Genomic DNA, 115,343 nt, shown 5'->3' with positions numbered 1-115,343 from the left:
GTGTGAGATAGTCAAACCTCACTGAGTGGAGCCTATGGCAACAAGAAATCCATCACACGTGGCGCATTGCCAATGTGGCGCGGTCGAGATCAGCGCCTGGGGTCAGCCCATTATGGTCAATGCGTGCTACTGCGACGACTGCCAGACGGCAGCCCAACGTCTCGCCGCATCCGCCAATTCAGGGCGAGCGTCCAGCGTCGACGGCGGCACGGAGTTCATGGTGTTCCGCCGCGATCGCATTGCCTGCACGCGGGGCGCAGACCGACTCCAGGCGATGAGGCTGACCGCCCCCTCGAAGACCAGACGGATGATCGCGAGTTGCTGCGCGACACCGATGTACATGGCCTTTGACGACAAGCGGCCCTGGGTGTCAGCGTTCCGCACCCCTTTCGGAGCGGATGCGCCGCCGGTGGAAATGCGGATCTGCACCCGATTCAAACGCTCGGAAGTGGAGGCCGAAGACGGCTTGCCCAGCCATCCCGGATACCCTCCCGCAATGATGGTCCGGATCCTGGCCGTCTGGCCGTTCATGCTGTTCAGCAGGCCGGTCGGCGCTTTGCCGTAGCGCGATTGTTCGATGCCATTGGACTCATTCCCCCGGCACCCTCACCCACCCCTCCATCAACACCCGTGCACTCCGGCTCATGATTGCTTTGGTGACCGTCCACTCCCCGCCTTCCTCCCGAGCCTCGGCCCCTACTCGCAGCGTTCCCGACGGATGCCCAAACCGCACCGCATCCCGCGCGCCGCCGCCGGCAGCAAGATTCACCAGCGTCCCTGAAATCGCCGCTGCCGTACCAATCGCAACCGCTGCAGTCCCCATCATCGCGTGATGCAGTTTGCCCATCGACATCGCCCGCACCAGCAGATCGACGTCACTCGCGGCAACGCGCTTGCCGCTAGAAGCCACGTAGTCGGCAGGCTTGGCGACAAACGCAACCTTCGGCGTATGCTGCCGCGTCGCGATCTCATCGATGTTCTTGATCAGGCCCATACGCACCGCACCATGCGCGCGAATGGTCTCGAACATCGCAAGCGCCTTCTCGTCGCTATTGATAGCGTCCTGTAGTTCGGTGCCCTTATAACCGATCGCTTCCGCATCCACGAATATGGTCGGGATACCGGCATTGATCATCGTCGCCTTCAGCGTGCCGACACCCGGCACCTCGAGGTCATCGACCAGATTCCCCGTCGGGAACATCGCGCCGCCCGCGCCCTCCTCTTCGGCAGCCGGGTCCATGAACTCAAGCTGAACTTCAGCCGCCGGAAACGTCACGCCATCGAGTTCAAAGTCGCCGGTTTCCTGCACAGCGCCATCGGTAATAGGCACATGCCCGATGATCGTCTTGCCGATATTCGCCTGCCAGATGCGCACAACAGCCACACCGTTCTGCGGAATCCGGCTCGCATCGACGAGACCCGCGCTAATCGCAAACGGCCCCACCGCAGCAGAAAGATTGCCGCAATTGCCGCTCCAATCGACAAACGCCTTATCGATGGAAACCTGCCCGAACAGATAGTCCACGTCATGATCCGGCTTGCTGCTCTTCGCGATGATGACCGTCTTGCTCGTGCTGGAAGTCGCGCCGCCCATACCGTCGATCTGCTTGCCATACGGGTCCGGGCTGCCGATCACACGCATCAGCAGCGCATCGCGCGCGGCGCCTGGCACCTGGGCGGCCTCCGGCAAATCCTGCAGCCGAAAGAACGCGCCTTTGCTGGTGCCGCCGCGCATGTACGTCGCCGGAATCTTGATCTGAGGTTTGTGAGCCATGAAAGTAGTGTCCTGATGAGAGAAGCTCAAAAGCCTTAAGCCGCTGCCTTCGTCGATTCGAGAAAGTCCTGAGCGAAGCGTTGCAACACGCCGCCGGCTTCGTAGATCGACACCTCTTCCGCCGTGTCCAGGCGGCACGTCACCGGCACCTCCACGCGCTCACCGTTCTTGCGATGAATCACGAGCGTGAGGTCGGCGCGCGGTTTGCGTTCGCCGATCACGTCGAAGGTTTCGGTGCCGTCGATTGCGAGCGTAAGACGATTCACGCCAGGCTTGAATTCCAGCGGCAACACGCCCATGCCCACCAGATTCGTGCGGTGAATCCGCTCGAACCCTTCCGCAACAATCGCTTCCGCGCCAGCAAGACGCACACCCTTCGCTGCCCAGTCGCGCGACGAACCCTGGCCGTAGTCAGCACCGGCAATCACGATCAGCGGCTGCTTGCGCTCCATGTAGGTTTCGATTGCTTCCCACATGCGCGTCACCTTGCCCTCAGGCTCGATGCGCGCCAACGAACCCGCCTTCACCTTGCCGTCTTCCAGCACCATCTCGTTCTTCAGCGTCGGATTCGCGAAGGTGGCGCGCTGCGCGGTCAGGTGATCGCCACGGTGCGTTGCGTACGAATTGAAGTCCTCTTCCGGCAAGCCCATCTTGGCGAGGTACTCGCCGGACGCACTGTCCGCCAGAATCGCATTCGACGGCGACAGGTGGTCGGTCGTGATGTTGTCGCCCAGCACGGCAAGCGGACGCATACCGGTAAGCGTGCGCTCACCGGCAAGCGCGCCTTCCCAATACGGCGGACGGCGAATGTACGTGCTCATCGGACGCCAGTCGTACAGCGGATCAGCCTTCTCACCCGTATCGACGGAGACCGCGAACATCGGCTCATACACTTTGCGGAACTGCTCCGGCTTCACGCTCGAAGCGACGATCGCGTCGATCTCTTCATCCGACGGCCAGATGTCCTTCAGCTTGATCTCGTTGCCGTCAGCGTCGACGCCAAGCACATCCTTCTCGATGTCGAAGCGGATCGTCCCGGCAATCGCGTAAGCCACCACCAGAGGCGGCGAAGCGAGGAAGGCCTGCTTCGCGTACGGATGAATACGGCCGTCGAAGTTCCGGTTGCCGGACAGCACGGCCGTCGCATACAGATCGCGATCGACGATTTCCTTCTGGATCACCGGATCCAACGCACCCGACATGCCGTTGCACGACGTGCACGCATACGCGACCACGCCGAAGCCCAGTTGCTCCAGTTCCGGCAACAGGCCCGCCTCTTCCAGATACAGCGTGACCGCCTTCGATCCCGGCGCAAGCGACGTCTTCGCCCACGGCTTGCGAGTCAATCCGCGTTGATTGGCGTTACGCGCCAGCAAACCGGCGGCGATCATGTTGCGCGGATTGTTGGTGTTCGTGCAACTCGTGATCGCAGCGATGATCACCGCACCGTCCGGCATGAGGCCCGGCTCGTTCTCTACCTTGCCGCTGATCCCACGCGCGGCCAGTTCGGAAACCGGCAAACGACGATGCGGGTTCGACGGCCCCGCCAGCGTGCGCACCACGGTAGACAGATCGAACGTCAGCACGCGCTCATACTCGGCGTGCTTCAGCGTATCGCCCCACAGGCCGGTTTCCTTCGCGTAGGTCTCGACCAGCTTGACGAGTTCGTCGTCGCGGCCGGTGAGCTTGAGGTACTTGATGGTCTGCTCGTCGATGTAGAACATCGCCGCCGTCGCGCCGAATTCGGGCGCCATGTTGGCGATGGTCGCGCGATCGCCGAGCGTCAGGTTGGCCGTGCCTGCTCCGTAGAACTCGAGGTACGCGCCGACCACTTTTTCCTTACGCAGGAATTCGGTGAGCGAGAGCACGACGTCGGTCGCGGTAATGCCCTCAGCCGGCTTGCCCGTGAGTTCCACACCGACGATATCCGGCAGCCGCATATAAGACGCGCGGCCCAGCATCACGCTTTCCGCTTCAAGACCGCCCACGCCGATTGCGATCACACCGAGCGCATCCACCATCGGCGTATGCGAGTCGGTGCCGACCAGCGTATCGGGGAAGGCCACGCCGTCTTTCACCTGCACAACCGGGCTCATGCGCTCGAGGTTGATCTGATGCAGGATGCCGTTACCCGGCGGAATCACGTCGACGTTCTTGAACGCGCGCTTGGTCCAGTTGATGAAGTCGAAGCGGTCTTCATTGCGGCGATCTTCAATGGCGCGGTTCTTCGCGAACGCATCCGGATCGAAACCGCCGCACTCGACGGCCAGCGAGTGATCCACTACGAGCTGCGTCGGCACGACCGGGTTGACCATCGCGGGATCGCCGCCTTGTAATGCAATCGCATCGCGCAGACCAGCGAGGTCGACCAGAGCGGTCTGGCCGAGAATGTCATGACACACCACGCGCGCCGGGAACCACGGAAAATCCAGCTCGCGCTTGCGTTCGATAATCTGCTTGAGCGAAGCCGTCAGCGTCACCGGATCGCAGCGGCGCACGAGGTTTTCGGCCAGCACGCGCGAGGTGTACGGCAGCTTGTCATAGGCGCCGGGCTGGATTGCATCGACGGCGGCACGCGTGTCGAAGAAATCCAGTTGGGTGCCGGGAAGGCGTTTGCGGTTGGCAGTATTCATGGCGTAGGGGACAAAACAATAATGATCCGGGGACGATGGCGGCAGCCGTGCTTCACAATCCGCTGCCCCTCTTTCAGACGGCGCAACGCTCGCGTATCAATCGGACAGTCTGTGTAGTTTAGCTCGCGGTGGCGCGCCGGCTTGCTGCGTGTTTCGTTGATGCGCCGCACAACGTACCGCACGCCGCCCCGCAAAAAAACAGCCTTGGCTCGGGGGTTCCAGCGAGCCAAGGCCAAACTTCATTACGCCGCTCTCACGAGACGCAATGGAGGAGAAACGCTTGCGGCTTTGCGCTTACAGGCTTAGACGCGTTTGGCCAGCGGCACGAAGGGCAGATCGTCGGGACCGGTGTAATTTGCGCTTGGACGAATGATCTTGTTATCGATCCGCTGCTCGATGATGTGCGCGCTCCAGCCTGCCGTGCGGGCGATCACGAACAGCGGCGTGAACATCGCCGTGGGCACGCCCATCATGTGATACGAGACCGCGCTGAACCAGTCGAGATTCGGGAACATCTTCTTCACATCTGCCATCACTGTTTCAAGTCGCTCGGCGATATTGAACAGCTTCAGGTTGCCCGCTTCCTTCGACAGCTTCTTCGCGACTTCCTTGATGACCTTGTTGCGGGGGTCGGAAATCGTGTACACCGGGTGACCGAAGCCGATCACCACTTCCTTGTTTTCGACACGACGGCGGATATCGGCTTCGGCCTCATCAGGCGTCTGATAGCGCGACTGGATCTCGAACGCGGCTTCGTTCGCGCCGCCGTGTTTCGGGCCGCGCAGCGCACCGATTGCACCGGTAATCGCCGAGTAGATGTCCGAACCCGTACCGGCGATCACACGGCCGGTGAACGTCGACGCGTTGAATTCATGCTCGGCGTACAGGTTCAGCGACACATGCATCGCATCGACCCATGCCTTCGACGGTTCCACACCGTGCAGCAGGTGCAGGAAGTGACCGCCGATCGAATCGTCATCGGTTTCGACTTCGATGCGCTTGCCGTTGCGCGAGTAGTGGTACCAGTACAGCAGCATCGAACCGAGCGAAGCCATCAGCTTGTCGGCGATGTCGCGTGCGCCCGACAGGTTGTGGTCGTCCTTCTCGGGCAGCACCGTGCCGAGCACCGACACGCCGGTGCGCATCACATCCATCGGGTGAGCAGCGGCCGGAATCCATTCCAGCGCGGCTTTGACGTTCGCGGGTAAACCGCGCAGCGCCTTGAGCTTGGTCTTGTACGCGGTCAGTTCAGCCTGCGTCGGCAGCTTTTCGTGGACCAGCAGATACGCGATTTCTTCGAATTCGCATGCACCGGCGATGTCGAGAATGTCGTAGCCGCGGTAGTGCAGATCGTTGCCGGTCTTGCCGACCGTGCAAAGGGCAGTGTTGCCAGCCGTCACGCCAGACAGGGCGACGGATTTCTTCGGTTTGAAGGCGCCTGCGTTCGGCGTGCTGTTATCGGCTTCACTCATCATTTCGTCTCCAATTGCGGGGTTGCGTTCGTGCGGCAATCAGCGCGCCGAGCTTGTCTTTCAGGGTTTCGATGCGGTAACCGGTGAAAACGGAGGCTATAACGCAAAGAATGGGCCATGCGGAACGCACGCCGCTAAGTGCCTGATTTAACAAAAAATCATGTCCTGGCCACCTCGCCGCCTGATTTCATAAGTGAAATCGAAGATTTCAAATTCGAAAACGACAGGTGCATAATAGGCGAACCTCTCGTCCTTCCCGCCTCTCTCTCCAGACAACGAGCCCCCGCCGTGAGCACGCCCCCCTTCGACCCCGCGCAACGCCCCCGCATCTGGGCCGTCAGCATCAGCCGCCTGCGCGATCTGTTCTTCGACATTGCCGGCGAGTACGTCGAACGCGCCGATCTGCGCATCGTCTCGCATGGCTTCGAAGACGCCGTGCATGAGATCGACGCGGTCGGTGCCGGGCGTCCGGATGTCGTGATTGCCGGCGGCTCCAACGGCGCGTATCTGAAAACGCGTGTCAGCGTACCGGTCGTGCTGATCGGCCCAACCGGCTTCGACGTGATGCACGCGCTTGCGCGAGCGCGGCGCGACGGCGCCAGGGTCGCACTCGTCACGCACGGCGACACGCCAGACGAAGTGCGGCGCTTCATCGCCGCGTACGGCATCGATGTGACATTCGCGTCGTATCAGTCGGCGCAGGATGCGGAGAGCGTCGTTCTCGATCTGCGCGATCGCGGCATCCAGGCCGTGGTCGGCCCGGGGCTCATCGCCGATCTTGCGGCGAACGCCGGCATGGGCGCGGTGTTTCTGTACTCACGCGCCTCGGTACGCGCCGCGTTCGATACCGCACTCGAAGTCGCACAGGCCACTCGCCGCGAAACAGTTCGGCGTCAACGGCTCGACAATCTGCTGCAGCATCTGCGCGACGGCGTCGTCGCGCTCGATGCGCAAGGGCGCGTCGAAGCGATGAACCAGCGCCTTGCCAGCGTGCTCGGCATCGATGCGGCACAGGCAGTGGGCCGGGCGCTGCTCGAGCTCGCGCCGGATCTCGCCGGCAGCTTGCCGGACTCGGACGGCGACACGTTCTGCACGGTACGTGGCGCGAGCTACGTCGTACATCGCGGGCCGCTCGCGAGCAGCAGCTCGGCGGCAGGCACCGTGCTGACGTTTCAGGAATCGCGCGCGGTCGAACGGCTCGACCGCACGTTGCGCTCGCGCCAGCGCGTGCAGCAGTTCAGCGCGCGTTATCAGCTTGGCGATATCGTCGGCGTATCCGATTCGATCGAACGGGTCCGCACGCTCGTGCAGCGCTACGCGAAATCGGACGCCACCGTGCTGATTCTCGGCGAAAGCGGCACCGGCAAGGAGATGGTCGCGCAGAGCATGCATCAGTTGAGCGCGCGGCGCGACTTCGCCTTCGTCGCCATCAATTGCGGCGCGTTTCCTGAGGCGTTGCTCGAGAGCGAGTTGTTCGGTTATGAGGAAGGCGCGTTCACCGGTGCACGCAAAGGCGGCAAGGCGGGGCTGATCGAGGTGGCGCACCGCGGGACGCTGTTTCTCGATGAAATCGCCGAGATGCCGCTGTCGTTGCAGAGTCGGTTATTGCGTGTGCTGCAGGAACGTGAAGTCGTGCGGCTCGGTTCGACTGAGCCGACGCGAGTGGACATCCGGGTCGTCGCGGCGACGCATCGTGCGTTGACTGAAGGGATCGAGGCGGGCAGTTTTCGCGCGGACCTTTACTACCGGCTCAACATTCTGAGCATCGCGCTGCCGCCGCTGCGCGAGCGGCCAACCGATCTGCTGCCGCTCGCGGTCGAATTGTTGCTGCAGGCGGCGTCGCGTGAGCCGAGACTGGCGGCTCGTCTGCCCGATGCGGATGCGGCGAGGCGCGTCCTCGCTAGTCTCAGCGAGCCGTTAAAGCGTTACACGTGGCCGGGCAACGTGCGTGAACTACAGAACGTGATTGAACGGATTGCGGTTGAACTGGCAGATGCAGACGTGGACACGGATTCAAACGACGCAGCAGAAACCCTCTTTACACGTGAGGTACTGCGCACCGTCGCGCCTGAAATCTTCGAGCAACCTCAAGCGCGCACGAAGAAAGCAGCGCTAACGTTACGCGAACGCAGCCGTCACGTGGAAGCAGACGAAATCCGCGCCGCGCTCGCCGCCTGCGACGGCGATCGCGATGCGGTTTGCCAGGCGCTCGGCATCAGCAAGACGACGTTATGGCGGAAGCTGAACGCGGCGCAGTAGCTTGAACCACGCCACCGTGTTTTGCCGCATTCGCGCCGGCGCGCGCGATGAACATGCTGGGCGTCATCCCGCAGCATCGTTTGAAATGCCGGCCAAAGTGGCTTTGATCGAAGAATCCCACCTCGGTGGCAACGACCGATCCCGGCACACCTTCGAGCAACAGAGTCTGCGCCCGCTGAATCCGCAGCCCGCAGAGATAGCGATAAGGCGACGAACCATACTGCTGACGAAACACCGTCGCAAAGCGCGACACGCTGAGCGCGGACAGCGCGGCGAGTTGCGCGAGCGTCACCGGTTCGTCGAAATGGGCTTCGATAAACGCCCGGGCGGCATTGAGGCTGATGGACTGTTTCATGACGTCGCGATAGTCGAGCGGGGCGCGGCTTGCTTCGCGAACCGGGTGACGGAAAACACGCCGAGGGGAATGTCCGTACTACCTGTATCGACGAGCTCGGCCAGCGTCTCGCCAACACCAGGACCGATCTGGAAACCGGACCCGCAAAAACCGAATGCGTAGTAAAGACCATCGACCTTGCTGCTCGGGCCGATCACCGGTTCGCCGTCGGGCAGATAACTTTCCACGCCGCTCCACACGCGAATCACATGCAGCGGCGCCATCGCGGGCACGAGCCGCCGCAACTGTGCGACTTGCCGAACGGTGTTGCGCGGCAGGACCGATGCGCGGCACGTCACAGCATCCGCCGGCCCAGCGGGACCGCCGCCGAGAATGATGTTGCCGCGCGGAATCTGGCGGAAATAGATGCTCTCTTCCTTGATCGATGTGAACACACCCATCGACGACTTGAACACATACGGCACCGGCTCGGTCACGGCCATCTGCGGTCCACTGGCGACGAGCGGAACGGGTTCGCCGAACTGTTCGGTGAGACGGCTCGCCCAGGCGCCCGCGCAAATCACGAGTTGCCCGGCCCAATACACGTCGCCGCCTGCGCTCTCCACGCGAAACCGCTCACCGTCTTTTTCGACGCGCACGATCTCGGTGTTCTCGATCACCTGGGCACCGAGCCGCGCGGCCGCACGACCAAACGCAGGTGCAGCGAGACGCGGATTGGCGTGGCCATCGAGTGGCGAAATCGATGCCGCCAGCACCTCGCGTCCGAGAAACGGAAAGCGTTGGAACATGACGTCGCCGTGCAGCACGTTGAGGTCGAGACCATAAGCGCGGGCGTCGATCGCATATTGATCGAAATTCTCCACGTCTTTCTGGTGGTAGCACACGCGTGTGTGGCACGACGCCAGAAACTCGATGTCCTCGCCGAGCAGTTCCGTGGAGCGTTGCCATGTGCGCAGCGCGCGATTCGCCATTGCCAGTTGCGGCAGCGCGCGACCCTGCCGGCGGATGCCGCCGAAGTTCACGCCGCTCGCCTGCTGCCCCGTAAGTCCACGTTCGAGCAGGATCACCGAACGCTTGCGCTGACGCAGGAAGAAGGCGGTCGTCGTCCCCATGATGCCGCCGCCGATCACGATGACATCGGCTTCGTTGCGGGTCGTCGCGCTCATTCGTCCACCTCTTCGGTAAGCGCCACAGGTAGCGGTTTGACCGGCGCCTGACCGCGCAGCCGTCCGACTGAGGACAACGGCACACAAGCCGCTGCAGCAATGATCTCAGCGCCTGCGTGGCCGCAATAGCGCCCCTGGCAGCGGCCCATGCCGACGCGCGAAAACGCCTTCGCGCGATTGGCTTCCTGCGCGCCGGTCGCGTGCACCACACGGCGCAGCTCGCCGGCTGTAATCGCTTCACAGCGGCAGACGATCGTTTCATCCGGCAAGGACGCAGCGAATTTCGCTGGCCACGGAAAGGCTTCCCGCAGGCCCGCGGCGAAACGCGTGAAACGCGCGAGTTCGGCGCGCAACTGCTCGACGCCTCCGACCTGCATGCCGCGATCGCGCAACGCCGCCAAAGCCGCGAGGCGCCCCGAACGTTCGGCTGCATCCGCACCGCGCACTCTTGCGCCATCGCCCGCCAGGTAGACGCCCTTGACGCTGCTACGGCCGTCGTCGTCGATTTGCGGAAGCCACTGCTGCGTGTTGTCGTCGAACAGGAAGCGACACCCCGCGAGGTCCGCAAGCTGAGTCTCCGGACGCAGGTGATAACCGAGCGCGACGGCATCGCATGCCAGCTCTAAAAGCTCGCCGTCGGCCAAAGCAACCAGGACGCCGCTTACGCCGTCCAGCGGCGAGCCTTTGATCTCCAAAGGTTGCACGCCGCGATGAACCGGCACGCGAGCCTTTGCCAACACACGCGTCAACGCAATCCCCTTTTTGAGCGCGGCGGGAATCGCCAGCAAACGCGGCAGCGCAGCCACACGCTGCATGAACGTCGACGTATCGAGCACTGCGGCCACTTGTGCACCCGCCTTCACGTATTGCGCGGTCACGAGATACAGCAGCGGCCCGCTGCCCATCATCACGATGCGCGAGCCGATCGCGCAGCCCTGCGATTTCAGCGCAACCTGCGCGCCGCCGAGGCTATACGTGCCGGCCTGGTGCCAGCCCTTGACCGGCATCAGCCGGTCCGTCGCGCCGCTGCAAACAATCAGGGAATCGAACGTTAGCGTCTGGTAATGCGTGCCGCTTGCCAGATGCACGGTGTTCGGCGAGATATTCCAGACCAGTGTCTCCGGCAGATAATCGATCTTGCCCTTCAGCGCATCGAAGCTTTGATGCAACGAAGCAGCGCGCTCAGCCTCGGTGCCGTACAACGTCTCGTAGCTGCGCGAAAACCCTTCCGGTTGCCGCCGATAGATCTGGCCACCGTCGCGCCGCCCTTCATCGATGACTGTCGGCCGCAGCCCCGCTTCGACCAGCGCCTGTGCAGCACGCACGCCCGCCGGCCCGGTGCCGATGATCACTACACGCGGGGCCATACACCCTCCGCAGCTTCGGCCAGCTTGGTCACGATCGACATACCCGGCGCCGCAGGCGTACTGCACGCCCGCATGCGTTCGCCTTGCGCGGTCCAGACCCAGCAATCCTGGCACGCGCCCATCAAACAGAAACCGGCCCGGCGGCCATCGCCGAATTCGGAATCGCGCAACGTGCTCACGCCGGTCAGCAAGGCAACCATCAACGTGTCGCCCTCGGCGGCCTCGCGCTCGACGCCGTCTACGGTAATCGAAAACGTCTTGCGGCCCGTCTCCGCGAGCCGCACAAATCGTCCGTTCATACCGGGGCCACCTCTTCGGTCTGCAAGCGATTCAACTCGGCGGCCGGATGATGGCAAAGAATCTCCGCGCCCGAAGGTAGTTTCTTCAAGGACGGCGGCGTCATATTGCACATACCGTCGATACGCACCGGGCAGCGCGCGCGGAACGCGCACAACTCGGGAATATCCGCGCTCTCACCCATCGCCGGCAACGTGGCACAACCGATCTCGCGACGCGCATCGAGCCAGCCCGGTTTCAAAGCAGGCACCGAATCCACCAGCAATTCCGTGTACGGGTGATACGGCGGCGCTGCAAGCACATCGCGTTGCCCGGCTTCCACGCGATGCCCCGCGTACAGCACGATCACTTCGTCGCAGATGGCGCGCACGGTCGAGATGTCGTGGCTGATGAACATGTAAGACACGCCGAGTTCACGGCGCAATTCGGCCAGCAGGTCGAGGATCGCCGCACCGACCACCGTATCGAGCGCGGAGGTCACTTCGTCGCAGAGGATCAACGCGGGATCTGCCGCAAGCGCGCGCGCCAGATTCACACGCTGCTTCTGGCCGCCGGACAGTCCGGCAGGCGTGCGCGTGGCAATCGAAGCCGGCAGCTTCACCAGATCGAGCAGTTCCAGCATGCGTTTCTTCGCAGCCGAGCCACTCAGATGGTGATAGAACGCGAGCGGACGGCCCAGGATATCGGCGATGGAATGACTCGGGTTCAGCGCCGTATCGGCGTTCTGAAACACGATCTGGATCTGGCGATACTGCTCCGGCGTGCGGCGCGAGAGTTGTGCGGGCAACGGCTTGCCGTCGAACAACACTTCGCCGCCCGCGCGGTCGACAAGACCGGCCACCACGCGCGCGAGCGTCGTCTTGCCGGAGCCGGATTCGCCGATCACGCCGAGCGTGCTGCCGCGCGGAATCGACAAACTGACGTCGTCGAGCACGCGCACGGCGGGATTGCCGAAGCGATCGATACGTCCGTAACCCGCCGAGAGTCCGCGAATTTCGAGCAGCGGCGGGATGTGCTTGCCGAGATTCTTCGGAGTCTCCAGCTCCGCTTCCGGACGGCGCGTAGCGGCGAGCAGTTGACGCGTATAAGCATCCACCGGCGCATCGAGCACTTGCGCGACCACGCCGTTCTCCTTCACCGCGCCGCCATTCAGCACGACGATGCGGTCCGCCATCTGCGCGACCACAGCCAGATCATGCGACACGTACACGGCGGTCGTGCCGAGTTCGCGGATCACTTTCTTGAACGCCGCGAGTACTTCGATCTGCGTGGTGACATCGAGCGCGGTGGTCGGCTCGTCGAACACCACCACCGCCGGATCCGTGATCAACGCCATTGCAGCCATCAAGCGCTGCAACTGGCCGCCGGACACCTGGTGCGGATAACGCTCACCGATCGTTTCCGGCGCGGGCAGCGCCAACGCGCGGAACAGGTCGATCGCTTTCGCACGCGCCGCGTCTTTCGTCATCAAGTGATGCAGCAATGCCGGCTCGGTCACCTGATCCATGATCGTGCGCGCCGGGTTGAACCCTGCCGACGCACTCTGCGCGACATACGCCACAGTCCGTGCCCGCAGTGCGCGACGGCCCTTGGCATCGAGCGACAGCACATCCACCTCGCCGACGCGCACCGAGCCACTGCTGATCGAACATCCTGCCCGCGCATAACCGAGCAACGACAACGCGATGGTCGTCTTACCCGAGCCCGACTCGCCGATCAGCGCCAGCACCTCGCCCTTCTTCACCGAAAAATCGACGCCCTTGACGATCTCCGTCACCGGCCCCGGCGCCGCACCGGCGACGACCCGCAGCCCCTTCACTTCAATCATGTCCCGATCAGCCATCATGCACCTCCATGGCTACGGCCACGGCGCCGCAAGTTGTCGATCAGCAGATTCATGCCGATGGTCAGCGTCGCAATCGCAACGGCCGGCATCAGAACGGCAGGCGCGCCCTCGGACAAACCGCCGATGTTCTCGCGCACGAGCGACCCCCAATCAGCATTCGGCGGCTGCACGCCAAGGCCGAGGAAACTCAGCCCGCTCAGCAGCAGCACGATGAACACGAAGCGCAAACCAAAATCGGCGAGCATCGGATGAATCATGTTCGGCAGCACTTCGACGCGTGCGATATAGAAGATGCCCTCGCCGCGCGCTCTCGCCACCTGCACGTACTCCAGACCCATCAGGTTCACCGCAAGCGAGCGCGAAATACGGAATGCGCCGGGGATATAGGCCAAAGCAGCAACCGTCGTCAACATCGGGATCGACGAACCGAACGCGGCGATCACCACGAGCGCGAGCACCTTGCTCGGAATCGAAATCAGCGCGTCGAACAGACGGCTCAGGATTTCATCGACCCAGCGTCCGGACACCGCGGCAAGCAAACCGAAGAAAGTGCCGATCAAGCTGGCGAGCACGGCAGCGGCCAGCGCGAGGCCCATCGTATAGCGCGCGCCGTAGAGAATCCGGCTCAACATATCGCGGCCAAGATAGTCGGTGCCGAGCGGATACGCCGCGCTATAGCGGCCGAAAATCTCCGTCGACGTCAGCGTTCCGCCTTTATACGGTGCAACCAGCGGCCCGATGAACGCGACGATCAGCCAGAAAGTCACCAGCACGAGGCCGATCAGGCCGAGCACGGAGAAACGGTGCACCAGCCGTTTCAACAGGCCCTGCTTCAGCGTTGCCGTCTCGACGACCAGCGGCTCGACGGTGGGTTCATCGAGGCCCAGGTCGTACAGCTCGGTGCTGGCATGGGGAACATGAGGAACGTGGGGATTGGTAGGTTGGCTCATCATCGACGCAGCCTCGGATTGGATACGATTTGACACAGGTCGGCGATCAACACCAACGCGAGATACGCCGCGCAGAACACCATCACGCAGCCTTGCACGAGCGGCATGTCACGGTTGGTGACGGCATCCACCATCAGGCTCGCGAGGCCAGGATAGTTGAAGATCGATTCCACGATCACCACGCCGCCGAACAGATACGACAGGCTCAACGCCACCGCATTGGCAATCGGGCCGATGGTGTTGGGCAACACATGCCGCAGCACCACGCGCGCAGGCGACGCGCCCTTCAACACCGCCATTTCCACATACGACGAATTGAGCTGATCGAGCACCGCGGCTCGCGTCATGCGCGCCATCTGCGCGACGATCACGCAGCACAGCGTCATGACCGGCATCGCGTAGATGCGCAGCAACGCGCCGAACGAATGGACCTCCGAGAGATACGACAGCGCCGGCAGCCAGCGCAGCTTGACGGCGAAGATCAGCACCGCGATGGTGGCGATCAGAAACTCCGGCACAGCCACCGTCGACAGCGTAAGCACGTTGAGCGTGCGATCGAGCAGCGAACCACGGAACATCGCCGACGAAATACCGATCAGCAAGGCCACGGGCACCGAGACCAGCGCCGTCAGCCCGGCCAGCACCAGCGAATTCGGCAGGCGCGTGGCGATCAACTCGCTCACGGGCAGATTGTTTGACAGCGAGGTGCCGAAGTTGCCGCTGACAATATGAATGAGCCACTCGAAGTAGCGTTGCAGCGCTGGCTGGTCGAGCCCGAACTGATGCCGCAATGCCGCGACGGCTTCCGGGGTTGCCGCCTGGCCGAGCGCCTGTTGAGCGGCATCGCCGGGAAGCAGCCCGGTGATGGCGAACACGACCGCGGAGACCAGCAGTAGCGTAAGCAGCGCGAGGCCAAGGCGCGCGGCGATGAGTCGTTGCGCATGTGCTTTCATCGAAAGTCGGCTCCAAGGGTGAAGCCGCACGCCGCGAACAAGCGGCGTGCGTATTGCCGGGTTCGACTTCCCAGTTCGTCAGACTGGAAACCCTTTGTTACTGTCCGTCAGGCACGGCCGGCTCAAGCATCCAGCCAGACGTTTTCCGCGAACATGAAGCCCATCAGGCCGGCCAGCGGAATCGAGCCAAGGCCCTTGAGTTTCGTCGTGTATGCATCGAGCGAACTCTGGAACAGCGGAATGCCGACGCCGCCGTTTTCATGCACCAGCACCTGCATGTCGCCGTAAATCTTCTTGCGCTTCGCATCGTCCGGTTCGCCGCGTGCCGCAAGCAGCATCTGGTCGAACTTCGGGCTCTTCCAGTTCGCTTCGTTCCACGGTGCGTCCGACTTGAAGAACTGGGTAAAGATCACGTCGGCGCTCGGGCGCGCGTTGACGTTGCCGAAACCCAGCGGATGCTTCATCCAGTGGTTCGACCAGTAGCCGTCGGACGGCACGCGCGACACCTGCAGGTTCAGACCGGCTTGCGGCGCGACCTGCTGCAGGAACATCGCCATTTCAACCGACCCTTCCGCTGCCGGCGACGCGAAAATCTGGATCGGCGCGCTGCCGACCTTCGCCTTCTGGAAATAGAACTTCGCCTTGTCCGGATCGAAGGTACGTTGCGGCAAACCGGCCAGGTAGTACTTGTTGGTCGGATCGATAGGCTGGTCGTTGCCGATCGCGCCGTAACCCTGGAAGATCGCGCGGCGCATCTGCTCGCGGTCCTGCAGGTACATCATGCCTCGCCGAAAATCGTCGTTGCCGGTAATGCCGCCTTCGTCGCGAACAACCAGGTCGGTGTACAGACCCGTCTTCGTCTCCAGCACGGAGAAACCGCCGGCGCCCTTGATCTGCGTGGTCGAACGCGGGCTCACCGCGTTGATCAGTTGCACGTCGCCCGAGAGCAGCGCGTTCACGCGCGCGGATTCGTCGCCGATACCGATCAGTTCGACTTCGTCGAGGTGCGGCAGGCCCGGCTTCCAGTACTTCTCGTTCTTCACGCCAACCGTACGCACGCCCGGCGAGAATTCCTTGACCTTGAACGGGCCGGTGCCGACCGCCGTTTTGAAATCCTTGGTGCCGTCCTTGATGATCTGGAAATGCGAGGTGGCGAGAATCACCGGCAGATCGGCGTTCGGACCTTCGAGCGTGATCGTCACTTCGTTCGGACCCGTCGCCTTCACTTCCTTGATCTGATCGGCGAGCGTCTTCGCTTTCGACGCCGTCGCCGGGTCCTTATGGCGCATGATCGAGTACACGACGTCTGCCGGCGCGAGCGACTTGCCGTCGTGGAACTGCACACCGGGGCGCAGCTTGACGACCCACACCGTCGCATCCGTCGTCTCCAGCGAGGTGGCGAGCGCCATCTTCGCGCCGAGATGCGAATCGAGTTCGGTCAGGCAGTTGTAGAACATGAAGCCGCGGACATAGTCCGTGCCGAGCGCCCCCTTTGCGGGATCAAGCGTGTCGGCGGCCGATGCGGACTGCGTTGCCACCCGGATCTTGCCGCCCTGCTTCGGCTTCGCTTGCGCAAATGCCTCGCCGCTCGCGGTCAACAGGCCGGCGCCCGTTACCGACATCATCCCGGCCGCGGCCATCGCGCGCAGCACGCCGCGCCGCGACGTGCCTTTTGACGTCAATCGCTCCAACTCGGTGCCGAGTTGAAGAGCGCCATGTTGTGAGGTTTCCTTATTCATCGAACTTCTCCGCGAGGGTGACAGGGATAGCAGCGTGGTTTCTAGTGGCAAATACAACAGTGAAGAATCAATAGAAAATGTCTTTGATGCGGTAGTACGTCCCCACCAGCGGCAGGAACCAGGGTTTGCCGGTGTGGCCTGGAATCGCGGGCCACTCGGACTCACGCCACGGATTGCGCTCTTCGTGGCCATCCATCACGTCGGCCATCACCTGGCCCATGTGCGTCGACATCTGCGTGCCGTGGCCGCTGTAACCCAGCGAAAAATAGATGCCGTCGTGCTGCCCGGCATGCGGCAGGCGGTCCGCGGTCATGTCCACGAGGCCGCCCCAGCAATAGTCGATGCGCGCATTAGCCAGCATCGGGAACATTGCGGCGAGCCCCTGTTGCAGAATCCTGCCGCTCTTCGCGTCCGAAGGCCGCTCGGACGCCGTAAAGCGTGCACGGCCACCGAACAGCAGACGCGAATCCGGCGTCACGCGGAAGTAGTTATGCATCAGCCGCGTGGTGGTATACGCGCGCCGGTTCGGAAACACCTGTGCCAACAGTTCCGGCGACAGCGGTTCCGTCACGACGATGAACGAACCGACCGGCGCAAGCCGCCGCCGGTACCAGCCAAACGGACCATGCCGTGAGGGACCGGTGGCGATCAGCACCTGCTTCGCGCGCACTTCACCGCGTGCGGTGGTGACTTTGAAGCCGGCGCCGTCCTTCGCGATCGCGGTGACCGCCGCGTTTTCATACAGCTTCGCACCGCGACGGACTGCGGCATCGGCGAGTCCGACAGTGAACTTGCCCATATGCATCTGGCCGCCGTGCCGTTGCAGCAACCCGCCGTAAAAACTGTCCGACTGGATTTCGCTGCGAATCCGCTCACGTCCGATTAATTCGATATCCGTATCGACTTCGCGCCGGATCAACTCCGCCGTCTTCTCCAGATGCGCGAGGTGATGCGGTTTCGAGGCCAGCTTCAGCTTGCCGGTCGCGCTGTAATTGCAATCGATGTCTTCCTCGCGAATCAGACGCTCGACCGTATCGACCGCATCCGAAAACGCGCGGTAGCAGGCACTCGCCCGCTCCACACCGAGTTGCGCGACCAGCGCGACGAAGTCCTGTGCGACGCCGGTATTGACCTGCCCGCCGTTGCGCCCGGACGCGCCGCCGCCGATTCGCCCCGCGTCGAGCACCGTCACCGAAGCGCCGCGCTTGCCCAAGGCCTGCGCCGCCGACAGCCCGGTGAAGCCGCCACCGATCACGACGACATCGGCCTGGCCCTCGACCGGACCTTCACACGCCGAAACGAGCGGCGGTGCGGTGTCGAGCCAATAGGAATCGAGCTTCATCCGGTCTGTCCTTGAGATGGGCAATGAGCGAGGCGGTAAATGTGCAAACGTCGCTTACAGGCCGAGTTCCGCGGCCAGATGCGGAATGTCGTTGACTTCGTAGTACTGGTAGTACGGCGTCGACGGTTCGTGGCCGCGCTTGACGAAGGCCTTGTGTTTGACTCCCATGTCATGCACTGTCATCAGGTCGTAGCGCAGGCTCGACGACACGTGCAGCACGTCTTCCGGATTGCAGTTCAACTGGTCGAACATGTATTCGAAGCCTTGCATGCGCGGCTTGTACGACTGCGCCTGCTCGGCGGTGAAGACTGCGTGGAACGGCGCGCCGAGCTTGTCAACGTTGCTCTGGATCTGGTTGTTCGATGCGTTCGACAGAATCACCAGCTTGTACTTCTTCGCCAGACGCGAAAGGCCTTCCGGTACGTCCGGATGCGGACCCCAGGTCGGCACCGCCGTGTAGATCTTCTCGGCTTCGACTTCATTGAACTCGACATTCATGCGCTTGCAGGCGCGGCGCAACGCATTGACGACCACGTCGCGATACGGCTTCCATGCACCGAGCACTTCGTCACGACGATAGCCGGAGTAAAACGTAACGAGCTTCTCCAGGTCGTCGCCTTGCAGCACGTGGCCGAACATTTCGCGGGTCATGTCCGCCATGCGAAATTTGGTCAGCGTGCCGTAGCAGTCGAAGGTGATGTACTTCGGTTCGAATTCGATCATGGTGCAGTCCTATCGTGGTGGTGAACCCACATTGAGTTCAGTGACGAAAACAGTTGATGCTCATTCCTGTTAAAGATTTAATCAGCGCAAAAACATAGATGTTCCTGATTAGGGCGCTGCTGATGACACAAACCATGCGTTTTGAGGCCGTTGCGCAGCACAGTCTGCGGTGGACGGGCTGAAAGCCCCGTCCGTATTGGCGTTGCGGGATTCGATGCTGATCGACTCGTTGTACCGGCCGGTGAAAGCCGAACCCGTGGAACCGCGTACGGGTTTCCGCTTACGAGTCATTGCTGACATCAAGCACGCAAGTCGATCAACACGCTCTTGAAGCGCAGGTTAGCCTCGTAAGCCTGACGACCGAGGTCCTTGCCGATGCCTGAACGCTTGTAGCCGCCGGTGGGGATCATGAAGTCGGAGGTGCGGCCGTAGCGGTTGACCCAGACCGTCCCCGCTTCGAGGCCGCGTACGAAGCGCAGCGCCCGGCCGAGGTCGGCGGTGTGGACGCCGGCAGCGAGGCCGTACTCGGGATGCTGGGCGAGCGAGAGTGCTTCTTCTTCGGTGTCGAAGGTTTGCAGCGTCAGCACAGGACCGAACACTTCTTCGCGCACGGCTTCGGAGTGAGCGGTGACGTTCGTGAGCAAGGTAGGTGTATAGAACGCGCCATTCGCCCCACCCGCCGCCCCGCCGTCGGCACGCACGCCGCCAAAGCGCAGCGTCGCCCCCGCCTCCAGCGTGCGTCCGACGATCCCTTCGATGCGCGCCGCCTGTGGCGCGGAGATGATCGGCGACAACGTAGTGCCTGCGGCCCATGTCGCGCCAGGTTTCAACTCGGCGAAGACCTTGCCGATACGCTCGGCGAGCGGCTCCGCCAGGCTTCGCTCGACCAGCAGACGCGAACCCGCGACACACACCTGGCCGGCGTTGCCAGTAATAGCGCCGGCGATCCGGCGCGCCACGTCGTCGAGACGCGAGGCGTCGGCGAACACGATTTGCGGACTCTTGCCGCCCAGTTCGAGCGTGACCGGCTTCGTGCCGCTGTTGGCGCAGGCCGCCATGATCGCGGCGCCGGTACGCGTGGAACCGGTGAAGGTAACCTTGCTGATCTTCGGATGGCGTACCAGTTCGTCTCCGGTTACGCGACCGTCACCCTGGATCACATTGAAGATGCCCGCCGGCACGCCTGCCTGCACAGCCAGTTCGGCGAGCCGCAACACGGAGAACGGCGTCATCTCCGAAGGCTTCAACACGACGGCGTTGCCCGCCGCCAGTGCGGGCGCGATCTTCCACGACGCCATCACCAGCGGGAAATTCCATGGCGCGATCGCCCCGATCACGCCGTACGGTTCCGCGATCGTCATGCCGAGGTGGTCATGATCGGTAGCGGCCACGTCGCCGCCCACCTTGTCGGCGAACTCGGCGTAGAAGCGGATGCCCTCGGCAGTGAACGGCACGTCCCAGCCAACTGCCTGAGCAATCGGACGCGTCGAACCGAGCGCCTCCAGACGGCCCAGGAACGGCGCATCGGCTTCGACCAGCTCGGCGAAACGGCGCAGGATCTTCGCGCGCTCACGCGGCGCCATGCGCGCCCAGCCGCTCGTTCTGAAAGCCTGCCACGCGTTCTCCACCGCGCGGTCTACCACCCCGGCGCCGGCGAGCGGCACTGATGCATAGATCACCGCGTCCGAGGGGCGCGCCACCTCGATGCGGCGCTCACCGCCGCGCTCGTTCTCGTCGACATACTCACCGCCGATGAAATGCCCGCTGCGAATCGCGACGTCGTCCGGATTGAAGCTGTCCATGAGAAAGATTTCCTGTGTGACTGCTGTGGGTCCCGGGCGGTGCGTCTCGACCGCGCCGCCGCCATGGCAAAATCGTAGAGCCAGAGGCGCGGCATATATCGCCGACAAAAATCCCCACGCAGCAGAACACGCTTGTAATGCGCGATGAAACGTGGTGTTTTGCATCGATTTACGATGCGGCCATGTCGGGCGGCCCGGATAAAAAGATCGTCCTAGTCACACCGCGCACCGAATGACAAAGTGACGGCGTAAGCCTTCAGCCATCCAGGGAGTACGGCGTGTCCGATTCGATTACCTACAGACGCTTTACCCACGAGGACATCGCCGCCGCGCATGCGCTGACGGTCGAGCTCAAATGGCCGCATCGCCCGGACGACTGGAGATTCGTGGCGCAACTCGGCGTGGGTTTTGTCGCGGAAGATGCGAGCGGCGTGATCGGCACGGCGTTGTGCTGGAAATACGGCGCCGACCGGGCCTCACTCGGGATGGTGATCGTCTCCCCCGAGCAGCAAGGGCGCGGCATCGGCAGGAAGCTGATGGATCTGGTGCTGGAAGAACTCGGCGGCCGGGTCACGTTGCTGCACGCCACCACGGCGGGGCAGCCTTTGTATGAAAAGCTCGGCTTTCGCGCGATCGGCACGCTCGACCAGCATCAGGGCGCCGCATTTCAGCCGCCCCTCGTTTCATTGCCGCCCGGGGAACGTCTGCGCCCGCTCGGTTCAAGCGATACGGCACGACTGGTCGAACTGGCCTCGCAGGCAAGCGGTCTGGATCGCGGAGAAGTCTTGCCCGCACTGTTGAGCGCCGCCGACGGCATCGCCCTCGATCGCGACGGCGAACTGGTCGGCTTCGCCCTGTTTCGCCGCTTCGGACGGGGCTTTGCGATCGGACCGGTGGTCGCACCCGAGTCGGAAGATTCGAGCCGCGCCAAAGCGTTAATCAGCCACTGGCTCGCGCTTAACGAAGGCGTGTTCGTGCGCATCGATACGCCGGGCGAGAGCGGGCTAACCGAATGGCTGGAACAGTTGGGGCTGCCGCGAGTGGATACGGTCGTCAAAATGGTTCGGCACGCCACGCCGGCTGATCTTGCGAGCGCTAGCAACACCAGCACCAGCGCCGGCAAGGACGCGCCCTATCTGCAATACGGCATCATCAACCAGGCAATCTGCTGACCCACCATGGCCTTCCTTTATAAAGCCGACCCGGCACGTGGCGCGCAATGGGCCAAACTCTTCGCACAGAAAGCACCGAACCTGCCATTCCACGTCTGGCCCGATCTCGGCGACCCGGCCGCGATCCGCTACCTCGCCGCCTGGCAACCGCCGGAAGATCCCACTCGCACCTTCCCCAACCTCGAAATCGTGTTCTCGGTCGGCGCGGGCATCGACCAGTTCGACCTGTCGGGCGTGCCGGCGCATATACCGGTGGTGCGGATGATCGAGCCGGGCATTATTGAAGGGATGGTCGAGTACGTCACGCAAGCCGTGCTGACGATACACCGCGATCTGTTCGACTATGGCCATCAGCAACAACAGCAGGTCTGGCGTGAACTGCCCGCCCAGCCGGCCAGCGCTCGTCGCATTGGCGTGCTTGGGCTCGGCGTGCTCGGCACGGCGGTGCTGGAAAAGCTGCGGCTATTCGGCTTCGCCTGCGCGGGTTGGAGCCGTTCGCCACGCGAGATCAAAGGTGTCGATTGCTATGCAGGCGAAGGCGCGCTAGATGAGTTTCTCGCCCGCACCGACATTCTGATCTGCCTGTTGCCGCTCACGCCAGCCACACGCGGCCTGCTCAATGCGGAACTGTTCGCGAAGCTGCCGCGCGGCGCGTCGCTGATCCAAACTGGGCGCGGTCCGCATCTGAACCAGCCGGATCTGCTGACAGCGCTGGACAGCGGCCAGTTGCACAACGCCATTCTCGACGTCACCGATCCCGAGCCCCTACCCGCCGGTCATCCGTTGTGGACGCATCCACGTGTGCGCATCACGCCCCATATCGCCAGCTCGACGCGCCCCGAGACCGCCGTCGACGTGGTGCTCGAGAACCTGCGCCGCCATCGCGAAGGCCTGCCGATGCTCGGTCAGATTGACCGGACCCAGGGATATTGACTCTGGGACACTGAGCGCAGCGCTGAATGGAACCCCCACCCGTCGCGGCTTTTCAGCGTCCGCAGCAGAAAATGCTGAGGCCGCACATCAAAACGCGTCGGATGCGCTTTTCAGACAATTGTTTAGGTGAGCGGGCGATCGTCGTGGGTCAGTAGTATGGAACGGTCAACAGCCCTTCCCCGCGACGAGAAACCATCATGCCGATTCATTCGCTCATTGAAGCCGACCGCAAGCATCTGATTCACCCGGTCATCAACTACCGCGCGCACGAAGCCCGCGGCGTCACCGTCCTCGAATCGGCCAGCGGCGCGTTCCTGCGCGACGCGGCCGGCAACGAACTACTCGACGCCTTCTCCGGCCTGTGGTGCGTCAACGTCGGCTATGGCCAGCAAAGCATTGTCGACGTCGCCACCGAGCAGATGAAGAAACTGCCCTACGCGACCAGCTATTTCCATTTCGGCTCGGCCCCGGCGATCGAACTGGCGCAAAAGCTGGTGGAGGTGTCGCCCGCTTCGCTGCAACACGTGTACTTCACGCTCGGCGGTTCCGATGCAGTGGATTCGGCGATCCGTTTCATCACGCACTATTTCAACGCAACCGGACGGCCGTCGAAGAAACACATCATCGCGCTGCAACGCGGCTACCACGGCTCGTCGACGATGGGCGCGGGGCTGACCGCCTTGCCTGCGTTCCATCGCAATTTCGATCTGCCGCTGCCGAACCAGCATCATCTGCCGTCGCCGTACGCGTACCGCAACGATTTCGCCGACGACGCCGCGTTGATCGCCGCCTCGGTGGCCGCGCTCGAAGCCAAGGTAGCCGAACTCGGCGCGGACAACGTCGCAGCCTTCTTCTGCGAACCGATCCAGGGCTCGGGCGGCGTAATCGTGCCGCCGGTCGGCTGGTTGAAAGCGATGCGCGAAAGCTGCCGTAAGCTCGGCATTCTGTTCGTCGCCGATGAAGTCATCACCGGTTTCGGCCGTACAGGTCCGCTATTCGCATGCCAGGGCGAAAACGTCGAACCGGACCTGATGACGGTGGCAAAGGGTTTGACCTCAGGCTATGCGCCAATGGGCGCCGTGCTGATGTCTGACGAAATCTATCAAGGTATCGCCGATGGCGACGCCGAAGCGATCGTCGGCCACGGCCATACGTATTCGGCGCATCCGGTCAGCGCGGCGATTGGTCTCGAAGTGCTGCGCCTCTATCACGAAGGCGGCCTGCTTGCGAACGGCGTGGCACGTGGCCCGCGTTTCGCCCGCGGCCTCGACGCGCTGCTCGCGCATCCGCTGGTGGGCGACTCGCGCCATCGTGGCCTGCTCGGCGCACTCGAACTGGTATCGGACAAGGACAGCAAGGCAGGTTTCGATCCTGCGCTGAAACTGTCCGAACGGATCGCCGCGGCGGCGTATGAAAACCGCCTGATTTTCCGCGCGTTCGGCGACAATATTCTCGGCTTCGCGCCGGCGCTGTCGTACACCGAGGCCGAGTTCGATCTGATGTTCGAGCGCCTTGAAAAAACCCTCGATGACGTTCTCGGAGAAGCCGATGTCCGGGCCGCGCTGAAGGTCAAAATTCATGCCACTGCGTGCTAGAGTAGAGGGCCCTTCGAGACCCTTTCACCCATCGCCGGAGCGATAACGTTACGATGAGCAGCGACAGCAAGCTGGACCGGATTGACCTGCGCATACTTTCCCAGTTGCAGAAGAAAGGCCGCATAACCAACGTCGAGCTTGCCGACGCGGTCGGCCTTTCGCCCAGTCCTTGCCTGATCCGCGTCAAGCGTCTGGAGAAGGCCGGCTACATCATCGGGTACGGCGCGCAGATCCAGCTCGAAAAGCTCGGCGACGTGCAGATCGTGTTTACCGAAGTCACGCTCGCCGATCATCGGCGGGAAGACTTCATCAAGTTCGTGAATGCGATCAAAGACGTCGACGAAATCGTGGAGTGCCATCTGGCGAGCGGCGGCTACGATTACCTGCTGAAGTTCGTCACCCGCAGCGTGAGCCATTATCAGAGCATCGTCGAGGGTCTGCTGGAACGTGATATCGGCATCGAGAAGTACTTCAGCTACGTGATCATCAAGTCGCCGTTCGTGAAGAGTCACTATCCGCTCGAAACGCTGTTCTCGCAGAATCACAACTAGTCCAGCAGCCCGTTACGGATAATCGCTGAAGCGGGATGTCGGTTCGGTTTCCGTTGTCGCCGGTGTATAGCCCGGCACATTCGCGCGAAACTGATTGAGCAGACCGTTATCGACCTGCGAAAAGCCTTTGAGCTGAAGTTGCATCAACACGCGCGTGCCGGTGCTCGGCGACGTGGTCGAGCTGGTGGCGTTGGTGTATTTCTCGAACGCCACGCCGAGCGACCAGCAATCCGCGTCGTATTGAAGTCCCAGCAAGCCCGCGATCAGCCGATGGGTGCTCATGTCGTAATTGACACGCGCCACGCTCACAACGTTGTGCAATAAGGGCCATTGCTCGGACACGATGAACTGATTGACCGGTTGAAAATCGAGCGTGCTGTTGGCACGCGTATAGCGATACGCGACATTCAACACTTGCCGTGAAGCCGGCGACCAGCCAAAGCCGGCTTCCGCATTCGTCAGGTAGTGGTTGGCCTGACTGTACTCCACCGCCTGTTCCGCTGAAAAACCCGCCCCCAGCTTGTACGACGCGCCGCCAATCACACTCGTGCGCGCAACGGTGCCAATTGCATCGTCTGTGTTGAGCGTCACGCGTGGCGTGCGAAAGTCGTATTGCTCTGCAAGGACGAAACGGGATCGTTCGTCACCGCTCGAAGCATCGATGAAACGCGTCGTCAGCGCCGCCGTGAGGCGGTTAGCATCGGACACCCGGTCATTGCCGACGAAGCTGTTGGGCATGAACAGTTCCGCCAGCCCGAAATCGGCCGTCGCCGTATCGAACAGCGGCGCGAATGCCTGGTTGCGGTAAGGCGTGTACACATAGAACAGCCGCGGTTCGAGCGTCTGGATGTACGACTGCCCGAAGAGCCGCACGCTTCGCTCGAAGCGCATGCCCGAATCGAGGGTGAAGGTCGGCACGTTGACGTCGAACGTCTTGGGCTGCCCGGCAGGCGCATCCGATCCGATCGTCGTCAGGTCGTAGGCGGCGAAATGCCATGCGAGCTTCGGCGTGATGAACCAGCCAGGACGCTCGATCGGATAGCTGACGTACGGGTTGAAAACGAAGCGGCTGCCTTGCGTCGCATCGGCCGACGAAATCGTGAAGCGCGTTGCATCCGCTTCGGCGCCGAAGTCGAAGCCCCCCACGTTATAGCGTGCGTAGTGAACGTTGACCTGCGGTTCGCGGTTATAGGTCGAGTCGCTTGTAAAAGCCTGCCAACGTTGCTCGCGAGCCAGCACACTCCACGGCCCGTTTGAGTAAGTCAGACCCGCTTCCTGCTGATACAGCGTGGTGGAACCCGTCGGAAACGCGACACCCGACGCAAGATCGGTCACCACCGTCGAGTCCGACACCCGGCTGTAGTTGACGTAGGCGCCAAAGCCCGAGCCGAGGTTCCAGTTCTGATTCAGCGCGATCGAGTAACGATCGGTGTTGGTGATCGCGTCGTGTGGCAGCCACGCGACCGAGATCGTCCCCGAATCGTTCGGCTGCAGATAGCGGTAGTCCGCCGTCAACATCTCGCCTCGCTTCGACATGATGCGAGGCGTCAGCGTTAAATCGTAGTTCGGTGCGAGGTTGAAGTAATAGGGCAACGCGACGTCGACGCCGTTGGTCGAACTGATCGAGAACGTCGGCGGCAGGAAGCCGCTGCGCCGTGCGCCGGACAACGGAAACGATAGCCATGGGCTCGTCAGCAGCGGCACGCCCTGAAAAAACAGCACACCGTTGTGCGCGATCCCCTCGTCGTTGCCGCTGTCGATGTCGAATTCGGAGGCCTTCAGATACCACGCGGGGTCCGACTCGCATTGGCAGGTGCTGTACGTACCGTGATGAACGACCGTGCGCTCGTTATCGACCAGATCCACGCGTTGAGCGCTACCCCAGCCACCTGTCAGATGAAACCGGTATTTCGGCACGCTGATGTAGCCTTCATTCGCTTCGACGTAGAGATGCGCGTCCGGGCCATCGAACACATTGCCGTTGTCGACCAGTCGCACCTGTCCATAAGCGTCGGCCTTGTCGGTATCGACGTCGTAGTGCAGTGCATCGCCTTTAACGATCGACGCGTAACGCCGCAGTTGCGCGTGACCCTTCAGCGAAACGTCCGTGGCGGTGGTGGCGGTTACCGAATCGGCGATGGCCGAAGTAACGGACTTGTCGCCCGGCCGCAGGGGTTGCTCGGTCAGTTGCGGATCCAGCCGCAGACCCCAGACACCGTCGAGCGGCTCCGGAATCGCAGATCCGCCGACTAATTGCGCATATCCGGCAAGGGGCACGCATCCAGCCGTACCCAGTATGAAAGAAACGAGAGGCCTTAAGCGTAGGCGTCGAAATACACCGCGTAGTATCAAAACAGATAAGGATCGGAAAGGATGACAGACGCATCAAGGCGAACGGAAGCCCTGACTTGCGTCAGGATGAACAGCGGCGAATGCACACGGTGCTATTGGAGTGTGACGTCGTTAGAGCGGGGGTCCGCTGCTGCGCCTGGCGCGCTCGCAGCGCCGCCCAGCGCCTGAAGCAGATACGGAATCTGCTCCGCAGGCAACGAAAACGACAGCCCCGCGCTGCCGGATAGACGGAACCGGATCACGACCATTTCCATGCCGTTCAGTCGGCCGACTTCCCAACCCTGGCAGTGCAGCGCGAAGCCCATCTCCTGATTGTTATGAATCACGCGGTCGGCGTGCTCTATTGCGTTAGGCAGCGCCACCAGCAGATCGTTGAGCACCGAACGGTGCAGCGCCGCCGTGGGTTGATTGCCGTGAATCAGCAGATATTGACCGTCCGCCGTCAACTGCATATCGGTGATCGAATTCAGCATGAACGTCGACGGATCAGACATGACGTGTGCCCTCCTGCACAAGCTCGGAGCGCCCTGCCGCACCGCTCACCGAGTTGCCGGGCGCAGCGCGAAGCGTGCGCATCGACGCCATTGCCAGACGGACTGAAAAGATCGGCGAGGAACTGACGCGCAAGACAGCCGCAAGAACCGCCGGTGAAAGAAATTCAATCATGACCACTTCTCCAGATCGCGTTACGCAGGTAGCGGAATCGACAATTTGACGATAGCAGTGCAAAGTCGCCGCCAGGTTACGCGCGGACTACGCTTCTTTTGAGTCTGTAACGCATTATTTCGACACTCGCGCTCCAATCGGCGTCCGCCTGCGCGGGCGCTCGATGCGCACCTTGGCGGCCTGAATGGTTGGAAAGTTTTCAGTAACGATCGGCAGAAAACGCGTCCCTATACTTCGCGCTTTCCAGAGTCATGGAACGTCGTTTCGAATGCGTCGCTTGCTTTCGAGCGCTCCCGTCTGCGCTCCGCGCGCTGCATCAGGACTGAAAACCCAAGATGAAACTTCAAGTTTTAACGAACCGTATAGCCGGTGCACTCTCGCTCGTCGGCGTCGCGCTGACAAGCGGGTCTGCCCACGCAGCGCAGCCGTTCGTAGTACAGGACATCCGGATCGAGGGACTGAAGCGCGTCGAACCCGGTACCGTGTTTGCTTACCTGCCCATCAAGCAGGGCGCCACGTTTAACGACGATAAGGCTTCGGAATCGATTCGCGCGCTGTACGCCACGGGCTTCTTCAACGACGTCAATATCTCGACGGAAGGCAATGTCGTCATCGTTCACGTTCAGGAGCGTCCGGCGGTCGGCACGATCGACTTCGCCGGCATTCACGAGTTCGACAAGGAAAACCTGACCAAGGCACTCAATGCGGTTGGGCTTTCGCACGGCCGCTACTACGACAAGGCGCTAGTCGACAAAGCCGAGCAGGAGTTGAAACGCCAGTACCTGACGCGTGGCTACTATGCCGCCGAAGTCACCACCACGATCACGCCGATCGACCGCAACCGGGTCGCGATACTGTTCTCTGTCGCAGAAGGCCCGAGCGCGAAGATCCGCCAGATCAACTTCATCGGCAACAACGTTTTCAGCACGGACACGTTACGCGACGAAATGCAGATGTCCACGCCGAACTGGTTCTCGTGGTACACGAAGAACGACCTGTACGCGAAAGACAAGCTGACCGGGGACCTGGAGCGCATCCGCTCGTACTACCTGAACCGCGGCTATCTGGAGTTCAGCTTCGAGTCGACCCAGGTATCGCTTACGCCAGACAAGAAGGAGATGTACCTCACGGTCACGCTGCATGAAGGCGAGCCGTACACGATTTCGTCGATCAAGCTCGCGGGCAATCTGCTCGATCGCGAGCCCGAGCTGGCCAAGCTGATCAATATCAAACCTGGCGAGCGTTTCAACGCTGAAAAATTGCAGGCAACCACCAAGGCGATCGTCGACAAACTCGGTGAATACGGCTACGCGTTTGCCACCGTCAACGCGCAGCCGCAGATCGATCAGGAACACCACAAGGTCGACCTGACGCTGCAAGTGGACCCGAGCCGCCGTGTGTACGTGCGTCACATCAACGTAGTCGGCAACTCACGCACGCGTGATGAGGTGGTGCGCCGTGAAATGCGCCAGCTTGAAAGCTCGTGGTTCGATTCGAACCGCCTCGCGCTGTCGAAAGACCGGGTCAACCGTCTCGGCTATTTCACCGATGTCGACGTGACCACAGTGCCGGTGGAAGGCTCGCCGGACCAGGTCGATGTGGACGTCAAGGTGAGCGAAAAGCCGACCGGCGCGATTACCTTGGGCGCGGGCTACTCGTCCACGGACAAGGTGGTGTTGTCGGCCGGGATTTCGCAGGACAACGTGTTCGGTTCCGGCACCAGCCTCGCCCTCAACGTGAACACCGCGAAGACCTACCGCACCCTGACCCTGACGCAAACCGATCCGTACTTCACGGTGGACGGCATCAAGCGGATCACCGACGTCTACTACCGAACCTCCTATCCCCTTTACAACTATACCGACACGAGTTTCCGGATCATCACCGTGGGCGCGGACCTGAAATTCGGCATTCCGTTCTCCGAAGCCGACACCGTTTACTTCGGCGCCGGTCTCGAACAGAACCGGCTGTCCATTGATTCGTCGACACCTCAGAGCTACAAGGACTACGTAGCCGAATTCGGCAGCGTGGTGAACAACGTGCCGCTCACGGTGGGTTGGGCCCGGGACAATCGCGACAGCGCACTGGTGCCTAGCCGGGGCTATTTCTTTCAAGCCAATGGCGAAGTGGGCACCCCACTTGGCAACACCGAGTACTACAAGGCGGACGTTCAGGCGCAGTATTACTATTCGTTCGCACGCGGTTTCATTCTCGGCTTGAATCTTCAAGGCGGCTACGGCAACGGCTTTGCCGGAAAAGCCTATCCGATCTTCAAGAATTACTACGCGGGTGGTATCGGCTCGGTACGCGGCTACGACGCGGGCTCACTCGGTCCGACCGACAAGACGACCGGCGACCCGATCGGCGGCTCGCGCATGGTCGTGGCCAACGTCGAGATGACCTTCCCGCTGCCGGGCACCGGCTGGGACCGCACGCTGCGCGTCTTCACCTTCATGGATGCGGGCAACGTCTGGGGCGACGAAGGCAACAGCACCGGCGCCAACGGCTTGCGGTACAGCTACGGCGCGGGTCTTGAGTGGATTTCACCGATCGGCCCACTCAAGCTGTCAGTTGGCTTCCCCCTGATCAAACACTCCACCGACAAGTACCAGGTATTCCAGTTTCAGATCGGCACATCGTTCTGATCACGTCGTTCTGCTTTTCGACGCCCGCGGTCATGGTATGAGGACCGCGAGCGTCACCTGCATCATTCCCTCACGCTTTCAGCCGCGCCCGGGCGCCCAACCGGTATGAATCGGTTCGGGGCCCGTTCAAAGCACATCATCTGCGTCCTCCTGCTCCAATTTCACAAAGTCTCCTCAATTTCACCATTGTTGCTGCGACATTGATATCTATCATTTGCTCATCATCAGAGCGACTCTGTCCGGTCCGCTTTCTGAGTTCGATAGGTCGCTCCAAAGCAGCGGATGGTTGAATTGGCTGAACGTGAATATCGCACGGGCTGCAACCGTCGATTCCGGTTGGGAGGTAACGCAGATTTATGACGATCAGCCTTCTTGTAGTCGAACCCGATCAATCCGTCCGGGATCAGTTGCGCTTTCACCTTCACAAGAACCAGATCGCACTCTCCGTGCTGTACAGCGCGGCTCAGCTTGTCAGCCGGGTGGAACTGGAGTGTCCGTCAGCGATTCTGTTGCGCGCCGAGTCACCGATGAGCGAGGCGCGAGAGGCGCTCCGGCAACTGCGGCTAGCCGGCTACGACATGCCCATCTTCGTACAAAGCACCTCTGATGAGATCGTCGACAAAATTGTCGCCTTCGAATTGGGTGCGGACGACTATATCGTCGACCCAATCGATCCATACGAATTGACCGCCAGAATCAAGCGCGCCGTGCAACGCTGCAACCGGTCGCTTTGCGACGCGCCGGAAATTCGTGAGAAGGTGTTGTTCGGCAGCTACCAGATAGACTTCGCTACGCGGCGTCTGCTCAAGGACGGCTGCGAAATCTCGCTGCGCTCCGGCCAGTTTGCGTTGCTCAAGCTGTTCGCAAGCAATCCGATGCGAATCTTGACGCGTTCGATGGTCAACAGCCAGCTAGGAAGAGCGGAGAGCCAGAAGGCCAGTCTGGATGTTGCAGTCTGCCGCTTGCGCGGCGTGATAGAGGCAGATCCGGCCAATCCCAGGTTCATTCAAACCTTGCGCGGACGAGGCTATATGTTCGTACCGTCGCTCGAATAGCTCGAATAACAACCCTTGCTTGAGGCGGGCAAAAGCGAACGGCATCGCACGACACGTTGCGTGCTTGCCGCCATACCGCGTTACTTTTGACCTTCTTCTAACGCTAGCTGCATGATGGGCAACGTCATCGCGGCGTCGATCACGTCAATGATGTCGATATAGCCGACATAGTCGGAATACAGGTCGCTGGTCGCCGCCAGCAGGCCACCGAATCCGTAATTGAAATCCGCCGAAACGATTGGCCTGAATCCCGAGGCATAGTGTGCCCGTGGCGCGCAGCTATTCAGATCATCGACAACGCCGGCAGAAACGCTGTGATTCCCAAGTGAGAAAGCATTGACGCTCTCCCGGCGCAAACCATGGCGGATCGGAGGGCAGCAGATCGATGCCACGACCAGAACGACGATGAGGATGCGCATAAGGGAAGTGTTCGAAGTTGATCTTGAAAGTCAGACAGCCATAGGATAACGAAGTTTTTTTGGCTCAATTACAATCCCTTTCCGCTGGCCCGACCTACATGCAGCAACCAGGTTCAGCAGCGCTCAACCGCGCCGCAGACGCCCGCGGCCCGCAGGCGTAGCGGGGTCGTCTTCCAGAGTGTGGCGCTGACCGTTGCGATGCATCCGCACGCGCTCCCGAATCTCGGCCGCGGTCGCGGCGCCTGGCACGGCAACGCAAGAGTACTCACCGTTGCGGTTGATCCATTCGACGATCCGGCAGCACTCGCCCCACGGCTGCATGAGCGGTGCGGACACGCGGCAGCCGCGTATCTTCACGACGTCGGTGGCGAGGGGTGCGCTAACGCCGTTTTCAGCCGCGCCGCGGGTTGCGGCAGCGGCGGCTGTCTTTCGGCCGGGCCGGAAACCGCGCGACTCGGCGCGATTCACAGGTGAGGAGACTTGCATGAGATTGCTCCACTGACGGATCTGATCACCGGACATGGCCTCTTTGTCAGGCCATCGTAAAAGTGCCATACCATCATATCCAGACAACACGCAGACACAACGAAGAAAGGATGGAGAAGTTGTGGAGATTCGTCGGTAAGTGTGGATTGACGTAGCATTCATCTAGAATTCAGACATGCAAAGTGAAACTATCCGAATTCGTCCAAGCCGCCCTTTAGGGACCTTTCTCTCGCGCGCGCGGCAGCAGCGAACGAAGATGCGCTTTGGCATTACCTGGAAAATGTTCCTCGCCGTTTTAATCGCTTGCCTGGCGATTTCCCTGACGATGGGCTACGCCTTGCGCGTGAGCTTCGAAAACGGCTTCCTGCACTACGTTCGGGAACGCAACGCCGGGCGCATCAAAGCCGTCATGGCGAAGGTGACGAGCGAATACGCCGCTCACGGCAACTGGAATTTCCTGCGCGAGCATCCCGAAGCATGGCTCACGCTGCTGGACGGCGCCGCGCACGACGCCCTGCGCGAAGAACTCGCCACGGCGCAGATGGGCAAGTTGCCAGGCTGGAGAACCTTTCCCGGGAGTGGCAGCGTGCAGCAACTGCTTGGGCCGCTTTCCGGCCCGTCTGAGGGACCGCACTGGGGCATGCGCCTGCCACCGGCGCCACCCTCCGGTCCAGACATCGCAATGGAACGTGACCGTGTATCGGCAAGCGGTGTCGTGAGCGGCGACAGTCGCTATGACCGGCCGCCTCCTTCAGCGCCATTGGCGTCGTCTCCCGTCTCGCCCCCGTCGCATGACAGCATGACCCGTGACACGCCGCCCGAGGGGCCGCCCGTCACACTCTACGACGCCCGCCATGAACTCGTGGCGAGCACCGGCCAGCCACCCCCACCCGGCAGCACGATGAGACCGGTTGTCTACGTCGGCAAGGTCGTAGGCTGGCTTGCCGTGAACGGGCCCGACACCCTGTCGGACGCCGCCGACATCGCATTCCAGGCACAGCAGAAACGCGCGACCTGGGAGATCGCGGGCGTGGCTATCGTGCTCGCGGCGCTAGTCGCGCTGGTCCTTGCGCGCATCGTGCTCGCACCAGTCAAGCGCTTGATGAATGCGACCCACCGCCTGGCCGGCGGGGACTACACGGCCCGGGTGCCGGCCGGCAGACGCGACGAGCTCGGCCGGCTTGCGGGCGACTTCAACGTATTGGCCGACTCGCTGCAAAAAACCGAGCGCTCCCGGCGCGATTTCATTGCGGATATTTCACACGAGCTGCGCACGCCGCTCGCCGTGCTCCGCGGCGAACTGGAAGCCATCGAAGACGGCGTGCATGTGTTCAACCGCGATTCGCTCACTTCGCTGCAAACCGAAGTGAACATGCTCAACAAGCTCATCGAAGATCTGTACGAGCTTTCGCTGAGCGATGTCGGCGCACTCAGCTATCGCAAAACGCCGACCCATGTCGGGCAACTGGCGCGGGCCTCGATCGAGGCCATGCGGGAGTCGTTCAAGGCGAAACGGATCGAGCTCGACCTGACCTGCATGCCGGACATTGCGGACACGACCTTCGCGGTCGATCCCGCGCGCTTCGTACAGCTGTTGAAAAACCTGTTGCAGAATTCGTTGCGTTATACCGATCCGGACGGCCACGTGCGTGTGTCGCTTTCGCAGAGCGCCAGCGGTTGGCAACTCGACGTGCAGGACTCCCTGCCCGGCGTGCCCGATGCCGCGCTCGCGCACCTGTTCGACCGTTTCTATCGCGTGGACGAATCGCGCAGCCGTCAGAACGGCGGTGCGGGCCTCGGCCTCTCGCTGTGCCACGCTATTGTGACGGCGCATGGCGGCACGATCGGCGCCAAGGCCTCGCCTCTGGGCGGCGTCTGGATCACTGCCCGCTTTCCATCGGAAGGAGACGTGACAACATGACCGAAGGGCGCCCTTCGCACATCCTGATCGTCGAGGATGAACCCAAGCTCGCCGCCGTGCTCGAAGCGTATTTGCAGCTCGAGGGCTTTGTCACCACGATCCTCGACGATGGTCATCAAGTGATGCCCTTCATTCGTTCAACGCCGCCGGCGCTGATGCTGCTCGACCTCATGCTGCCCGGGCGCAGCGGCATGGACATCTGCCGCGAGCTACGGCAATTTTCGGCGTTGCCCGTCATTATCCTGACCGCGCGCATCGACGAAATCGACCGTCTGCTGGGTCTCGAGATCGGTGCCGACGACTACGTCTGCAAACCGTTCAGTCCGCGCGAAGTGGTGGCGCGCGTCAAGGCAATCTTGCGCCGTGCAACGCCTGCCGCGGCGGCTGCAGACGGACTGCCACAGGGGCAACCGGGTTCACAGGGTCTCCAGGTCGACGAGCAGTTTCATCACGCCTTACTCGACGGTAAGGAACTCAAGCTCACGCCGCTTGAATTGCGGCTCCTCGCGCTGCTGATGAAATCGCCGGGACGCATTTTTTCCCGCGACTACCTGCTGAGTCATCTCTACGACGATCACCGCGTTGTCACCGACCGCACCATCGACAGCCATATCAAGAATCTGCGCCGCAAGCTGCAGGGCGCACGGCCGGAGAGCGAGCCTATCGCGTCCGTGTACGGCGTGGGTTACCGGCTGGAAATTTGATCGATAGGATCGGATGCCGCCATGCCGTCTTCATCTGACGCTGGCCGTTTTCGAATTCAGCCCGCCTTTTCCGCCGCCGTTGTATCGGGCGGCGGACTCCATTGCGCGAACTCCTCGCTCAGAAAGTCGACACATACCCGCACTTTCGCCGACTGAGCGAGCCGCGCCGGATACACCGCCCACAGGTTCGCGGGTTGCGTGACATCCGGCAACACCTGCCGCAACTGGCCGCTGTCGAGCAACGGCCGCACGTCCCACATCGAGCGCAACACGATTCCGCGTCCGGCCAACGCCCATTGCACGGCCACCTCACCGTGATTGGTCGACAGCGGTCCCGTGACTTTGATCGATGCCGCTTCACCGCGCGCCGTCAAACGCCAGAGACCGAATGGATGGTCGCGCTCCTTGATCGCGAGACACGCGTGCGACGACAGGTCCGCGAGTTGCCGCGGCGCACCGTGCCGCGCGAGGTATTCCGGCGACGCGCACAGTACCCGGTGATTCGACGCGAGCCGTTTGGCGATCAGATGCGGCGCGATTTCGTCGCCGATACGGACATCGAGGTCGAAGCCTTCGCCGCCCACGTCGACGAGCCGGTCGAACAGATCGAGCCGCACACTCAATTGCGGATACCGGTCGGAGAACCGGGCCAGCGCGGGCGCGACGAAACGGCGGCCAAAGCCGAAGCTGCTGGAGATGCGCAATTTGCCGCCAGGGATGCGGCGCGTAGTGGAAACGTCTTCCACCAGCTGGTCGACGTCGTCGAGAATCTTTTCGGCCCAGGTGTAGACCCGTTCACCAGCCTCCGTAATCGCGACGCGCCGCGTGGAACGGTGCAATAACCGCGTACCGAGCGTAGTCTCGAGCACATTGATGCGTTTGCTGACGTACGCCGCGGACACCGACAGCGCCTCCGCCGCCGCGCTGAAACTCGATTTGCGCGCCACTTCGCAAAACACGCGCAAATCGCCTAGATCGGGTGATGGGACGGCGTTCATAGGTCGCTCGGTCGCAGAAGGGTTTGTACACGATTCGTGCACAGTGGCTTAACTAAAGTGACTATTTTAAGCTCAAACAGCAGGAATAAAATAAGCGCTATCGAACCATCGAAATTCCCAACGGAGGAGCAGGAACATGTCGAAGACCTATCGGATTGCGGTCATACCGGGCGACGGCATCGGCGTCGAAGTGATGCCGGAAGCCATTCGCGTGCTGGAGACGGTGAAAAAGCGCTTCGGCATCGAACTGGAGTATCAGCACATCGAATGGGCGAGCTGCGATTACTATGCCAAGCACGGCAAGATGATGCCGGACGACTGGAAAGCCCAACTGCAATCCGCCGACGCGATTCTGTTCGGCGCGGTCGGCTGGCCCGACACGGTGCCTGACCATATCTCGCTGTGGGGGTCGCTCCTGAAGTTCCGGCGCGAATTCGACCAGTACATCAACCTGCGCCCTGCCCGGCTCTTCGCCGGTGTGCCTTCGCCGCTCGCGGGCCGCAAGGCGGGTGACATCGATTTCTGGATCGTGCGTGAGAACACCGAGGGCGAATATTCGTCGGTGGGCGGCGTGATGTTCGAAGGCACCGAGCGTGAGTTCGTGCTGCAGGAATCCGTGTTCACGCGGCACGGCAGCGAACGCGTGCTGAAGTTCGCTTTCGATCTCGCGCAACGGCGCGAACGCAAGAAGATCACCGTGGCGACGAAGAGCAACGGTATCGCGATCAGCATGCCGTGGTGGGACAAATGCGCGGCCGGCGTCGCGGCGCAATACCCGGATGTCACGTGGGACAAGCAGCACATCGACATTCTCTGCGCGCGCTTCGTGCTCAACCCGGATCGCTTCGACGTCGTGGTTGCGACCAATCTGTTCGGCGACATCCTCTCCGATCTCGGTCCGGCCTGCACGGGCACGATCGGCCTCGCGCCGTCGGGCAATCTGAACCCGGACCACAAGTTTCCGTCGCTGTTCGAACCGGTGCACGGTTCGGCGCCTGACATCGCCGGCAAGAACATCGCCAATCCGATTGCGATGATCTGGTCCGCCGCGATGATGCTCGACTTCCTCGGCAATCACGAAGGCAAGGAACGCGAGGCGCATGACGCGATTCTCGCGGCGATCGAAGCAACGCTGATCGAAGGCCCGCATACTGGCGACCTCGGCGGCAAGGCGAACACCACCGAAGTCGGTCAGGCAATCGCGGCTAAACTCGCCTGAGCCTAACGATCTGTCGCGATCTGTCGATCCTAACCCTCTGCGAGGACACGTTCGAATGAGCATGGAAGCCTATCCCATCGAAGTCGAATTCCCCGATATTTCGGTTCACGAGCAATCGTCGTCCGGCATTGCCTACGTTCATACGTTCGACTCCGGCGTGCCGGGACCGCATGTGATGATCAACGCGCTCACGCACGGCAATGAAGTGTGCGGGGCGATCGTCGTCGACGAACTGCTGCGGCGCGCGTTGAGGCCGCGTCGTGGACGCCTTACGCTTGCCTTTGCGAACGTCGCTGCGTATCGGCGCTTCGACCCGGCAAAGCCCGACGCCGCCCGCTTCGTCGATCAGGACTTCAACCGCGTGTGGACCGCCGCGGTGCTCGACGATACGTCGCGCACGTCGAGCGAATTGACCCGCGCACGCGAGATGCGCCCGGTGATCGACACAGTCGATGCGCTCCTCGATCTGCATTCGATGCATGAGAAATGCAAGCCGCTGATCGTGGCGGGACCGCTGCAGAAAGGCATCGACCTTGCGGTGCGTCTCGGCACACCCGCTACGGTGATCTGCGACGAGGGCCATCCCGAAGGCCGTCGCATGCGCGATTACGAAGGCTTCGGCACCGCGGATAGCGCGAAACACGCCTTGCTGATCGAATGCGGACAACACTGGGAACGAAGCGCAGTCGCCGTGGCTCGCGATACGACCGCACGCTTTCTGCTGCTGGCAGGCGTGATCGATGAAGCCGATCTGCCGGACGGCTGGCTGGCGCCGCTGCCGCCCACCCAGCACATCGTCCGCGTCACACAGCCGGTGGTCGCGACCAGTATGGATTTTCGTTTCGCGGCGCCCTACACCGGACTGGAGATCTTTCCGGAGGCCGGCACGGTCATCGGCTGGTCGAATGGCGAAGCGGTGGTCACGCCTTACGACAACTGCATGCTCGTGATGCCGTCGCTGCGGCAATTGCGTCCCGGTGTCACCGTCGTGCGGCTGGGCAAGATCGAACAAACCGTGACGAACACGAGCGGCCGATGAATCGGCTCATGCACATTCAAAAGGTAAGGTGAAAATGAAGGTTCAAAGCATCAAGCAAAGCGTGAGTCTGCAGAATCTGGAGGACTGGGGCACGGCGGGGCTCCCGGGCACGACGCCGATTCAGGTGTCCGGCGTGCAGCGCGTGATCAAGGGCAGCGAAGCCATCGACACCGGTATTTTCGAATGCACGGCGGGCACGTACCGCCGCTCGGTCAAGCAGGCCGAGGTGATGCACTTCCTCGCGGGACGCGGCCGCTTCACGCCCGATAACGAAGAGACCGTTCACTTCGAAAGCGGCGACACGCTCTTTTTCGAAGCCAATACCGAAGGTCTTTGGGAAGTCGAGGAAACCATGCGAAAGGTCTATGTGATCTTTTGAGCACGGCCCCGAGCGCCGTCCTCGGCGCTCGCCCCACACCTGCACGTTCCGTTCCCGGCGCACCCTGCGCCGCGGCATCCACAGCCATTCCCACTGTTCTGTCGCTCTGCCTCATTGGATGGGGCCTCAGTGCCATGGTCGGGTAATCCCGCGTTGCCCCTCGTTGTCAAACTACTTACAGTTCGGCGTGTTCTTATAGAGAATCGGTGTTCTTTATACGAACAAAACAGGCAAAGTTATCGGCGCCTGGATCACCTGCATCTTCTCGCAGGTCGAGGCAGGTCAACCTGCCCGAGTACTATGCATTGTCGAAGCGCATCGATCTGTATGCGCTACAGGCGTTCCAGCGCACCAACGGCAACACGCTCGGCACGGCAGGTTCGGGCCTCATCGTCACGGCCAGCGCAACCATCGGCGATGGCTTCCACAGCGCGCCGTCGCCGGCATAGGCATCGTGCACCGCTTCCAACCGGCGTACGATCGTAATAGAAAGGAAGGCTCGTTACGGCGAGCCTTTACGTATTCTGCAGTCAGGAGACCACCATGAGCCGCAGCAACGCTGTGAACGTTCAAACGTTTATCAACGACCACCCCTTCTCGCCGTTCCAGTGGCTCATCTTTTTCATGTGTTTCATCATCGTCCTGCTGGACGGTTTTGACACGGCCGCGATCGGCTTCATTGCACCGTCGCTGATCTCCGAATGGGGCATCACCCGGCCGGCGCTCGCGCCAGTGTTGAGCGCGGCGCTGTTCGGCCTCGCGTGCGGCGCGCTCGTCTCAGGGCCGCTGTCCGACCGGCTCGGGCGGCGCTCGATGCTGCTCGGCTCGGTGCTGCTGTTCGGCGTGACCTGCTTCGCTTCGGCGTTCTCGAACAACATCGAACACCTGACGATCTTGCGCTTCGTCACCGGCGTCGGCCTCGGCGCGGCCATGCCGAACGCCGTGACGATGATGGGCGAGTACTGTCCGGATCGCCGCCGCGCGACCGTGATCAATCTGATGTTCTGCGGCTTTCCGCTGGGCGCGGCCTTCGGCGGCTTTCTCGCTGCGTGGATGATTCCGCACTTCGGCTGGCGCAGCGTGCTGGTGCTTGGCGGTATCACGCCGCTCTTGCTGCTGATCGTGCTGGTGCTGAAGATGCCGGAATCGGTCCGCTACATGGTGGCGAACAGTAAGCCGGTCGAACGGATCCGCGCAGCGCTGGCACGCATTTCGAGCGACGCCGCGCAGGCCGACAGCTTCGTCATGACCGAAACCGCGCCGCAAACCGGCGGCAAGGGCATGGGCGTGGTGCTGTCGCGTTCGTACATCGTCGGCTCGGTGATGCTGTGGATCGCCTACTTCATGGGCCTCGTGATCTTCTACGCGTCGATCAACTGGATGCCGATTCTGTTGAAGGACGCCGGACTCACGCCGCAACGCGCGACGCTGATTTCCGCACTGTTCCCGCTCGGTGGCGTGGGCGCCGTGCTGTGCGGCGTGCTGATGGACCGCTTCAACGCGAACCGCATCATTGCGGCCTGCTATGCGCTGACCGCGGTGAGCGTGTATTTCATTGGCCAGGCAGTTGGCAATGTGGGCGCGCTGGTGTTTATCGTGTTCGTCGCCGGCGTGCTGATGAATACCGCGCAATCGTCGATGCCGGCGCTTGCCGCCGCGTTTTATCCGACTCAAGGTCGCGGCACGGGCGTGGCGTGGATGTTGGGGATCGGCCGCTTCGGCGGGATCGCGGGTTCGTTCCTCGTGGCCGAACTGACTCGCCGCCACTTCACCTTTGGCGGCATCTTCGCGATGGTTGCGGTGGCAGGTCTGATTTCGTGCGTGGCGTTGCTGATCAAGCAGGCGGCACGGCCGCATGTGGCGGCAGAAACCGGCGCGAAAGCGGAGTCGTTTGGGCACTAAGAAGTTGAAAGAGGCGCCGGTGAAAAGCACCGCGCCCCACTTCCCGATAAACTACGCCGTTATTGATTCGGGCGGGCACGGCAATGATCAATGCCATTGCCTTTGCACCGTCGCCCATCTAACGACAGGATTCAGTCAATGAAACGCGTAGTTGTATCGGCCGTGCTCGCACTGTGCCTCGCACAGCCGGCCGTTGAAGCCGTTGCACAAACAGTCAGCGATCAATGTTTTGCGATCGGCGATATTGCCGGCCAGGTGGCTTCGTGGCGTGCGCACAAGAAGACGAAAGCGCAGGCGCTTGCCCAAGCGGCCAAGTACTACAAAGGTGAATCCGACCGGCAAGCAGTCTCCGCCATCGTCGAAAAGATCTACAGCCCGAACGCCCCCCACATGACGCCCGATCAGGCCAGCATGGCGTTCACCTCGGACTGTGTAAACCAGCAGAAATCGCAGGCACCCGCGCAGTAGTGCCTGCTATCTGCACGGCTATTTCGCCGCACTAGCGGCTAGCGCCAGGACTAGCGCTTGCGGAACGCATCCAGCGACGTCAACGCGTTGCCGTGAAAATCGAACAACGTGTTGTTGTCCCACTGATCGCCCGCGCCGACTTTCCATCCGACATTCGGCGTCGGAATCCATTCCGGCTCCCACCAGAACACGCCCTTGCCGTGGCCACCGGGTATCGCCTTCACGATATCCGTCACCGCACCGATAAATTGCGCCTGGCCGGCCGGTGTCTGCGGGAAGGTCGTGGAGCCGGTATTGGTCATCGCGTTGGGTTCCGAATCGCCGTCGCTGGTGGTCCACGGATACGCGGTCTCGACGACCATCACGTCCTTTCCGTAGCGCGTCGCCATATCGTTCGCATTGTTCTGCAAATCGCTTAGCGCGCCTTGCCACTGCGGGTAGTAGGACAAGCCGATCACATCAAACGTGACGTCGCGTTGTACCGCGCTGTCGAACCACCAACGGCTCGTTGCATTGTTGCCGCCGCTGTCGAGGTGCAGCATGACCTTGATCCGTTCATCGACGGATTTCACCGCGTCGTGCCCGGCCTTCAACAGTTGCGCGAGGTTGTCCCACTGATCGTATTTGCCGAGCGGCCACAGCATGCCGCCCGTGATTTCGTTGCCGACCTGAACCCACTCCGGATGCACGCCATCGCGCTTGAGCATCGTGAGGACCTTCGACGTGTACTCGGATAGCAGCGCACAGGTTTGCTCGATATCCTTGCCAGCCCAGTCGTGAGGCGGATACTGCTTGCCCGGATCGGCCCACCAGTCGCTGTAGTGGAAATCGATCAGTATGCGCATGCCGAGCGCAGCGGCGCGGCGAGCCAGAACGCGTACATGTTCGGCATTGTTGTAACCGGTGGCGGGACTTTGGTCGGCCGGAAAAAAGTTCGGATTGCCAGGATCGTTCCACACCTTGATGCGGATCGAGTCGACACCGTGACTCTTCAGAATGAAGAGACAGTCGAGCGGTACACCGTGCTCGTAAAACTTCGCGCCATTGGCCTCGAGTTCCAGCAGCGTCGACACGTCCGCACCCTTTGCAAACCCGCGGCCATGACCGAACAAGCCAAGTTCACCTGCAACGGCGGGCACGCCGACCGTTGCGCCAACACCAGCGGCGGCCCCAGCAGATGCGAGCCATCCGAGCATTTCTCTTCTGTTCATCTGTCATCCTCCATCGATTGAATGGCGGTTCTTTTAGAGGCCGCCTGTTCCGGGTTGAAGCGCTTAAATTTCTGGCGCCATTTCTACCTCCGATAACGCGCTCATCTCACTTCTCGCTTCTCACTTGCTCAAGCCCGTTGACGTGCTGGGCTACGCGTTCCTCCACGCACAGACGTCACCGGTTTTCAACTGTGAATGTCCCAGCACAAACGTCGCATTGGCCGGCGCGGGCGCCTGCGCCTGCTCCGGACCGAAGTTGAACGCGAAGGTCAAATTGCCGCGTCGGCGAATGCGCAAGCCCTCAGCCAGGCGGTGTGTCTCGATGCCGGCATCCTTCGCGGCCTGCTGCAAAACCTCGCGATGCAACGCGTGCGACAACCAACCCGCCACATAACGAACCTTTCCGTGGGTGAGGATCGCGGGCCACGTGTCGTCGAATTGCGCTTCGACGGTCGTCTCGCCATTGGCGCGAACGTGCTCACGCCAATGCAGCGCAACGCCCTGCGTGTCTCCGATCGAAAGCGCTGGCGTAAGCGTCGGGCGCAGCGTTTCGACTTCGAGCACCTGCATCGGCAGAACGCGTTGCAACGCACCGGGTGGCAAGCTCGAAGGAATGGCGAAGGTCGTGGTCTTCGAACCGCTCCTCGGGCCGAATACCCATTGCGCCGAACTCCGCTCGATCTGATCGACGAGCGTGTCGTCGATCACGGCAATGCTCGGCACCACCACTAACCGGTACGGCGAAAGATCGGCCTTGCTCGACACGATATCGACGTCGAGGCCGAGTTCACGCAGCGCCTCGTAGTAGTCGAACGCCAGCGTCTGATAGTCGAAGGTTTTGCCATGACGCTGAATCTCGAACATCCACTGCGTCTCGTAGTCGAACACGATCGCGGTGGCCGCGCGCGCTGGCGCACCGAGGCCGGACAGCGCTGCGGACGAGGCAATTTCCCGCGCTGCCTGCTGCACTTCGAGGCCGCCAGGCGACAGTTCGTTGTTCGGCAAGTTGAGACCCGAATGCATCTGTTCCTGCGCATACGGACACTGACGCCAGCGAAAATACGACACCAGTTCCGCGCCATGTGCGAACGCTTCATAAGCCCACAGCCTGACCATGCCCTTCGCGGGCACCGGATTCCACGGCGCCCAGTTCACCGGCCCTGCCTGTTGCTCCATCACCCAGAAACGGCCAGCGCCGATCGCGCGGTAGCGGTCGTGATCGAACGCCGAGACGTCCGGATGCGCGGTACGTGCGTAACGCGCCTTCTGCTCTTCAGGCAGTGCGATCGATTCCGTGCGCGCGATCGGATAGCTGTCCCACGCTGCCACGTCGAGCGCGTTGTCTTCGGTGAAACGGTAATGATCGAAGGTCGTAAAGAAGCCCATGAAGTTGTGCAGCAGATCCGCCTCGGGTGCATGCTCACGCAGCACGTCGATCTGCTCGCGATGGAAGCTCGCCACCTCATCCGACATGAAACGACGGAAATCGAGCAGATGGATCGGATTGGCGTCGGTGGGCGTGAGGTTCGGCAGGCCGATCGTCTCGAACGACGGATACTCCATGCTCCAGAACACATTGCCCCATGCATCGTTCAACGTCTCGACGCGCTCGTAGCGATGCTGCAACCACATCTGAAAGCGCGCCAGTGCCGCGTTCGAATAGCTCGGCACGGTCTCGTGGCAGCCGAGTTCGTTATCGGTCTGCCACGCAACGATCGACGGATGCCGTCCATAGCGCTCCACCATCGCCGTGACAATGCGTACGCACTCACGCCGATAGGTTTCGCTGGAAATATCGTAGTGGCGACGCGAGCCGAAATTCCAGCGCACGCCGTCCGCACGCACCGGCAACACATCCGGGTGTGCGTCGATCAGCCACTTCGGCGGCGACGCGGTCGGCGTGCCCAGCACGAGTTTCAGCCCCGCGGCTGCCAACGTCTCGACGGCTTCATCGAGCCAGCCCCAGGCGAATTCGCCGGCGCGCGGCTCCATCCGGCTCCATGCGAATTCGGCGATCCGCACATGCGTGATGCCGAGTTCGATCATACGTTTCGCATCGTCGGCCCACATCGAACGCGGCCATTGTTCGGGGTAGTAGCAAACACCAAGTTGCATGAGAAAGTCTCTTTGTTAAATGACGGCGAACGGGCGATCAGCCCTTGCTTGCGCCGAAAGTCAGGCCGGCGACGAAATGCTTCTGCATCAGGAAGAACATCAACACGGAGGGCAAAGCGGCGAGTACCGAGCCGGCGGCAACCAGATTCCATGCCGTGGTCCATTGGCCTTTCAGCGCGGCGACGCCCACGGTGATCGGCGCGGCCTCATCGCCTTGCGTAAGGCACAGCGCCCAGAAGTAGTCGTTCCAGACAAACGTGAATACGAGGATGCCCAGCGCGGCGAGCGCGGGGCGAATCAGCGGCAGCACGATGCGCCAGTAGATCGTCCATTCGCTCGCCCCTTCCACGCGCGCCGCCTCGATCATCTCGAACGGCAACTGCTTGATGAAGTTGCGCAGAAACAGCGTGCAAAAACCGGTCTGAAACGACACATGAAAAATGACCAACGCCCACACGCTGTTGAATAGGCCCACTTTCAGCGCCATGTCGCGCACCGGGATCATCAGAATCTGGATCGGTACGAAATTGCCGGCTACAAAGGCGAACAGCACAGCGGTATTGCCCGGGAACCGGTAGGTCGCCAAAGCAAAACCCGCCATCGAAGCGAGCACGATCGCGCCGATCACCGAGGGCACCGTGATCAACACGCTATTGGCGAAGTAATGAAGCATCGGCGTTTGCGTGAGCGCCGTGCCGTAGTTTTCGATTAACGCAAAATGCTTGGGCCAGCCCCAGTAATCGCCTTGCGACAACTCGTCCGACGAACGGATCGACGTGACGAGGACGGCCAGCATCGGCAGCAGCCATATCAGCAGCGCGAGCGGCAACGACGCTTTGTACAACGTGCGGTTGAGCGGTTTCCAGCGTTCGACGGGAAGCGGATACATGACACGTGACTCCTGGAAATCAGTGTTCTTCGCGCAGCATGCGGCGCAGATGGAACACGATGTAGACGAGCATGATGGCGAACAGCACGACGGCAATCGCCGCGGAATAGCCTTCGCGGTAGTACTTGATCGCCTGGTCGTACATGTAATAGGCGAGCACGGTCGAGCTATCGAAGGGACCGCCGCCGCTCATCACCGCAATCAGGTCGAAACTGCGCAGCGCGCCGATCACGGTCAGCACGACTGCCATGAATGTGGCGGGCCGCAGTTGCGGAAGAATCACGTGCCATAGCAGACGCACGCCTTTTGCGCCCTCCATGCGTGCCGCCTCGACCACTTCGGGATTGATGCCTGTCAGCCCGGTGAGGTACAGCACCATGCAAAACGGCGTTTGCGGCCACAGCGCGGCGAAGATGATGCCGAAGGTGACGGTGTGCGGATCGCCGAGCACAGGAATGCCGTGACCGACGATCAGCCTCAGCAAGCCAAAGCCGGGATCGTAGAACCAGCTGAACACCAGCCCGACCACCACGCCCGATAGCACGAACGGCGCGAAAAACAGCGACTTCACAACCCTCATGCCACGGATATGCTGGTTCAGATACAACGCGAAGAGCAGCCCGAGCGGCGGCGCCAACAGGAATAGCGCGAGCCAGATCAGGTTGTTCTTGAGCGCCGTATAAAACGTGTCCGCATGAAACAGCTCGATGTAGTTATCGAAGCCCGCGAACGTCTTCGGCGTCATGCCGTCCCAGTTGTAAAAGCTGAGCGAAATACTGTTGATGATCGGGTAGACCACGCACAGGCAAAACAACACACAGCCCGGCAGCAGGAAGAAAAGCGCCGCCCGGTGCTGATGACGGCGCGTCGTGGAGACGTGCCGGTGCCGCGCCGCGGGTAGGCGGCGCGCTGCGGAATGAGACATGATCGGGCCTCGTCGGAGATCGAAGGCGAGCGCCAGCGCTTGCTGCCGTGCTGGCGCTCCGGGGCTTACTTCTTGTAGATGCGCTTGCGGGTCGCTTCGAGGCGGACCAGCATGGCGTCGAGTTGCGACGGATCGCTGTAGAACTGCTGCATCGCCTTCATGCCTTCGTCGGCCATTTCCTTCTGCATGTCGCGATCGTAGAACTGCGCGATGCCGCCCTTCGTGTTCGCGAGGGTCTGGAAACCGACCTTCGAAATCTCGTCTTCAGGTTCCGCCGACTGGCTGTTCGACGGCAACGTCCCCCAACCTTTCGCGAGATCGGCGTTGATCTGCGGCTGTTCCATGAAGGCAAGCAGTCTGCGGGCATCGGCCTTGTTCTTTGCTTTGGCCGGAACCAGCAGCACATTGACCGGACCGTCTTCGGCCATCGGTACATTCGCGTCGATCACCGGGAAGCGGAAGAAACCGGTCTGCGGCCGGAGGGACGCCGGAATGCTCGCTGAGAAGAACGTGCCCATCAGCATCATCGAGGCCTTGCCATTCACGAGAAACGGCGCAATCGAATCGAGGTCGTAGGAGAGCGCGTTGTCGATGAAGTAGTGATCGTCGATCAGCGTTTTCCACGCGGTGTAGACCTTTTTAACGCGTGCATCGGTGTACGGAATTTCGCCGGCCATCAACTGCTGGTGGAATGCGTTGCCGTTGATGCGCAGGTCGAGATAGTCGAACCACGCGGCAAGCGTCCAGCTATCGCGCGCCGCAACGGCGATCGGCGCAACGCCGCTGGATTTCAGCTTCTTGCAGGCGTCGAGAAATTCATCCCACGTTTTCGGTTCGCCTTTGATGCCGGCCTTCTCGAACAGATCCTTGCGATAGAAGAAGCCGTAGGCGTCGTAACCGAGCGGCGCGGCGTACTGCTTGCCCTTATACGTCGAGGCGTCCTTCACCGACGCATACTGCTGCGACCAGCCGTTCTTGCTCCAGTCCGAGGACAGATCTTCGAGCAAACCGCGTTGCGCGTAATACGCCATCCGCTCGCCGTCGTGCCACGACACGACATCAGGCGGATCGGTGGCGAGCCACCCGCCCATCTGCACCTTGTACGCTTCCTCGCTGATGTAGGTCACCTTGAGGTCGACGTCGGGATTGGCTTTCTTGAACTTGTCGAACGCGTCCTGCCACGTCGAGCGCTGATTACCGCGCGCCGAGACGTTGACGGTCAACGTGGCCGCGTCGGCCGCGGTGGCGCAGAGCGCGCCTGCAACCAGTGCGACCCCAATCGACGCGTATGCCAGACGGCGAAGGCGAAGAGAAATCATCTTATGTCTCCTTGACTACCTTGTTGGCTGACAGCGGCTCGCTGCCAGACGATGTACCCGCTCTTTGGCGGAATAGGGTTTTGTGAACTCGGTGGTGCCCTGGATGCCCGAGATGCGCGAGGCGCCTCAAGCGGCGACCCGCTCGGGCTCGAACATGCTGCGCCGCAGTGCAACGCCATCCGCATCGAACAGATGACATGCGGCAGGCGGAACGTGAATGCAGATGCGCTCGCCCGATCCGATCGGCGTATCGCCCGCGGCCTTGGCGATGAGCGTGCCGCCCGCGTGATCCGCGTGAATATAGCTGTGCTCGCCCAGCCGTTCCGATAGCACCGTGACGCACTGGATGAACTGCTCGTCGCCAGATAGACGCAGATGTTCCGGGCGCACGCCGAGCGTGACGGGCTGGCCGCGCTGAAGACGTTGACCGTCCACGTGAGCGACCAGCCGCTCGCCGCTTTCCGTCAGCGTGATGGCCACCTTGCCCGCTTCGATCGAATCGACCACGGCATCGATGAAATTCATTCGCGGCGAACCGATGAAGCCCGCCACAAAGCGCGACTTCGGATGGTGATACAACTCGAGCGGCGCGCCGCTCTGCGCGATGCTGCCGAAGCGCTCGGCGTCCGCTCCTGCGTGCAGCAACACGATCCTGTCGGCAAGCGTCATCGCCTCGACCTGATCGTGGGTCACATAGACCACGCTCGCGTTCGCGAAGCGCTGGTGCAGGCGGGCGATTTCGACACGCGTCTGGCCGCGCAATGCGGCATCGAGATTCGACAGCGGTTCGTCGAACAGGAACACGCCGGGTTCGCGCACGATCGCCCGGCCGATCGCAACACGCTGCCGCTGCCCGCCCGAAAGCGCTTTCGGATACCGGTCAAGGAAGGCGTCCAGTTGCAGAATGCGCGCGGCTTCGTGCACCTTCCGGTCGATCACGTCCTTGGGTTGCTTCGCGAGTTTCAGGCCGAACGCCATGTTGTCAAACACGGTCATGTGCGGAAACAGCGCGTAGCTCTGGAACACCATCGCCACGCCGCGTCCGGCGGCGGGCACATCGTTCATGAGGCGGCCGCCGATGTGCAGTTCGCCTTCGCTCAGGTCTTCGAGACCGGCGATCATTCTCAGCAGGGTCGACTTGCCGCAACCCGAGGGCCCGAGAAACACGCAGAACTCGTGCTGCGCGATCTCGAGATTCACGCGCCGGATCACCGGCGGATGGTCACCGTACGACTTCTGCACGTTCGTAAGACGAATCGTTGCCATGCTGCTGCCTCCTTGATTTAACCGCTTAAATTTCTGTTAAAAATAAACGGTCAGTTCTTGTGCAGCAGGCATTTAATCGCTTAAATTCGAGTTCGAAGGGAAAAGTCATGGTGGGTGTCTCCTGTCGACCAGAGTTGGCGCTTTAGCGCCTTACTCTGGTCCCATGCAAGGCGCTGTGTTTTCCAGCAAGTTATCAATGTCGCCGGTTGCTTGCAACATTTGAATCGCGCTCCCTGAATATGGGATAAACAGAACATGGTCACCCTTTCCGAAGTCGCAAAGCGCGCACACGTTACTGCCGCCACCGTTTCCAACGTCCTGCGCAACCGCGAGAAGGTCCGCCCGGAGACTGCCGAACGCGTGCTCAAGGCGATCGCCGATCTCGGCTACCGGCCCAATCTGAACGCCCGCGCGCTGGCCGAGGGTCACTCGTCGACCTTGGCCTTGATGTTGTCGAACATCTCGAACCCGTTCTACCCCGAGTTCGTGTTGGCCGCCGAGCGAGCGGCACGCAAAGCCGGATACTTCCTGATGGTTTGCAATACCGACGACGATGCGGAGGTCGGCCGTGCGTATCTGAACCAGATCGCCGGCACACTCGCGGACGGTGTCCTCGTGATGAACACGGACATCAAGTTCAACGATTTGTGCGCGTCGGCCACGCACGGCGCGCCGATCTTGCTGGCGATGTGGGAACACCCGGAGGCGCCGCCCGCCCTGCCCTGCATCGCCGTGGATTTTGCTCATGCGGGTGCGCTTGCCGCGAGGCATCTGCTTGAATTGGGTCACCGCGAGATCGGTCTTCTGATCGGCGACGGGTGCGGCGGCTTGCAGGATGCGCGCTCCAACGGATTTCGCGCGGTGGTGCACGAGGCCGGTATCGAAACAGACGCGGCCGCAGTGCTGCAGATCCGCGACTCGATCGACGCTGGCTACGCCGCCTGCATGCAGTTGATGGCGAACCGCCCTCACCTCACCGCGATTTTCGCGACCAACGATCTGCTGGCGATCGGCGCGGCACAGGCGTTGATCACGCTGGGTCGCGCCGTGCCGAACGATGTGTCGGTCATCGGCATTACGGACATTCAACTGGCGCACCAGGTGCATCCTGCGTTGACGACGGTCGCGATCCAGACGGCGGCCGTTGCGGAGTTGTCGATCGAGAGCCTGATCCGGCTGATCCAGACGCCTGAACAGCAACCGTCGATGGTGCTCGCGCCGCCGCCGCAACTCATTGTGCGGGCGTCGACGGGACCGCGGCGCATGAGTTGAGGCGCGAGCCTGTGCGTACAGCAGGCCGCGCAACAGGGCCGTCGCCAGCCGCCACCCATCCCGGCACGGTGCCTTCACCGCAGATTCAGCAGAAAATGCTGTGGCGGCCCGAAAAAAACGCTCCGTGCGCCGTCCAGACCTCGATTGGCGATTTCATCGACTGTCGCGCACGGGTAGCATCGAAGTATCAATCTGAAGGAGCAACCCCGATGTCTCTCGCATTGACCCGCAAAGAACTGATTCGCCCGCAGAACCTGATCGACGGCAAGTGGATCGACGCCGCCGACGCCGCGCGCTTTCCCGTCACCAACCCGGCCACCGGCGAATTGATCGTCGAAGTCGCGAACAGCGGCGCAGCGGACGCCCGCGCCGCCACCGACGCCGCGGCCCGCGCGTTCCCCGCATGGCGCGACAAGCTGCCGCGCGAGCGCGCGGAGATTCTGCGCCGCTGGCACGCGCTGATCGTCACCAATACCGAAGACCTCGCCAAGCTGATGTCGACGGAACAAGGCAAGCCGCTTGCGGAAAGCCGCGGCGAAGTCGCCTACGGCGCCTCGTACGTCGCGTGGTTCGCCGACGAGGCGACACGCATCTACGGCGATCTGATCCCGCAGCAACAACGCGGCAAACGCATGAGCGCGGTGAAGGAACCGGTCGGCGTGGTTGCGGCGATCACGCCGTGGAATTTCCCGCTGGCGATGATCGCGCGCAAGATCGCGCCCGCGCTCGCAGCCGGATGCACGGTCGTGGCCAAGCCCGCCGAAGACACGCCGCTCACGGCACTCGCGTTGGCCGCGCTCGCCCAGGAAGCGGGCTTGCCGGACGGCGTGCTGAACATGCTGTCGGCTTCGCGTGAACAGGGCATTGCGGCGGTCGCTGACTGGCTCGCCGACTCACGCGTGCGCAAGATCACGTTCACGGGCTCGACGCCGGTCGGCAAACATCTCGCCCGTGAATCGGCTGGCACGCTGAAGAAGCTGTCACTGGAATTGGGCGGCAATGCCCCTTTCATCGTATTCGACGACGCCGATCTCGACGCGGCGGTCACCGGTCTGATGGCATCCAAGTTCCGCAACGGCGGTCAGACTTGCGTGTGCCCGAACCGGGTTTATGTGCAATCGGGTGTCTACGCGCGTTTCGCCGATCTGCTCGCGAAACGCGTCGCCGCGCTGAAGGTTGCGCCCGCAACCGATCCGGACGCGCAGATCGGCCCGATGATCAACGAACGCGCAATCGACAAGATTGCCCGGCACGTAGAAGATGCCGTCAAACACGGTGCAAAAGTGCTGACTGGCGGAAAGCGCCTGACCGAACTCGGCCCGAACTACTATGCGCCGACCGTGCTGACCGATGCACGGGACGACATGATCGTCTGTTGCGAAGAAACCTTTGGGCCGGTGGCGCCGCTGTTCCGTTTCGATAACGAAGCTGAAGCGATCCGCCTTTCCAATGACACGCCTTTCGGCCTCGCCGCCTACTTCTACACGCAGGACGTGCGACGCATCAATCGCGTCGCAGCCCAGCTCGAAGCGGGTGTGATCGGTATCAACGAAGGCGCCGTGTCGAGCGAAGCGGCGCCGTTTGGTGGGGTGAAAGAATCGGGGTACGGCCGCGAAGGTTCGAAGTACGGGCTCGACGATTACATGTCGATCAAGTACCTGTGCCAGGGCGGACTGGATTAAGGAGCCGCCGCGCGTTCCATGATCTGGCGCCCCAACGCGGCCTCTTCAAGGAGCCGCTGCGGCGCCAGAACTTCCCCCCGGGCACACCGGCATTGCACCGTCCACCGCATAACCCGTTATCCTCTTCCTACTGAAGATCAGGAAAACGGATATGAATCTTAGGGCGTTGCAGTGCTTCGTGATTCTGGCGGAGGAGCTCAATTTCAGCCGCGCCGCCGAGCGCTTGCATATCGCGCAGCCCGCGCTGAGCCAGCAAATTCGATCACTTGAAGAGCGGCTCGGCACACAGCTGGTCGATCGGGCAAGACGCCCGCTGAGTCTGACCGAAGCCGGCCACTACCTCTGCACGGAGGCGCGCCAGATACTGGGTTCGCTGGAACAGGTATCCCTTACTGCGCAGGAAATCGGTGTCGGCCGGCGCGGCTGGCTCAGCATCGGCTTTACGCGCTCGGCGATGTACAGCATCCTGCCGCCCGCGCTCAAGGCGTTTCACAACGCGTTCCCGCAGGTCGAACTCAAGCTCTTCGAGTTGCTCACCGAGGAGCAAACCGATGCGTTGCGCGACATGCGCATTCACATCGGCATCGGGCGGCAGCCGCTCGCGATTGAAGGCTGTACATCCTATCCGCTGCTGCGTGAGCGTGTGATGGTCGCGCTCGAACCGGGTCATCCGCTCGCTGCGCACAAAACCGTGCGAATTGCCGAGCTCGCCGATACGCCCTTGATTCTGTATCCGAAGCACCAGAACGCGCAGTTCAAACGCTCGGTGCAAACGCTCTATCGCGATGCGGGCGTGACTCCGGTCGTCGCTCACCAGGCCTATGAAATTCAGACCGCGATCGCACTCGTGGCGGCGGGTCTGGGCGTGACGTTCATCGGCGAATCGGTTGCACGGCATGGACGCACGGACGTCGTGTTCCGCCACCTTTCCGGTCCCGGCTCGTCATACCGATCGACGCTCGCGGCCACCTTTCGCACCGACGATGCCTCACCGCATCTGCGCGCCTTCCTCGCCTGTCTCCCCGCGCCGCTTGCTGACGCCACACTATAAGTAAAAACCTATACAAGCATAAGCAAGCGGTCTTGGACTCTCCGTCCGGGCGTTCTTATCATGGGCCTCATGCTTCAGCCGCTGTCCGTTCATGAGCGCATCAGCATCAGCGCCTGCAGGCACGAACGGCAGCCCCTGAAGCCCGGCCGTCAAACGTGCGGCCAACGGGACACTGCCGGCGTTCGATCCGGCAGGCCAACCATAAGAACGCCGCCACGGCTGATGAAGCCGTCGCAGCAAGGTAGGAGACAGCATGACCTCATTCGACGAAGCCGCCACCATGCGCAAAGTGTACGGGCGATTAATGCCCCTGCTCTTTGCGATGATGTTTTTCAACTATCTGGACCGGATCAATATCGGATTCGCCGCGCTGGACATGAACAAGCAGTTGGGCTTCAGTCCAGCCGTGTTCGGTTTCGCGGGCAGCATCTTCTTCGTCGGCTATATGTTGCTGGAAGTGCCGAGCAATCTGTTGCTGCATCGGGTCGGCGCGCGCCGCTGGATCGCGCGCATTCTGCTGACGTGGGGTGCGGTCGCGGCAGCCACCGCCTTCGTCTTCAACGATTCGAGCTTCTATGTGTTGCGCTTTCTGCTGGGCGTGATGGAAGCGGGCTTTTTGCCGGGCGTGGCGGTCTATCTGACGAAATGGTTTCCGGTGCGCTACCGGGCGCGCGCGGTGGGCGGCTACATCATCGCGGGTTCGTTTTCGGCAGTACTGGGCGGTCCGATCTCGACAACGTTGATGACCTACGCGAACGGCATTCTCGGTTTGCAGGGATGGCAATGGATGTTCATCCTCGAAGGCCTCCCGGCGATGGCGCTCGGTCTGCTGACGCTGCGCATCATGACCGAACGTCCGGCCGACGCCAAATGGCTCTCCGATGACGAAAAGCGTTGGCTCGAATCGACGCTCGCAGCCGAACGCGAAGCTGTGGGCGGTAGCACCCATTTTCCGCTGCTGCGCGTGGCGAGCGACATCCGCGTGTGGAGCCTCGCGTGTCTGTTCGGCTGCGCGCTGGTCGGCATTTATGGCTTGTTCCTGTGGTTGCCGCAGATCGTCAAGAGTCTCGGCCATCTGAGCAATATCGAGGTCGGCTTTCTGTCCGCCGCGCCGCCGCTCCTCGGCGTGTTGGGCACGTTCCTGATCAGCCGCAGTTCCGACCGTACGGGCGACCGCAAGAAGCACCTCGCCTTCGTGTACGGCATGAGCGCATTGGCGATTGCCGGCAGTGCGTATGCGCCGAATCCTGTGATCGCCTACGCGCTGCTCTGCCTGACCGGTTTGTTCATCTATGCGGGCAACCCGCTGTTCTGGAGCCTCGCGTCGTCGTTCAGAACGGGCGCCGCGGGTGCCGCTACGATTGCGCTGATCAACACCATCGCGCAGTTCGGCGGTCTGGTCGGTCCCTGGAGCATCGGGCTGGTGCGCAACGCCACCGGCAACTTCAAGCTGGCCTTGCTGACAATCGCAGCGTTTCTGGTGGTCGCGACGATCATCGCACTCGTGATGCGTGTCACTCCGGCTGAAGATGAAGCCGCCTCGCTCGCGACCGGTGACCCTGCCCCGCGCATCTGAGCGCCGTGACCGACGAAACAGCGAAGGTAGCGAACGCATAGCACGGACAAATATGGACGCGCGAGCACAGATAAGCATTCACAAGGACACCAACGGGTTTTTCACACCATGATCATCGATTGCCACGGTCACTACACCACTTCGCCGCCGCAGCACGAAGCCTGGCGCGCGCAGCAGATCGCCGCGCTGAAAAACGGCGGCTCGCCGCCGCCACGCCCCCTCATTACCGACGACGAAATTCGCGAGAGCATCGAAACCGGCCAGATTCGCATCCAGCGCGAACGCGGCACCGACCTCACGATCTTTTCGCCGCGCGCCGCCGGCATGGGGCACCACCTCGCCACGGCCGAAGCCAATGCAGTCTGGTCAAGCGAATCCAACGATCTAATCCATCGCGTGGTTTCGCTGTTTCCGCGCAACTTCGTCGGCGTGTGTCAACTGCCGCAGGCGCCGGGCGTGGCGCCGGCCAATTGCATCGCCGAATTGCGGCGTTGCGTGGAAGAGCTGGGGTTTATCGGCTGCAATCTGAATCCGGACCCGTCCGGCGGACATTGGTCGGGGCTGCCGATTACGGACCGCTCGTGGTATCCGCTCTATGAAGCGATGGTGGACCTCGACGTGCCGGCAATGATTCACGTGTCCTCGTCGTGCAATCCGAATTTTCATGCGACGGGCGCGCACTACATCAACGGCGACACCTCGGCATTCATGCAGTTGCTGCAGGGCGATCTGTTCGCCGACTTCCCGACGTTGCGCTTCATCATTCCGCACGGCGGCGGCGCGGTGCCCTATCACTGGGGCCGCTATCGCGGGCTCGCGCAGGACATGAAGCGGCCGCTGCTCAGCGAGTACCTGATGAAGAACGTGTTCTTCGATACCTGCGTGTACCACCAGCCCGGCGCTGAACTGCTCGCCAAAGTCATTCCGGTCGAGAACATTCTGTTCGCGTCGGAAACCATCGGTGCCGTTCAGGGTATCGATCCGGAAACCGGCCACTACTACGACGACACGCGGCGCTACATCGACGCCATCGAATGGCTCAGCGCCGCGGACCGTCAGCGTATCTACGAAGACAACGCCCGCGCGGTGTACCCGCGGCTGTCCCATCAACTCGAGCAGCAATTCGCCACGCAAGGGGCAACGGTATGACTGTCACCACGAATCCCATCGGCTGGCGCGAACACGAGTCCGCGCCTCAGGCCAACCCGGCAACGCTCGACGCATTGCGTGAACTGGCGGTTTCGCTGCTCAGCGACAACATGGCGCGCGCGAGCGGCATGGTCGGCTTGCGGCCGTATCATCAGCCCAAGCCGATGGCCGGCACCGCGGTCACGGTCCACACCCGCCCCGGCGACAACCTCGCGATCCATCGCGCGTTCGACTTTTGTCGGCCGGGCGACGTGCTCGTGATCGACGGCGCCGGCGAACTGACGCAGGCGCTGATGGGCGAGATCATGGCCAGCTTCGCGGAGAGCCTGGGCGTGCAGGGCCTCGTGATCGACGGTGCGATCCGCGATGTCGGTGCGCTACGTCAGCGCGATTTCCCGGTGTACGCGCGCGGCGTGACGCACCGTGGACCGTACAAGAACGGCCCTGGCGAGATCAACGTGCCGGTCACGGTCGGCGGGATGGTGGTTCATCCTGGGGATATCATCGTCGGCGATGAGGACGGTTTGCTCGCGATCTCGCCCGCCGACGTGGAAGCGGTGATCGAAGGCGCACGGCGGCAGCATGCGAAAGAAACGGCGGCGTTGAAGTCGATCGCCAATGGATGTTTCGACCGTTCGTGGGTCGTACCGCATCGTGATCGGATGATGAATAACTGACTTCACGCGTGGCGCAGCAACGGGCATGATGTTGCCGTGCGCCACGTACCATGAGTCGCGGATGCATCATCCTCCCAACCCCGCAGGAATCGTGTGCCTCATGGCGGAATATCTGAACGCTGCAATGCTCCTTGAACTCGCGCAACGTGCGGAGCAGCGCACTGCCGCGCCCTGCATGTGTACAAAAACGCCGCTGGACGGCTGGCACTCGCAGCCGCTTTCTCTCGACGAAACGCGGTTCAAGGAAATCGGCACGCTCGCACCAGAGGACGATCCGGAACCCACCTTCAGCGAATACCTGCCGGGCAAAACGACCTACTGGTCGGCGGACGCACCCATCGCGCCGCGTTACTTCCCATACAACCGCTGTGCCGTCTGGCAGTGCGCGTTGTGCGACCGTCTTTATCTGCGCTACACGGAAGGGGGTGGCTACTTCGTCGATCGCAGGATTCGCACTATACAGTCGGCGCTGATCGAGGACGTTCCGCTTCCCGAGTAACGTTAGAGGCGTAGCGCGCGGACTTAATGCCCAGGCTTCAGCGCCGCATACGTCCCCGGCGTGATCCCATAGGCCCGTTTGAAGAGCCGGTTGAGATGGCTTTGATCGTAAAAGCCGACGGCCGCGGCAGCGGTCGCCGCGCTATGCCCCGCCGCGAGCATGCGTTTGGCCGCGAGTAGCCGCACCTGCGTTGCATAGGCGTGCGGCGGCAGTCCAAACTCTTTGCAGAAAGCACGCGTGAGGTAATAGCGGCTCAACCCCACCAGTTCCGCCAGCTCATCGACCGGAATATCGCGCGCATAGTTGGCGGCGACGTACTCGCGCACCTGCGCCATCTTGTGGGCTTCGCGCCGTGCTTCGCCGAGCTCGTGCCGCGATTGCCCATACCGCCCGACCAGCATCCCCATCGCCGCCCACCAATTCGCCTGCCGCTCCATCAGCGAGACCGAGCCGTGTTGGTCGAGACTCGCATGCGCCTTGACCAGCAGGCCGGCCAGATGCGCATCCTGATAGAGCCCCGGCGGGATCAGAAGCGGTTTGTCCGGACGCGAGTCGGGCGAAAACACAGCACCCAGCGCGCCCAGGCCTTCCATGTCGAGATAGATGGCGCGGTAATTCCATTCGCGGCCTTCCCACACCTCGCCACTGTGATACTCGCCGGGTCCGAACACGAGCACGCTGCCGGGGCCGGCGACGTCGCTGCCGGTGCGCGTGTGACACTGCCCCGCACCGGATTGCGTCATGACAATGACGAGTTCGTCGTGCAGATGTCGGTCGAATTTGTGCTCGCCGTAGCGTGCGCTGGCGAGACAGGCGCCGTCGAGCGCGCCGTCTCGCCAGCACACCACTTCCGGTTCGCTTCTATCCGATGTGTCCATGGCTCGCTCTCCCGGGATGCCCTTCAAACCAGCTCGATTCTGACCCGGCGATTGCGGCGTCCCTTGTTTTCTATCTTCACGATGCGGATCGGTTTCGATTGCGCCGTGTTGGTCAGATGCGTGCCGCCGCAAGCCTGCCGGTCCAGATCGCCGATTTCGACGATCCGCACCGTGCCGTCGGAGGTCGGCGGCGGCGCCACCGAAAGGCTGCGAATCAGGCCCTGCGTCGATTTTGCCTCGGTTGCGCTGACGTAGTAGGTCCGCACGTCCATGGCGCTGCGGATCACCTCGTTGGCAGGCTCCTCGAGCAGGCGCAATGCGTCGTTGTCCGCCTCGGGCAGATCGAAATCCATGCGGGCGGTACCGTCGGCATTGATCTGCGCGCCGGTCACGAGTGCGCCGGCGAAGCGTTGATACACGAGGGCATTGAGAATATGCGTGGCCGTATGAAGCTGTGCGACGGTGGCGCGCCGGGCCGCGTCGACGGCCACGTGAACGTCGCCGTTCAGTTCAAGCGGCTCGTCGAGCAGATGCCAGAGCATGCCGCCTTCCGGCGCGACGCCGGTAATACGGACGGCGCCATGCGCGTGCGTCAGCGTTGCCGCATCCGACACCTGGCCGCCACCGCCCGGGTGCAAGGCCGTGCGGCCCAGCACGACGGCGCCGGGCCGCGAGGCGATCACGCTCGTTTCAAACTCGAGTAAGTCCGGCTGCTCATGGCAAAGATAGTGCGCCACCTTGAATTCCCCGCATGAAATGAAATGACTGATTACGCCTAGGATACTCAGTCTCATGGGAGGTCGTCTTGGTCAAAAATGCCCTGTGCGGTTGGGGCCGGACCATCAGTTTCACGGCGTCCGGAAACAAACCCCCGGTTGATATAATTTTCCAGTCGCCTATGACCGGGCACGCTCACCAGAAGCAAATATTTCGCCCGTCATACGTCAAGCTGACTGGAAGATTCGATGTCCCAACAAATTGCCAACACGAGTCGACCACCTACCCTCACCGGGCTTTTCCTGATTTTCAGCCGTATTGGACTCACCAGCTTCGGTGGTGGCCTGAGCGGTTGGCTCCTGCGCGAATTCGTCCAGGATCGCGACTGGATCAGTGAAGAAGACTTTTTGAATGGCCTGGCCATTTCGCAGGCGCTGCCGGGCATCAACGTCAAAAACATGGCGATATGGATCGGCCACCGTCTGCTCGGCTGGCGCGGCGCGTTGCTGGCGGTTGCCCGCATCATCATCCCACCCGCCATCTTCATCATTATTCTCGGCACGGTTCTCGGTCATCTGCTGCAGTTCCCGCTCGCTCACATCCTGCTTGCGGGCGCGGCAGCAGCAGCCACCGGCCTGTCGTTGTCAATGGGCGTGACGACCGCGCGCCGGGTGCCACGCAGAGCCCTCCCACTGTTGTTCCTGGCGGGCACCTTCGTCGCGGTCGGCATATTGCGTCTGCCGCTGGTGTGGGTCGTGATCGGCGCGGGAGGCCTGAGCGTACTGTTCGAATACATCAAACTGCGCAAAGCCTGACCATGTCGAATCGCGTTTTTCTACAGCTTGCGGCCGTTTTCGCGCCCCTGTCACTGGTGACGATAGGCGGTGGCCAGGCCATCATCGCCGACATCCAACGGCAGGTTGTCGACGTGCATGGATGGCTGACACATGCCCAGTTCGGTGTCGACTTCGCCATCTCGCGCATGGCGCCCGGCCCCGGGTCGCTGCTAGCCACCTTGATCGGTTGGCAGATTGCCGGGTTCTGGGGCGCTGTAGTGGCCACGCTGGCATTGCTCGCCCCGACCGGCATTCTGATCTATGGCGTGACCCATATCTGGACGCGCTATAAAGGCGCGGCGTGGCAACTGGCGCTCGAGCGTGGGCTGCGCCCCGTCGCCTCCGGCATGCTTCTCGCTGCGGGATGGGTTCTGTTGAAATCGCTCGACGGTGGACTTCCGGCCCAAGCGATTGCCCTCATGTCAGTAGGGACGCTGCTTGGCACGCGGATCAATCCGCTGCTTCTGTTGCTTTGCGGTGCGTTGATGCTGCTCGGTATGTACGAGCTTGGCGCCAGCCTTCCGTCCATCCTTCAAGTTCACATGGCGAGCTAGTGCAATTCCGTCACGGCGTCTGCAGCGTGCCGTCCTTCAAGCGGGTTTGCGTCCACGTCGTCACGGTGTTTTCGCAAGGATATTTCGCGGCCTCGGTTTCGTCGATGTCCACGCCCAAGCCCGGTTTGTCATTGGCATAAACGTGTCCGTTCCTGAATTCCGGCAGACCCGGGAAGACATCCAGCAAGGCCTCTCTCGGCCCCTTAAGGTCCTGGATCACGAAGTTCGGCGGCTCGGTTCCCGACCATTCCTGCACGCCGAAATTGCGCGCGGCGAGATCGATATGGATATTCGCTGCATGCGCCAGCGGCGACATATCGCCCGGACCGTGCCATGCGGTCCGTACCCCGAACTGCTCGGCGAATATCTGCAGCTTACGGCCTGCGGTGATGCCGCCGATCTGGCTGAGATGCACACGAATAAAGTCGATCAGGCGCTCGGTGATCAGAAACCGCCATTCATACGGGTTGTTGAACAGCTCGCCCTGGGCCAACGGCGTAGTCGTTTTGGCGCGTAGCTGACGCATCCATTCGCCTTCCTCGAGCGCAATCGCGTCTTCGAGAAAGAACAGCTCGTACTGTTCCAGCTCGCACGCGAAGCGGATCGCTTCAACCGGCTTCAGGCGTTCATGCACGTCATGGCACAACTCGACGTCGAAACCAATCTTGCTGCGAATGCCGTCGAACAGCTTGAGCGTCTCCCGCATGTACTTTCTGCTGTCGAGATACACGCCATCCGCGGCGCCTTCAGGCGCGCTCGCTGGCGCCTTGCCGAAGCTACCCCCGCCATAGCCGCCGCTCTGGCAACGAATATGCGTGATGCCCTGCTCGCGATACTTCCGGATGTTCTCGCACAACTCGTTCAGATCGCGACCGTCCGCATGGCGATAAATCGGCACGCCTTCGCGGCACTTGCCGCCGAACAACTGATAGAGCGGCATGTTCGCCATCTTGCCCTTGATGTCCCACAGCGCCATATCCACACCGGAGATCGCGTTGTTCTCGATCGCACCGTTGCGCCAGTACGCGTTCTGATGCATCAGTTGCCACAGTTCCTCAATCGCCTCGGCGTCACGACCGATCAGCAACGGCCGCAGGTATTCCGCGATGAGGCACGTCACCGCCACGTGCCGGTAGGCGAATGTCGCGCATCCGAGACCGACCAGACCGGGCTGGTTAGTCTCGATCTTCACGACGATCAGGTTGATGCCTTCCGGCGCGGTCAGGATGACCTTTACATCGGTAATCAGGGTTGCCATGTTCTGTCTGCCAAAATCGAATCAATCAAACGAAGTCGAATTGCGCTCTTCTTCGCCAAAACGTGACGTCCGAGGTGTCGGGAAAGACGGACCTGCGCGAGAGATTTCCCGGGCGTTACGTGCGATGCAAAGACAGCGAAGCATCACGCTTGGCGTGCTCGTCGGCATTCGCGGGCACGGTCATCATCAGGATCACCGAGAGCAGCAGGCCGGTCGCCATGAAAATATACGAAGCCGCCGGGCTGCCGGTCGCGCCGTTCAGATAGCCCACCACCCACGAACCGAGAAACGCCCCCAACGCACCGCATGCGTTGATGAGGCCGATCGCGCCGCCCAGCACGTTGCTCGGAATCAGTTCCGGCACGAGTGCGAAGAACGGGCCATACGGCGCGTACATCGTTGCACCTGCAACGACCAGCAGCGCGAACGAGATCCAGAAGTGCGAGCCGCCGAGCAGATAGGAAGCGACGAACGCAATAGTCCCGACGAGCAGCAGCGGCCACACGAACAACTTGCGGTTGCGCGTCCTGTCCGAGAGCCACGACGCGAGCAGCATCAGGATGATTGCGGCGAGATAAGGCACAGCGGCGAGCCAGCCCACCGACACGATGTCGATCGTCGAGGCGGCTTTGAGGATCGACGGCAGCCACATGATGAAGCCGTACACGCCGATGCTCCACAGCGCATGAATCGCGCAAAACTTGATCACGATCGACGAACGGAACGCCGCCTTGTAATTGCGCACCGGCGCGATATGGGCCTGCTCGGCCTTCAGGCGCGCGTCGAGTTCAGTCTTTTCGGCGTCGCTCATCCAGGGGGCGTCGGCCGGACGGTCTTTCACCGTGAACCACCAGACCACGGCCCATGCGATGGCAGGCATGCCCTCAAGGATGAACATCTCGCGCCAGCCGAAACTGCGAACCAGATAGCCCGACACCACCGACATCCACAGCACCGTCACCGGATTGCCGAGAATCAGGAACGTGTTGGCGCGCGAGCGCTCGCTGCGTGTGAACCAGCGGCTGATGTACATCAGCATCGACGGCATCACGGCCGCCTCCACGACGCCGAGCGTGAAGCGCAGCACCATTAGCATCGGAATATTGCTGACCATGCCGGTCGCCGCCGCGCACAATCCCCACAGAATCAGACTGAAGAAGATCAGCTTCTTCACGCTATTGCGCTGTGCGTAAATCGCACCGGGCACCTGAAACAGGCAGTAGCCGAGAAAGAACAGCGAGCCAATCAGCGACGAAGTGCCATGGGTGATGCCGAGATCCTTGTCGATCCCGGCCGCGGCGGCGAAGCCGTAATTCGCGCGGTCGAGATAGGCGAGGCTATACGTGATGAAGATGATGGGCATCAGATACCACCATCTTTGAGTTGCTACGGGTTTGACGCTTTCCATGATGTCTCCGGATCAGTGCGGCGCACGAACTATCTGATGCGAGTGGCTGTTTGTTTTGCTCTACTCGCGTGGACCTGCTTTTAAAGAACGGCTAGCCAGCCACCATCGACGTAGATGATCTGGCCGTTCACATAGCTCGACGCCGGTGAAGCCAGATACACCGCCGTGCCGACGAGTTCTTCCGGCTTGCCCCAGCGTTGCGAGGGATTACTGCTCTTGACCCATGCGTCGAAAGCGGCGTTCTCGATCAGCGGCTTGTTCATGTCGGTCAGGATGTACCCCGGGCCGATCGCGTTCGCCTGAATGTCCGAGGCCGCCCACTCGGCGCTCATGGCGCGGGTCAGCATCTTGATGCCGCCCTTCGCCGCCGTATAGGCGCCGACTGTCGCGCGCCCGGCTTCGCTCGTGAGCGAGCCGATGTTGATGATCTTGCCGCCCGTGCCGCGCGCGATCATGCGGCGTGCGGCCTGCTTCGCCACGATGAAGGCGCTCGTCAGGTTGGTGTCGATCACGCGCTGCCAGTCGCTCAATTCGAGTTCGACGAGCGGCTTGCGAAACTGGATGCCGGCGTTGTTGACCACGATGTCGACTTGCACGCCGTCCTTGTCCCACTGCGTGAATGCGTCGGCAACGGCGCTTTCGTCGGTCACATCGAAGGCGCGGCCTTGCGCATTGAAACCCCTGTCGCTCAGACGGGCGACCGCTTCGGCCACCGTGTCGGCGCGCGTGCCGTTCAGGATGACGTTCGCACCGGCGGCCGCCAGTCCCTCGGCAAGCGCGAATCCGATGCCGCGCGCCGAGCCGGTAACGAGTGCCGTGCGGCCGCTCAGATCGAATAGCTGTGTCATGCGTGTGTCCTCTCGATGTTCAGAAACGAGGCGCGAGTGCGCCCCTCGCGATCCTGACGAGGGTCGCGATGAAATGGGTTACGGCGATTGCTACGTGGGTTGATCGTTGGCGGTTCGGTCCAGCGCGGCGCGGTCCTCGAAGTCCTGCTCGGCGCGCCTGATGAGCGTGAGTACGGCCTCTTCCGCCGCGACGGGATCCCCCTTCTCGATCGCGACGCACAGTGCCTCGTGCATCGGCAGCGAACGGGCCGGACCGCCGGCGATTTCGGAGCTGAGTTCGAAACTGGTGCGCAGGATCGCCGACAGCGCGTTCTGCATCTGCTGGACGAACTGGTTGTGGCAGGCGGTAAGGATGGCGCCGTGAAATGCGAGGTCGGCGGGAACGTACTCGCCGTGGCCGGCAACCGCGCGTTCCATTGCCTTGAAAGCCCGCCGGACCGCGATGCGGTCTTCGTCAGTTGCGCGTTTCGCGGCGAGCCTGGCCGCGTTCGGCTCGATGATCAGGCGCAGTTCCATCAGGTCTTCGATGAGGCCGGGCTCGACGGCGCTTGCACGCGCGCGCCACATGATCACGTCCGGGTCGAACAACTGCCATTGCGCACGCGGCAGCACGACCGTGCCGTAGCGGCGGCGCACCTGCAGCATGCCCTTGGCGGAGAGCGACTTCATCGTCTCGCGGATGGTGATGCGGCTCACCTGCATCTGCTCGGCAAGCACCGGCTCGGCGGGAAGAATGTCGCCGGGCATGAATTTGCCTGAACAAATCTGCTCGCCCATCTGATTCAGGACCTGCCTGTGCAAAGTTGCCACGATTTGCTCTCTATGTCATACGTATGATGTAGAAAGATAGGCGCGACGAGGCCGCATGGCAATTCGGGTTCACCCGGAGTGCGGGTGGGAAGGGGTAGCCGGTATGGAGGGCGTTGCTGCGATGGAAGGGATTGCCGGAGCGCACGGCGCCGGGCAAACGCGCTGCGGCTCCGCTGGGCACGGAGCAACGCGCCGCAAGGCGCACTACCGGTTGCGTCAGACCTTCGCGATATGCGTCTCGGCGATCGCGCGGACGTCGATACGGCGCGGCAGGATAGCGTCGCGATCCGCGCTATCGGCGACTTTCTGGAGCGCGGCGATATCCGCCTCGGTCACGAAGTGCTGTTTCAATGCCGCGCGCCGCGTGATCTGCTTCGCGGCGTCGAGTGGCGAGCGCGTCAAGGTCGAGTAGATCTGCGCGTAGGCATCGGGATTCGCAAGCGCCCAATCACCCGCGCGTTGCAGCCGAAGCAGAACGTCTGCGATAGCCGTGCGTTTGCGCGTATCCGCAAGTGCGGCGCCCGATGCAGTGATAAAACCGAGACCGCTATTGATGCCGGACCCGTCGCGCAAAATACGCGCGCCACGTTGCACAGCGATGCCGTAGTAGGGATCGAATGTCGCCCACACGTCGATCGAACCGGACGCGAACGCGGCAAACGCATCGACCGGCAGGATGAAACGGACCTTGACGTCGTCCTTCGAGAGTCCGGCTTCGGCGAGCGCACCATACAACTGGAATTGCGAAATGCTGCCGCGCGCCGACGACACGAACACGGTGCGCCCCTTCAGATCCGCCACCGAGCGAATCGGTGAATTGGGCGCAACCAGAATGCCGAGTTGCGCGCCCGAACCCACACGCGTCGCGACGATTTTCAAGGTCGGATCGCCGACTGCCGCTGCAAGCACAGGCAAGTCACCCGCCGGGGCAAGATCGACGGCGCCCGCGCGTTGCGCCTCGAAGAGTGGCGCGGCACCCTGGAAGTTAGCCCAGCGAAATGCGTACGGCGTGCCGTCGAGAACCTTTGCCGCTTCGGCAAGCGCCCGTGTGCCGCCGGCCTGGTCGCCGAGCACGATCGTGGTCGATGCCAGATCGGCGGCCTGCACGTTGAGTGAATGAAATGCGCCGGTTACGGCAAGCGCCGGAACTGCGCTGAGCAGCTTCAGCGTGCGCCGCCGCGTGGAAAAAGACGTGGAAACAGAAGCGGCCATATGCCCTCGCTTGCAATAGTTCTGCAAGCGTAGCGATCAGGACGCTTCGTGAGAATGATTCAATTCCGATATCGTTATCTCGATCGGGCAGCTATCTTTTGCACCCCAGCGCGAGCCCGTCACTTACGACTTCTCGAATATGCCGCGATACGCGCCGTACATCGACAGAACGATCAGCGCGCTGACCGGCGGCGAGGACCGGCCGTCCGATCATTCGCCGCACTAATACAAAGGATTAGAAATCAGACTTTTACTTATTGTTTTTGGCTTCCGATAAAGGCACCAGGCCATGCGCGCAATGGCTGCGTTCATCCACGAAACCGCCATGCCTCAAGGAGAAACCCATGACGTCCTATCGCCCCGCGGACACGCCAGCGCCACCGCCTGAAGATGGCACCCCGGCCAGCATGAAAAAGATCGCGGTGGCGAGTGTGATCGGCACGACTGTCGAATGGTATGACCTGTTCGTTTTCGCCACCGCCTCGGCACTCGTCTTCAATAAGGTGTTCTTTCCCGGCTTTGTCCCGTTGGTCGGCACCTTGCTGGCGTTCGGCACGTTCGCCTCCGCCTACCTCGCGCGCATCGTCGGTGCCGCCCTGTTCGGCCATTTCGGCGACCGCCTCGGACGCAAGGCGATGCTGCTGGTCTCGCTCATCATCATGGGCATCGCGACGTTCTCGATTGGGTTGCTGCCGAACTACGCGTCGATCGGCATCTGGGCGCCCATTCTGCTGCTTGCCTTACGCGTCATTCAGGGCCTCGCGCTCGGCGGCGAATGGGGTGGCGCCGTGCTGATGGCGGTGGAACACGCACCCGCCGGCAAGCGTGGACTGTATGGCTCCTGGGTGCAGATCGGCGTGCCTGCCGGCACCCTGATCGCCAATCTGGCGTTTCTGGTCTGCAACGCCACGCTGTCAAACGACGCGCTGCTCTCCTGGGGTTGGCGCGTTCCGTTCCTTGCGAGCGCATTGCTCGTGGGGGTCGGGCTTTATATCCGTCTGAATACATCGGAGACGCCGTCGTTCCGCAAGATCAAGGAAGCCGACGCGCAGGTCAAGCTGCCGATCGCCGAGGTTCTCACCCGATACTGGAAGCAGGTTCTGCTCGGCGGCATCGCGACGATGTCGACGGGCACCTCGTTCAACCTGATCGTCGCTTTCGGGCTAACCTATGGGACGCAGACGCTGGGCTTCTCACGTAACGCGATGCTTTCCATCGCGCTGATTGCCTGCGCACTCTGCATCGTGTTGTTGCCGGCCTTCGGCAAGTTATCCGACGTCGTGGGCCGCAAGCCGGTAATCATCGGCGGCATCGTCGCCGAAGCCCTGCTCGCTTTTCCGCTTTTCTGGCTGCTGGATACGCGCGAATTTCCGTTCGCGCTGCTCGGCTATCTGCTGATGATGACCGCCTTCGCCGCGAACTATGGACCCATCGCAACCTTCCTCGCGGAGCTGTTCGGCACCGAGGTTCGCTACTCCGGTCTGTCGGTAAGCTATATGTTGTCCGGGCTGCTCGGCAGTGCGGCCACGCCCATTGTCACCACCGCGCTGTTGTCCGCTACAGGCCGCGGTTCGTCGGTGGCGTGGTACATGATGGGCTCGGCTGCTGTTTCGGTACTCGCGCTCGTGCTGCTCGCGGAGACGCTTCGCCGCGATATCTCGTCTGCGGCGCGCGCCAATGCCGCCACCGCAAGCCTCTCGTGAAGGCCTGATATGAAAACGGAAAACGCCGATCTGATGCAAGCCACACCCGACTCATCCTTACTGCACAGTCTCGAATCCGTCAGCTTCCCGACGCTAGGGCACTTCATGGAAAACGGCTTCGCGGACCATCGCCTTCGCGCGATGGTCCCCAATGTGAAGGTGATCGGGCGCGCGGTGACGCTCAAGCTACAGTCGCCCGACGCCATTCCCGTCAACCGCGCCCTGTCGCAACTCAAACCGGGCGACGTGCTGGTGATCGACATGAGCGGTAACCATACGCATGCGCCGGTCGGAGCGGTCACGGCATGTGCCGCGCTCAACGCCGGCGCGAGGGGTGTTATCGTCGACGGCGTGGTGACCGATCTCATCGAACTACGCAGCACGGGGCTGTCGGTGTTCGCGCGCGGAACATCGTTGCTCACGACCAAAAAGCGCGACACGATGTCGAGCCTGTTCAACGAGCCGGTGGTGTGCGGTGGGGTCGTGGTGCGCCCAGGCGACATCGTGCTGGCCGACGACAACGGTGTACTGTTCGCTGAAGCACTGGCCCTTGCCGACGTGATCGATCTGGCGCTGGCTTCCGACCACGCGGAGCCCGCGATACTGTCTCGCCTTAACGCCAAAGCACCGCTTCACGAGGTCCTGCAATGCTTCATGTCGTAAAGTATTCACGCGGCTAATGATCAGCATTAGAACAATCAAGTTGACGGACACTGACGCGCTAACGAACACTACGTGCACTACAGCAAGTGAGAACCTGGGAGTCTTCTGAAATGCAATCCACGCCCACATCCGATCGCATGAGCGACAAACCGGCGCCGATCGGCACCGAACAGCAGGTACGGGAGGAACTGGCGGCGCTCTACCGGCTGGCCGCTCACTTCCGCATGACCGACATGATCGACACGCACATCACGGCGCGCCTGCCCAGTTCGCCAGGCGAGCCACCGGCCTTTCTGATCAACCGCTATGGCGTGCTGTTTCACGAAATGCGCGCGTCGGACCTCGTGAAGATCGATCATCTCGGCAACGTCGTCGACGAGCGGGCGCACAGCGACCCGGCGTTGTTTCGTGTGAACGCCGCAGGGTTCACGATTCATTCGGCCATTCACGCAGCACGCGACGATCTGCATTTCGTGATCCATACGCACACCGCCGCCGGAACAGCCGTATCTGCCCAGGAGCAGGGACTGCTGCCGATCAGTCAGCATGCGCTGAAGTTCTACGGCAAGCTTGCTTACCACGATTACGAGGGCATCGCGCTCGAACTCGGCGAGCGCGAGCGTCTGGTGCGCGACCTCGGTTCCTGCAAGGCGATGATCCTGCGCAATCATGGCTTGCTCGCGGCAGGCGCCACCGCAGCCGAAGCGTTCCACGAGATCTATTTCCTCGAGCGGGCCTGTCAGGCACAAATCCAGGCGCTGGCCGGCGGCAGCGCGCTGCGCATCCCGCCGCGAGAAGTGTGCGAGCTGACAGCGAGCCAGTTCGCTCGCGACGACTCCGCGGGAATTTCGGAGCTGGCGTGGCGCGCGGCGTTACGGTTGATCGACGACCCGCAATCCGACTACCGCAACTAGGCCCGTTCTCCGATTCGATGCAATGACCAAATTAGTTCTGATGAGCCGTGACTACGACATGTCACACTTGGTGCAGCCGATTCTGCGCGCCGCCCCTGAATTCGATGTCGTGATGCACGGCGAGCGGTCCAGCGGCGATGCCGACATTGCCGTCTGCTGGAACCCACCGGCCGGCGCGCTGGCGGCGCTGCCGAAACTGCGGCTCGTGCATAGCATCGCTGCGGGCGTCGACAACATTCTGTCCGACCCTGCCCTGCCCGCCGTGCCGCTGTGCCGGGTCGTCGATCCGCAACACGCACGCGGAATGAGCGAATTCGTCACGTGGGGGGTGCTGCACTTCCATCGCCAGCTCGACCGCGTGCTCGCCAATCAGCGTCTTAACCGCTGGTCCCGCCACGATCAGCGTGATGCGTCCGAATGCGCCGTCGGCATTATGGGACTGGGAGAAATCGGCAGCCGCGTCGCGACGGATTTGCAGCGCTTCGGCTTCGCGGTGCGCGGCTGGGCGCGCAAGCCCCGCGAACTGCCAGGCGTGACGACCTTCGCCGGTCCCGAGCAATTCAAGCCATTCCTTCAGGGGACGGACATCCTCGTGTGTCTCTTGCCGCTCACGCACGAAACCCGCTGGATTCTCAATGCGAACACGTTCGAACACTTGCGGCCTGGCGCGAAGCTGATTCACGTCGGTCGTGGCGAACATCTGGTGCCCGCGGACCTGATCGCGGCATTGACGAGCGGGCAGATTGGCGGTGCGATCGTCGACGTGTTTCCAACCGAACCGCTACCGTCCGAAGATCATTTGTGGCGCGCACCCAATCTGATCGTGACGCCGCACATGGCGTCGGTGGCAAGCTCGGAAACGATCGCCACGCAGGTGGCGCACAACTCGCGCAGGCTGATCCGCGGTGAACCGCTGCAGAACGTGGTGGACGTGACGCGCGGCTACTAAGCGTGAGGCTCGAGGCCAGCACCTTCCGCCTGACCATCGATGAACACATTCAGTGCATCGATAAACGCGGCTTCAGCGGCGCTCAGCTTGCGGTCCTGTGACCACAGCATGTAGATATCGAGGTCGGCCACGCCTTCATCCGGCGGCAGCCGCTGAAGGCGGCCTTGAACGATGTCGTCGCGCACGACGTGCTCCGGCAGGCAACCAATGCCGAAGCCCGCAAAAATGAAACGCCTCACCTCGGTCATGCTCGACGATGAGCCGACCACGCGCCCCGTGAAGCCCATCTCGTCACGAAAGAATGTGAGCGGCGACAGGTGGTCACCCACTTTGTCGCCGGTGAAGGAGACGAACTTTTCGCCGGCGAGATCGGCGACCCGAAGGTCGTTGCGCCCAAAGAGCGGATGATGACGTCCGCAGAAAAGTGCATACCGTTGACGTAGAAACACGCGGCTGTCGACCCGCTTGGGTAACGCGCGCCGCGGCGTCAATCCGAGTGTTGCGGACTTTTGCTGGAGGCTGTTCACCACATCAGCGCTGCGCATTTCCTGGCTTTCGAGCTCGATACGCGGATACGTGCGATGGAACTCCGCCAGAAACGTGTCGTAGGCCGGGAAATCGATGCCGCTGACGGTACTCACGCGCACCATGCCGGAGATATCGTGTTCGCGATCCACCTCGGCAAGCGACAGCCGCGAGATCGTGCCGTACACGTCTTCAGCAATCTGCTTCACTTCGATGCCGGCCTGCGTGACTTCGATACGCGGACCGTGACGATCCACGAGGCGCAGACCCAACTGCTCCTCCAACCGGCGCAACGCCTGGCTCACGGCGGGCTGTGTCAAGTGCAGCTTCGTCGCCGCGCGACTCACGCTGCCTTCTTTCGCAATGGCGAGAAAAGTCCGCAGCAGGTTCCAGTCGAGGCGGTCGTTGAGATAGGTGTCCGGGCGGTCTTTGCTCACGATGAGCCTCACTGGTTTCATCATCCGCCAAAATTATACTTAGGATTAGAATTAGAAATTAGACTTATCATTTTTGATTACGGATAAAGGCATCACGACGAACCCGACGCGGTCAGTACGCCGCGGCTTCAGGAGTGTGTGATGCTAAAGATCAATGGTGAGCGGCTCTGGACGAGCCTGATGAACATGGCCACCGTCGGCGCCACGGCAGGCGGCGGTGTGCGGCGCCTCGCACTGACCGAACAGGACGCGGCCGGCCGGGCGCTTTTCTCGCAGTGGTGCGTCGAGGCGGGGTTGACGTTGTCGGTCGACCAGGTCGGCAATCTTTTCGCGCGGCGCGCCGGCAAACGGAACGACGCCGCGCCCGTAGCAAGCGGGAGCCATCTCGACACCCAGCCCGAGGGCGGCCGCTTCGACGGGGTCTATGGCGTGCTCGCCGCGCTCGAAGTCGTTCGCACGCTGAACGATGCGAACATTCAAACCGATAAGCCCATCGAAATCGTCGTGTGGACCAACGAGGAAGGCGCGCGCTTCACGCCGGCCATGCTCGGTTCAGCGGCCTTCACAGGCGTCATGCCGCTCGCCCAGGCATTGAACACGCGCGACGCCGCAGGGACATCGGTCGAGCAGGCATTGCAAGCAACCGGTTATGCCGGCACGCGTGCCGTGCCCGGCATCGTCTTCGACGCCTACTTCGAAGCGCATATCGAACAGGGTCCGGTGCTCGAGGAAAGTGGCGTGCCGATCGGCGTCGTCACGGGCGGCCAGGCGATTCGCTGGCTCGATGTGCGCGTGCGTGGGCAGGCCGCGCACGCAGGCACGACACCGATGCAGTACCGCAGCGATGCGCTATTTGCGAGCGCGGCAATGGCCGCGGAACTGGAAAGCATCGCGGCGGATTTCTTCCCGCAAGGCCTCGCCACCATCGGCGAACTGCACATACGCAACGCATCGCGCAATACGATCGCGGCGGACCTGTCGTTCACGGTGGATCTGCGCCACCCCGACGATGCGATGATCGAAAAAATGGAAGCCGCGCTGCGCGAGCGCTTCGATGCCATCGCCAGGCGTCGCCGCCTCACAGTCGAAGTGGGGCAGCATTGGGTCAGCCCGGCTACGCCGTTCGATCCTCAATGCATTGCGGCTGTCGGCAACGCGGTAGAGGCGCTGGACTATCCGCATCAACGCATCGTCAGCGGTGCCGGTCATGACGCGATTCATCTCGCGAAGCATTGTCCGACCGCGATGATTTTCATCCCCTGCGTCGACGGCCTGAGCCATAACGAAGCCGAAGACGCGTTGCCGGCAGACGTCACGCGCGGCACGGACGTGCTGCTTCACGCGATGCTTGCGCGTGCGGGGCAGGCCGTATGAACGCGCATCAAACGCCGCGTCCGCCAGGCATCCGGCGCACATGGCTCTTCGTACCCGGCAACCATGCCGAGGCCCACGCGGTCGCGCTGCAAAGCGGTGCGGATGCAATCGTCGCCGACCTCGAAGAGATGACTTCGCCGCAAGACCGGCCACAGGCACGCGAACGCATTGTTACGCTATTGCGCGACGCGGCTCGCGCCGGCACGGTCGGCTCGGTACGGATCAACAAACTGGAGCACGACGGCCATGCCGATCTCGAAGGCGTCATGCCCGGCACCCCACGGGCGATTTTTCTGCCGCACGCGGAGAGCGCGGCTCAACTGGCCGCGCTCGACGATGCGCTGGCCGTCATCGAGCGCAAGCTGGGCATTCCGGCGGGCTCGACGGAGGTGGTTCCAGTTATCGAATCCGCAAAGGGTCTGGTCCATCTGGGAGCGCTACTTCAGGTGGGTGCGCGGATAAAGTGCTGCATGCTGGCGGTCGAAGACCTGGCGGCGAATCTCGGCGCACGCCGCACACCGGGCGGTCACGAACTGCTTTACGCACGCAGCCGCTTTCTGATCGAGTGCATTGCCGCCGGCTGCGTGCCGATCGATCTTCCTTGTACGTATCGATCGGCGCAGGTGCTTGGGCAGGACCTGACCATCTCCACGCAACTCGGATTCGCATCGAAAAGCGTCGTGTTTCCCGAACACGTGCCCGCGATTCACCGCGCGCTGACGCCATCCGCGGAGGACGTGCAGGCAGCGCGTGCGCTCGTCGACGCACACGCAGCACAGCAGGCGAATCCATCCCCTATCGGATCGGTATGGATCGACTATCCGGAGCGCAACAACGCGCAACGCTTGATCGCGCGTGACGCGCTGCTCCGCGCCTTTGACGAAAGCGGCAATGCATAAGCGGGGCGAACATTAGCCGCCGTGATACTGAAGATTAAAAATCCGAATTTGGCGGGCGTATTTCGGCGACCCATAAAGACAGCAACCGAACCAACGCTGCGCGTTCAACAACAGGATTCCCCATGTCCCCTTCTGAACAGACTCATCAGCCCGTGCGCGCCGCCACCGCGGCTTTTATCGGCACGGCCGTCGAGTTTTACGACTACTACACCTATGCGACGGCCGCCGCGCTCGTGCTCGGCGAGGTGTTCTTCCCGAGCAGCAATCACTTTCTCAGTACGATGGCTTCGTTCGGCACGTTCTTTGTCGGCTTCATTGCGCGTCCATTGAGCGGCGCGGTATTCGGGCATCTCGGCGACAAGCTGGGCCGCAAGAAGATGCTGCTGCTGACCATGTTCCTGATGGGGATCGCCACCACCGGCATCGGCCTGCTGCCCGGCTACGCCAGCATCGGCATCTGGGCACCGGTCTCGCTCGTGCTGTTGCGGATTCTCCAGGGCATTGCCGTGGGCGGCGAATGGGGCGGCGCGGTACTGATGGCGAGCGAGCACGCGCCAACCGGCCGCAAGACGTTCTTCGCGTCCTTTCCGCAGATGGGCAGCCCGGCTGGACTGATTCTATCGCTCGTGTCGTTCCGGCTCGTCACCTCGCTCGATCACGCAAGCTTCGTTGCCTGGGGTTGGCGCCTGCCGTTTCTGGCCAGCTTCGTGCTGCTGTTGATCGGCATGGCGATTCGTCTCGGTGTTAAGGAGTCGCCCGAGTTCGAGCAGCTTCGCAAGAATCGCGAGGTGCTGAAGTCGCCCGTCAAGAAAGTGCTGCGCACAGCGTGGTATCCGATCGTCATGGCGGCGATGGCCACGACAATCGGCTCCGCCGGGTTCTTCTTCACCAATACGTTCATGATTTCGTATGTCACCGGTTATCTCGGGATGTCGAAATCGTTCATTCTCGATTGCCTGTTTGTCGTCACCCTCATCCAGTTGGCGTCTCAGCCGGTTTCGGCGCTGCTGGCTCAACGGGTTGGAGAGACTCGCTTTCTGACCTGCGCCGCCCTGCTATCCATGCTCACGCCTTACCCGATGTTTCTGCTCGTCCAGACGCAAAATCCGGTCGCGATCGTGGCGGGTATCTCGCTCGCGGTGGTGGTGCTGTCCGCTGTCTATGCGGTCATCGCCGGTTTCATGACGCCGGCATTTCCGACGCAGGTCCGGTACTCCGGTATTTCCATCGCTTATCAACTGTGCGCGACGATCGCCGGTGGGACGACACCTTTGATCGGTACGATGCTCGCGCAGAACTACAAGGGCGAGTGGCTGCCGCTGGCGATTTTCTTCAGCGTGCTTTCGGCGGTGTCGCTGGTTGGAATCGTGGGGCTCGGGCGTTATCGCAAGGGGATACGCGCGGAGGGATCTGCCGCGATGCTTGCTAACTAAGGCGGGCCGACAGGGAGCGATCGGGGAAAATCATGTCGATCGGCAATTGCTGCGGTGGGCATGGACGCAAACCGGCCGAACGCACGCGCGCTCGTGAACCGCACGCGGGGATGCTCGAAGTGACATAATTCCCGCGTCGTTGCTTTGCAACGCGACCACTACTTTCACGCCGCAAAACCAGGAGATTCACATGAGCAAGGGATATTGGGTGACCGCATACCGCGCGACGAAGGACCCGTCGAAACTGGCTGCGTATGCGCAACTGGCAGCGCCCGCAGTGGCAGCCGCTAACGGCAAATTCATCGTGCGCGGCGTCGCCGAAGAAGCACACGAGCAAGGTTTGAAGGAGCGGACCGTCGTGATCGAGTTTCCGACCTACGAGCAGGCCGTTGCCGCCTACGAGAGCGACGCCTACAAGAAAGCGCTTGAAGCGCTGGGCGATGGTGTCGAGCGCGATCTGCGCATCGTTCGCGGCGTCGAGTAACGATGCGTGCGCTCAGCCGGCCGCGGCGGCCTGCACGAGCGCGCCGATGCCGTCGATAGCATTCATCGACTCCGCAGGCGCGCCATGCCGCGCCTGCAGGTAGCTCGTTGCGTTATACGAGAGCCATACCCGGGTGTTGACGTCCTGCCGCGGGTTGCCTGGAATCACGCTGGCCGGCTGGGGTCGCCGGAAACATTCGGTTGTTCGGCCGTCGATGTTCCCTTTGCCGTCACCGCGCGATGGATCGCTTCAGTCAGCGAATTGTTGATCTCGATGAGCCGGTGCATCTCATCCTGGATATTTAGAAGCGCCTCAGCGTCCTTGTAGGTCTGTAGCGCCTGCTTGTCTGAGGCTGCGGCGGCAACCTTCTGGCCCACCATGATGACTGACAGCAGCACCAACTGCAAAAAAGTCTGAGCGATCCAGGCGATCAGCGTCGACACTCCACCCTGAATGGCAGATGGCAAGCTGATAAGCGCGATCACCGCAAAGACATAGGCACACCACATCGTGCCAACCGCGTTGGTGATGACTAGGGCGATTCGCCCGTTCAGGCCCAGATGCTCCTGCGCGGTTAGGTGCGGTCCGTTTTTTTCGCGTTCCTTGAGTCGCTGATTGGGAAGATGTTCGGTTTTCATTACTGGGTCCCCATTGGAGAGTGAGTAGTCCGCGGCACTATGAGCGCTTCACCGCGCTGGTCTCGATTAACTCGCGCAGTGCGTCATCCACCGTCTCCAGCAGCACAAAGCGCAACTGGCTTCGTGCGTCGGCCGGGATGTCTTCCAGGTCCGCCGCATTGCGTGCGGGCAGCAGTACCGTCCCAATGCCGGCGCGCAAGGCGGCAAGCACCTTTTCCTTGATGCCGCCCACTGGCAGGACAATGCCACGCAGACTGATCTCGCCCGTCACAGCGCAATCGCTGCGCACGGCTTGCCCCATCAACAGCGATGCGATCGCAATGAACAGGGCCACCCCAGCACTAGGGCCGTCCTTTGGGACCGCGCCGGCCGGCACGTGGACATTCGAAGTCCAGCAACAGGCAACCGTGTTCGGAGTCGCGCCCGGCCAGGCGGCAGCGCCCGGCCGGAAGACGGATATGTCGCTCGAAGCGGCCATAGGGAATTTCCATGCAATGGACCGCTCCCCCGGCGAAGGCCCGAGGCAACGTCCTCTCGGCCACGACGACCAGCGTCCCGCCTTCGAGGTCCAGGCTGACCTGATCGGGAGCCACGCCGGGCAACGCCACCACGATCGCCAGCCGGCCGTCATGCTCGAACACCTCGATCGGCGGCTCCCATACCGGCACCAGCGCATGCTGACCAGCTAACCGGAAGAACTGGCGATGCGATCGCTCGGCGCGCTCAAGCGCGTCGACGGCGGCTTCCCACATCATGGTATGGCGGGTGGATGTCACGGCTGGCTCCCTGCCTGTTCTGTCAGCCCAACACTGGCTGTCCATTCATCAAAGGCCAACGGTGCACGCGTGTCAAGTAAGCGAGGGTGAATGCACCGCTCCAACTAGTCCGGTCAGCGGGTCCAGAAGTCGTATTGGACCAGTTGATTATAGTCAGCCTGATCACGCTCGATGGAGGTCGAAATGTCGATGTACTGATCAATACGGCCGATAGTTACTATCGCCTTTTGCGCTGTTGATGTGAGCCATTGATCATGCGGAGAATGTAAAGCGGCGAGCCTTCTGCTGTGTTGCCACATCCGACGTGCTGCCTGGAGCGCCAACCCGTGGATTTGCGTGTCGAGTACAAAAGGGGGGACCGATGTCAGCCCCCTGATGAGGTTTGTAATCTACGTTAACGAACGAAGAGTTCAATGCCAAGTGGTAGCGGATCTCCCTTCGAACCGCTTCGAATTGCAAGTGCAGCCTTCTCGCTGATCAACTCGCGGTGCCGTTCGAACTCCTGCAACAAGTCGCTTTTGTGGGCACCTGCTTGCGACAACTCCTTAAGCACTTCCCTGCTCACAATGCAGAAGTGATGGACGCTGTCGACTCTGATGCCGAACTTAACAGCCTCACCGTCATTTGCGACACTAATGCCTTCGATGTTATCAGCCATCATCGCCTCCGTTGGCAGCTAGCTGTGCAAGAAGCCTAGCACGAAATATCTAACCGTCACGGACTCTTCCGTCAACGCGCGCTGGCATCAACGGCAACGCGGATGAGCGGGATATGCCTAGTCGAAAATCAGGAAATCCTTACATCAAGCCGTATCGCGATGTCGCCGTATACCCGGTAAGGCGCCGCCAGTTCCTTGAGCGCGACACCATTTCCGCTGCAAGCGTCCCGAAGGAAACAAAGTGAATCAATTCGCCTACACCATCCGGTTCAAGATCATCGTCGTCCTCGGTGCCAGCATCACACTGACGGCCGCGATGGGTGTGATGGCGATCCTCGGGCTCGCAACCATGTCGATCCACGAACTCCTACCGATGGACACTTACCGGTGAATCCGCAGACGTTTGTCCTACAGGCGCGGCTTTGCGATCGCGCCACGGCGCTTAAAGCGCGCATGACTGAAGCGCATGATCAAGCGAAGGGGCTGATCGAGCGCGCCCAGGGTTGTCTCGCCGTGCTGGATCATCTGCGACAGAGCACCGCCGCCTCGGCAAACATTTCCCCGGGCGGTGATATCAGTCTTTTTATCGAGGAGCTGCGTCGCTCAGAAAGCGGCTGGCACGATCAGTTGCAAATGTTGAGGGCGTCGCTGACTGAACTCACGGATCAGACTCATAACGCCCGCTGCGAGATCGAGTCGCTCGCCGTGCTTGCGCTTGGCGCGCAAACTGCCCCCGAGACGATTGCCGACGCAGAGCGCGCTGTCGAAGCGAGTGAAGCCCACTTTCAGGAAGTAAGCGCGCAACTGGAAGCGACGCAGTTGTGGTTCGAACAGTTCGACACGCAGATCAATACGATCATGGCCAGTTTGCGAAAATCGCGCTAGGTTCGTGCAAGAAGGGGGGCTATCGTGCCGCCGTTTGAACACCCGGATAAAAGCCCACAACCAGCACGATATATGCGAGTGCCGCGAAAATACCGGCGAGGGTGCCGAGCCAGTCCCTGGCGGCTGCGCCGCGCGTGAAATGGACCGGAATCCCCACCAGCAGGTACGCGACCGAGAAAACGATCGCAACCATCAAGGGCGGGGGCGCGAATGAAACAACGACTTCGGAAAAGGGCCGCATTCGCAAACCTTATAGACGTCCGAAACAGCTGCGCTATCGCAGCGGCGAGTTCCGGTGCCCGATCACTCGGGGCTATCGCGCGCTGAGAATATCCGCCGAACCGCGCGCGATGCCCGGGTAGCAGACAGACCGGTTAATGAAGCTGTTCCACGAGGGCATCAGCGCCCTTGTCGAGGCCGGTCTTCGCGGCACTCAAGGAACCAAAGGCTGCCGGCAGATTCATGGCATTCGGATACTGCTTCGAAACGTATGCCTTCAGCAGACGGCCGCTGGGACCGTCAAAGACCTCGACTGAGTAAGTAACCGAGCCGCTGAATGCACCCTGCCCGCCGCGGATTGCCTGTACGCCGTTATAGAGATTGCCCGCAAGGTCGAAATGCATGACCTGTCCGACGAGTAACGTCGTCTTTTCGGCGCCGGTGAGTGTCAGCTTGATCCGCAGCGTATTCGGGCCGGCCTGGTTCGCAACGCTGAACCGTTTCGCGAGTTTTTCGGAGAACGTCTTCCCCATGTAATCGGCGAGCGCCGCCTTGTCGGCTTCCTTCAGGTCGCCGAACTGGTTGTCGCTCCCTTGGTACACGGTGACCGGGTCCAGTATCACCTGCGTGTATTGAGGCCAGACAACTGAAGTGGCGTACTTGTAGGGAACCTTGCCTGAGTCGTCATCGCGGTTCTGCTTCAACTGCGACGACGATGCGATGCCCGTGTAGGCCACCGGTTGCACGCTGGCACACGCTGTCAGGGTTAGCACCGCTACTCCGGTGAAAAGAAGCGGGACTAGTTTGTTCTTGAACATTTAGGTTTCCTCGAAAGCCCAGTTAAGTGCCAGGTGGCGCTCAGTTCAGGCGAGAACTGATCAGGTCGCCACAGTAGCATCGGCGGAACAATATGTAAACCGTCCAGACGGTCTGTACATTAAAAAATCGAGGGCGTACAATTACGCTTCGTCAGGAAAACGCCTGCTCCGGCGGCGGTACCTAGGGCCATTCGCCAGCAGTGTGTTGCAGCCGGCTATTTGTCCACAAACAGAAGAGAGGCGCGCCGGCGATCAGGTGCGCGCTGCAATCGTCGCAACATCATCAATATCGATAATGGATAACCAGACCCGCTCGGAGATTTCCCGCAAAAAGGCGATTGCTGCCGCTTTCACCATCCTCACCCGAGATGGTGTTGGAGGGCTTACGTTCGATTCGCTGTCGCGTGAGAGTGGTATCAGCAAGGGTGGACTGCTTCATCAGTTCCGCACGAAGCACGGCGTGCTGTGCGCGCTGTTGGAACAGCATCAGATTCAGTTCGAGCAAATCGGACGCGAATATATGGCGAAGGAAGGCGCATCGAAGGCTGAACCAACGCTTGCAGCCCAGATTGCAATGTATCGGGAATCCTCGAATCAACCGCATTCCGTGGCACGGGCCATTCTTGCAGCGCTCGTCGAGAGTCCTGAATTACTCGAAAGCATCAAGGCGTCTGACACGGCAAAAATGAAGGCGTTGCAGGACGAGGCGCCTGACCTCGACTTGTCATTGTTGCGATACTTTGCGGCCAGCGGTCTCGCATTTCATTCCTTGATGGGACTGTCGCAATTGAGTAATTCGGCACGAAACAGACTATTCGATCGTCTTCTTGACGAAGATAGCTGGCCGGCGCAGATTCCACAACCCAAGCCTCGTAAGCGGTCGGCCCGCTAACCGCCGCAAGCGCGCAGGGAACGCGTGATCGGCGAGCGTTGACTGATTAGCAACGCTGCGCCGAAAGCGCCGTTCAATACAGCGTGACCGCGTACCAATCACCTCTCGGTTAGGTGATCGGTGGCGTTTTCACACGCCCCAGGTCGTGGATCGCCTCGACCCGTTGCGTCGCGAGCACAACACTTCGAACGCGTGCGCATTGCCCTGGTTGCAGTGACACTGCCCGCATAATACAAACCGTCTATCCGGTTTACATGCAGTATTTGCAGTGCTAAGCTGAGCCCTCACCTGAATCGTCAGCTCTGGGACCTCCCAGAAAGACACGTGTGAAGGCAACGGCCAATCGGGCCCAGCCCCGTCGAGTTAGCCGATGTCTACTCCCTTACGACCCTCACCCCGAAAGTCAGCTTGGGGCGTTTCTGGATCGTGTTTCCACGAGCGGATGCAGAAGATGAATAGAGACAACTTGATCGCATGTCACGAATGTGACTTCCTTCAGCGAGAAACGCCGCTAGTTGAGCGCGGTGCTGCGCGATGTCAACGATGTGGCGCCGCACTCTACCGATACCGAAACGTGCCGATGTCGCACGAGTGGGCACTGGCGTTCACCTTGGCCGCGGCGATTCTCTTCGTTGTTGCCAACCGCTTTCCGATCTTTGAACTCTGGATCAATGGGGCATCTGTCGAGACCACGCTTTTCGGCGCCGCTTCCGCGCTTTACGCAGATGGCATGTGGCCGATCGCAGGCCTTGTGTTCGTGACAACACTCCTGATGCCTTCATTGAACATCGCAGCGGTGATCTATCTTCTCCTGCCGTTGCATACGGGCGGATTTCCTCACAAACCTGAAATCGTTCTTCGCGTGCTGCGGCACGTTGCGCCATGGGGAATGATCGAGGTGCTGATGGTCGGCATGCTGATCGCGCTCGTCAAACTCCAGCACATCGCGACAGTCGTACCCGGGGTGGGTGCGTGGGCGTTCGGAGCCGTGATGATTCTGCTTGCCGCGGCGACTGTTGCGTTTAACCCCCGTGAACTATGGGCCCGAATCGACACGATGCGAGGCGACGTCGGTATGTCACACGCGCAGAATGCAAGCATCACGGCAGCAACCGCCGCGCGCGCAGGTCTGTTCGCCTGTCACGATTGCGGCCTGCTCTCAAAGCCGCTGTTCCCCCATGTCCACGCCGGAATCTGCCCACGTTGTGGCGCGGTGCTGCACTCGCGCAAGCCCAATAGTCTGGTTCGCACGTGGGCATTTCTGTTCGCCGCCATGATCCTTTACATCCCCGCCATTCTCCTGCCGGTCATGGTCACCAGTACCTTATTTGGCGCTCGCTCCGACACGATCCTGAGCGGCGTCGTGTTGCTCTGGACCTCCGGGTCGTGGTTGCTGGCAATAGTCGTTTTCATCGCAAGCATCGTGGTGCCCGTACTCAAGATTCTTTCGTTAGCCTATCTCGCGTGGAGTACCCAGTTGCGCTCTCCGCGAATTCCTCACCAACGCACGCGTATTTATCGATTGATTGAGTTTGTCGGTCGCTGGTCGATGCTCGATATCTACGTGATCACCATCCTTGTCGCGTTCGTGCAATTCGGTTCGATCGCAACGATCGACGCAGGTCCCGGATCGATTGCCTTCGGCGCGGTGGTTGTACTGACCATGTTCGCGGCGTTGTCATTCGACCCGCGGCTCATCTGGGACGCAGTGGAGTCAGAACGTGAATGAATTGTCCGGACAGAAAGAGGATCAGGATACGTCCGGTTTTCCGAGCGCCGTTGCTGTCAAACATTCGAAGTGGCGCATGCAGCTCGTGTGGCTGGTGCCCATTGTCGCCGTGCTGATCGCCGGTTGGCTAGCCGTGAAGTCCGTCATGCAAACAGGCCCGACCATCACGATCAGGTTTTCCACTGGCGAGGGTATTGAGGCCGGCAAGACGAAGATCAAGTTCAAGAACGTCGATATTGGCGTAATCAGGAACGTTGAACTCTCCGACGATCACAAGACAGTGCTTGCAAGCGCCGAAATGTCCCGCAACGCGTCCAGCATGCTCGTCGACGATACCCGCTTCTGGGTCGTTCGGCCGCGTATATCGGGCGGCACGGTATCGGGCATCGGTACGTTGTTGTCCGGTTCACACGTCGGAATGGATATCGGTACATCGCAAAAGGCGCGACGCGATTTCGTCGGACTCGAGTCACCGCCAGTACTCGCTTCCGGTGCGCCGGGGCGGGAGTTCGTGCTTAAAAGTGAAAACCTCGGCTCACTCGATATCGGTTCGCCGGTGTTTTTCAGAAGGCTTCAGGTTGGCCAAATCGTCTCCTACGCGCTCGATCCCGAAGGCGCGGGGATGATCGTACACGTCTTTGTCAACGCGCCTTACGACAAGTACGTGACGAACGACACCCGCTTCTGGCATGCAAGCGGTGTCGATGTGACCGTGGATACGACGGGCGTGAAGGTGGACACCGAATCTTTGGTATCGATCCTGATTGGTGGCCTTGCATTCGAGAGTCCACCCGACACAAAGACTGGGGTTGAAGCCGATGCCCTGCACCAGTACCCGCTTTTCCTCAATCGAACAGAAGCGATGAAGCGGCATGACTCAATCACCGATAAGTACGTGTTGAACTTCAAGGAGTCTGTGCGTGGGCTCACCGTGGGAGCACCCATCGACTTCCGCGGGATCGTCATCGGCGAGGTATCGGCGATCAACACACACTTCGATCCGGCTACGCGGGAATTCAGCATTCCGGTCGAAGTCAACATTTTCCCGGAGCGCCTCATTCCACGCGACGAATGGAAAGACCAAGGTGATCAAATATCCTCGGCTCGAAAGGAATTCGCGGACTACCTGATCTCAAAGGGGCTGCGGGCACAACTGAGGACAGCGAGCCTGCTGACCGGACAACTGTACATCGCAATCGATTTCTTCCCCTCCGCGCCGAAAGTGACCATGGACTGGAGTAAAAAGACGCCGCAACTGCCTACGGTGCCCGGCAATCTGCAGGGGCTTCAGGAATCGATTACCGATCTCGTCGCGAAGCTGAACCGCATTCCGTTTGAAGGAATAGCCACGGACCTGCGCAAGACACTGGGTGACGCGGACACGCTGTTGAATACGATCAATACGGATATTGCACCTGACGCAAAAACGACGATGGCCGCAGCCCGTGAAGCACTCGCGTCCGTGAATCGCACGATGCAAAGCGATTCGCCCCTTCAGCAAAGCACCGCCGACACCATGCGCGAGGTCTCGCGGGCTGCCGTCTCGATCCGTTCGCTTGCGGAATACCTCGAACGTCATCCCGAAGCGCTGATCCGCGGCAAAACCGAGGACAAGCCATGAGCCGACGTTCAGCATTACCTGTGTCGATGATTGCGCTTGTTCTTGCCACTGGATGCGCAACGTCGCCGACGCCGGCGTTCTACACATTGAGCGCTGTCCAGCATATTGAACAGTCGCCAGGCGCTAGTCCAATTGCAATCGCAATAGATCTGGTTACGGTTCCCGAACTGGTCGATCGTTCGCAAATAGTCACGAAGCTCGATGCGAACCGCGTCCGTATCGACGAGTTTGCGCGCTGGGCCGATCCATTGAAGAGTCAGATTCCCCGCGTACTCGCTGCGGATCTGGCGGAGATCATTCCAGGGGCGATCGTATCGACTTTTCCACAGCGCGCGAACGACAACGCCTACCGCGTAACGGTTGACGTGCAGAACTTCGATTCATCGGCGGACGGTACGGTGATGCTGGTCGTTATCTGGTCGGTGCGTCCTCCAAACGGAGGAAAGCAGATTGCAGGACGTTCTGTCGTTCATGAGACCGCTATCGGGTCAGGTTACGACGGCCTAGTCAAAGCACACGGCCGAGCCCTGTTGTCCGTGGCGAAGGATATCGCTGCGGCGATGCAATCGGCTTTGCGATTGTGAAAGCGCCGGGTGCGCGCTTTCGCGTCAAGAGAATACGCGAGCCAGCTTTTTATGAAAATCGCAAGGTAGATTGCCCCCCCACCCTGCCATGCCGAAGTGGATAGCGCAGCGACCGGCACTACGTTAGCACCGGTCGCTGCGTCGTTCAGGCCGTACTTGCGTGAAGGGAGTCAAATACCGGAATCCGCCCTTCCTGGTCTGGATGGTGAGGTGCAGAATTACGCTGCCTGCGTTTCAGCATGGAACGGATAGTCGGTGTAACCGCGTGCGTCGCCGCCATAAAAAGTACTACGGTCGTACCGGTTGAGTGGCAGATTCAACCGCAGGCGCTCCGGCAGATCGGGGTTGGCGACGAAGTGGCGGCCAAACGCTACGATGTCCGCGTGGCCCGCTTCGATGATCGCGTCCGCAGTCTCTTTCGTGAAACCGCCTGCAGCGATTAGCGTGCCGGTGAACTTCGGCCGCAGATGGCGCGCCGCGACCGGATCGTGAACTTCGCCGATCGTCTCCGTGCCCTTGATGCGCGGCTCGACCACGTGGAGATAGCCGATGCCACGCTTGTCCAACTGCTCCGTCACGTAACCGAAGGTGGTTTCCGGATCGCTGTCATACATCGAGCCATAGGTGCCGCTCGGTGCAATGCGCACGCCAACCCGATCCGCTCCCCACACCGAAATCAGTGCATCCGTCACTTCGAGGAAGAAGCGGGCGCGATTTTCAATCGGTCCACCGTACTCGTCGGTGCGAGCATTCGAACCGTCCTGGAGAAACTGGTCCGGCAAGTAGCCGTTTGCGCCGTGCAGCTCAACACCGTCGAAGCCCGCGCGCAGTGCCCGCTCGGCACCTCTGCGGAAGTCCTCGATAATGGCGGGGATTTCGTGCAATTCAAGCGCACGGGGCATCGCGAATTCGACTTCGCCGTTCACCGAATACGCATGGCCTTCAGCTCTCAGCGCCGACGGCGCGACGGGCGCCGCGCCACCGGGCTGAAGATCGGGGTGAGACTGACGGCCAACATGCCACAACTGGAGGAAGATGCGAGCGCCTTTGGCGTGCACGGCATCCGTGATCCTGCGCCACCCTGCAATCTGATCGTCGGAGTAGATTCCCGGGGCCATTGCATAGCCATAGCCCTGTACCGAAACGGGGGTTGCCTCGGTGACGATAAGACCACCTTCGGTTGCGCGCTGCGTGTAGTACTCAACCATCAGATCGCCCGGCACGTCGCCGGGCTCCGAACGCATGCGTGTCAATGGCGCCATCGCGACGCGATGGGAAAGCGTGTAGGGGCCTACTTTGACGGCTGAAAATAGCTTGCTCATGGAGTTACTCCTTGCGGATCAGTTAGTACCGGCTTGCAGTACGAGCGCGGTAACACGTTCGATGACTCTTGCAGGTGCGGCGGCGAGCCACAACGACGATTTGCTGTCAGACGAGCTCCTGATAGCGGTTCGCCAGACACAGAGACATCGTCGTTGAATTGAACGGGTCAGGGTAGGCAGCGCGACTGCATAACACTCATTCCCTTGGGGCATATCGGGCGAACTTCGTCTCTATCGGCGAACAGCTTACGGCGCAGGGGAAAGCGCTGAGGATAAGAACGCGTTACCGTATGCCTGTGCGGCATGAGTGTTATGCCGACGCTACGGAAAACAACGTGGCGCGGTGGTGTATCTTCCGGCAAGCAGGTTTCGTCGCGCGTGTTTGACGGTGCGACGCTCGAGCCCCAGACATCCGTTCCAGGAGGGACGACCGTGGACCGACTAACAGCGATGGAGACGTTTGTGTGTGTGGTGGAGTCCGGCTCTTTTTCGGCGGCAGCGCGGCTGCTGAACGTTGGGCAGCCCGCCGTTTCCAAGTCCATCGCGCAACTCGAAGAGCGGCTCGCAGTTCGACTGCTGCTTCGCTCGACGCGCGGGCTGACGCCGACCGAAGCAGGCCACGCATTTTACGAGCGCGCAAAGCGGGCGATCGAAGAGGCGGACGAGGCGGAGGTTGCGGCAAGAGGATCGGCTGGCGCCCTCTCGGGTCGTCTCAGGATTTCAGCAGCGGTGACCTTTGCGCGGATTCACATCCTTCCAAGGCTCCAGACATTTCTTGATCGACACCCTGAACTCAACATCGACATTGTGCTCGACGATGAAAACATCGATCTGCTGGAACGCGGCATCGACGTAGCAGTCAGGATGGGAGTGCTTGGCGACTCGAACATGACCGCACGCAAGGTCAGTCACGGGCGGCGTTGCGTCGTCGGCACGCCGGCCTGGTTCGCAAAAGCCGGCGAACCGCGGGTACCTGCGGATCTGCTATCGCATCAGGCGATCGTGTACGAGCAGGGCGGCGGCGGAAGCGTGTGGTCGTTCAGGCAAGGCAATTCGGAAACGTCAATTGTCGTCGCCGGGCGCGTCCGCGTGAACGCGGCGGAAGGCGTACGCGCGGCCGTGCTCGCCGACATGGGCGTCGCGATCGCTTCGGAATGGATGTTCACGCCGGAACTCGCAAGTGGTGCCGTCAAACGCGTGCTGCCCGACTGGGAATTGCCGGGTATCGACCTGTGGGCAGTTTTTCCCAGTGGGCGCATGGTCAGTGCAAAGGCACGCGCTTTCGTTGCCTGGATTGAGGAGATATTCGGCCCTCAGATTGACGCCTTGCCAATCGAAGCGCCGCCATCGACAAACAACGTTTGACCCGTAATGAAAGCAGCGTCATCGGACAGCAGGAAAGTGATGGCTGCAGCAATCTCGTCAGGCTTGCCGAAGCGTTTCATTGGGACGGCGGCGAGATAGCGCTGCTCCCCTTCGCTTCCTGGCGCGTTGTTGGCTCTAAACAGTTCGGTTTCCGTGGGGCCGGGCGCGACGGAATTGACTGTGATGCCGGTGGTCGCCAGCTCAAGCGCCCAGGAGCGCGAAAAACTCACCAGGGCGGACTTGGCGGCGGCATAAGCCGTACGCTCCACGATGCCAAGGACAGTGAGGCTCGTTATGTTGACGATTCGCCCCCAGCCTTGGGCGCTCATGTTGGGCAGGAGTGCTTGCGCCGCCTGTACAGCCGGATGCAGATTGAGCGACATGACGGAGTCGAGCGTGTCCAGATCGATGGCGCCCAGCCTCTGCGGTTTGACCAGCCCAACGTTATTGACCAGACCGTCGAACTTGTATTCCGCCACAAGCCTATCGAGCGTAGCCTGCGTTTTCACGCGGTCAGTCAGGTCGACAGGCACGAGCGTTCCTGGGAAGCCAGGGTCGTCTGCCTGGCGTGCCAGTCCCACAACCCGGTGCCCGTCTGCGTTCAGCCGCGCTGCGACGGCTCTGCCGATGCCTTTGCTGGCACCGGTTACAAGAAAAGTGCGTGATTTCATATTGCCTCGATGTTGATGTGCCAGCTTGCATGTTCAATCGTTCCCGACGGTTCACGGCCGGGAACGAATCAGGACCGAATCAGGACGCCGAAGCGACCTTCTTGCGGAGAACCGGCAACATATCCTGGGGCTCCGGACGGTGCGTATAGTCAGGGTTGACTTCCGAGTACAGGATCGTTCCGTCTTGCCCGACCACGTAGCGCGCCGGCATCGGTAACGTCCAACTGTCGTCTCCGTTGAACGCAGGCAGATCGTTTTTGAGGTTCTTGTACAGATCCACGAGATAGTCCGGCAACGCAAAGCGGATGCCGAATGCGGCGGCCACATCATTGTGCGTGTCGCTCAGGATCGGGAAGTTCAGCTTGTTGGTGCGGACCGATTTGCGGCTGTTCACGGCATTCTGCGGGGAGATCGCAACCAGACTTGCACCTTCGGCCTTGAACGACGGCAGCGCTTCTTCCAGGGCCGTCAGTTCAAGATTGCAATACGGGCACCATACGCCGCGGTAGAAGCTGATTACGAGCGGCCCCTGCTTCAGCAGCTCGACAGACGACACGGGTTTGCCCTCCGGATCATTGAGGGTAAATTCCGGTGCTAGGTCGCCTGCTTTGAGCGCGCGTGCGGCCTGGCCGGACGCCACGAGTTCGGCCGTTGCACGTTCCATGACCGGATGGATTTCCGGCGGTGCAAAGAATGGGGCTTTGCCGCCTTTGAAATCGGCCTTGAATGCATCGAGCCTGGCTTGAAGTGACATGACAATCTCCTTCCTGATGATGTTCAACGCACATTGCGTGGGAGGGATAGTCCGTCAATGCAAACCGCCGGAGAAGACAGCACGATTGCATAACTGTCATTCCTGCTGGGCATGGGAGGCGCCGGCGCGCTTCTCATCACTGATTGAAACTGTTTTTTCCCATGACCCGCTTATCGCATTGCCGGGACGAAGATAGCCTCAGTCGACTCACAACCTAGCAACAGGACTTTTCGTGGAACGACAGGCAACACACTGGATAGACGGCGAATGGCTAGAAACAGGCACGCCCCGGGAAAGCATCGACCCGGCAACCGGCCAGGCATTCGCATCGTATTTCGACGGCGGACTCGACGAAGCGAAGCGCGCCGTCGTTGCCGCCCGTAGGACCTTTCTCGAGACCGACTGGAAAGTCGATCCGATGAAGCGCGCGACCGCGCTGAGCCATCTCGCCGATGCCTACGAGCAACGTGCCCAGGACATCATCGACTGCCTCTCGACCGAAAACGGCAAGCCCAAGGTCGAAGCCGGCTTTGAAACCATGCAGATCGTGCGCGCGCTGCGGTTTGCGTCCGGCCTCGCGCTGCATACATTTGGGCGGGTCTCGGAGCCGCGCCCCGGAACGCAATCGATGGTGCTCCGCCAGCCCGTGGGCGTGGCGGGACTGATCGTGCCGTGGAATTCGCCGGCCTATCTGCTGATCCGCGCGCTGGCACCCGCGCTCGCGGCAGGCTGCACCGCAGTCGTCAAGCTGCCGGCCCAGGCGGCACAGACCGCGCGACTTTCGGCCGAGATACTCGCGAGCGTGCCGGACATTCCCCGAGGGGCAATCAATCTGTTCGTCGAAAGCGGCGCGGACGGCGCGAAGTTCCTCGTCGACTCACTCGATGTCCCGGTCATCAACTTCACGGGCAGCACCTCAACCGGACGTGCAATCGCCACGGCGGCCGCCGCCCGCTTCAAGCGGGTCGGGCTCGAACTTGGCGGAAAGACGCCGCATCTGGTTTTCGACGACGTGGATCTCGCACAGGCGGTGCCGACCATCGCGGCATCGTCCACCGTGTTCGCAGGTCAGTTCTGCGTGACGGGCAGCCGCATTCTGGTTCAGCGCGGAGTCGCGGAGCAGTTCAAGAACCTGCTGGCGGAACGACTCGCCGCTGTGCAGCCCGGTGCATCCGCCAATGCATCAAGCCAGATGGGTCCGCTCATCGACCGCGCGTCGGTCGAGCGGGTCGACCGGATGGTCGCGGCCGCGCTGGCGGAAGGCGCGACGGCCGTCGTGCGAGGCGGCCCGATTGTCGAAGGGCCACTCGCGGCGGGCGCCTTTTACCGCCCTACGCTGCTGGAAGTGCCCGCGTCGGGTCTCGCCATCTCGCGCGACGAAGTGTTCGGTCCGGTTCAGACGCTTCAGGTGTTCGACACAGAAGACGAAGCCATCGCACTCGCCAACGATAGCGAGTATGGCCTGAGCGCTTGCATCTGGACGCGGGACGCGGACCGGCCGATCCGCGTGGCGCGTCAGCTCGACGCCGGCCACATTTGCATCAACGAGTGGGCGGGCATGCAGGTCGAATTCGAGGAAGGCGGCTTCAAGAACAGCGGCCAGGGCCGGCTCGGCGGGCTCGCCGGCATCGACGACTTCCTCGAGTACAAGCAGATCCTTCAGGTCTTCCATCGCACGTGACAGAAACCGGCGGCTGCAAACCCGGCGTGCGCCGGCAGCGGAAAGACCGCCAGGGTTTGCTGCCTCAACGAAGAGCCGGATATCGGCGAGCCTTTCCACGATATTCCCATATTTTTTGAAAATCCTTCAAAAGGTAGGCCAATTATCAAAATTGGTTCGCGTGTACACAATGGGCTCACTTCTTCAATCCGCGACTCTTCATTACCTCACGCCCCCAGAGATTTCCACCATGACATCCACCGCTTCGTCACTCTTCACGCCGACCGTTGTTTCACAGTTCCAGCTCCCGCACCGCGTCGTCATGGCGCCGATGACACGCTCGCGCAGCACGCAGCCGGGCGACGTGCCCAATGCAATGATGGCGCGCTACTACGCGCAGCGCGCATCGGCCGCATTGATCGTCACCGAGGCCACGCAGATTTCTCCGCAGGGCAAGGGCTATTCGTTCACGCCGGGCATTTATAGCGCCGCGCAGGTCGCGGGATGGCGTCTCGTCACCGATGCGGTTCACGCCGCCGGCGGCCGGATATTCCTGCAACTGTGGCACGTCGGGCGTATGTCGCATCCGGACTTCCACGACGGCGAAATGCCTGTCGCGCCGTCCGCCATTCCCTTCGACGGTCAGATCTGGAAAGTGGACGCGGCAACGGGCATAGGCGCTATGGTCGCGTGTCCGACCCCACGTGCGTTGTCCGTCGAGGAAATTCGGGATGTCGTGGCCGACTTCCGCCGCGCGGCGCGCAACGCAGTAGACGCGGGCTTCGACGGCGTGGAGATTCACGGCGCGAACGGTTATCTGGTCGACCAGTTCCTGCGCACGACCTCCAACACACGCACCGACGAATACGGCGGCTCGCGTGAAAACCGGCTGCGCTTTCTGAAAGATGTGGTCAACGCCGTGGCCGAGGAAGTCGGCGCGGAGCACACCGCCATCCGTCTCGCGCCGTTCCTGACCGCCCGCGGCATGGACTGCCCGGACATTCTGCCGACGATTCTCGAAGCAGCCGAGTTTCTGCAGGCGCGTGGCATTGCCTATCTGCATCTCGTCGAAGCCGACTGGGACGATGCCCCTCAGTTCACCGAAGCATTCCGCAAGGCCATCCGCGAACGTTTTACGCGCCCAGTCATTGTTGCCGGCAAGTACGACTCGACCCGCGCCGAGTGGGTTCTGTCGCACGGCTATGCGGACCTGGTCGCCTTCGGCCGCCCGTTCGTCGCGAACCCCGACTTTCCTCGCCGCCTGGCCGAGGGTCTACCGCTTGCCGGCTTCGACGGAAGTACGCTGTTCGGTGGCACCGAACGCGGATACGGCGATTACCCGACCTGGAGCGGCACCGCCACGACGGCGGAAGAAAGTGCGCTTACTCCATAAGCGACCATTCACCGGCACAGCACGCTATGTTAAATTCTCACACGACTACTCACACATCATCTTCATCGCGCTCCCAGCGCATCGCCTTCGTCCAGGCCTGCTGGCATAAAGACATCGTCGATCGTTGTCGAACCTCGTTCGTCGCGGAACTTGCTCAGGCTGGTTATGCCGAATCGGACTGCGATTTCTTCGAAGTTGCCGGAGCATTCGAAATCCCGCTGCACGCTAAAATTCTTGCGCAGAGCGGCAAGTACGCGGCGGTGGTCTGCGCCGGGCTGGTTGTTGATGGCGGGATCTATCGCCACGAATTCGTGGGCCAGGCAGTCATCTCCGGACTGATGCAAGTGCAACTGGAAACCGGAACACCGGTCCTGTCCGCCGTGTTGACACCGCATCACTTCCACAGCTCGGAGGAGCACACGAATTTCTTCCTCGCACACTTCGAAGTGAAAGGCGCCGAGGTCGCTCGCGCGTGCATCCAGACAGTGGAAACGATCGCTGCATTGCGCAACTCGCGCGAGTGCGCGCCGGCGGCGCAAGCGGCCTGAGGGAGAAAGCGAACGGCGAGCGCATGCGAGCGGTCGCCGCATTTGGCAGTCAGAACGTTTCTTGTGCCCTTACGACCGGAGCCTTGGGTGGCGGGGCCGCTCGAGCCTGCATCGGCTGACCGTGAAGCGCACCGTCAAGGCGGAAGATCGTCACCGCGTCGATCAACTGGCGGCCCTGGTCCTCGAGGGACCTCGACGCGGCGGCCGCTTCTTCAACCAAGGCAGCGTTCTGCTGCGTGATCGAGTCCATTTGACCTACCGCGCGATTCACCTGCTCGATCCCTCTCGACTGCTCGTCGGTCGCGGCGCTGATCCAGTCCGGACACCAGAAGCACCAGCAAGACAAGCAATCCGAACGCCACCGTGAGCTTGCCGCGCAGGGTCATTTTATTAAAATTCATGACTTATTCTCCGGTCACAACACTACAGATGGCCGTGTCCCGGACAGCCCCAACCGGACGGAACGCGGATTAATTATTTTCGTCGCATCTTCTCTGCTGCATAAGTGCCATAACACTGGCGAGCGCAGACGGAAAACAAGCAGCTATCCACCGTGATCAACGGAGCGTTTCCATTAGCGCAATCTGGCACGCGCCCGCGCGATCAACGCCGACGTCGACGAATCATGCTTCTTCTCATCGACGCTTGCCGACGTCAGATCCGCCTCGACGACCTTGCCGAGGATCTTGCCCAACTCGACGCCCCATTGATCGAACGGGTTGATGTCCCATACCGATGCCTGCACCAGCACCTTATGCTCGTACAGCGCGATCAATGCGCCGAGTGAACGCGCGGTGAGCGCATCGACCAGCAGTGTGCTCGTCGGACGGTTGCCCGGAAACACCAGATGCGGTGCCAGTTCCGGCTTGTCCGCACCGGCAACCTTCTTCGCTTCTTCGAGCGTGCGACCGAGCATCAACGCTTCGCTTTGCGCGAAACAGTTCGCCAGCAGCTTCGGATGATGACTGGCGAGCGGATGCTCCGGCGTCAACACGGCGATGAAGTCGATCGGCACGATCGTCGGGCCCTGGTGCAGCATCTGGAAAAACGCATGCTGACCGTTCGTGCCCGGCTCGCCCCAGGTCACGGCAGCGGTCGGATAGTCGACCATCACGCCATCCAGGCGCGCCGACTTGCCGTTGCTCTCCATTTCGAGCTGTTGCAGATACGACGGCAGGAAATGCAGCGCTTCCGAATATGGCGCGACCAGATAGCTTTGCGAGCCGAAGAAGTTGCGATACCAGATGCCGATCATGCCGAGCAGCACCGGCAGATTCTTCTCAAGCGGTGCGTCGCGGAAATGCTGGTCCATCTCGTTGGCACCGGCCAGCAGCTCGTCGAACTGTTGCGGGCCGATCGCGATCATGATCGACAGACCCACCGCCGACCACAGCGAATAACGCCCGCCGACCCAATCCCACATCTCGAACACATTCTCTTTCGCGATGCCGAACCTGACCACTTCAGCCGGGTTCGCCGACACGCCGACGAAGTGCTTCGCCAGCGCACTCTCCGGGCAGCCTTTCTCAATGAACCAGTCGCGCAGCGAGCGCGCATTGGTCATCGTTTCGAGCGTCGTGAAGGTCTTGGAGACGATGATCGCAAGCGTCTCTTCGGGATCGATCATCTGCATCACGTTGTACAGATCCGCGCCGTCCACGTTCGACACGAAGTGCGTGGTGATCTCCGGCGTGGCCAGATGATGCAGCGCGTGCACGACCATCTTCGGCCCGAGGTCCGAGCCGCCGATGCCGATGTTCACGACGTACCGAATCCGCTTGCCGGTGTAGCCGGTCCACTCGCCGCTGCGGACCTTGTCGGCGAACGCGGCCATCCTGGCGCGTTCGGCCAGGATTTCCGCATGGAATGGCGCCTTCGGATCAGTGGCGCGCAGCGCGGTGTGCAATGCGGCGCGGCCTTCGGTCGGGTTGACGACTTCGCCCGCGAACATCGCGTCGCGGCGCTTCTCGACGCCGGCTTCGCGCGCGAGTTGCACCAGCAGTCTCAGGGTTTCGTCGGTGATGCGGTTCTTCGAAAAATCGGCCGCGAGACCGCCGCCCGCGAACGCAAAGCGCTCAGCACGGGTAGGGGCGGGATCGTTCTCGGGGGCGAACCAGTCGCGCATGTGCGCATCGCGAATCTTCTCGTAATGCGTTTGCAGCGAGGACCATGCGGCCACGACCTCATCGTGGTATCGGATCAGGCGCTCCACTTCCAGCCTTGACCCGAGAATGACGGGAACGCGCTGATGGACATGGTCAGGTTGGACTTCCATGATCGGCATCTCGCCCGTCGTACTCATCCCGCCAGCCTGTTCGACGATGAACGACATCGGATTGGCCTCATAGGTCAGCCGCAACCGTCCAGCAAGCTGGGGGTTCTTGTTGTCCCGCGGATAGAGGAAAACGCCTCCACGCATCAGGATTCGATGGACCTCCGCGACCATGGACGCTATCCAACGCATGTTGAAATTCGTTTGTCGCGGCCCCGAAGCACCCGCCACACACTCACGGACATAGCGGCGCACAGGTTCTTCCCAATAGCGCTCGTTGGACATGTTGATCGCGAATTCGCAGGTATTTTCCGGGATCTGAAGCTGTGGGTGGGTCAGCACGAACGACGCCGACTCCCTATCGAACGTGAAACCGTCGACGCCATACCCCGTGGTCAGCACGAACATCGTCGTTGCACCGTAGATCGCGTACCCCGCGCAGACCTGCTTCACGCCCGGCTGAAGAAAATGACGCTCGTCGAGTACGGCATCAGACACCGGAGCAGCCAGCACGGAAAAGATACTTCCGACAATGCCGTTAATCTCAAGATTGGAGGATCCATCGAGCGGATCGAAAAGCAGCAGATATTCGGGGGTATCCGTGGCATGTTCATGTCCGCTCACCTGAACCGACTCGAGCTCTTCAGACGCCAGTCCGCGCAGACAACTAATCGACTCGACCGTACTGATCATAATGTCGTTGGAAACGACGTCGAGCTTCTTTTGCGCCTCTCCATGAACATTCTCGGAATGAGCAATTCCGGATGCGCCGTCGAATACGCCTCGCTCAACAGCGGTTGCGATGGAGGAGCATGCGTCGGCAACAGATTCGATCAGCGTAACCAGTCCTGCAGGGACTCGTTCGTCAAGTGCTGCTTTCGCGATAAATGAGGATAACGTAATGTACTGGGTGCTTGCTATGTGAGTCATGTTCGGTCTGCTTGGCAGGAACTATCTGGCGATCGATTGGAATCAACGGGTTGGGAGAGGCTCCGTCGACATGCATACAGCAATGGTGGACGCTTACGCATCACATGGCGCGACGCTACCTTGCCCGAGCAGCGCGAGGGCTGCATCGGGACCCGCGCCTCCCGCGACATAAAGCTCGGGAGGATCCTGCTCGCGCCAGGCGTCGATGACAGGATCGACCCATTGCCATGCGGCGTCGAGTTCGTCACCTCGCATGAAAAGTGTGAGTCTGCCGCGGATCACGTCGAGCAGGAGCCGCTCGTAGGCATCCCTTCGTCTCGTCGAGAATGCCGAAGAAAACTCGAGGTTCAAACTCACCGGTCTGACCGTCATCTCATCACCCGGCGCCTTGGTCATCAGGTAGAGTTTCAGGCTCTCGTCCGGCTGCAACCGGATGACGAGGCGGTTGCCCTGGCTGTCCGTGCCGGGACAGCCGAAAACCGAGTGCGGCACATCCCTGAAATTGACGACGATCTCCGCGACTCGACTCTGCAGGCGCTTGCCGGTGTACAGGTAGAAGGGCACGCCTGCCCAGCGCCAGTTATTCAGCTCCACTTTCAGCGCGACGAATGTCTCCGTCCGGCTATCGGCACGGATGTCCGGCTCGTCCAGGTAGCCGGCAACCGGCGCGCCATGCATCTCGCCGGCCGTGTACTGGCCACGTACGGTCTGCCGTGCCACATCGACCGCGCTGAGTGGCTTGAGCGAGCGAAGGACCTTGAGTTTCTCGTCGCGTACGGCATCCGCTTCGAGACTCAGCGGCGGCTCCATGGCGAGTATGCACAGCAACTGCAACAGATGATTCTGGACCATGTCCCGCATTGCGCCGGTGCGCTCGTAAAACGCACCGCGCCCCTCAACGCCCACCTGCTCGGCAATCGTGATCTGGACATCACGAATCCCGTCGCGATTCCAGAGACGTTCGAACATCCCATTGCCAAAGCGCAGCGCAAACAGGTTTTGAACAGTCTCCTTACCGAGGTAGTGATCGATCCGGTATATCTGCTGCTCGCGAAATATCGCCCCGACCTCGCGGTTGATCCGTTGAGCGGAGGGCAAATCATGGCCCAGCGGCTTTTCCAGAACGACCTTCGATGTCGCGGAGACCAGCTCTGCCCGATTCAGTTCGGTGCATATCGGAATGAACAGTTCCGACGGCGTGGCAAGGTAGAAGATGTGTCCATGGCTGTCCTGCCATCGCAACATTGCGGCAAGCCGTGCGTAGTCCGCAGACACTCGCGCGTCCAGTTGAACGAATTCGAGGCAAGCTGAGAAAGTGGTCCACTGTGCGTCGTCGAAGTCGGTCGCGGGCAGGAACTGACGCAAGGCATCGCGTACCTTATCGAGGTAGCTGTTCCGCTCCAGCCCCTCCCGTCCGACGCCGACGATGCGCATGCCGTCCGGAAGCGCGCCCTCCCGGTGGTTCTGATACAACGCGGGTAGAAGCTTGCGCATGGCAAGATCTCCCGTGCCGCCAAAAATAACCAATATCTGTACTTTCATCGATCTGACTCCGACGGGATTCCTGGGGCCGTGTGACCTGTCGCGCGCTCGTGCCAGCGCAATCCATTACGCGCAGTGCACGTGGTCATAGCGCCCTGCCATCGCCGACAGCGCAACCGGCTTGATCTTGTGCGCCTGTCCGGCACTGCCGAATGCCTCAAAGCGGGAACGGCACAGATCCCGGGCCGCGCCGAGTGCGTCCGTGAAGAATCGACGCACGTCGAACTCGGAAGGACGCTGTGCAAGTGAGCGCCGTATTGCCCCGGTCATCGCGAGGCGAATGTCCGTATCGATGTTGATCTTGCGTACACCATGGCGAATGCCCTCGCAGATCTCTTCCACCGGAACACCGTACGTTTCGCGGATTTCGCCGCCGAATTCACGGATGATCTCGAGCCATTCCTGAGGCACGGAACTCGATCCGTGCATCACCAGATGAGTATTGGGCAGGCGGCGATGAATTTCCCTGATCCTGTCGATCGCAAGAATGTCGCCCGACGGTTTGCCGGAGAATTTATAGGCACCGTGCGATGTGCCAATAGCAATTGCCAACGCGTCGACCCCGGTACGCTGCACGAAGTCGACGGCCTGCTCGGGGTCGGTCAGCAGCATGTCGTGGGTCAATACGCCTTCGGCACCCGAGCCATCCTCCTCCCCTGCCATTCCCGATTCGAGCGAACCCAGACATCCGAGCTCACCCTCGACCGACACCCCGACGGCATGCGCCATCTCCACCACAGTGCGCGTCACCTCGACGTTGTAGTCGTAGCTCGCAACGGTTTTCATGTCCGGCATGAGTGAGCCGTCCATCATCACGCTGCTGAATCCGCTGCGGATCGCGGCCTGGCAAACAGCCGGCGACGCCCCGTGGTCCTGATGCATCACGACCGGGATGTCGGGATAAGTCTCGATCGCCGCCTCGACGAGGTGACGCAGAAACGCTTCGCCTGCGTATTTCCGCGCGCCGGCGGAGGCCTGCATGATGACCGGACTATCGCAGTCAGCGGCCGCCTGCATGATTGCCTGAACCTGCTCGAGGTTATTGACGTTGAATGCCGGCACGCCATACGCGTGCTCCGCCGCATGGTCCAGCAACTGCCGCAATGAAATCAGCGCCATGTCATTTCCAGGAAGTAATGTCGCCGTGCGGCGAACGTCGTTAAATTGATATCGAGGATGATCACGACATCGCGCCGGTGTCGGCGATTCCGGCACTTTTGGGCACGACGAGGCGACGCAACTAGTCAACCACCCCTTGTTCCACTTCGAGCGTGCTGTTCACGGCGTCGACGATCGCGTCCACCGTAATACCGAACTCTTCGTACAACGTCTCAGCCGGAGCCGACTCGCCAAAGTGCGACAACCCGATCACAGCGCCGCTCAACCCGACGTACTTCCGCCAGAAATCGCCGGCCGCCGCTTCAATGGCCACGCGCCGGATCTTGGGCGGCAAAACGGAAAGCTGGTACGCAAGCGGTTGGCTATCGAAGATCGTGGTTGACGGCATCGACACGACCCTTGCGGCAATCCCTTGATCGGCGAGCGCCGTCTGCGCTTTGAGCGCGAGTTCCACCTCGGAACCCGTCGCAATCAGAATGATGTCCGCTGTTCCGCCAACGGCCTCCGAGAGCACGTAACCGCCTTGCCGGATCTGCGCCTTCGCCTGCGCGGTACGGGAAAGCGGCGGCAGATTCTGGCGCGAAAGCAGCAGCGCAGTCGGCGCATCGGTTGTTTCCAATGCTGCCGCCCACGCATATGCCGTTTCGACCGCGTCTGCCGGACGCCACACGTTCATCCCCGGAATCTGGCGCAGCATTGCCGCGTGCTCGATCGGCTGATGGGTAGGCCCGTCCTCGCCGAGACCAATCGAATCGTGGGTGAAAACGTAAATACATTGCAGATGCATCAACGCCGCCATACGAAGCGCATTCTTCGCGTAGTCGGAAAACACCAGGAAGGTCCCGCCATACGGAAGGAAACCACCATGGAGCGCAGCGCCATTCATGATCGCGACCATGCCGAACTCGCGAACGCCGTAGTGGATATAGTTTCCAGGCCCGTTCGCGCTGTCGGGCATGAGTGCGCGCGAAGCCGACACCATGGTGAGATTCGACGGCGCCAGGTCCGCCGATCCGCCCAGAAGTTCAGGCAATCGACCAACCAGCAACTCCAGGCATTTCTGCGACGCCTTGCGAGTCGCCATCTTCTGCTCGAACCAGTCACCGCCCTCCAGCAGGCTTTCGATCGCCTCGGCGGATCGTTCGCGGCGGCTGCCGTGCATGCGGGACTCGAAGTCGCCGGCCTTTTCCGGAAAGCGGGTGCGATAGGCTTCGAACAACGTGCGCCAGGCCATGTTGCTCTCACGGCCTACCGCTCGCGCATCCCATGCGTCGCGAACCGGCCCGGGAATATCGAACGGCGCGTGATGCCAGCCCAGATGCTCCCGCGTGGCCGCGATTTCAGCGGTGCCAAGTGGAGCGCCATGCACGTCGTGCGTGCCGGCCCGATTCGGCGAGCCATGTCCGATCACCGTCTTGCAGCAGATCAAGGTCGGCCGGTCACGTTCCGCTCGCCCTGCCTCGATCGCCCGCTCGATCGACAGCGGATCATGTCCGTCGACACCCTCGACGACATGCCAGCCGTACGCACGGAAGCGCATCGGGGTCTGGTCGGTGAACCAGCCCTCGACATGGCCATCTATCGAAATGCCGTTGTCGTCATAGAACGCAATCAGTTTGCCGAGCTGCCAGGTGCCGGCGAGCGAGCACGCTTCATGCGAGACGCCTTCCATGAGGCAGCCGTCGCCGAGAAACACATAGGTGTGGTGATCGACAATGTCGAAACCCGGTTCGTTGAATTCAGCGGCCAACAGCCGTTCAGCCAACGCCATGCCGACGGCATTGGCAAGACCCTGTCCTAACGGGCCGGTAGTCGTCTCGACCCCTGGCGTCAGACCACGTTCCGGGTGCCCGGGCGTAATCGACTGCCACTTCCGGAAACCCTTCAGATCGTCTATCGACAGACCGTAGCCGCTCAGATGCAACGCGGCATAGAGCAGCATCGACCCGTGACCGTTTGACAGCACGAAGCGATCCCGGTTGACCCAATCCGGACTTGCCGGATCATGCTTCAGGTACTTGCGCCACAGTACTTCGGCGATATCCGCCATTCCCATCGGCATACCGGGGTGTCCAGAATTGGCAGCCTGGACGGCGTCGATGGCTAGAAACCGAACTGCGTTGGCAAGTTCTGTCCGGGTCGGATTAGCATGATCCATGAATCACCACTGTTTCGTATACCTAAATTAATATATTGAAGCCCCGCGCGTTTTTCTCGACGAGGCTCCGGCATCCAGTCTTCGGGTACTGTTACGACCTCAGGCGGCAGGCACCGCCGTACTATCCAGCAGATGCGTGATCGATTCACCCATGCTGCGCAGAATCAGAAAGCAGGAACATGCGCCGGCGTCCAGCACACCAATCGAACGGTCGCCTAAACGGGCTGCCCGGCCGATACGGGCGCGCAGCTCGCGGGTCGAATTCATCCCGGCTTCCGCGGCAACCACCATCGCATCGATACACTCCCGGAAGCTCTTGCCCTCTTCCAACGCCACCCCATACGCCATCCGCGCGGGAGCAAGCGTGTCGATCAGCGTCTTGTCGCCGACCTTCGCATCGCCGATCTCCTGGACAGAATCGATACCGGCAACGAGTGCCTGATAGAAAAGGGATTTGTCGAGTTCGGCGTGGTCCGCGAACGTGTCGCTCATGCTGAGAAAGAACGTCCCGTAGAGCGGTCCCATTGAACCGCCGATGCCGTCCATGAGTGCCGAGGACAGATCAGCGAGAGCCACCTGGAGCGACGGTGCCGATCCGCGTGCCGCAAGATGCTCCCCACACTGGCTAAAGCCCTTGCTCATGTTGATGCCATGGTCGCCATCACCAATCGCGCCGTCGACTTCGCTCAGATACTGGCGATTCGCATTGATGGTTCGAACCAGATCGACGACCACACCGCCGGCGTCGGCCAATTTAACGATTTCAGTCATCGTGCGTCTCCCACATTGAGTCCGATGCTTTGACATGGATGCGCGAGGCACGCGCTCAGTTCGTCGTCGAGTTTCGTCAACGTCAGCGTAACCCCCATCATTTCCAGGGACGTAAACAGGTTGCCGACGAACGAGAACTGGATGTCGATTCCCGCTTCACGCAGATACTCGGCAACCTCTCCGTACAGGATGTATTGCTCCATCACCGGCGTCGCGCCGAGACCGGACAACAGCACCGACACCCTGTCGCCTCTGGCAAAAGGCAAATCCGGTAACAGCTTGTCGAGCATCAGCCTCGCCATGTCTCTCGCGGGAACGGTGGGCTGGACCAGGATTCCGGGTTCGCCATGATGGCCGATGCCGACTTCCATTTCGCCATCTTTAATGACGAAGTTCGCCTTGCCGACCGCGGGGATCGTACAGGCGGACAGGCCGACGCCGATCGAGCGCGTCGAGTCCACCGCTTTGCGCGCACTGGCGATCACTTCATCGAGCGTGGCGCCCTGAGCGGCCCGTGCACCCCCCACCTTCCACATCACGATTTCACCAGCAACGCCGCGCCGTTTTTCGATCTCGTCTTTCGGCGCCGACGCGGCATCGTCGTTTGCGACGACCGTGCGCACGCGAATACCTTCGCGCTCGGCCAGCTTGATTGCCATCTTCACGTTCATATTGTCGCCTGCGTAGTTGCCGTAAAGGCACGCTACGCCCGCGCCGCTATCGGCCGCCTTGAAAGCTTCAAAGAATGATTTCGCAGTCGGCGACGAAAAGATTTCGCCGATGGCCACGGCGTCCACCAGGTTGCGCCCGACATAGCCGATAAAAGCCGGTTCGTGTCCTGATCCCCCGCCGGTCACAATACCCACACGGTCCTTCTGGCGAGCATGGGCATGCGAGACAACGCGAGGATTCTCCGGTGCGGCGCGCAGCTCCGGGTGTGCCGCGAGGATGCCGCGAAGCATGTCCTCGACAACGAGATCAGGATTGTTAATGACGCGATTCATACCGTTCCTTTACATCTTGAGTATTGTTACTGGGCGGTGTAGCCGCCATCAATCACGATATTCTCGCCGTTGACCATCGCGGCGGCATCGCTGACCAGATACAGAATCAACGCGGCGATTTCGTCGGGGCGTGCGAATCGCCCTGCGGGAATTTTAGCCTTCATCGCTTCGCCCACCGCACCCGCCCAGGCTTTCCTGCCCAGTTCGGTGTCGACGACCGTGGGCGAAACGGCGTTGACCGTAATGCCGTGCTTTGCCCATTCGAGCGCGAGCACCTTGGTCATGCCGACAATTGCCGCCTTACTCGCGCAGTACGCCACATGGCGCTCCAGTGCGACGACACTCGCCTGAGAAGCCAGATTCACAATCCGGCCGGGACCACCACGGCCCAGCATCTGCTTGCCGACGGCTTGCGCCAGGAGAAACGGGGCTTTGAGGTTGATTGTCATCGTCCTGTCCCAGGCTTCCTCGGACAGTGCTTCCGCGTTCTCAAGCAGAGCGACGCCGGCATTGTTGACCAGGATGTCGACAGGACCTAACGTCTCGGTCACGCGCCGCACCAGGGCATCCGATATCCCGGCGACCGTGATATCCGCCGCGATACCCACGTGCCGCTCCGGGCCGCCAGGAAGCGTCCGGGCCACGGCCTCGACGGCCGGGTTGATATCGAGCAGCGCAACGCGCGCACCCGCGGCAGCAAGGCACTCGGCAACGGCAAACCCGATACCGCTTGCCGCGCCGGTCACGACCGCGACGCGGTCCGTGATATCAAAAGGGGTCGTTGAATTGACCGACATCGCTCCACTCCTTGATTAATTACTCTTGGGAATCTTGTTGAGAATGTCCTGGGCGTTGGCCGGCGTGACCTGCGTCCAAGGCACCGCGTAGGACTTCGCCGTGCCGTCGTCCCAAGGCATCTTCGCGCCGTATCCCGCCCAGACGTCCGAGCGCGGTTTGTAAGACGAACCGATGACCGTACGCAGCGCAACGTCCAGTGCGCCTTGCGCCTGCGCCTGCGAGTCCTGGAAGAAGGTCGTCATTTCGCCGCGCTTGACTGCGGCGATGCCGTCGACAATTCCGTCAATACCGGCAACCGGAACTTTCTTCGGATCGATACCCTTCGATTTCAGCGCCTGGATTGCGCCGAGCGCCATGTCATCGTTCTCCGCAATGATGCCGCTGATCTGCCCCGGATGCGCGGTCAGCCAATTCTCGACCAGCGCCAGCGACTCGGCACGCGACCAGTTCGCCGTCTTATGCTCGAGCACCTTCACGTCCGGATTTTTCGACAGCACGTCCTGAATACCCTTCGAACGATCGATCTGCGCGGACTGGCCGATCGGCCCCTCGAGGATGACCACATTGCCCTTGCCGCCGATCGCCTTGACGATCGCCCCGGCTTCCATTTGTCCTGCAATCACGTCGTTACTACCAACATAGGACGTGAGTTTGTCGCCGGACACCAGGGTATTCGATCCAATGACCGGAATGTGCGCCGCGGCGGCTTTGGCCACGGCGGCAGCACCCGCTGCCTTGTCGATCGGCACGAAAATGATCGCGTCGTATTTCTGCGTGATCATCGTGTCGAACTGATTGCTCTGGGTGAGCGCGTCATAGTTGCCGTCGAATACCGTGAGCTGCACCGTACCGTCCTTGACTGCGGGCTGAGCCTTAAGTGCGTTGGTCCACATCTGCATGAACTCACCCTTGAGACCATACACCGCTGCGCCAATACGGATGGGTTTGGCCGCCTGCGCGACAGTACAGGTGAGGCCCATCACTGCGCAGGCCAGCAAGGTTTTTTTCCACGAAATCATCGAAGTCTCCTGAATAGTTCCGGATTGTTTCTTTTGAGGTTGACGTTATTGCTTCTTGCGCGAAGCATCGAGCAGGACGGCACCGACGATAATGACGCCCTTTACAACTTGCTGGTAATACGACGACACGCCCAGCAAATTCAGTCCGTTGTTGATGACGCCGATCAGCAGCGCGCCGACCACCGTGCCGCCGAGCGAGCCCGTGCCGCCCGAAAGACTCGTGCCGCCGATCACGACGGCCGCGATCGCATCGAGTTCATAGGACACGCCGGCCTGCGGCAATGCCGATGTCGTGCGCGCGGCGAGGATGATCCCGGCAAGACCCGCCAGCAGTCCGCCGATCACGTAGACGGAAAAGAGGATCTTCCCCGTCGAAATACCGCTTGTTTTCGCGCTCTTTGCGTTGCCGCCCACTGCATAAACGTAGCGGCCGTAGGTCGTATAGCGCAGGACAAACCAGAACAGCATGACGACGAGAGCGAAAACGATGATCGGCACCGGTATCCCGGCAATCGCGCCCGTGCCGATGGTCAGGTATCCGTCCGGCAGATCGGTCACCGGCATGCCATCGTTGTAGATATAGGTCAGCCCTCGCGCCGCGCTCAGCATGCCGAGCGTCGCAACAAAAGGAGGAATGGAGAGCCGGGCAACGAGCAAACCGTTGATCGCACCGATGGCAGCGCCTACGGCAAGCCCCGCCGCCAGTCCAATTGCCGCGCCGTGCGGATGCGGACCCGTCACGAGACTGGCGCTGATGATGCCGGCGAGAGCGAGCGTGGACCCGACCGACAGGTCAATGCCCGCCGTGAGCACGACATACGTCATCCCGACGGCCAGAATGCCGTTGATCGACGTTTGTCGCAGGATGTCCGCGATGTTGCCCAGCGTCAGAAAGTACTGATTGGCAAAAGACAACACGATGCACAGGACGACGAGCACGGCGACGATGCCGTAGCGCCGGTAGATATCGCGCATATGGGCGGAACGGCTTTGGCTCGCCGGGACTTTCAGGGAAGTGGTATGAGTATTCATGATGCGAGGTGCAAAAGATCTTCCTGAGTGGTGGTATGGCCGTCGATCACGGTGACCAACTGCCCCGACTTGAAAATGGCGATGCGGTCGCTGACATCCAGAATCTCCTGTGCCTCGGAAGACACCACCATGGCGGCGCCGCCTTTCGACACGAAGTCGTCGAGCAGCTTGTAGACCTCGCGCTTGGCGCCTTCATCGATGCCACGGGTCGGTTCGTCGCACAGCAGGCACGTGGGCTCGGTTGAAAGACAACGCGCGAGCACGACCTTCTGCTGGTTCCCCCCGCTCATCGACGAGACCGGAAGCGACACCGAGCTGGTCTTGATCCGCATGCGATCGACCATCGTGTCGACGAGGGCCTTCACTTTCCGGCGGTTGATCAGCGACAGGCGCGACAGGCGGTTGTAGGCGGAGAACGAGATGTTGTCGCGCACTGACGCCGACAGCACGAGTCCCGTCTCCTTGCGATCCTCCGTCACAAGCGACAGGCCGGCCTGGATGGCCTTGGCGGGGCGGCCAACCGGCAATGCGCGGCCCTTGAGCCTGACTTGACCGCTATCGGGACGGGTCAGCCCGTACATGCAGTTGAGGTATTCACTGCGGCCCGCGCCCATGAGCCCGTAGATGCCAAGGATTTCTCCCTCGTGAACCGTGAGCGAGATATCGTTGAATTCCGACTCCCGGGAAAGACCCGTCGACTCCAGTACGGGCTCGCCCACGGCCCTGCGAACCTTCTCGGCGGAATGCAGCTTGCGCCCGACGATCGTGCTCACCAGATAGGAGCGGTCGATGTCGGCGATACGCCCGCTGTCCACATACCGTCCGTCGCGAAAAACCGTGTAGTCGTCCGCGATCTGGAATATTTCCGAGAGCCGGTGGCTGACATAGATGATCCCGGTCCCCTGCGCCGTCAGGTTACGGATCGCGTTGAACAGCACTTCGGTTTCGCGCTCGCCGATCGCCGAAGTCGGCTCGTCCATGATCATCACGTCGCAGTCGCGGCTGAATGCCTTGGCGATCTCAACTAGCTGGATCTGCGCGAGACTCAGCGATGACATGCGTGCGCGGGCATCGACCGGGAAAGCAAGGCGGTCCAGGAGTTCCTGCGCCTGTCTCACGAGCGCCCCGAATCTGACCAGCACACCGGCCCTGCGGGGTTCGCGGCCGAGATACAGGTTCTCGGCAACGGTCATGCCGGGAATCGGCGAAAGCTCCTGCGTAATGATCGCGATGCGATTGTCGAGTGCTTCGGCCGGCGTCTGGAAATTGACGCTTTGTCCCTTGAACAGGATTTCTCCGGCATCGCGCTGGGTGATACCCATGACGATGCCAAGGAAGGTCGACTTTCCGGCACCGTTCCCGCCGCATAGCGCATGGACACTTCCGCGCCGCAGCTTCAACCGGCCGTCCTCCAACGCCCTGACACCATTGAATGCCTTTTGTACTCCGCTGGCATCCACAAGAAGGTCGTTCACTTTGTCTCCTAACATTTGCTCGTTGTTGAACATTTGAGCATCTGGATGACATCGTAGGTTCGCTCCAGGCACCTGTCAATTACTCGGATCACGTGGTTTACCCCTAATGTCATCTCGCCTCAAAATCTGCTGCAGCGCAGTGATTACGGTCAATAGCGCCTTGGAGCCTTAACAGAAAACGCGTACCTACGGTCTTGACATTCACACGCACACGATTGAGAATTTGATCATCAGTGGACATTTGATCAATCGTGCGCTGAGCAATTTCGGACAACTGGAGTGAAATATGAAGCTGGCAATCGGGTGCGATGAAGCCGCATTTGACCTGAAGGAACTGATCAAGCAACATTTGACTGGCAAGGGGCTGGACGTCACTGACTTCGGAACCTACGAGGCGGAACCTGTCCACTACCCAAACATCGCGTTCGCCGTAGCGGAGAAGGTTGCGCAAGGCGAATTCGATCGGGCCGTGCTGCTGTGCGGAACTGGCATCGGCATGGCGATCGCCGCCAACAAGGTGCATGGCATTCGCGCTGCGCAATGTCACGACACCTACTCGGCGGAACGGGCGAGCAAGAGCAACGACGCGCAAATCATTACAATTGGCGCTCGCGTCGTCGGTCCCGAACTCGCGAAAGCGATTGTTGATACATGGCTTGGTGCGAGCTTCGATGGCGGACGCTCCGTCCCGAAGGTGAACCGCATCAAGGAATACGAGGATGACCACCAGCTACCGCGCAACAACAAGCCTGCTTGAACTGGCTGCCCCGGTCATAACTCGATTACCCACCGGCTCCGCGGCAAGCCACGTAATATCCAGCCGAATGGGAAAGAGACAAATCATATGACCACCGACGAACTGACTCGTCTGGCAACGCTTTACTACGTCGACGGACTCACGCAGGAAGATCTGTCAAAGCAGTTTTCGCTTTCCCGAGCCAAGATAGGCCGTCTTCTGAAGCGTGCGCAGGAAGAAGGCATCGTTGAAATTCGCGTCAGGCACCATCCACGTGATACACGAGACCTCGAGCGTGAGTTGATCGAGCGGTTTGGGATCGAAAAAGCGATCGTGTCCGTCAATCACAAAGACCAGGACAAGCAGCGCGAACTGCTTGCCGGTCTGGTCGCCAGCCATCTGGATCGCATTCTCACCAACGACATGATCGTTGCCGTGGGTATCGGCCGTAATATCAACGCGATCTCGGAGCATGCGATCTCGTCGACGCAACGCTCTCCGACCTTCGTCTGCGCCATCGGCGGCTTCTACCGGGGCGGCGAGATCATGAATGCCGACCACATCAGCCGTCGGCTTGCCGCCCGTTTTGGGGGTGGCAGCGAAACACTTTACGCGCCGGCTCTCGTGGGCGACCCTGCCGTCCGCGAGGGCCTGCTTCACAACGATGCGGTCAAACCCACGCTTGACAAGGCACGTAGAGCCCACATCGCGCTGGTTGGGGTCGGCGACATCAACGAAGACAGCATCATGGTTCGCAACGGCTGGTTTTCGCCGGACGAGATCGCCGAACTCCGCAAGTGCGGGGCAGTTGGAGACCTGATGGGCTACCACTTCATCGATATTGGCGGCCGCCCCGTTGTCACTCCCGTGCGCGACCGGGTCATCGGTCTTAGCATGGAAGACCTGAAACGCATTCCGAACGTTATTGCGGTCGCCAGCGAAAACACCAAGACGACTGCCGTCCTGGGCGCGTTGCGCGCAGGGGCAATCACCACGCTCGCAACGACGGAAGCCATTGCTCAATCGATTGTCAGCCTGGAAGACGCCACTCGCAACCCGCTTTCTCCGCAACAGTCGGAGCTGGCGACCCGGTAAACATCGGGCCGTCTGCATGGTACGCATGCGCGTGGCGTGCAAGCTCGAACGGCGTCCGCACACTCGGTTCGGACAGCCTACTTCCCGACCTGCTCGAGAACCGCAAGCTTGCCGCCCCGCACGCCAACGATCTGCATCATGACGTGCGCATGATTGTGTTCGTCTATCGCAAAGGTGCCACCCAGCATGGAAGGCATTTGGGTCGATCGCAACGCCTGCCGTATCGCAACAGGATCGTCCGAATTCGCGCGACGGATCGCGTCCACGACCAGCTCCGTCGCCTCGAACGCGAGGACCGACCGCTGGGTCGGAGCAAGCCCGTATTTCTCCCGGTAAGAGGCCACGAACTCCTGCACGCCAGAGTCGGGCGCCGAGGGTGTAAATACCGAAATCCCCGCGGACCGATCAAGCGCGCCAGCCGCCACGAACTGGGGAGACAAATTCGCAATCGCCGCCGTGAAATCAATGCGGCCCGCTATCGGGGTGCCGCCGCCGGTTTGCTCATAAGCACGGAAAAACGCCGCACTGGACGCGCCAAGAAGCGTAACGATGCGATCGGGTCGCAGCGCCTTCAATCGCTCGATTGACGGAACAAGGTCCGTGGTTCCCTTTGCAACGGTCTCGCTGGCCAACGTCTCGATGTGAGCGGCCGTCGCGGCCTTTTCCATCGCCACCGCGTTGGCGCGGTTGAAGTCGTTGTCGTCCGCCAGGATGACGATACGCTTGACGTTCCGGGCCTTCAGCCACTGCATCATCGCGCTCGCCACGTCGCCATCGGACGGACTGGTTTTGAAAACGTAGTCGTAGCCCCCGGAACCGGCGGCATCGACGAATTCCTGGCCAGCCGAAATGTCGATCACAAACGGCACCTTCGCGTCATTCGCGACCGGCATCACGGCACGCGTGACCGGCGTTGCCAGCGCGCCCAGCAACACGGAAACGTGCTGCTGTCCGATGAGTCGCTTCGCCGCCGCAATCCCTGTTGCCGGATCGGCAGCGTTGTCGGCATAGAACGCCTCGACAGGTCTGCCGAGCACGCCGCCGGATGCGTTGATGCGCTGTAATGCTAACTCGACGCCGTATTGCTCGCTCTGTCCGCGATCGGCATTCGGGCCGCTCAGGATGGTTGTGACGCCGATGCGAACGGGGTCCGCGGCGAATGCCGGGCTAACCACAATCGCCAACCCCGTCGCCAACAACATTGACATCAATCTCATACACGATTCCTTTGCTGATGGCTTAACTGGCGATCACAGCCAGACTGCCTGTGGAAAGCCCCCTGTTACCGGAACAGAAGGCGAGCGTCGCGTTATGCGCGTACGTCGACCACCACTTTGCCGAAATGCCGCCCGCCCGCGAGATACTCATAGGCGGACGGAGCCGCATCGAACGGGAAGACTTTGTCGACGGCAGGATTGATCTGGTTGACGTCGACGAAACGGATGAGCTGTTCGAGCATCGCGCGGCTACCCGCGGTAATGCCGGCGAGACGCTTTGCTCCACCGATCAGTGCGCCGGGCTCGATCGAAACACCCCCGCCGCCGCTGACCCGGCCGATCACGACGATCGTCCCACCGGATCCCGCGGCCTTCAGCGAGCGCGCCAACGTGCCCTCGCCACCGACCTCGACCACGACATCGACCCCGGCCCCCTCCGTGAGCTGCAAGACCTCGTCCTGCCATTCCGGGCTGTTCCGATAGTTGATGGTCGCATTCGCGCCCAGCGAGCGTGCACGTTCAAGTTTTTCGTCCTGGGACGATGTCACGATCGTGAAGACGCCCGCAGCTCTCGCAAGCTGTAGTGCCCACAGCGAGACACCGCCGGTTCCCAGCAGCAGCACGCTGCCACCGGGTTTGACCGCGCCTGCGACGAACAGCGCATTCCATGCCGTCACGCCGGCGCAAGGCAACGTTGCGGCCATGATGGGATCAAGACTGCGTGGCGCCAGCACGAAAGCCTCCTCACTTGCCACGAGTTCTTCGGCGAGCGTGCCGTCGAACTGGGCGCCGAAGGACACGGCTGTCTTGGCAGGGGACAACGCACCGTCAATCCATCGCGGGTAGTAACTCGTGATGACGCGATCGCCCACCTTGAAACGGGTGACCGCCTCCCCAACGGCAATGACGTCCCCGCATCCATCGACGAGCGGGACGATCGGATAGCTCGGCGGGTTATAGAACTGGCCCCGCGCGAAACTGAGGTCGCGATGATTGAGCGCGGCAGCATCCACGCGCACCCTGATTTCGTAGGCACCGGGGTCCCGGCTTGGGCGTTCGACACGTTCAAGTCCGCCAAGGCCAGCACCGGCCTGGATTTGATAAGCCTTCATTACACCTCCTGGTAGACTGCACGGCGCAGTGCCATTGGAAAATTCCCGGTCATGCCTGCGACTGCTGTGTTCGTCAACGCAACGACAGAAATGCCGGTAGCCGGGTCCGCCCAGAAGTTCGTGCCGTACACGCCGGACCAGTTCCAGGCGCCCGTGCTCACTGGCGATTTCGCCGCAGCCGGATCCCTGAGCACGGCCACGCCGAGTCCCCAGCCGAAGCCTGGGCCGGCAGCGCCGACCGGCAGATCGCCGATCGCATTGGACGTCATCGCCGCCACGGTTTCCGGACGGATGATGCCCGCACCACCTGAGCGGATCGCTTCGACAAAGCGGAGGTAATCTTCCGCCGTGCCTACCATGCCGACGCCACCTGATGGAAAGGCCTTCGAATCGAATGCCCGGGCGGGCGAATACACAATGGCGCTTTGCCCGAAGCCGAGCGAAAAAGGATCGGTCATGCGGGTGGGGTGAGGCGACGCATCGCCATACGGCGTCGCCAGCACGGTATCGGCTGAAGCAACGAAGCGGATACTGGCGATGCCCAACGGATCCGTCACGATGCGCTGGACCGCGTCGGGCAATGTCATGCCGGTTACGCGCTCGATGACGGAGCCGAGCACGTCGATGGCGACGGAATAGTGCCAGGCAGTCCCAGGCTCAAAAAGCAGCGGCGCCGCTGCAATTCGCCGAAGGTTCTCTTCCAGCGTCAGCCCGGAATGATCGAGTCCGTCGGACACGCCCAACTGGTGATAGGGACCGCCCTCAGCCTCGAGGAACCCATAAGTCAGCCCCGCCGTATGCGTGAGCAGATGGCGCACCGTGATGACGGGCTCGCGGCCATCGGACAGCTTCGGGCGGAAGTCGGGCAGCCATCGGGTAACGGGATCTTCCAGGCCAAGCCGGCCACGATCGATGAGCGCCAGCGCCGCCACGCAGACAATCGGCTTTGTCATCGACGCGAGGCGGCAGACCTCGTTTTCCGTCATTGGCCGGCGGGCTTCGCGGTCGGCAAAACCAGCCGCGTGCCGGTAGACGATCTCTCCGTCTTTTGCGGCAATCACGGTCGCGCCTACGATATGCCCACTGTTCACCGCGTCGAGAATGACGGCGTCCAGCGCCTTCGCCCGATTCCATCGGGACCGAATGGCCGGCGCAGATTGCGTCGCCTCGGAAACCGGACTCGTCAACGCGGCGGCAAGGCCGCCGACCGTGGCGGCGACACAGAATTCACGGCGCGATACCTTTCGCACCGCGACTGCTCGCCGGGATGTGGATGCTGTCATTGCTGCCTGCCCTCGCCGCTCACGCGGCCTCTAACAAGATATGGAGAGCAATGTACAGTTTCACCTATGAGGCGAGAATATGTTCAATTGACGATTCAGTTTTTAACCACAGCGAGAAATCACAATGCTCGACCGCCTTACGGGAATGCAGGTGTTCTCCCGTGCAGCTACTGCCGGAAGCCTCTCCGCGGCCGCCCGGCAACTCGGCCTGTCGCCCGCCATGGCGACAAAGCATCTGGATGCGGTGGAGCACCGGCTGGGCGTGCGTCTGTTTCACCGCAGCACGCGCAAGCTCACGCTCACCGAAGCGGGACAGCAGTATCTGGAAACCTGTGCCCGCCTCCTGCCCGATCTGGAAGAAGCAGAGGCGACGATCGCGTCCCAGCGCGTGGAGGCGAGCGGACTGCTGCGGCTGAATTCGCCACTTTCGTTTGGCGTTCGCTACATCGCGCCGCTGATTCCTGCCTTCAGAAACAAGCATCCCGGGGTCACCATCGACCTCGGGCTGAACGATCGCGTCGTCGATCTCATGGAAGAGGGCTGGGATCTGACGATCCGGGTTGGGCGCCTGAAGGACAGTCGTCTCGTCTCGCGCAGGCTCGCGGAGAGCGCGATGATTGTCTGCGCGGCTCCGGGCTACTGGGAGCGGCATGGGCACCCGAAACGCTGGTCCGAACTGGGCGATCACAATTGCCTGAGCGTCACTTTCTCCAACATCTCGCGGCCCGACGAATGGCGCTTCGGCAAAGACGGCGACAAGCGCGTGGCCGTCAAGGGAACCATGCGAGCCAATAACGGCGACGCACTCGTCGCCGCGGCCGTTGCCGGTCTCGGCGTTCTTTACGAGCCCGAGTTCATCGTCGCCGATGCGGTCCGCCAAGGGGCACTGGAGCAGATTACGCTCGAAGTCCGCACCGCGGACCTCGGCGGCATACACCTGGTTCGCGCGCCGGATCGGGCTCCCCCGGCGAAGGTGCGGGTCATGACTGATTTCCTTCTCGACGCATTCAATCCACATCCGCCGTGGGCCATTCGATAAGGCGACGGCGAGCGTCAGGCTGGATCGCCGGACTGCTTACGATTCAGGCCGCCGGCGGGCGGGCCCCGAGTACTTTCGGCGAGGAGCGAAGAGGGGCGTATAACTAGCCCATGAACAGGAGCACCGTCTTTGCCACGACCTTGGCCAACAGCGCCGGCATCCGGCCCTGGACTCGCCTCCAGTCCTCTGGTAGTCGACCAGAAGACCTGAAGGACTGGATGAAGCGGAATCGTGCCGTTGCGTCCTCGGGTGCTGCGCCGCTGGAGCTGCCGAAACGCATGACCAGGGAACCCGGCCCGCCGTAGACCGGCCATGGCGGCAATCCGGGGCCGTTCGGATTCCCATTCCGTGCGAAGTTCGTCCAGTACGACATCATCAACGCCGACAGTTCCTTGTCTGCCTCGCCGGCCGGTGCCTTTGACGGCCCAAAGCTCATGTCAAGGCTACCGAATACGAATGCCGTTTCCGCGCCGTGGCTAGGCTTGGGCGAATAAGGCGAGGTGTAGTCGAAGTTGTAGGCAAACACGTCCGAGCGGGCCGTCGTGCGATGCAGACCCAGCCATGCCCAAGTCTGTTGGCTAATGCACAGATCACCCATCAGATACTGCGCCGATTGCTCGGCCGCTTGCTTCGTGTCGGCAGGATATACGGCCAGAAAGTCCTGCATCCGAGATGGACCGAACTGTGCCGCGGCAGCCTCGACGAACTGCGCCGGTGTGCGATGCGGCAACGCCCGGCTCATGAAGAAGCTGTGCTCGTCTGCATTCCAGCCACCCAGCAAAGGGACATCGGCTTGCCCGCCGCGCTCGAACGTCTGTGCGGGCGATTCTTGCAGCACAAAGCCGTCGATATTAGGAGCAAATGCGGTGATGGCGGGGTCTGTAAGAAAGTTCCAGGCGGAGGCGCGGTGAAGCTTTTCACCCGCCAGCGCACGCAACTCCGCGAGAGAACGGACCCGCATCCTGGTCATGAAGGCGCGGGTTCGGGCTTCGGCTTCGGCCGTGGTCGCGATCGACCCATGCTCGGTGTCCCAGAATGCGCCGCTTTCTCCGATGGCTCGATGGAACAAGCCGCGGGCCAGTGGTGAGGCCATGAGCATGCCCACAGCGTGCGACCCGGCGGATTCGCCAAACAGTGTGACATTGCCCGGGTCGCCGCCGAACAGTGCAATATGATCTTGCACCCATCGCAGCGCCTTGATCTGATCCTGCAAGCCGAAGTTGCCCGAGGGCGAACCTTCGCGATCCAGTTCGGGATGAGCGAGAAATCCGAACACGCCAAGCCTGTAGTTCATGCTGACCATCACGACGCCCTTCGCCGCGAGATGCGCACCCTCAGCCCCGAAGAAGGTGGACGCGCCCAACTCGAAGCCGCCGCCGTGAATCCACACCATGACCGGCCGCCGCTCCTCGGCAGTCTGCGCCGCAGTCCAGACATTCAAGGTCAGGCAATCCTCGCCCTGGTCCCTGGTCAGCGCTTTCAGGCCCGGCACCGGCATCGGTGCCCCAAAGCACGGCGGGCCATAAGCAGTGGCGTCGCGGACATCGGTCCAGCCCACGACATCTTGCGGAGGCCGCCAGCGCAATTCACCGACCGGTGGCGCGGCGAAAGGGATTCCCTTATAGGCGAGTACGCCCTGTGCATTGCGGGCAACGCCGCGGATGCGCCCATGCGGCAAGCTCAACTCAGGCATCAGCATGGCTGGCGCTTCCTGTGCCGACGCGTGATGAGCGCCGTGATCGACGAGTGCTGACATTCTCACCGTCCTCCCGCGGCCGGCGCGGCCGATTCCGCACTCAGGAACCGCGCGCGCATCAGTGCGATATAGTTGTCTTCGCCCATTTCGTGCCGGGCCTTGACCAGCGCAGCGATATCTTCGCCGACAACATAGCGCAGCCGCGACGACTGATCGATCGCCGCGCCGAAGACAACATCGGCCACCTGCTCGGCACTGCTCGTCTCGCCGCCCTGCATCGCGGCATAAAGGGCATTGGTCTTGTCGATGAACCGGTCGTAGCAGGCCAGCGACCGATCATGCGCAAATTCAGAGAACATCCGCGCCCCAAACTGCGTGCGCACTGCGCCCGGCTCGATCAGCCTGACGGCGATGTTCTGCGACGTCAGTTCATAGGCCAGCGATTCGGAGAAGCCCTCGACCGCGAATTTGGTGGCGTGGTACATCGACATCAGCGGCACGGTGATCATGCCGCCGCTGGAACTCACGTTGACGATCGTGCCACCGCCCTGCCGCCGCAAGACAGGCAGCACGGCGCGCGTGACATCCATCAGGCCGAAAACGTTGACCGCGAACTGCTCCTGGATCTTTTGCGGCGACAGCGCCTCGAAAACGCCAAACAGGCTGAAGCCGGCGTTGTTCACGAGAACATCGATCCCGCCGAAGCGCTCGACGGCTGCATCAACCGCCGAGGTCACACTGGACTCGTCCTGAACGTCCAGTCGCGTGACGAACAGGCGGTCTCCGTTGACGAGTTCAGTCTCCGCAGACGGATCGCGCAGCGTCGCCACGACGTTCCAGCCCTGCCCGGCAAACTGCTTCGCTACCGCTTTGCCGATGCCTGACGAGGCACCGGTGATGAAAATGGTCTTAGGCATGTCCTGCTCCGTTCCCACAAGTCGTTCATATGTTGAGGTATCATTCAACTTCATCCTATTTTAAAGTTGAGGGTGCCGTCAAGTTATGAATAAAACCTTAACGCCATGAACCATCCTGGCGCCGGGAAACCTGATACGCCGCGGCTACGACGCGACGCACAGCTCAATACGGAAAAGATCAAGACTGCCGCACTGGATGCATTCCAGGAGCGTGGCCTCGACGTGCCACTGGAAGAGATCGCGCAACGTGCGGGTGTCAGCATCGGCACCCTGTACAACCGGTTCGGCACGCGCGAAGCACTCACCGATGTGGTCATGGCGGACGTCGCGGCAGAGCGGCTCAGTGACGCGGTGGCGCGCGCACGCGGCTGCCCCGACCCATGGAGCCGGTTCGCCTCTTATGTCGAACTGATTTGCGAAATCCAGGCCACCGAGCCTGCGCTCAACGACATCGTTTCACGCCGCCACCCCGACGCCTCGCGGCTGGCGGCTGTGTGCGACGAGACGATGACGCAAGCGCGGCAATTCGTCGAAGACGCGCAGCGCGATGGTTCGTTGCGCCCAGACTTCACGCTTGAGGACCTGTTTCTGGTGTTCGTGTCGAATGGCGCACTGATGCGGATCATGGCCGACATCGGAGCCGACACCTGGCGGCGTCGCGTTGGGTTCACGCTCGACGGTCTTCGCACCGAGGCGGCGCGACGATGATGGTGCGCCCGTTCGTGAACGAACGCCGGCAGCAGGCGGATTGCCGCGGCAGCGTCGACAGACGCCGCCACGCCACCTGGCAATTAGAACCGGTGAATGATACCCACGCCTGCCGCAAACTGGCTGCGTGACGAGGACGGCGCGCTGTTCTGGCCGTCGCCGATATCGGCCG

The 115,343-nt window shown here is 61.5% G+C and carries 104 protein-coding genes and 4 pseudogenes; 47 read left to right on the top strand and 61 right to left on the bottom strand.

The window, feature by feature from the left end; translation table 11 throughout:
- Positions 1-34: 34 nt before the first annotated feature.
- Positions 35-565, top strand: a complete 531-nt coding sequence (locus M0D64_RS44905; protein WP_367619661.1) for a GFA family protein — start codon at positions 35-37, stop codon at positions 563-565.
- 24 nt (positions 566-589) lie between these two features.
- Here M0D64_RS44905 and prpF read toward each other — a convergent pair whose 3' ends face one another.
- From prpF to prpC, 3 genes are all read right to left on the bottom strand, one after another.
- Entirely contained in the window at positions 590-1,774 is a 1,185-nt protein-coding gene (gene prpF, locus M0D64_RS23470) for a 2-methylaconitate cis-trans isomerase PrpF (RefSeq protein WP_266259455.1), read from the bottom strand.
- A 35-nt stretch (positions 1,775-1,809) separates the two neighbouring features.
- Complete coding sequence (acnD, locus tag M0D64_RS23465) at positions 1,810-4,407, bottom strand: Fe/S-dependent 2-methylisocitrate dehydratase AcnD (RefSeq protein ID WP_154567817.1); 2,598 nt, start codon at positions 4,405-4,407, stop codon at positions 1,810-1,812.
- Between the two features lie 302 nt (positions 4,408-4,709).
- Positions 4,710-5,879, bottom strand: a complete 1,170-nt coding sequence (gene prpC, locus M0D64_RS23460) for a 2-methylcitrate synthase (RefSeq protein WP_266259454.1) — start codon at positions 5,877-5,879, stop codon at positions 4,710-4,712.
- 288 nt (positions 5,880-6,167) lie between these two features.
- Here prpC and prpR point away from each other — a divergent pair, with 288 nt between their 5' ends.
- Positions 6,168-8,138, top strand: coding sequence for a propionate catabolism operon regulatory protein PrpR (gene prpR / locus M0D64_RS23455; protein WP_266259453.1), 1,971 nt, complete (start codon positions 6,168-6,170; stop codon positions 8,136-8,138).
- Here prpR and M0D64_RS23450 read toward each other — a convergent pair.
- The 11 genes from M0D64_RS23450 to M0D64_RS23400 form a co-directional block, all read right to left on the bottom strand.
- Positions 8,095-8,493 (bottom strand): AraC family transcriptional regulator, encoded by a 399-nt coding sequence (locus M0D64_RS23450; protein ID WP_266259452.1) that lies wholly within the window; start codon positions 8,491-8,493, stop codon positions 8,095-8,097. The two genes, prpR and M0D64_RS23450, sit on opposite strands and share 44 nt — an antisense overlap.
- Positions 8,490-9,659, bottom strand: a complete 1,170-nt coding sequence (locus tag M0D64_RS23445; RefSeq protein ID WP_266259451.1) for an FAD-binding oxidoreductase — start codon at positions 9,657-9,659, stop codon at positions 8,490-8,492. Before M0D64_RS23445 ends, M0D64_RS23450 begins: the two co-directional genes overlap by 4 nt.
- Positions 9,656-11,026: an NAD(P)/FAD-dependent oxidoreductase gene (locus M0D64_RS23440; RefSeq protein ID WP_266259450.1), complete on the bottom strand. Its 1,371-nt coding sequence runs from the start codon at positions 11,024-11,026 to the stop codon at positions 9,656-9,658. The genes M0D64_RS23445 and M0D64_RS23440 overlap by 4 nt, the downstream gene beginning before the upstream one ends.
- Complete coding sequence (locus M0D64_RS23435) at positions 11,011-11,325, bottom strand: (2Fe-2S)-binding protein (protein WP_154562425.1); 315 nt, start codon at positions 11,323-11,325, stop codon at positions 11,011-11,013. Before M0D64_RS23435 ends, M0D64_RS23440 begins: the two co-directional genes overlap by 16 nt.
- The gene (locus tag M0D64_RS23430) at positions 11,322-13,166 is read right to left on the bottom strand and encodes an ABC transporter ATP-binding protein (RefSeq protein WP_266238656.1); all 1,845 of its coding nucleotides are present in this window, start codon (positions 13,164-13,166) and stop codon (positions 11,322-11,324) included. The genes M0D64_RS23435 and M0D64_RS23430 overlap by 4 nt, the downstream gene beginning before the upstream one ends.
- Positions 13,166-14,122: an ABC transporter permease gene (locus M0D64_RS23425; protein ID WP_154562429.1), complete on the bottom strand. Its 957-nt coding sequence runs from the start codon at positions 14,120-14,122 to the stop codon at positions 13,166-13,168. The genes M0D64_RS23430 and M0D64_RS23425 overlap by 1 nt, the downstream gene beginning before the upstream one ends.
- On the bottom strand, positions 14,119-15,072 hold the full coding sequence (locus M0D64_RS23420; RefSeq protein WP_097394290.1) for an ABC transporter permease: 954 nt from the start codon (positions 15,070-15,072) through the stop codon (positions 14,119-14,121). The genes M0D64_RS23425 and M0D64_RS23420 overlap by 4 nt, the downstream gene beginning before the upstream one ends.
- A gap of 122 nt (positions 15,073-15,194) precedes the next feature.
- Positions 15,195-16,811, bottom strand: a complete 1,617-nt coding sequence (locus tag M0D64_RS23415) for an ABC transporter substrate-binding protein (RefSeq protein ID WP_154562431.1) — start codon at positions 16,809-16,811, stop codon at positions 15,195-15,197.
- Positions 16,812-16,878: 67 nt separating this feature from the next.
- Complete coding sequence (locus M0D64_RS23410) at positions 16,879-18,153, bottom strand: FAD-binding oxidoreductase (RefSeq protein ID WP_266259449.1); 1,275 nt, start codon at positions 18,151-18,153, stop codon at positions 16,879-16,881.
- 54 nt (positions 18,154-18,207) lie between these two features.
- Positions 18,208-18,876, bottom strand: a complete 669-nt coding sequence (locus M0D64_RS23405; RefSeq protein WP_154562435.1) for a haloacid dehalogenase type II — start codon at positions 18,874-18,876, stop codon at positions 18,208-18,210.
- A gap of 299 nt (positions 18,877-19,175) precedes the next feature.
- Positions 19,176-20,678 (bottom strand): aldehyde dehydrogenase, encoded by a 1,503-nt coding sequence (locus M0D64_RS23400; protein ID WP_266259448.1) that lies wholly within the window; start codon positions 20,676-20,678, stop codon positions 19,176-19,178.
- 278 nt (positions 20,679-20,956) lie between these two features.
- Here M0D64_RS23400 and M0D64_RS23395 point away from each other — a divergent pair, with 278 nt between their 5' ends.
- The 4 genes from M0D64_RS23395 (at position 20,957) to M0D64_RS23380 (ending at position 24,929) form a co-directional block, all read left to right on the top strand.
- A complete protein-coding gene (locus tag M0D64_RS23395) occupies positions 20,957-21,850 on the top strand; it encodes a GNAT family N-acetyltransferase (RefSeq protein ID WP_266259447.1) in 894 nt (297 codons plus the stop codon).
- A 6-nt stretch (positions 21,851-21,856) separates the two neighbouring features.
- Complete coding sequence (locus tag M0D64_RS23390; protein ID WP_266259446.1) at positions 21,857-22,783, top strand: glyoxylate/hydroxypyruvate reductase A; 927 nt, start codon at positions 21,857-21,859, stop codon at positions 22,781-22,783.
- Positions 22,784-22,980: 197 nt separating this feature from the next.
- A complete protein-coding gene (locus M0D64_RS23385; RefSeq protein WP_266259445.1) occupies positions 22,981-24,378 on the top strand; it encodes an aspartate aminotransferase family protein in 1,398 nt (465 codons plus the stop codon).
- A gap of 53 nt (positions 24,379-24,431) precedes the next feature.
- Positions 24,432-24,929: an Lrp/AsnC family transcriptional regulator gene (locus tag M0D64_RS23380; RefSeq protein ID WP_120295970.1), complete on the top strand. Its 498-nt coding sequence runs from the start codon at positions 24,432-24,434 to the stop codon at positions 24,927-24,929.
- Positions 24,930-24,941: 12 nt separating this feature from the next.
- Here the strand turns inward: M0D64_RS23380 and M0D64_RS23375 are convergent, their stop codons facing one another.
- The 3 genes from M0D64_RS23375 to M0D64_RS23365 form a co-directional block, all read right to left on the bottom strand.
- Positions 24,942-27,227 (bottom strand): LPS-assembly protein LptD, encoded by a 2,286-nt coding sequence (locus tag M0D64_RS23375; RefSeq protein WP_266259497.1) that lies wholly within the window; start codon positions 27,225-27,227, stop codon positions 24,942-24,944.
- 146 nt (positions 27,228-27,373) lie between these two features.
- Positions 27,374-27,775, bottom strand: a complete 402-nt coding sequence (locus M0D64_RS23370; protein WP_266259444.1) for a hypothetical protein — start codon at positions 27,773-27,775, stop codon at positions 27,374-27,376.
- Positions 27,768-27,947, bottom strand: coding sequence for a hypothetical protein (locus M0D64_RS23365; protein ID WP_266238649.1), 180 nt, complete (start codon positions 27,945-27,947; stop codon positions 27,768-27,770). The genes M0D64_RS23370 and M0D64_RS23365 overlap by 8 nt, the downstream gene beginning before the upstream one ends.
- 335 nt (positions 27,948-28,282) lie before the next feature.
- Between M0D64_RS23365 and bamA the strand changes: the two genes are divergently transcribed.
- Both bamA and M0D64_RS23355 read left to right on the top strand, forming a co-directional pair.
- Entirely contained in the window at positions 28,283-30,592 is a 2,310-nt protein-coding gene (bamA, locus tag M0D64_RS23360; RefSeq protein WP_266259443.1) for an outer membrane protein assembly factor BamA, read from the top strand.
- Between the two features lie 356 nt (positions 30,593-30,948).
- Positions 30,949-31,647 carry a winged helix-turn-helix domain-containing protein gene (locus M0D64_RS23355; protein ID WP_266238647.1) on the top strand — a complete coding sequence of 233 codons (699 nt, stop codon included), beginning with the start codon at positions 30,949-30,951 and terminating at the stop codon, positions 31,645-31,647.
- An 80-nt stretch (positions 31,648-31,727) separates the two neighbouring features.
- Here the strand turns inward: M0D64_RS23355 and M0D64_RS23350 are convergent, their stop codons facing one another.
- A complete protein-coding gene (locus tag M0D64_RS23350; protein ID WP_266259442.1) occupies positions 31,728-32,066 on the bottom strand; it encodes a hypothetical protein in 339 nt (112 codons plus the stop codon).
- 123 nt (positions 32,067-32,189) lie between these two features.
- Positions 32,190-32,552: a DUF2866 domain-containing protein gene (locus tag M0D64_RS44900; protein ID WP_308102508.1), complete on the bottom strand. Its 363-nt coding sequence runs from the start codon at positions 32,550-32,552 to the stop codon at positions 32,190-32,192.
- Positions 32,553-32,808: 256 nt separating this feature from the next.
- On the opposite strand from M0D64_RS44900, the gene M0D64_RS23340 reads away from it, so the two are divergent.
- Both M0D64_RS23340 and M0D64_RS23335 read left to right on the top strand, forming a co-directional pair.
- On the top strand, positions 32,809-34,473 hold the full coding sequence (locus M0D64_RS23340) for an ATP-binding protein (protein WP_266259441.1): 1,665 nt from the start codon (positions 32,809-32,811) through the stop codon (positions 34,471-34,473).
- Positions 34,470-35,177, top strand: a complete 708-nt coding sequence (locus M0D64_RS23335) for a response regulator (RefSeq protein WP_266259439.1) — start codon at positions 34,470-34,472, stop codon at positions 35,175-35,177. The genes M0D64_RS23340 and M0D64_RS23335 overlap by 4 nt, the downstream gene beginning before the upstream one ends.
- A gap of 56 nt (positions 35,178-35,233) precedes the next feature.
- On the opposite strand, the gene M0D64_RS23330 is transcribed toward M0D64_RS23335, so the two are convergent.
- Complete coding sequence (locus M0D64_RS23330; protein ID WP_266259438.1) at positions 35,234-36,175, bottom strand: LysR substrate-binding domain-containing protein; 942 nt, start codon at positions 36,173-36,175, stop codon at positions 35,234-35,236.
- 136 nt (positions 36,176-36,311) lie between these two features.
- Here M0D64_RS23330 and M0D64_RS23325 point away from each other — a divergent pair, with 136 nt between their 5' ends.
- The 6 genes and pseudogenes from M0D64_RS23325 (at position 36,312) to M0D64_RS23300 (ending at position 41,182) form a co-directional block, all read left to right on the top strand.
- Positions 36,312-37,394, top strand: a complete 1,083-nt coding sequence (locus M0D64_RS23325; protein ID WP_266259437.1) for a tartrate dehydrogenase — start codon at positions 36,312-36,314, stop codon at positions 37,392-37,394.
- A gap of 55 nt (positions 37,395-37,449) precedes the next feature.
- Positions 37,450-38,433 (top strand): succinylglutamate desuccinylase/aspartoacylase family protein, encoded by a 984-nt coding sequence (locus tag M0D64_RS23320; protein WP_154562465.1) that lies wholly within the window; start codon positions 37,450-37,452, stop codon positions 38,431-38,433.
- A 34-nt stretch (positions 38,434-38,467) separates the two neighbouring features.
- Complete coding sequence (locus tag M0D64_RS23315; RefSeq protein ID WP_266259436.1) at positions 38,468-38,812, top strand: cupin domain-containing protein; 345 nt, start codon at positions 38,468-38,470, stop codon at positions 38,810-38,812.
- 260 nt (positions 38,813-39,072) lie between these two features.
- Positions 39,073-39,359, top strand: a pseudogene (locus M0D64_RS23310) (hypothetical protein); the annotation flags it as partial.
- Positions 39,356-40,714: an MFS transporter gene (locus tag M0D64_RS23305; protein WP_266259435.1), complete on the top strand. Its 1,359-nt coding sequence runs from the start codon at positions 39,356-39,358 to the stop codon at positions 40,712-40,714. The pseudogene M0D64_RS23310 and the gene M0D64_RS23305, both read left to right, overlap by 4 nt.
- A gap of 138 nt (positions 40,715-40,852) precedes the next feature.
- The gene (locus M0D64_RS23300) at positions 40,853-41,182 is read left to right on the top strand and encodes a hypothetical protein (protein WP_266259433.1); all 330 of its coding nucleotides are present in this window, start codon (positions 40,853-40,855) and stop codon (positions 41,180-41,182) included.
- A gap of 50 nt (positions 41,183-41,232) precedes the next feature.
- Here M0D64_RS23300 and M0D64_RS23295 read toward each other — a convergent pair whose 3' ends face one another.
- From M0D64_RS23295 to M0D64_RS23270, 6 genes are all read right to left on the bottom strand, one after another.
- Positions 41,233-42,393, bottom strand: coding sequence for an arabinogalactan endo-1,4-beta-galactosidase (locus M0D64_RS23295; protein ID WP_266259432.1), 1,161 nt, complete (start codon positions 42,391-42,393; stop codon positions 41,233-41,235).
- Between the two features lie 150 nt (positions 42,394-42,543).
- Positions 42,544-44,508 carry a beta-galactosidase gene (locus tag M0D64_RS23290; RefSeq protein WP_266259431.1) on the bottom strand — a complete coding sequence of 655 codons (1,965 nt, stop codon included), beginning with the start codon at positions 44,506-44,508 and terminating at the stop codon, positions 42,544-42,546.
- A gap of 37 nt (positions 44,509-44,545) precedes the next feature.
- Positions 44,546-45,397, bottom strand: a complete 852-nt coding sequence (locus M0D64_RS23285; protein WP_054039330.1) for a carbohydrate ABC transporter permease — start codon at positions 45,395-45,397, stop codon at positions 44,546-44,548.
- Positions 45,398-45,416: 19 nt separating this feature from the next.
- Positions 45,417-46,322 (bottom strand): carbohydrate ABC transporter permease, encoded by a 906-nt coding sequence (locus M0D64_RS23280; RefSeq protein WP_266259430.1) that lies wholly within the window; start codon positions 46,320-46,322, stop codon positions 45,417-45,419.
- A 65-nt stretch (positions 46,323-46,387) separates the two neighbouring features.
- Positions 46,388-47,641: an ABC transporter substrate-binding protein gene (locus M0D64_RS23275; protein WP_266259429.1), complete on the bottom strand. Its 1,254-nt coding sequence runs from the start codon at positions 47,639-47,641 to the stop codon at positions 46,388-46,390.
- Positions 47,642-47,767: 126 nt separating this feature from the next.
- The gene (locus M0D64_RS23270) at positions 47,768-48,907 is read right to left on the bottom strand and encodes an ABC transporter ATP-binding protein (protein WP_266259428.1); all 1,140 of its coding nucleotides are present in this window, start codon (positions 48,905-48,907) and stop codon (positions 47,768-47,770) included.
- Between the two features lie 255 nt (positions 48,908-49,162).
- On the opposite strand from M0D64_RS23270, the gene M0D64_RS23265 reads away from it, so the two are divergent.
- From M0D64_RS23265 to M0D64_RS23235, 7 genes are all read left to right on the top strand, one after another.
- The gene (locus tag M0D64_RS23265) at positions 49,163-50,179 is read left to right on the top strand and encodes a LacI family DNA-binding transcriptional regulator (RefSeq protein WP_266259427.1); all 1,017 of its coding nucleotides are present in this window, start codon (positions 49,163-49,165) and stop codon (positions 50,177-50,179) included.
- Positions 50,180-50,388: 209 nt separating this feature from the next.
- Entirely contained in the window at positions 50,389-51,861 is a 1,473-nt protein-coding gene (locus M0D64_RS23260) for an NAD-dependent succinate-semialdehyde dehydrogenase (protein ID WP_266259426.1), read from the top strand.
- A 151-nt stretch (positions 51,862-52,012) separates the two neighbouring features.
- Positions 52,013-52,912: a LysR family transcriptional regulator gene (locus tag M0D64_RS23255; RefSeq protein ID WP_266259424.1), complete on the top strand. Its 900-nt coding sequence runs from the start codon at positions 52,013-52,015 to the stop codon at positions 52,910-52,912.
- Between the two features lie 253 nt (positions 52,913-53,165).
- Positions 53,166-54,488 (top strand): MFS transporter, encoded by a 1,323-nt coding sequence (locus tag M0D64_RS23250; protein ID WP_154562490.1) that lies wholly within the window; start codon positions 53,166-53,168, stop codon positions 54,486-54,488.
- Positions 54,489-54,596: 108 nt separating this feature from the next.
- Positions 54,597-55,637: an amidohydrolase family protein gene (locus M0D64_RS23245; protein WP_266259423.1), complete on the top strand. Its 1,041-nt coding sequence runs from the start codon at positions 54,597-54,599 to the stop codon at positions 55,635-55,637.
- Positions 55,634-56,314 (top strand): RraA family protein, encoded by a 681-nt coding sequence (locus tag M0D64_RS23240; RefSeq protein WP_266259422.1) that lies wholly within the window; start codon positions 55,634-55,636, stop codon positions 56,312-56,314. The genes M0D64_RS23245 and M0D64_RS23240 overlap by 4 nt, the downstream gene beginning before the upstream one ends.
- Positions 56,315-56,414: 100 nt before the next feature.
- Positions 56,415-56,813, top strand: coding sequence for a hypothetical protein (locus M0D64_RS23235; RefSeq protein ID WP_266259494.1), 399 nt, complete (start codon positions 56,415-56,417; stop codon positions 56,811-56,813).
- A gap of 23 nt (positions 56,814-56,836) precedes the next feature.
- On the opposite strand, the gene M0D64_RS23230 is transcribed toward M0D64_RS23235, so the two are convergent.
- Complete coding sequence (locus M0D64_RS23230) at positions 56,837-57,691, bottom strand: AraC family transcriptional regulator (RefSeq protein WP_266259421.1); 855 nt, start codon at positions 57,689-57,691, stop codon at positions 56,837-56,839.
- A 23-nt stretch (positions 57,692-57,714) separates the two neighbouring features.
- Complete coding sequence (locus tag M0D64_RS23225) at positions 57,715-58,428, bottom strand: alanyl-tRNA editing protein (RefSeq protein ID WP_266259493.1); 714 nt, start codon at positions 58,426-58,428, stop codon at positions 57,715-57,717.
- 228 nt (positions 58,429-58,656) lie between these two features.
- Here M0D64_RS23225 and M0D64_RS23220 point away from each other — a divergent pair, with 228 nt between their 5' ends.
- Together M0D64_RS23220 and M0D64_RS23215 are read left to right on the top strand one after the other, a co-directional pair.
- Positions 58,657-59,223 carry a chromate transporter gene (locus tag M0D64_RS23220; RefSeq protein WP_266259420.1) on the top strand — a complete coding sequence of 189 codons (567 nt, stop codon included), beginning with the start codon at positions 58,657-58,659 and terminating at the stop codon, positions 59,221-59,223.
- Between the two features lie 2 nt (positions 59,224-59,225).
- The gene (locus M0D64_RS23215) at positions 59,226-59,798 is read left to right on the top strand and encodes a chromate transporter (protein ID WP_266259418.1); all 573 of its coding nucleotides are present in this window, start codon (positions 59,226-59,228) and stop codon (positions 59,796-59,798) included.
- A 10-nt stretch (positions 59,799-59,808) separates the two neighbouring features.
- Here M0D64_RS23215 and M0D64_RS23210 read toward each other — a convergent pair whose 3' ends face one another.
- The 5 genes from M0D64_RS23210 to M0D64_RS23190 all read right to left on the bottom strand — a co-directional run bounded on the left by M0D64_RS23210 (position 59,809) and on the right by M0D64_RS23190 (position 65,334).
- Positions 59,809-61,056 carry an enolase C-terminal domain-like protein gene (locus M0D64_RS23210; RefSeq protein WP_266259417.1) on the bottom strand — a complete coding sequence of 416 codons (1,248 nt, stop codon included), beginning with the start codon at positions 61,054-61,056 and terminating at the stop codon, positions 59,809-59,811.
- 115 nt (positions 61,057-61,171) lie between these two features.
- A complete protein-coding gene (locus M0D64_RS23205; RefSeq protein ID WP_266259415.1) occupies positions 61,172-62,464 on the bottom strand; it encodes an MFS transporter in 1,293 nt (430 codons plus the stop codon).
- An 80-nt stretch (positions 62,465-62,544) separates the two neighbouring features.
- Positions 62,545-63,312 carry an SDR family oxidoreductase gene (locus M0D64_RS23200; protein WP_266259414.1) on the bottom strand — a complete coding sequence of 256 codons (768 nt, stop codon included), beginning with the start codon at positions 63,310-63,312 and terminating at the stop codon, positions 62,545-62,547.
- Positions 63,313-63,402: 90 nt separating this feature from the next.
- On the bottom strand, positions 63,403-64,122 hold the full coding sequence (locus tag M0D64_RS23195) for a FadR/GntR family transcriptional regulator (RefSeq protein ID WP_266259413.1): 720 nt from the start codon (positions 64,120-64,122) through the stop codon (positions 63,403-63,405).
- A 216-nt stretch (positions 64,123-64,338) separates the two neighbouring features.
- On the bottom strand, positions 64,339-65,334 hold the full coding sequence (locus M0D64_RS23190; RefSeq protein WP_266259412.1) for an ABC transporter substrate-binding protein: 996 nt from the start codon (positions 65,332-65,334) through the stop codon (positions 64,339-64,341).
- 344 nt (positions 65,335-65,678) lie between these two features.
- On the opposite strand from M0D64_RS23190, the gene M0D64_RS23185 reads away from it, so the two are divergent.
- The 4 genes from M0D64_RS23185 to M0D64_RS23170 all read left to right on the top strand — a co-directional run bounded on the left by M0D64_RS23185 (position 65,679) and on the right by M0D64_RS23170 (position 69,563).
- Positions 65,679-67,037 carry an MFS transporter gene (locus tag M0D64_RS23185; RefSeq protein WP_266259411.1) on the top strand — a complete coding sequence of 453 codons (1,359 nt, stop codon included), beginning with the start codon at positions 65,679-65,681 and terminating at the stop codon, positions 67,035-67,037.
- A gap of 9 nt (positions 67,038-67,046) precedes the next feature.
- Positions 67,047-67,700 (top strand): RraA family protein, encoded by a 654-nt coding sequence (locus M0D64_RS23180; RefSeq protein WP_266259410.1) that lies wholly within the window; start codon positions 67,047-67,049, stop codon positions 67,698-67,700.
- Positions 67,701-67,837: 137 nt separating this feature from the next.
- Entirely contained in the window at positions 67,838-68,614 is a 777-nt protein-coding gene (locus M0D64_RS23175; protein ID WP_266259492.1) for a class II aldolase/adducin family protein, read from the top strand.
- Positions 68,615-68,636: 22 nt separating this feature from the next.
- The gene (locus M0D64_RS23170) at positions 68,637-69,563 is read left to right on the top strand and encodes a glyoxylate/hydroxypyruvate reductase A (RefSeq protein ID WP_266259409.1); all 927 of its coding nucleotides are present in this window, start codon (positions 68,637-68,639) and stop codon (positions 69,561-69,563) included.
- Here M0D64_RS23170 and M0D64_RS23165 read toward each other — a convergent pair.
- Complete coding sequence (locus M0D64_RS23165; protein WP_266259408.1) at positions 69,560-70,525, bottom strand: LysR family transcriptional regulator; 966 nt, start codon at positions 70,523-70,525, stop codon at positions 69,560-69,562. The two genes, M0D64_RS23170 and M0D64_RS23165, sit on opposite strands and share 4 nt — an antisense overlap.
- A gap of 141 nt (positions 70,526-70,666) precedes the next feature.
- Here M0D64_RS23165 and M0D64_RS23160 point away from each other — a divergent pair, with 141 nt between their 5' ends.
- From M0D64_RS23160 to M0D64_RS23145, 4 genes are all read left to right on the top strand, one after another.
- On the top strand, positions 70,667-71,899 hold the full coding sequence (locus M0D64_RS23160) for a Zn-dependent hydrolase (protein ID WP_266259407.1): 1,233 nt from the start codon (positions 70,667-70,669) through the stop codon (positions 71,897-71,899).
- On the top strand, positions 71,896-72,798 hold the full coding sequence (locus M0D64_RS23155) for a CoA ester lyase (RefSeq protein ID WP_266259406.1): 903 nt from the start codon (positions 71,896-71,898) through the stop codon (positions 72,796-72,798). Before M0D64_RS23160 ends, M0D64_RS23155 begins: the two co-directional genes overlap by 4 nt.
- A gap of 122 nt (positions 72,799-72,920) precedes the next feature.
- Positions 72,921-74,231 carry an MFS transporter gene (locus M0D64_RS23150; RefSeq protein WP_266259405.1) on the top strand — a complete coding sequence of 437 codons (1,311 nt, stop codon included), beginning with the start codon at positions 72,921-72,923 and terminating at the stop codon, positions 74,229-74,231.
- Between the two features lie 190 nt (positions 74,232-74,421).
- Complete coding sequence (locus M0D64_RS23145) at positions 74,422-74,715, top strand: DUF1330 domain-containing protein (RefSeq protein WP_154562529.1); 294 nt, start codon at positions 74,422-74,424, stop codon at positions 74,713-74,715.
- Positions 74,716-74,727: 12 nt separating this feature from the next.
- On the opposite strand, the gene M0D64_RS23140 is transcribed toward M0D64_RS23145, so the two are convergent.
- The 5 genes and pseudogenes from M0D64_RS23140 to M0D64_RS23120 all read right to left on the bottom strand — a co-directional run bounded on the left by M0D64_RS23140 (position 74,728) and on the right by M0D64_RS23120 (position 76,787).
- Positions 74,728-74,883: a hypothetical protein gene (locus M0D64_RS23140; RefSeq protein ID WP_266259404.1), complete on the bottom strand. Its 156-nt coding sequence runs from the start codon at positions 74,881-74,883 to the stop codon at positions 74,728-74,730.
- Positions 74,880-75,353: a hypothetical protein gene (locus M0D64_RS23135; RefSeq protein ID WP_266259403.1), complete on the bottom strand. Its 474-nt coding sequence runs from the start codon at positions 75,351-75,353 to the stop codon at positions 74,880-74,882. The genes M0D64_RS23140 and M0D64_RS23135 overlap by 4 nt, the downstream gene beginning before the upstream one ends.
- A gap of 37 nt (positions 75,354-75,390) precedes the next feature.
- A pseudogene (locus tag M0D64_RS23130) lies at positions 75,391-75,738 on the bottom strand (S16 family serine protease); the annotation flags it as partial.
- Positions 75,695-76,129, bottom strand: a complete 435-nt coding sequence (locus M0D64_RS23125; protein WP_266259402.1) for an Hsp20/alpha crystallin family protein — start codon at positions 76,127-76,129, stop codon at positions 75,695-75,697. The gene M0D64_RS23125 and the pseudogene M0D64_RS23130, both read right to left, overlap by 44 nt.
- 394 nt (positions 76,130-76,523) lie before the next feature.
- The gene (locus M0D64_RS23120; protein ID WP_266259401.1) at positions 76,524-76,787 is read right to left on the bottom strand and encodes a DUF1488 family protein; all 264 of its coding nucleotides are present in this window, start codon (positions 76,785-76,787) and stop codon (positions 76,524-76,526) included.
- 241 nt (positions 76,788-77,028) lie between these two features.
- Here M0D64_RS23120 and M0D64_RS23115 point away from each other — a divergent pair, with 241 nt between their 5' ends.
- Together M0D64_RS23115 and M0D64_RS23110 are read left to right on the top strand one after the other, a co-directional pair.
- The gene (locus M0D64_RS23115) at positions 77,029-77,178 is read left to right on the top strand and encodes a hypothetical protein (RefSeq protein ID WP_266259399.1); all 150 of its coding nucleotides are present in this window, start codon (positions 77,029-77,031) and stop codon (positions 77,176-77,178) included.
- 62 nt (positions 77,179-77,240) lie between these two features.
- Positions 77,241-77,672 carry a hypothetical protein gene (locus tag M0D64_RS23110; protein WP_266259398.1) on the top strand — a complete coding sequence of 144 codons (432 nt, stop codon included), beginning with the start codon at positions 77,241-77,243 and terminating at the stop codon, positions 77,670-77,672.
- Between the two features lie 19 nt (positions 77,673-77,691).
- Here M0D64_RS23110 and M0D64_RS23105 read toward each other — a convergent pair whose 3' ends face one another.
- The gene (locus M0D64_RS23105; RefSeq protein WP_266259397.1) at positions 77,692-77,913 is read right to left on the bottom strand and encodes a hypothetical protein; all 222 of its coding nucleotides are present in this window, start codon (positions 77,911-77,913) and stop codon (positions 77,692-77,694) included.
- A 133-nt stretch (positions 77,914-78,046) separates the two neighbouring features.
- Positions 78,047-78,709 carry a DUF3313 domain-containing protein gene (locus tag M0D64_RS23100; RefSeq protein ID WP_266259396.1) on the bottom strand — a complete coding sequence of 221 codons (663 nt, stop codon included), beginning with the start codon at positions 78,707-78,709 and terminating at the stop codon, positions 78,047-78,049.
- A 295-nt stretch (positions 78,710-79,004) separates the two neighbouring features.
- Between M0D64_RS23100 and M0D64_RS23095 the strand changes: the two genes are divergently transcribed.
- The 4 genes from M0D64_RS23095 to M0D64_RS23080 all read left to right on the top strand — a co-directional run bounded on the left by M0D64_RS23095 (position 79,005) and on the right by M0D64_RS23080 (position 83,535).
- The gene (locus tag M0D64_RS23095) at positions 79,005-79,601 is read left to right on the top strand and encodes a TetR/AcrR family transcriptional regulator (protein WP_266259394.1); all 597 of its coding nucleotides are present in this window, start codon (positions 79,005-79,007) and stop codon (positions 79,599-79,601) included.
- A gap of 451 nt (positions 79,602-80,052) precedes the next feature.
- Positions 80,053-81,330: a paraquat-inducible protein A gene (locus M0D64_RS23090; protein ID WP_266259393.1), complete on the top strand. Its 1,278-nt coding sequence runs from the start codon at positions 80,053-80,055 to the stop codon at positions 81,328-81,330.
- Positions 81,331-81,406: 76 nt separating this feature from the next.
- A complete protein-coding gene (locus M0D64_RS23085) occupies positions 81,407-82,951 on the top strand; it encodes an intermembrane transport protein PqiB (RefSeq protein ID WP_266259491.1) in 1,545 nt (514 codons plus the stop codon).
- Positions 82,948-83,535, top strand: coding sequence for a membrane integrity-associated transporter subunit PqiC (locus M0D64_RS23080; RefSeq protein ID WP_266259391.1), 588 nt, complete (start codon positions 82,948-82,950; stop codon positions 83,533-83,535). Before M0D64_RS23085 ends, M0D64_RS23080 begins: the two co-directional genes overlap by 4 nt.
- A gap of 218 nt (positions 83,536-83,753) precedes the next feature.
- Here M0D64_RS23080 and M0D64_RS23075 read toward each other — a convergent pair whose 3' ends face one another.
- Positions 83,754-84,857, bottom strand: a complete 1,104-nt coding sequence (locus M0D64_RS23075) for an alkene reductase (RefSeq protein WP_266259390.1) — start codon at positions 84,855-84,857, stop codon at positions 83,754-83,756.
- 432 nt (positions 84,858-85,289) lie between these two features.
- On the opposite strand from M0D64_RS23075, the gene M0D64_RS23070 reads away from it, so the two are divergent.
- The gene (locus tag M0D64_RS23070) at positions 85,290-86,222 is read left to right on the top strand and encodes a LysR family transcriptional regulator (RefSeq protein WP_266259389.1); all 933 of its coding nucleotides are present in this window, start codon (positions 85,290-85,292) and stop codon (positions 86,220-86,222) included.
- Here the strand turns inward: M0D64_RS23070 and M0D64_RS23065 are convergent.
- Complete coding sequence (locus M0D64_RS23065) at positions 86,171-86,893, bottom strand: SDR family oxidoreductase (RefSeq protein ID WP_266259388.1); 723 nt, start codon at positions 86,891-86,893, stop codon at positions 86,171-86,173. The two genes, M0D64_RS23070 and M0D64_RS23065, sit on opposite strands and share 52 nt — an antisense overlap.
- 79 nt (positions 86,894-86,972) lie before the next feature.
- Positions 86,973-87,647 (bottom strand): peroxiredoxin-like family protein, encoded by a 675-nt coding sequence (locus M0D64_RS23060; RefSeq protein ID WP_154562573.1) that lies wholly within the window; start codon positions 87,645-87,647, stop codon positions 86,973-86,975.
- 232 nt (positions 87,648-87,879) lie between these two features.
- Between M0D64_RS23060 and M0D64_RS23055 the strand changes: the two genes are divergently transcribed.
- The 3 genes from M0D64_RS23055 (at position 87,880) to M0D64_RS23045 (ending at position 91,248) form a co-directional block, all read left to right on the top strand.
- A complete protein-coding gene (locus M0D64_RS23055; protein ID WP_266259387.1) occupies positions 87,880-89,328 on the top strand; it encodes an aldehyde dehydrogenase family protein in 1,449 nt (482 codons plus the stop codon).
- A gap of 229 nt (positions 89,329-89,557) precedes the next feature.
- The gene (locus M0D64_RS23050) at positions 89,558-90,700 is read left to right on the top strand and encodes an alkene reductase (protein ID WP_266259386.1); all 1,143 of its coding nucleotides are present in this window, start codon (positions 89,558-89,560) and stop codon (positions 90,698-90,700) included.
- Between the two features lie 26 nt (positions 90,701-90,726).
- Positions 90,727-91,248, top strand: a complete 522-nt coding sequence (locus M0D64_RS23045) for a 6,7-dimethyl-8-ribityllumazine synthase (RefSeq protein WP_266259385.1) — start codon at positions 90,727-90,729, stop codon at positions 91,246-91,248.
- A gap of 49 nt (positions 91,249-91,297) precedes the next feature.
- Here the strand turns inward: M0D64_RS23045 and M0D64_RS23040 are convergent.
- The 12 genes and pseudogenes from M0D64_RS23040 to M0D64_RS22985 form a co-directional block, all read right to left on the bottom strand.
- A pseudogene (locus tag M0D64_RS23040) lies at positions 91,298-91,561 on the bottom strand (methyl-accepting chemotaxis protein); the annotation flags it as partial.
- A gap of 261 nt (positions 91,562-91,822) precedes the next feature.
- The gene (pgi, locus tag M0D64_RS23035; RefSeq protein WP_266259490.1) at positions 91,823-93,427 is read right to left on the bottom strand and encodes a glucose-6-phosphate isomerase; all 1,605 of its coding nucleotides are present in this window, start codon (positions 93,425-93,427) and stop codon (positions 91,823-91,825) included.
- A gap of 15 nt (positions 93,428-93,442) precedes the next feature.
- Positions 93,443-94,450 (bottom strand): annotated as a pseudogene (locus M0D64_RS23030) (class 1 fructose-bisphosphatase); the annotation flags it as partial.
- Between the two features lie 93 nt (positions 94,451-94,543).
- Positions 94,544-95,992, bottom strand: coding sequence for a glucose-6-phosphate dehydrogenase (zwf, locus tag M0D64_RS23025; protein ID WP_266259384.1), 1,449 nt, complete (start codon positions 95,990-95,992; stop codon positions 94,544-94,546).
- A gap of 66 nt (positions 95,993-96,058) precedes the next feature.
- Positions 96,059-97,111 (bottom strand): class II fructose-bisphosphate aldolase, encoded by a 1,053-nt coding sequence (gene fba, locus M0D64_RS23020; RefSeq protein WP_266259383.1) that lies wholly within the window; start codon positions 97,109-97,111, stop codon positions 96,059-96,061.
- Between the two features lie 121 nt (positions 97,112-97,232).
- The gene (gene tkt, locus M0D64_RS23015) at positions 97,233-99,269 is read right to left on the bottom strand and encodes a transketolase (RefSeq protein WP_266259382.1); all 2,037 of its coding nucleotides are present in this window, start codon (positions 99,267-99,269) and stop codon (positions 97,233-97,235) included.
- 99 nt (positions 99,270-99,368) lie between these two features.
- The gene (dhaL, locus tag M0D64_RS23010; protein ID WP_266241598.1) at positions 99,369-100,040 is read right to left on the bottom strand and encodes a dihydroxyacetone kinase subunit DhaL; all 672 of its coding nucleotides are present in this window, start codon (positions 100,038-100,040) and stop codon (positions 99,369-99,371) included.
- On the bottom strand, positions 100,037-101,044 hold the full coding sequence (locus M0D64_RS23005) for a dihydroxyacetone kinase subunit DhaK (protein ID WP_266241597.1): 1,008 nt from the start codon (positions 101,042-101,044) through the stop codon (positions 100,037-100,039). The genes dhaL and M0D64_RS23005 overlap by 4 nt, the downstream gene beginning before the upstream one ends.
- Before the next feature lie 26 nt (positions 101,045-101,070).
- A complete protein-coding gene (locus M0D64_RS23000; RefSeq protein ID WP_266259381.1) occupies positions 101,071-101,841 on the bottom strand; it encodes a GolD/DthD family dehydrogenase in 771 nt (256 codons plus the stop codon).
- 15 nt (positions 101,842-101,856) lie between these two features.
- Entirely contained in the window at positions 101,857-102,861 is a 1,005-nt protein-coding gene (locus M0D64_RS22995; RefSeq protein WP_266259380.1) for a substrate-binding domain-containing protein, read from the bottom strand.
- Between the two features lie 45 nt (positions 102,862-102,906).
- Positions 102,907-103,893: an ABC transporter permease gene (locus M0D64_RS22990; RefSeq protein ID WP_266259379.1), complete on the bottom strand. Its 987-nt coding sequence runs from the start codon at positions 103,891-103,893 to the stop codon at positions 102,907-102,909.
- Positions 103,890-105,401 (bottom strand): sugar ABC transporter ATP-binding protein, encoded by a 1,512-nt coding sequence (locus M0D64_RS22985; protein ID WP_266259378.1) that lies wholly within the window; start codon positions 105,399-105,401, stop codon positions 103,890-103,892. The genes M0D64_RS22990 and M0D64_RS22985 overlap by 4 nt, the downstream gene beginning before the upstream one ends.
- A gap of 253 nt (positions 105,402-105,654) precedes the next feature.
- Between M0D64_RS22985 and rpiB the strand changes: the two genes are divergently transcribed.
- Together rpiB and M0D64_RS22975 are read left to right on the top strand one after the other, a co-directional pair.
- Entirely contained in the window at positions 105,655-106,125 is a 471-nt protein-coding gene (gene rpiB / locus M0D64_RS22980) for a ribose 5-phosphate isomerase B (RefSeq protein WP_054042378.1), read from the top strand.
- Between the two features lie 87 nt (positions 106,126-106,212).
- Positions 106,213-107,199: a sugar-binding transcriptional regulator gene (locus tag M0D64_RS22975; RefSeq protein WP_054042380.1), complete on the top strand. Its 987-nt coding sequence runs from the start codon at positions 106,213-106,215 to the stop codon at positions 107,197-107,199.
- 77 nt (positions 107,200-107,276) lie between these two features.
- On the opposite strand, the gene M0D64_RS22970 is transcribed toward M0D64_RS22975, so the two are convergent.
- The 3 genes from M0D64_RS22970 to M0D64_RS22960 all read right to left on the bottom strand — a co-directional run bounded on the left by M0D64_RS22970 (position 107,277) and on the right by M0D64_RS22960 (position 110,778).
- A complete protein-coding gene (locus tag M0D64_RS22970; protein WP_266259377.1) occupies positions 107,277-108,416 on the bottom strand; it encodes an ABC transporter substrate-binding protein in 1,140 nt (379 codons plus the stop codon).
- Between the two features lie 92 nt (positions 108,417-108,508).
- Complete coding sequence (locus tag M0D64_RS22965; protein WP_266259376.1) at positions 108,509-109,528, bottom strand: NAD(P)-dependent alcohol dehydrogenase; 1,020 nt, start codon at positions 109,526-109,528, stop codon at positions 108,509-108,511.
- Positions 109,528-110,778: a serine hydrolase gene (locus M0D64_RS22960; RefSeq protein ID WP_266259374.1), complete on the bottom strand. Its 1,251-nt coding sequence runs from the start codon at positions 110,776-110,778 to the stop codon at positions 109,528-109,530. The genes M0D64_RS22965 and M0D64_RS22960 overlap by 1 nt, the downstream gene beginning before the upstream one ends.
- 157 nt (positions 110,779-110,935) lie before the next feature.
- On the opposite strand from M0D64_RS22960, the gene M0D64_RS22955 reads away from it, so the two are divergent.
- A complete protein-coding gene (locus M0D64_RS22955; RefSeq protein ID WP_266259373.1) occupies positions 110,936-111,850 on the top strand; it encodes a LysR family transcriptional regulator in 915 nt (304 codons plus the stop codon).
- Between the two features lie 103 nt (positions 111,851-111,953).
- On the opposite strand, the gene M0D64_RS22950 is transcribed toward M0D64_RS22955, so the two are convergent.
- The gene (locus M0D64_RS22950; RefSeq protein WP_266259372.1) at positions 111,954-113,606 is read right to left on the bottom strand and encodes a carboxylesterase/lipase family protein; all 1,653 of its coding nucleotides are present in this window, start codon (positions 113,604-113,606) and stop codon (positions 111,954-111,956) included.
- 2 nt (positions 113,607-113,608) lie between these two features.
- Positions 113,609-114,463, bottom strand: coding sequence for an SDR family oxidoreductase (locus tag M0D64_RS22945; protein ID WP_266259371.1), 855 nt, complete (start codon positions 114,461-114,463; stop codon positions 113,609-113,611).
- Positions 114,464-114,568: 105 nt separating this feature from the next.
- Between M0D64_RS22945 and M0D64_RS22940 the strand changes: the two genes are divergently transcribed.
- Entirely contained in the window at positions 114,569-115,171 is a 603-nt protein-coding gene (locus M0D64_RS22940; RefSeq protein WP_266259369.1) for a TetR/AcrR family transcriptional regulator, read from the top strand.
- Positions 115,172-115,343 lie beyond the last annotated feature (172 nt).

Source organism: Paraburkholderia sp. WS6 (assembly GCF_030464835.1).
In the GTDB taxonomy this organism is placed as follows: domain Bacteria; phylum Pseudomonadota; class Gammaproteobacteria; order Burkholderiales; family Burkholderiaceae; genus Paraburkholderia; species Paraburkholderia madseniana.
This window is presented reverse-complemented; position numbering and strand designations above follow the sequence as displayed.

Coding starts and splice junctions, on each gene's coding strand:
- M0D64_RS23390 (WP_266259446.1), top strand. CDS start 21,857: ATGGCCTTCCTTTATAAAGCCGACCCGGCACGTGGCGCGCAATGGGCC.
- M0D64_RS23045 (WP_266259385.1), top strand. CDS start 90,727: ATGTTAAATTCTCACACGACTACTCACACATCATCTTCATCGCGCTCC.
- M0D64_RS23240 (WP_266259422.1), top strand. CDS start 55,634: ATGACTGTCACCACGAATCCCATCGGCTGGCGCGAACACGAGTCCGCG.
- M0D64_RS23325 (WP_266259437.1), top strand. CDS start 36,312: ATGTCGAAGACCTATCGGATTGCGGTCATACCGGGCGACGGCATCGGC.
- M0D64_RS23425 (WP_154562429.1), bottom strand. CDS start 14,122: ATGATGAGCCAACCTACCAATCCCCACGTTCCTCATGTTCCCCATGCC.
- M0D64_RS22945 (WP_266259371.1), bottom strand. CDS start 114,463: ATGCCTAAGACCATTTTCATCACCGGTGCCTCGTCAGGCATCGGCAAA.
- M0D64_RS22970 (WP_266259377.1), bottom strand. CDS start 108,416: ATGAGATTGATGTCAATGTTGTTGGCGACGGGGTTGGCGATTGTGGTT.
- M0D64_RS22950 (WP_266259372.1), bottom strand. CDS start 113,606: ATGTCAGCACTCGTCGATCACGGCGCTCATCACGCGTCGGCACAGGAA.
- M0D64_RS23060 (WP_154562573.1), bottom strand. CDS start 87,647: ATGTCACTTCAAGCCAGGCTCGATGCATTCAAGGCCGATTTCAAAGGC.
- M0D64_RS23420 (WP_097394290.1), bottom strand. CDS start 15,072: ATGAAAGCACATGCGCAACGACTCATCGCCGCGCGCCTTGGCCTCGCG.
- M0D64_RS23290 (WP_266259431.1), bottom strand. CDS start 44,508: ATGCAACTTGGTGTTTGCTACTACCCCGAACAATGGCCGCGTTCGATG.
- M0D64_RS23200 (WP_266259414.1), bottom strand. CDS start 63,312: ATGACACAGCTATTCGATCTGAGCGGCCGCACGGCACTCGTTACCGGC.
- M0D64_RS23110 (WP_266259398.1), top strand. CDS start 77,241: ATGACTGAAGCGCATGATCAAGCGAAGGGGCTGATCGAGCGCGCCCAG.
- M0D64_RS23000 (WP_266259381.1), bottom strand. CDS start 101,841: ATGTCGGTCAATTCAACGACCCCTTTTGATATCACGGACCGCGTCGCG.
- M0D64_RS23005 (WP_266241597.1), bottom strand. CDS start 101,044: ATGAATCGCGTCATTAACAATCCTGATCTCGTTGTCGAGGACATGCTT.
- M0D64_RS23410 (WP_266259449.1), bottom strand. CDS start 18,153: ATGAAGCTCGATTCCTATTGGCTCGACACCGCACCGCCGCTCGTTTCG.
- M0D64_RS23440 (WP_266259450.1), bottom strand. CDS start 11,026: ATGGCCCCGCGTGTAGTGATCATCGGCACCGGGCCGGCGGGCGTGCGT.
- M0D64_RS44900 (WP_308102508.1), bottom strand. CDS start 32,552: ATGCAAGTCTCCTCACCTGTGAATCGCGCCGAGTCGCGCGGTTTCCGG.
- dhaL (WP_266241598.1), bottom strand. CDS start 100,040: ATGACTGAAATCGTTAAATTGGCCGACGCCGGCGGTGTGGTCGTCGAT.
- rpiB (WP_054042378.1), top strand. CDS start 105,655: ATGAAGCTGGCAATCGGGTGCGATGAAGCCGCATTTGACCTGAAGGAA.
- M0D64_RS23445 (WP_266259451.1), bottom strand. CDS start 9,659: ATGAGCGCGACGACCCGCAACGAAGCCGATGTCATCGTGATCGGCGGC.
- M0D64_RS23330 (WP_266259438.1), bottom strand. CDS start 36,175: ATGAACGCCGTCCCATCACCCGATCTAGGCGATTTGCGCGTGTTTTGC.
- M0D64_RS23090 (WP_266259393.1), top strand. CDS start 80,053: ATGAATAGAGACAACTTGATCGCATGTCACGAATGTGACTTCCTTCAG.
- M0D64_RS23270 (WP_266259428.1), bottom strand. CDS start 48,907: ATGGCAACGATTCGTCTTACGAACGTGCAGAAGTCGTACGGTGACCAT.
- M0D64_RS23175 (WP_266259492.1), top strand. CDS start 67,838: ATGAGCGACAAACCGGCGCCGATCGGCACCGAACAGCAGGTACGGGAG.
- M0D64_RS22995 (WP_266259380.1), bottom strand. CDS start 102,861: ATGATTTCGTGGAAAAAAACCTTGCTGGCCTGCGCAGTGATGGGCCTC.
- fba (WP_266259383.1), bottom strand. CDS start 97,111: ATGGCGCTGATTTCATTGCGGCAGTTGCTGGACCATGCGGCGGAGCAC.
- M0D64_RS23265 (WP_266259427.1), top strand. CDS start 49,163: ATGGTCACCCTTTCCGAAGTCGCAAAGCGCGCACACGTTACTGCCGCC.
- M0D64_RS23155 (WP_266259406.1), top strand. CDS start 71,896: ATGAACGCGCATCAAACGCCGCGTCCGCCAGGCATCCGGCGCACATGG.
- M0D64_RS23050 (WP_266259386.1), top strand. CDS start 89,558: ATGACATCCACCGCTTCGTCACTCTTCACGCCGACCGTTGTTTCACAG.
- M0D64_RS23145 (WP_154562529.1), top strand. CDS start 74,422: ATGAGCAAGGGATATTGGGTGACCGCATACCGCGCGACGAAGGACCCG.
- M0D64_RS23075 (WP_266259390.1), bottom strand. CDS start 84,857: ATGAGCAAGCTATTTTCAGCCGTCAAAGTAGGCCCCTACACGCTTTCC.
- M0D64_RS23275 (WP_266259429.1), bottom strand. CDS start 47,641: ATGATTTCTCTTCGCCTTCGCCGTCTGGCATACGCGTCGATTGGGGTC.
- M0D64_RS23405 (WP_154562435.1), bottom strand. CDS start 18,876: ATGATCGAATTCGAACCGAAGTACATCACCTTCGACTGCTACGGCACG.
- M0D64_RS23105 (WP_266259397.1), bottom strand. CDS start 77,913: ATGCGGCCCTTTTCCGAAGTCGTTGTTTCATTCGCGCCCCCGCCCTTG.
- M0D64_RS23300 (WP_266259433.1), top strand. CDS start 40,853: ATGAAACGCGTAGTTGTATCGGCCGTGCTCGCACTGTGCCTCGCACAG.
- M0D64_RS23295 (WP_266259432.1), bottom strand. CDS start 42,393: ATGAACAGAAGAGAAATGCTCGGATGGCTCGCATCTGCTGGGGCCGCC.
- M0D64_RS23220 (WP_266259420.1), top strand. CDS start 58,657: ATGTCCCAACAAATTGCCAACACGAGTCGACCACCTACCCTCACCGGG.
- zwf (WP_266259384.1), bottom strand. CDS start 95,992: ATGAAAGTACAGATATTGGTTATTTTTGGCGGCACGGGAGATCTTGCC.
- M0D64_RS23280 (WP_266259430.1), bottom strand. CDS start 46,322: ATGTCTCATTCCGCAGCGCGCCGCCTACCCGCGGCGCGGCACCGGCAC.
- M0D64_RS23190 (WP_266259412.1), bottom strand. CDS start 65,334: ATGGCCGCTTCTGTTTCCACGTCTTTTTCCACGCGGCGGCGCACGCTG.
- M0D64_RS23205 (WP_266259415.1), bottom strand. CDS start 62,464: ATGGAAAGCGTCAAACCCGTAGCAACTCAAAGATGGTGGTATCTGATG.
- M0D64_RS23230 (WP_266259421.1), bottom strand. CDS start 57,691: ATGGACACATCGGATAGAAGCGAACCGGAAGTGGTGTGCTGGCGAGAC.
- M0D64_RS22940 (WP_266259369.1), top strand. CDS start 114,569: ATGAACCATCCTGGCGCCGGGAAACCTGATACGCCGCGGCTACGACGC.
- M0D64_RS23120 (WP_266259401.1), bottom strand. CDS start 76,787: ATGGCTGATAACATCGAAGGCATTAGTGTCGCAAATGACGGTGAGGCT.
- M0D64_RS23065 (WP_266259388.1), bottom strand. CDS start 86,893: ATGAAATCACGCACTTTTCTTGTAACCGGTGCCAGCAAAGGCATCGGC.
- M0D64_RS23180 (WP_266259410.1), top strand. CDS start 67,047: ATGAAAACGGAAAACGCCGATCTGATGCAAGCCACACCCGACTCATCC.
- M0D64_RS23235 (WP_266259494.1), top strand. CDS start 56,415: ATGGCGGAATATCTGAACGCTGCAATGCTCCTTGAACTCGCGCAACGT.
- M0D64_RS23435 (WP_154562425.1), bottom strand. CDS start 11,325: ATGAACGGACGATTTGTGCGGCTCGCGGAGACGGGCCGCAAGACGTTT.
- M0D64_RS23335 (WP_266259439.1), top strand. CDS start 34,470: ATGACCGAAGGGCGCCCTTCGCACATCCTGATCGTCGAGGATGAACCC.
- M0D64_RS23095 (WP_266259394.1), top strand. CDS start 79,005: ATGGATAACCAGACCCGCTCGGAGATTTCCCGCAAAAAGGCGATTGCT.
- M0D64_RS23100 (WP_266259396.1), bottom strand. CDS start 78,709: ATGTTCAAGAACAAACTAGTCCCGCTTCTTTTCACCGGAGTAGCGGTG.
- M0D64_RS22955 (WP_266259373.1), top strand. CDS start 110,936: ATGCTCGACCGCCTTACGGGAATGCAGGTGTTCTCCCGTGCAGCTACT.
- M0D64_RS23185 (WP_266259411.1), top strand. CDS start 65,679: ATGACGTCCTATCGCCCCGCGGACACGCCAGCGCCACCGCCTGAAGAT.
- M0D64_RS23370 (WP_266259444.1), bottom strand. CDS start 27,775: ATGTCTGATCCGTCGACGTTCATGCTGAATTCGATCACCGATATGCAG.
- M0D64_RS22985 (WP_266259378.1), bottom strand. CDS start 105,401: ATGTTCAACAACGAGCAAATGTTAGGAGACAAAGTGAACGACCTTCTT.
- M0D64_RS23080 (WP_266259391.1), top strand. CDS start 82,948: ATGAGCCGACGTTCAGCATTACCTGTGTCGATGATTGCGCTTGTTCTT.
- M0D64_RS23315 (WP_266259436.1), top strand. CDS start 38,468: ATGAAGGTTCAAAGCATCAAGCAAAGCGTGAGTCTGCAGAATCTGGAG.
- M0D64_RS23340 (WP_266259441.1), top strand. CDS start 32,809: ATGCGCTTTGGCATTACCTGGAAAATGTTCCTCGCCGTTTTAATCGCT.
- M0D64_RS23260 (WP_266259426.1), top strand. CDS start 50,389: ATGTCTCTCGCATTGACCCGCAAAGAACTGATTCGCCCGCAGAACCTG.
- M0D64_RS23320 (WP_154562465.1), top strand. CDS start 37,450: ATGAGCATGGAAGCCTATCCCATCGAAGTCGAATTCCCCGATATTTCG.
- M0D64_RS23170 (WP_266259409.1), top strand. CDS start 68,637: ATGACCAAATTAGTTCTGATGAGCCGTGACTACGACATGTCACACTTG.
- M0D64_RS22975 (WP_054042380.1), top strand. CDS start 106,213: ATGACCACCGACGAACTGACTCGTCTGGCAACGCTTTACTACGTCGAC.
- M0D64_RS23255 (WP_266259424.1), top strand. CDS start 52,013: ATGAATCTTAGGGCGTTGCAGTGCTTCGTGATTCTGGCGGAGGAGCTC.
- prpF (WP_266259455.1), bottom strand. CDS start 1,774: ATGGCTCACAAACCTCAGATCAAGATTCCGGCGACGTACATGCGCGGC.
- M0D64_RS44905 (WP_367619661.1), top strand. CDS start 35: ATGGCAACAAGAAATCCATCACACGTGGCGCATTGCCAATGTGGCGCG.
- M0D64_RS23415 (WP_154562431.1), bottom strand. CDS start 16,811: ATGAATAAGGAAACCTCACAACATGGCGCTCTTCAACTCGGCACCGAG.
- acnD (WP_154567817.1), bottom strand. CDS start 4,407: ATGAATACTGCCAACCGCAAACGCCTTCCCGGCACCCAACTGGATTTC.
- prpC (WP_266259454.1), bottom strand. CDS start 5,879: ATGAGTGAAGCCGATAACAGCACGCCGAACGCAGGCGCCTTCAAACCG.
- bamA (WP_266259443.1), top strand. CDS start 28,283: ATGAAACTTCAAGTTTTAACGAACCGTATAGCCGGTGCACTCTCGCTC.
- M0D64_RS23210 (WP_266259417.1), bottom strand. CDS start 61,056: ATGGCAACCCTGATTACCGATGTAAAGGTCATCCTGACCGCGCCGGAA.
- M0D64_RS23400 (WP_266259448.1), bottom strand. CDS start 20,678: ATGGACAGCTTCAATCCGGACGACGTCGCGATTCGCAGCGGGCATTTC.
- M0D64_RS23285 (WP_054039330.1), bottom strand. CDS start 45,397: ATGTATCCGCTTCCCGTCGAACGCTGGAAACCGCTCAACCGCACGTTG.
- M0D64_RS23305 (WP_266259435.1), top strand. CDS start 39,356: ATGAGCCGCAGCAACGCTGTGAACGTTCAAACGTTTATCAACGACCAC.
- M0D64_RS23350 (WP_266259442.1), bottom strand. CDS start 32,066: ATGCGCATCCTCATCGTCGTTCTGGTCGTGGCATCGATCTGCTGCCCT.
- M0D64_RS23215 (WP_266259418.1), top strand. CDS start 59,226: ATGTCGAATCGCGTTTTTCTACAGCTTGCGGCCGTTTTCGCGCCCCTG.
- M0D64_RS23135 (WP_266259403.1), bottom strand. CDS start 75,353: ATGAAAACCGAACATCTTCCCAATCAGCGACTCAAGGAACGCGAAAAA.
- M0D64_RS23085 (WP_266259491.1), top strand. CDS start 81,407: ATGCAGCTCGTGTGGCTGGTGCCCATTGTCGCCGTGCTGATCGCCGGT.
- M0D64_RS22965 (WP_266259376.1), bottom strand. CDS start 109,528: ATGAAGGCTTATCAAATCCAGGCCGGTGCTGGCCTTGGCGGACTTGAA.
- M0D64_RS23430 (WP_266238656.1), bottom strand. CDS start 13,166: ATGGCTGATCGGGACATGATTGAAGTGAAGGGGCTGCGGGTCGTCGCC.
- M0D64_RS23380 (WP_120295970.1), top strand. CDS start 24,432: ATGAGCAGCGACAGCAAGCTGGACCGGATTGACCTGCGCATACTTTCC.
- tkt (WP_266259382.1), bottom strand. CDS start 99,269: ATGGATCATGCTAATCCGACCCGGACAGAACTTGCCAACGCAGTTCGG.
- M0D64_RS23250 (WP_154562490.1), top strand. CDS start 53,166: ATGACCTCATTCGACGAAGCCGCCACCATGCGCAAAGTGTACGGGCGA.
- M0D64_RS23150 (WP_266259405.1), top strand. CDS start 72,921: ATGTCCCCTTCTGAACAGACTCATCAGCCCGTGCGCGCCGCCACCGCG.
- M0D64_RS23385 (WP_266259445.1), top strand. CDS start 22,981: ATGCCGATTCATTCGCTCATTGAAGCCGACCGCAAGCATCTGATTCAC.
- M0D64_RS23160 (WP_266259407.1), top strand. CDS start 70,667: ATGCTAAAGATCAATGGTGAGCGGCTCTGGACGAGCCTGATGAACATG.
- M0D64_RS23450 (WP_266259452.1), bottom strand. CDS start 8,493: ATGAAACAGTCCATCAGCCTCAATGCCGCCCGGGCGTTTATCGAAGCC.
- M0D64_RS23355 (WP_266238647.1), top strand. CDS start 30,949: ATGACGATCAGCCTTCTTGTAGTCGAACCCGATCAATCCGTCCGGGAT.
- M0D64_RS23245 (WP_266259423.1), top strand. CDS start 54,597: ATGATCATCGATTGCCACGGTCACTACACCACTTCGCCGCCGCAGCAC.
- M0D64_RS22990 (WP_266259379.1), bottom strand. CDS start 103,893: ATGAATACTCATACCACTTCCCTGAAAGTCCCGGCGAGCCAAAGCCGT.
- M0D64_RS23365 (WP_266238649.1), bottom strand. CDS start 27,947: ATGATTGAATTTCTTTCACCGGCGGTTCTTGCGGCTGTCTTGCGCGTC.